Genomic DNA, 115343 nt, shown 5'->3' with positions numbered 1-115343 from the left:
TATCAAAAAAAGAAGCTCTTGAAGAAATCAGAAAAAATGCGGGAATTCAATTTGATCCGAATTTAGTCAACGCTTTTGTTGAAACAATTGTTTTCATGGCAACTGCAAAATAAATTGTTAATAATCGCTATTCACCTGTTTAATCGATTTGTTTCAGGGTAAGTTATCAGAAACGCTTAAATGAAATGAGGTGAAAGAGATGCAGTTGTTTTCCATGTTCGTGATTATTCTGTTAATATTAATCGGCATTGTTCTTTTCTTATGGCTGATCGGATTGCGGATCGTTTCAAACAATAAAATTGCCGTCATCGAGAAATGGTGGTCACGGAAAGGTTCTCTTGATATGCAGATCATTGCTTTGAATGGCGAAGCGGGTTATCAGCCCCAGGTCATTCGAGGGGGAATTCATTTTTTGACACCGTTGATGTATAAGGTACATATTTCTCCCCTGGTTACCGTTCCCCAGGGACAGATTGCATATGTATTTGCCAGAGACGGGCAGCCGCTGGAGCCCATCCAGACATTGGCTAAAATCATTCCCGAATGCAACAATTTTCAGGATGCCCGAGGTTTTTTGCTTAACGGCGGACAAAGGGGTCCCCAGCGAGGAATCATCAGAGAAGGAACTTATGCCTTTAATCTGGCCCAGTTTATTATCATCACCGAGGATAAGATCTATTATCAGTCCATGGGTACAAAGGCTGAAGAAGCGACCATTATGAATATGGCAGCTTTGTTAAAAGACCGAAATGGTTTTACTCCCATTGTCATAAAAGGCACAGATGACAAGGTGGGGATTGTGACGATCCATGATGGCCTTTCTTTAACAATGGATGACATTATCGCTCCGGCGGTTGGCAACGATCCTGCCCATCCGGAAATATATCATAACAATTTTCAGGATCCGGAAAAATTCCTTAAAGCTGGAGGCTTTAGAGGACGGCAGTATCAGGTTCTGGTGGAAGGCACCTACTTTATCAATCGATTTTTTGCAACCGTAGAATTAATCGATAAAACGATTATCGATGTTGGTTATGTCGGAGTGGTCGTATCCTATATTGGCCCAAAAGGTGTGGACTCAACCGGCGAAGACTATAAACATGGCGAGTTGGTTGAAAAAGGGTTCAGAGGTGTTTGGAGAGAACCGTTGATGCCTGGTAAATATGCGTTCAATACCTATGCTGGAAAAATCAAGTGGATTCCCACAACGAATATTATTCTGAAATGGATCAGCAACCAGACCGGCTTTCATAAATTTGATGAAAATTTGAAAGAAGTCAGTCTGATTACCAAGGATGCTTTTGAACCGTCTTTACCTTTATCTGTGGTCATGCACATTGATTATCGGAAAGCACCGCTTGTGATTCAGCGCTTTGGTGATGTAAAAATGCTGGTGGATCAGACATTGGATCCGATGGTATCCGCTTATTTCAAAAATATCGGTCAGACTAAAACCTTAATTCAGCTGATTCAGGATAGAAATGAAATTCAGCGAATTTCATCCAGTGAGATGAAGGCAAAATTTGAACATTATAATCTGGAACTAGAGGAGGTTCTCATTGGGACGCCAGCGGCATCTGCCACTGACGATAAGATCGAGATCATTTTAACGCAACTCCGGTCAAGACAGATTGCCATCGAAGAAATTGAGACCTATACCCAGCAGGAAAAAGCTGCCGGCAAAGAAAAGGAATTAAGAGAAGCTGAATCCAAGGCCATGCAGCAGAAACTGCTCACCGAGTCGGATATCAACATTCAGATTCAGAGCAATGTGGGTAAAGCGGATTATCAGCGTTCGCTCCAGGAAGCGGCTAAAATAAAAGCCCTGGCTGAGGCGGAAGCCGAGAAAGAAGCGAGGGTTGGAATTGGTAAGGCCATTGCTATTGAAGAACAGGTTAAAGCTTACGGCGGCCCGGAATATCAGGTTGTTCAGGATGTAATGACCAAGTTCACATCAGCAATCGAAAAGGCGAAAATCGACATTGTTCCCAAAACCGTTATGAGTATGGGCGGGAAAGAAGGCCAGAACAGCTCATTCAACGCTTTTGAAATGCTGATTGATCTTCTGATCAGTGAAAAGCTGGGTGTTAAACTCAATCCGGAAGGTAAAGTGGATGACCCCCGGGCTAAAAAGATAAAAGAATCGATCATAAGGGGAATGGAACAGGAACTGGAAAAAGAACCGGTTGTTCCGATGGCAAGTACTGAACCGCCAAAAGAGGTTTCATAATTAGAAATGAAATAAACAGCTGTTGTGATGTTAAACTACAACAGCTGTTTTTTATGCAGATTAATGATGCTAAAATTTAAAATTCCCATTGGAACAGAGCCTAGTACAGGTATCGACAACAACTTTGTCATAATAGTTGCCGCTATTTTTATTTATCTCAGCTAAGGCACAGTTTAAGCCGAGTGCAGGTCGATAGGGCCGATATGAAACCATTGCTTCCACGACATCGGCTACTGAAAGAATTCTTGTATCGATTGATATGGCATCACCTTTTAATCCATTTGGATACCCACTGCCATCCAGTCTTTCATGGTGTCCCAGAACGATATCGGCAATAGGTCGATTAAATTCAATTTCCTTTAACACTTCGTAACTTACTTTTGGATGAATTTTAATCAAACGAAACTCATCTTCACTGAGCTGTCCGGGTTTACATAAAATTTCTATTGGTATTGCAATCTTCCCAATATCATGCAATAAGCCTGCTATTCGAATTCCTTCCACAAATGAGGTATCATATCCTATTTCCACTGCAATTGCACAGGCGAGTTTACTCACCCTTTCCTGATGACCGGCCGTATAAGGATCTCTTTTTTCAACAATTAATGCGATTGTATTAATTACCGCTTCAGTTAATTGTTGAAAACTTGCCAAACTATTTTTAAGATAGACATTGGTCTCAAGTAATTCCATTGCCATTTTTTCATTCTGCTCATTTTCTTTTGATTCTTTTAAAGCTCTTTCGATCGAATGCACCAATCGACCCAGTTTATCTTTCGAAACATAATCTGTGGCGCCTTGCTTCAGAAGTTCTACCGCGGTTTCCTCACCAATAAATCCGGAGACGCAAATAAATGGTATATTCGGGCATATTCTTTTCACATGGGTTAATGCTGCAAACCCATTAAAATCAGGCAACATAAAGTCAGCTAAAATCACATCATATTTTCTTGAAGATAGTGCTGAAACAAAATCTCTTTCTTTCGCAACAACATCCATTTTAATTTCTGCTTCATAGTTTTCATTTAAACACTCAACGATCAGTTCAGCATCCATTGGTGAATCTTCTAATGCAAGTATTTTCAAATAACATTTCTTATTCATACTATCACCTTATTCCGACGGCAATTCGTTAATAATTGCCCAAAATATTCCAATCTGTTTTACGACCTCAATTAATGCCAGAAAATCAAGTGGCTTTACAACATAGGCATTTACGCCGAGATTATACCCTTTGATTAAATCACTTTCCTCTCGAGAGGAGGTAAGTAGAATAACAGGTATGCGTTTATAATTTTCAGCCTTTTTAACAATAGCCAAAAATTCAAGGCCATCCATTCTTGGCATTTTCAAATCAAGCAAAACCATACATGGATTTCCGGGCTTTCGTTTCGCATAGATCCCCTCTGACTTTAAATACGCTAATGCTTCTAATCCATCATTAGCCACAATTATCGGATTTAAAATTTGATTTTCTTTTATCGCTTCCAGAGTTAGTTCGATATCTAACGGGTTGTCGTCAACATAAAGAATTGTTTTCATTTCCATGTCTTTTCATTTCCCTTTCTATTAATCAGTGAGAAATAAAAGCTTGCACCTTCTCCAACTTTACTTTCAGCCCATATTTTTCCACCATGTCTTGTGATAACTCTTTTAACAGTTGCTAATCCTATTCCGGTACCTTCATAGTCCTTACGTAAATGCAAGCGTTGAAAAACAGTAAATAATTTTGATGAGTAGTTCATGTCAAAACCAACTCCGTTGTCTTTAATATAGTAAATATTTTCATCCTTTTCTTCATTTGCCCCAATAACTATTTTTGTAAAATCTTCTTTTCTAGTAAATTTGACGGCATTTTCGATAAGATTAGCCCACACAGACTTCATCATTTCAAGATCTCCAAAAGCTAAAGGCATCGGTTCAATATTAAATTCTATTTTGCGTTCAATTTCCTGCTCTTTGATAGGCTGAATCAAAGTGTTCACTATTTCATTCATGTTTAGAATCTTTTTATTCATATCGATTCTGCCACTTCTTGAAAAATGGAGTAGTCCTTCAATTAATTCATTCATATTTTCGACAGAAAAAGAAATCATATCCAGATAATGTTCGCCTTCTTTAGGAAATAAGCTGCCATATTTCTTGATCAAAAGTGAAATATATCCAGCTATATGCCTTAAAGGTGCCTTTAAGTCATGAGACATGGAATATGAAAAGGCTTCTAATTCTTTATTCAGAGATTCAAGTTCTGCCGTTCTTTCTATTACCCGACATTCTAATTGATTATTAAATTTTTCTATTTTTTCTTTTTGACAGGCAAGCTTTTCATTAGCATGTACTAATTCGGCGGCTCTTTTATCTTTTTCTTCATTTTGAAAGGCAAGCTCTTTATTGGCAATGATTAACTCGGCGGCCCGGTCGGCTTTCTCTTCACTTTGAAAGGCAAGCTCCTTATTGGCAATGATTAACTCAGATGCTCTTTTATCTTTTTCTTCATTTTGAAAGGCAAGCTCTTTATTAGCAATGATTAACTCAGCAGCCCGGTCGGCTTTCTCTTCACTTTGAAAGGCGAGCTCTTTATCAGCAATAATTAACTCGGCGGCCCGGTCGGCTTTCTCTTCGGTTTGAAAGGCAAGCTCTTTATTGGCAATGATCAACTCAGCGGCTCGGTCGGCTTTCTCTTCACTTTGAAAGGCGAGTTCTTTATCAGCAATAACTAATTCAGCGGCCCGGTCCGCCTTTTCTTCACTTTGAAAGGCAAGCTCCTTATCAGCAATAATCAACTCAGCAGCCCGGTCCGCTTTTTCTTCATTTTGAAAGGTGAGTTCTTTATTGGCAATAATCAACTCAGCAGCTCGTTTCTTTTTCTCTTCATTTTGAAAAGCAAGCTCTTTATTGACAAGGATTAGCTCTTCCGCCCGTTGTTTGACTAATTGGGTAAGATTATTCTTTAGGTGGGTTAGATCATCTTCAGCTTTCCGGGTAGCGGTAATATTTCTTCCAGCAGCAAACACGCCGACTATTTTTCCGTCACTATCTTTGTATGAGGATGCATTAAATAAAAAGGGAGTAGTGGCTCCATTAACATGTTTGAGATTAAGCTCATGATCAACGATTACACCTTCTCGTATTATTTGTTGATGTCCAGCTTGCACTTTATGAGAATCGGTAACATACGTTGAAATTTCTTTCCCAATCAGCTTTTCTCTCGGTATCCCCACGGCATTTTCAGCAGCCATATTAACATCTGTGATCATGCCATCCGGGCCTACTGTTAAAAAAATATCCAGGCTGATTTTGAAAAAATTACGGTAGTGCTCTAATTCTTTAATCATGACGACATTTTTCGCTTCTGCTTGTTCTTTAGCAATGATTAACGCTGTTATCGATGTTTCTTTCTCTTCAAATTCATTTATTTTTGTACCCAGAGGCATTTTCGTTATTTCATCATTTGTTGGATTGCAGATTTTGTTAGTCATAGGATATCTCCTCGTCTAATCGTTTTAGTTAGTTGAAAATTCGTTTGCTTTTACTTATGATTCAGATAAATCCTGGAATTTTTTTTTAAAATACAGAATTTGTGATTTTCTCGTTTTTAGAATTGAATTGTTTATTACACGATGTTGTTGGACAGAAAATGATGATTATTAAAATAAAAAAGAGCGCCATCTTTTATAAAATGGTAAGTCATAACTCAACAAAAACAAAAGATAAACGCTTTCTATATAGTTTAATTGATCTGGATGAAATATACAATAGTAAGTTAAATAAAAATCACAAAAATAGAACTCAATAACATTTTTCATTGGCATTAAGATTATTTGTAATGTGGATGCTTGTCTCGATACAAAATCAGAATTTTTAAAACAAACTTAACCTAATTAAACATAGTTAGATATAACCAATTGCAATCAATCATAGTGAAACGCAGTTAAAAGATATTAAAATGATCAAAATGAAACAATCATTGAAAATAAAAAATACGGATAATCTGAATGGTTATTGAATTTTAAACAATAGAAGAAATTCAATAAATAGCTTTAAAAAGCCATTTGCTTGAGAACAAAGATAGATATTAAAAGAAAAAAGAAGAAAAAATTAAGGAATTATTAAGTTTAATATGTTTCAATATAAATAACAAAAGATAATCTGAATGATTGTCTTATTAAATTTAAATCAGGAGGCTATTATGAAACTAAGTGCAAGAAATCAACTAAAAGGCAAAGTTGTCAGTATTGAAGAAGGCGCTGTGAACGGTATTGTAAAAATTGATATTGGAAATGGAAATATTGTTTCATCTACTATTTCATTGGCATCAATTAAAGAATTAGGTCTAACCGTCGGTTCTGATGCAACAGCAGTAATCAAAGCAACCTCTGTAATGTTGATGGTTGATTAATTTTAAAATTTAGGATTTTTGAAAAGAAAAAAGGGATAAAATAACCAGATAAAAAAGCGCACCCCAAATGTTAGATGAAAACCGGACGTTTGAAGGTGCACTTTTTTTATGTGAAAAAACTTGTTGAAATTAAAACTCTGATAATAAAATACAATCGGAGGTATTTTCCAATAATTATTTATGTATTTATGTGGCTTGTAATTATGAGAACTGTGAACAAAAAAAATAAATGGATTAGCTCGGAGATTTTCATTCAATACATATACAAATCGCAAAGATATGTATCGAATGCATGATTGATCTTGAACTAATCCCGTTAACTGGAGGTATTTTATAATAATAAATATTATAAGCATAATTAGTTTTCTATATATTAAACTTTAGAGACTTGGACCTTTAGGCAACGACCGGATTCACCGCTATTATATTTTAAACCTAAAAGAGGAAGCTCCTTTTCAAACCATTTTGGAATATGTGCGCAAACAATCTCAAGTTGAGTGAATGCTTTTTCTTTAAAAAATGGCAGTAATATTTGTTTGGAATTATACGATGTCTTTCCAGACATGACGTCTTGTAAATCAATGTAAAAATAACCAGGATGTTGTTCGAAAATAGCAATTGCTTCTAAAGGAACTTTTTCCTCAGTGCGCTGGTGTTTCTCACAATCCTGGATATATTCTAAAAACTCTTCAGGATAGCCTTCGATTTCTAACATTGATATTTGGAAATGTTCAAGAGCCAGATAATGAATGCCGCGGATTCGTTTAACAACGAGAACCTTGCAACTATTCAACCAGAGACCAATTTCATTCATATAATCTCTTAAACCATTTCCGTTTTCTAAGTGGTCGATGGAGTAGACTTTTTCTCTAGTCAAATTCCAGCCTTGCGTATTTTTTGAATAAACTTTAATGATACCATTTTCATTGAATACAGATGATTTTCCCGAAGCATTAACAAGAACTGCTATATCCATAACATCCTCCCTAACATCCGATACACTCTGAACAGTCATTTGGACTGCAGGCGTTATCTTCGAATTTCCCATCATATAAGATTAAGAACTCACATTCGCTGATTTTATAAGAAGTCGTATTTTCGTTAGTATCAAAAACAACGGTATCTTTTTCAAATTGGATCACGGTAGGGACTTTTAGAAAGTTGTCACTGAGCATATCTAAACGCAAATATTGAAAAATATTTTCGCGTTTGTTGGTGTTTAAATTTTTTATTGCGAAATCGCTATTAGTAAAAACACCGGATAAATTACCTTTTTCATCAAAATGGATTGAATTGAAATCGGCATCCATACCCAAAGCGGTGTAGTCAAAGGCGGTCACATTTCCAATGGGGGTATTGACTATGATTGGATGGGCGGGTTCAACTGATTCTAACAAGCCATTTTCATAGAGCTTAAATCCGATTCGAATGGGAATTATTCCGATTGGCGTCGCAATTTCAACTATTTCTCCCGGCCATAGGATTAGGCTGCTTAACTGTCCGCTTTCATAAAAACGAACAGCTATAATTCTTGCGGAAAATTCTCCGAAAGGAAATTGAAAATCATATTTTTCGGTGAGTTTAGTTTCGTCTTCCATAGACCAGCCAAAACCAATTTGACCATTAGATGGAAAAAGGCTGTCAATAGAGCCGTTTTCATGAAAGGTGATCAACTCAGCTTTTATGGCCCCGATTGGTGTTTCCACCTTTTTTCGTTCTTCCAATGCAATGCTTTTTATATTTCCGTTTTCATAGAAGGACAATGCTTTAGTATCCTTCTTTCGTTCGTCGGGATGTGAAAAGCGAGGTGTAAAATCACCGTAGTTTGTATGGAGAACATTCGGTTTATTTACTCTGCAATCCTTGATATTACCATTCTCATAGGTTATGGAACTTGTTATACCTTGAATTTCATATTTTATTTGGTTAAACATGATATCACCCTTTCATGAATTCAGTGATTTTTTAAATAGAGACAATAACAGTGTTGATACTACCAGACATTTAATATTGTTTCCCGGTTTTTCTTATATTCCATATCTACAAACCAGGTATTAGCAATTGTTTCGGCGAGCCACATGGCACCGGCATAGCCAACAACAGGATATCGGTACATGCCAGCACGGTCATAAACAGGGAAGCCGACACGAACCATTGGAATATTATTGTCCATGGCAGTAAATCGCCCTTTCGAATGGCCAAGAATCAGATCGACTTCCAAACCATCGTTTTTAATCCGGTTTTCCAATTCCCATAAATCTGCATTTGTGATTATTTCCATTTTGTAATCAAGATTTTTTTCAAATTCCTGAATTCGTGGATCATCTTTATAATTGGGGTTATCATCGCCCAGTAAAAGAAGCACGGGTTTCATTTCCATATCCAAACAGAATTGCGCAAGTCCAATGACTAAATCTGGATTTCCATAGATGGCTACTTTTTTATCAGCCAAAAACATATGGGTCACATCCGTGATGGCGTCAAGAGCAATGCCTCTTTCCCGAACCAATGATTCTGGTATCGGCTTGCCGGTCATCTCGCTGAGATTTTTCAAAAAAGTATCCGTATTTCTTATTCCAATGGGGGTTGGTCCGATGATCATGGGAATGTCAAATTCCTTTTGAAGATATTCGGCTGTTTTACCGCCTTCATAGCGATTCAGAGCGATTGTCCCGATGGCATTAGCGGTATCTATTAAATCTTCTACGGTCGTATCACCATGCGAAACGTGGTTGCCGCTTGGCATAAGGGGAGAATCAAAAGCTTCAATTTCAAAGAGTACATTTGCATCAACATCCATTTCAGAGAGTAAATGTTTTAAAGCTGTTACATCTCCGGGATTAACCCAACCGGTGATTAAATTAATTTTGTTGTTTGATTCGCCTTTTTTAGCGAAATAGCTGACAAAATCTTTTACGGCCAAATCGTAACCACTGACCATACTTCCGACAAAACTGGGGGTATGGATGGGGATCAGATGGACTTCCCGGCCAGGATATTTTTCAGGCAGGAGTGTTTCATTCAACTTGATGACTACGCCGTCAATATCATCGCCAATTACTTCGGTTGAACAAGTTGAAATTATGGGAATGACTTTAACGTTTGGATATCGCATTAAAAGAACGTCTACTGCTTGTTCAACACGGTCTAAAGCACCAAATATCGCGCCATCTTCGTGAACCGATGAAGAGGCAATTTCGAAGCTTTCCTTAAAATGTTGGGAAAACAACAAACGGACAAACATAACGCAGCCCTGACCCCCATGAACAATCCCGATGCATTCCTTGATGCCAATGCTGGCATACTGTGCCCCGCAGGGCTGACAGGTGAAAATCGGATTGATTACACCTGTTCGTTCTTTCTCGTTAACTTCACAATACATCATATCACTCCTTTTCTAATAAAGTGGATCATTTAATTCTTCATTAAGTGATCCGGTAATTGTCAGATAATCCAAACGGTTTTTTACTTCTTGCATGATCAGCTTAATTTCGGATTTCTCTATTCCTAACAACCAGGTAAATTTTTTTTTGTAATCATCTGCCAGACAAACGGCATCTACCCAATAACATTTATCTTCAAGCGTTTTAGCATCGAACGCTTCATCGCACAGAATTTGGGTTGTCATTCTGAGAATATTTTCATTTTGTCTTTCTCGATCCCAGGTTCGGGAATGAAACTGCCATAAACACTTTTTCATAATACAATCAATTAATTGTTCGACGCGGTCTTTTGTCAAATCATCCATTATCATTCCCTCCATCAGACTGCTTCAGAAACTTTTTTTGTCAAGTATTCTGGATATATTTTATCTCTCAGACCTTTTATGCAATCATATTCACCGGTATACTCTCTCAGTATTGTGGAATTTTTCACTTCATCGCTTAGATTGACATCAGAAAGCATCCGTTGGGTTTCAAAACCAACATCGGTTGGAATTTCATCCTTACTGATATCCAAGAGAGATAATTTGTGAATTGGTGAATAGATACCGTTGTAAATATCCCGGGCAAATCGTACCCAACCTTCATAGCCTTTCCAGGGCCCATTATGATAGGCGTGGGCATTGAGGTAGGGGACGCGAACTTTTTTGGCAACTTCACCAGGCCGCTTTCCGGTTAAAATGATATCCGGTTCAAGGGTTTCCATGGCTTCCATATTTTCAAGTTCATTTGGATCATCAATGGCAAGTGCGCCTTCTTCACATCGGGAGATTCCTTTTTCCATATCTTGTTGGTGACCAAATTTGGTATAGACGGATACGATATCAATGCCCATTTCTTCATGAAGAACATTTGCCCAATGCCAAAGTTTTGATCCGCCCGGCCATAGACATACTTTTTTGTGAGTCAGTCTTGCTTTGTACCAATCCAGTTCGGGCTTCCATCTTGCTGTTTCTTCAGTAATAATGGCTTCGGCTCTGTCTTCGATTCCGAAAAACATGGCGACTTTTCTAAGCGATGATGACAGTGGTTCAAATCCGAATCCATCAATGTCAAGACGCGGAATGCCATATCTTACCCTTAACTCGTTACAGATATATTCAGCAGATCGGGCACATTCCAAAACATTGAGTTGCGCTCGGTGCATCCCTCGTAAATCATCATAGGAACCATTTCCGGTAAAGGTTGAAAGAATTTGGATTCCCATCCGTTTGAAGAAATCCTGCATGACTTCCTGATCACCCTGGATATTGTATTCACCCACATAGTTGATGACATAATCACTGGTGATTTCTGGTTCAACGGTACCGACTTTCTGGTTCATCCAGGCGATATTTATTTTATGATGACCTCCTGATTGACTGGGTCCCCCAAATCCGGGGGAATTACAGACGAAAATATCTACATCCGGCATTTCTTCCATTATTTCATCAGCAATCGCACCGATATCATCTCCGATTAGTGCGGAAGCACAGGTTTGGTAAATAGTCATTCTTTTCATTGTCGGAAAAGCTTTAAAAGCTTCCAGAATATTTTTTTTCAACATCTTCTCGGCGCCAAATACGATGTTTTGTTCTTTCATATCGGTGGCGAAGGTGTATTTTAATTGAAAGTTATCATTATCACTGATATAGCGTTTTGTCTGCCAGGTATCATAAGTACAGCCGATTGGGCCATGACTCATATGGATGACATCTTTCATTGGGGTGCCTATTACATGCTTTGCACCGCAGTAGGCACAGCCTCGCTCAGAAAGTGATCCGGGAATTGTATTGAGATAGCCAAGGGGAAGAGCTGAAGTAATGTCTTCCCCGGGTCCTTTTATAACAGAATGTTTTTCACGTTCAGGTATAGATTCACTGCATTTAAATAAATGATAAGGCATGGTTTAATTCCTCCTTAATAATGGATTAGTTTTTAATTGATGGCGGCTTCGCCTTCTTCATCCGTTCGGACTCGGACAATATTATCAACGGGACAAACGAAAATTTTACCGTCTCCAAATTGTGACGTTTGATTAATGTCTATAATGGCCGATAGTACTTGATCGACATCGGCGTCATTGATTATAATTGAAAACTGACGTTTGGGGATGTATTTCATGACTCGGGGTTGTTCCAGTATACCTGGTCTTATTTCAATATTGATTTCCCCAATGAGTCCCCGTTGCTTGCCCCGGCCGAGAACGGGGATGGCGGTCATCGCCGGGTATCCTAATTTGTCAAGGGCATTCTTTGTGGCGCCTACTTTTTTAGGGCGGATGATTGCAATTATTTCCTTCATCATATCACCTAAAGCTCGGTATCGCCGGTACGAACCGCGACGACTCTTTCAACGGGGGTGATAAAGATCTTTCCATCACCAAAGTTGCCGGTGTAAGCCTTGCATTTAATCAGTTTTATGACCTCATCTACATTTTCATCTTCAACAACAAGCATGATTGATGTTTTTGGCAATTCGTCATAGTGGGTGGTTCCCACGGTTATGCCTTTTTGCTTACCGCGACCAAAAACGCTGCTTTTGGTCAATGAAATAAAACCTGCTGCTGCAAGACCATCCGCGATTGTATCAGCGACCTCCGGTCGGATAATTGCTCGTATCATTTTCATTTTTTAACACCTTTTTCCTTTCGAATTAATCGCCGATTCCATATTTAACAACCATTGCTTCCAGTTCGTCCATGGTTAAAGGTTTTGGAATAACAAAGTTTTTATTATCAATTATTTTTTTGGCAAGGATGCCGTATTCTTTTGCCTGGTTTTCGGTTGCGTCATATTCGACGACCGTCTTTTTATTAAATTCTGCTTTTTGAACAATATTGTCTCGGGGTACAAAATGGATCATTTGTGTTCCAATGGCAGCGGTGAATTCTTCCAGAAATTCTCGTTCGCGATCAACTTTACGACTGTTGCAGATAATCCCGCCAAGTCGGACGCCGCTTTGTTTTGCATATTTGACAAGACCTTTGCAGATGTTGTTGGCTGCATAGATGGCCATCATTTCGCCGGAAGCTACAATATAAACTTCTTCTGCTTTTCCATCTCGAATTGGCATTGCAAAACCGCCGCAAACGACATCTCCAAGTACATCAAAGAAAACGAAATCCAAATCTTCGGTGTAGGCTCCATTAGCTTCCATTAAGTCAATGGCTGTAATGACACCGCGGCCGGCACAACCGACACCTGGTTCTGGTCCTCCGGATTCTACACAGCGGATTCCCAAATATCCTTCACTAATGACTTTGTCGTTAGTGACCTTTTGAGCACCATGTTCTCTTAGTACATCCATTAAGGTTTCCTGGTGTTGGCCACCTAGAATGAGTCGTGTTGAATCTGCTTTTGGATCACATCCATGAATAAACACTTTTTTGTCATAGTAATGGGCCATGGCTGCTGCGGTATTTTGTTGGGTTGTGGATTTACCAATGCCGCCTTTTCCATAAATTGCAATTTTTCTCATTTTCTTGTACCTTCATTAGTCTTTCTTTTTAAATTATAAAAAAGAGGCTGCTTGAATTCAGCTATGAACTGAAATCAAATAACCTCTTTGTTATTTATAAATTTGGATGGTTCATTACCATCATATTTGATTTGAACAAAATTTTCAGGTTCGTCATTTATGTTATGTTTGTCACATTTGATAAATGATAACTCAGCCTAACGATGTAAAAACGGGATATGGATAATTTCACAAATATATTATTCGCTTTTATTACGTTTGATTATGTTTCGTTTTGTTTTGCTCTTGTTTATGTATTCTAATACGATCAAAATGAATTGTCAATACGTTTTGATTAAATATTTTTGTTACACGTTTTCAGCTTTTTAATTCGCTATTTTAACGTTTGTCACATTTATCACATGGTAAAAAAGTATTCATTAACTGATTAGTTGTTTTTAGACGATTCATCCTTAATTAGTAGGATCGAGTATATTTCTTTTTAGAAATTCATTTGTCCAGCCATTGTAAAGAAAATGAGGATGTGATAAAATTCAAAAAAGATTATTTTGAATGTAGTTTGCTGACAAATAATTTATTTCAAATATTTTGGGGGCATAAGAAGTGGAAAAAGATTTGCTAAGCGCACAGGAAGTTGCCGACATATTAAAAATTGCCAGAAATACTGTATACGCGCTTATAAAACGGGGAGAATTGTCTTCATCAAAGGTAGGTAAACAAGTTAGAATTTCGAGAGATGAGGTTGAATCCTATTTAAAAAGAACGATGAATATTGATACAAATCGGGAAAAAGCTTCGAAAAAAAGTAATATTCCGGTGGAGGAAAGCAATAATCGAACATTAAATCAAAACATGAATGAGACGATTCGAGGTAATAATGGATTCATCATTTGTGGACAGGATATTTCGCTGGATGTATTAATCAATCACTTGAACAATAGAAACGATTCACTTCAAATTTATCGTTCTTATTTAAGCAGTTATAACGGCATTTATGCTCTTTATCAAGGGAAAGTGAATCTAGTAACCGCTCATATGTGGGATGGTGAGGTTAATGATTATAATATTTCATATATAAAAAAAATGATGCCAGGTATACCAGCTTTAATCATGAGAATAGGAAAGCGACAACAAGGGCTTTATGTGCAAAGAAATAACCCTAAAAACATTAATAATTGGAAGGACTTAAAGCGTTCGGATCTTACAATTGTAAATAGAGAGAAGGGTAGCGGAACTCGAATTTTATTGGATGAAAAACTTCGGCTTGAGGGTATCGATGGCGAAAAAATTGAGGGGTACTTTCGTGAATGCAAGTCGCATCTTGCAGTAGCAAATATTGTGTCTCGTGGCGGAGCTGATGTGGGGATTGGCAGTGAAACAGGCTGCATGAATATTCAAGGGGTTGAATTCATTCCTCTGCAAACAGAATGTTATGATCTTGTAATAAGATTGTCTGATGCTGATAAGCAGCCGTACAAAACGGTTATTGAAATAGTAACTTCAGAATCATTTAAAATGGACCTTCAAAATATCCTTAATTACGACACATCGGAAACGGGAAGGATTGTCGAGTGAGGCGTGGCTTGTAAAATCAAGGTTAATTGATATTGAAGTGGTAGCCATCTTGAAGATGACTTTCTCTATTACCAGGATTATGAATCAAATATGAGGTAAGAGCGACCTGCTATGAGAGTGGCGGGTTCTTTTGATTTTACAATAAAATTTACTGATGAGGTTAACGAATAGATGATTACAAAAGAAGAAATTGAAAAGAAAATTACGGAATATCCGATAGTTGAGTATGCATTTTTTGATCCCGCTGAACTCAATTTTCATCAGGCGGTGAGAACTATCTGTAAAAATGAATGTCCGCAATATGGCAAATCGTGGTCCTGCCCTCCGGCGGTTGGAACCCTGGATGAATGTAAAGGCCGGTGTACAAGTTACGATCACGCCTTTATTTTCAGCACCATATCTGAAGTCAGTGACATTCTCAATATGGATGAAATGCTTTCAACCAGAGGAGAACATATTCAGATTGTAAACCAAATAAAGAAAAATGTTTTTAGTGAAAATGACGATATCCTTATTCTTACGGCAGAATCGTGTGCTCTATGTGAAAAATGTGCATACCCGGATCAAGCCTGTCGGCATTTAGATAAAATGTATCCCTGTATTGAAAGCCAGACAATCAGTGTGACAGACATATGTGAAAAGCATAACCTGTCATTTTTCAATGGTTATAACGTCGTTACCTGGTTTGGCATGATCCTTTTTTAGGCTATTAAATAGTGTGGCATTAGATTTCTATTATACAGGAGGATGCTCATACTTGTTTGTCAACAGTAAAATAGATCATTGAGATATGTTTTATCGTAAGGTATAATTTAAGCATAAAATACAATTAAGAGGTGACCTGTAGTGGCGGGAAATGTTGTAGAACTGGCAGACAATCTGATGCGGATTTTGGCAATCATTACTTTTCTTGGTATTGTTTTAACGCAAGTGAGCAAGCGGATACACATACCAGATGTCGTGCTGTACATTGCGGCGGGTATCATTGTAGGACCAACGGTTTTGAACATCATTGATTTTAGTGAATATGCGGTAATCAATCAGCTGATTTTATCGTTTGGTGCGGCTTACATACTGTTTGACGGCGGCAGAGAAATTGAGCTCAAGGTATTAAATGAAGTAAAGGTAACCATCGGGTTATTGGCGACTGTCGGCGTGCTTATTTCTGCGGTTGTTACCGGCTTCTTTGCCTGGAAGATACTCAACATCGATTTTATCTATGCCTTGCTGCTGGGTGCGGTCATTGCGTCAACAGATCCTTCCGTGCTGGTGCCTTTGTTTAAAAACATGAACATCAGCCCTAAATTGAAGCAGACCATTATCTCGGAATCGGCATTCAATGATGCCGCGGGAGCCATCATTACCTTTGCGATTGTTGGAATAGCGGCCGGAGGCGGTTTTTCAATTGGAGGCAGTCTTCTGGATCTGCTGAAGACGGCCGGCGGAGGAGTCCTGGTTGGGGCAATCATCGGTTATGTTGGAAACCTGCTTGTCTGCGAAGGCAAATTCGGACGGTTTCGGGGATTTACGGCTGAGATGGCGATAGCTGCTGTTTTGGCGGCTTATGTCCTGTCAGAGTCGATTGGAGTCAGCGGCTTTATGGCAGCATTCACCGTTGGTATGATCTGCGGAAACAAACGCATGTTCAACCTAAAGGTGCATGAAGAAGGTCATGAGAAGCATGAAAAATTCAAGGATGTGACGATATCCTTAATCAGGATGCTGATCTTCATGCTGCTGGGAATTCAAATGAATTTCGTGATCATTTCGCAGTACTGGGTACAGGCACTGCTGGTGATTCTGGCTTTTGTCTTTCTGGCACGACCGATCTCGGTTCTGCTCACGGTACCTCTGGACCGAAAAGCAAAGTGGAATATCAGGGAAATCGCTTATTTATGCTGGACAAGAGAAACGGGCGTGATTCCCGCCGCATTGGCAGGCATGCTGATCACGATGAATATTCCAAATGCCCAGCTGATATCCGCAGTCACTTCAATTGCGATTATTATCACGCTAACATTTCAGGCGAGCACGGCAAAATACTTTGCCAGAGTGCTGAAGCTTGAGGTCGAACCGAAAAAATAAAGTTATATTATCAATATCAGTTCATCATAAGCAATCAATAGCCAAAACTGCGGTAGGTAAAAAGCGCAGTTTTGGCTATCTTTTTTTTGTTAAGATAGGCATGAAAAGTTAACAAATAAACGATAGACAAAGTGAACAAAATAGAATAAAATGAAAAAAATATTAAAATGAAAATTTAAAAAAATTATATCGATATAGGGAGTACTGAAAACAAAAAATACAATTGGGAGGCAAATATTGAAAACGATTAATCTGAAGCTGATGCTTATTCATAGAGGAACGCGAACCCATTCAATCACTCAAATTGAGCCCATTGGCCATATGTCATTAGCTGAAATGATGGCCAGCAAAGGTATTGAAGTTGCCGTATTTTCTGGAGAACTGTTAAAAGGCCTGGAATTTCTCAAAACTGATGGTTGTGATGTAAATACAGTAGTGGCTTTGTATTGCGATTATGAGAATCAGTCGGCAATTGAAAGCTTTTCACAGGAGATTAAAAAGCGATATGGCGCCTATGTTTTTATCGGCGGCCCCCAGACAGTTGGCTTAGGTGAAGGCTTTTTAAGAACCAGTCGGGCAGACGGCATTGCCAGAGGAGAAGGGGAGTATTCTCTCTACGAGATCATCAGAAACATTGAAAACGAAGATGAAGAAAATTGGGAAAAGATTCCAGGAATGTGTTCATTCAGAAAAGACGGAACCTATTATGACAATGGTATTTATCCGGCTATCGAGAATTTAGACGAACTACCGATTATTACCGGTAAAATTAAATCCTCCCAGCATCAGGGAATTAATCATATGGCAGTCATGTCAGGACGAGGGTGTCCTTTCCACTGCTCTTTTTGTTATGAGGGTGCGAACAGTAAAAATGTCAGGCGCCGCAGTGTGGAAAATGTGATGAAAGAAATCCGCTGTCGTTTGGCCCAGAATCCCAATGTGAAATACATCTTTTTCGGAGATGATACCTTCACCCTGGATAAGGAACGGGTCAAAGATTTTTGTGAACAACTCAAAGAGCTGCGAAAAGAACACGATTTTGTCTGGTTTGCCGATGCCCATGTGAATATTGTTATTAAATATCCGGAAATTGTGAAAATGATGGTCGAGGCCGGCCTGGTCCGGATGCAAATCGGTATTGAAAGCTGCAATCAGCATATCATCGATATTTACAACAAAAAGATCAAACGGGAAGGTCTTTTCGAAGTCGTTGAGATCTGTAAGAAAGCGGGGCTGCCCCAGCTGGTTGGTAATATCATCATCGGAGGAGCTCTGGAGACCCGGGAAACCCTGGATTATACATTCAACACAGTCAATGAAATGATCAGAGCCGGTCGGGGGATGGTGGAGGTGGTCAGCACCTTTTATATGCCTTTCCCGGAAACCGCCATGTCTAAAAATCCTGAGGCTTTTGGGATTTTTGTGAAAGATGAGGCGGCGCTGACATCAGTGGGTGATTTCCCGGTGATTGAAACCGAAACCCTGAGTATCGAGGAAATCTGTGCCGCCAGAAATGAGTTTTTTGAAGAGAATATTAAGCTCATGCAAAAAATGCTCAGGGATGGTGAGATTCCGGATGAGGTGATTCTGGAGAGCTATGCACTCAGTGAAAAATACAGCCTCAGTGGGATGTGGCAGGGACTGGTTTATTCCCGATATCCCTATTTCGATGCCCAGTATAAGGCCCGGATTCGGGGCGATAAGCTCATTAAAGACTATGACACGGAAACAGTTTTTGAGACCCATCCCCAGCGGATCGCGCTGCTTTCCCTGACACCAGAGCTGGCGGAAGAAATTCCGATTTTAAACGGATTTGTCTATTCGCCGTTTGAATTTGAGGTGCTAACCTATACCTCAGGCAAGCTAACCATTAATGAAATGGCAGAACTACTCTTTAAAAAACATGAACAGAATTTTGGAGACCTTCATGAATTTAAATGCTATCTCCTGGAGACCATCAAAAAACTGGAATCCGTGGGCATGTGTGTGTTATCAGGATCTCTAAAAGCCAAAGACGAAGATAAAGAATGGGTGAAACAGGAGAAAACAGTGGAAAGTAAAGTGAAAAACAAGGTCATCCTTTTTAAATTATCAACCATCGGGATGGAAATTGCCGGCTTCAGCAGAAATGGAGCTTTCCTGGGGATCTATGGATTGGCAAGCTATCTTGATTCAAAAGGGTATGATGCCACGGTATGCGAATGCCGGCCGGATCAGACCATCGATTTTCTGAAAAAATTTAATCGGGAGGAAGTCTGTGGGATTGGTTTTTCGGTTGATTTTGAAAACAAACATGTGGCTAAAAAGGTAAGTGCGACCATTACCGAAACCTTTAACATTCCCGTGCTTGTCGGCGGCCCTGAAGCTATTTCTCTGAATGAAGATTATCTCAGACAGTCAAAGGCATGCGCCATCGTTCGGGGCGAGGGGGAACTGGCGATGGTCCGGGTTCTGGATGCCTTGAAAGAAAACAAAAACCTGGATGACATTCCTGGAATTTTCTATATCAATGAGAAAAACGAATGCATCGACCGGGGGGAAGGCCCGGTTATTGAGAACCTCGATGATCTGCCATTTCCGGCCTATGATAAAAGCATGACTCCCATCGATTACTCCAGTCTTTATCTGATGAGCAGCCGGGGATGCCCGTACCACTGCGTTTTCTGCCATGAAGGAGCCTTGAAACGGCCCATGCGTCAGCGGAGCGTGGCAAACGTCATTGCCGAAATGCGTCATTTTCTGCTTAAATACCCGGAACTCAATTATTTTAACTTTTGTGATGACACGCTGGTCACCAATCCCAAATGGCTGGATGATTTCTGCCGGGAGGCAAAGGCCCTTCAAGCGATTAAACCCTTTCAGTTCTATTGTGAAGCCGATGTAGTATCTTTAAGCAGACGGCCGGAAGTGTTAGAAGTCATGGTCGATGCTGGTCTCAACCGTCTTCAAATCGGCATTGAGTCAGTGGATAAGGACATGCTGAAGATATACCGAAAAAATATATCTCCAGAAATGGTCGAAACGGTTGTTAAAGCAGCCTATGATGCCGGGGTTCAACAGGTTTTTGGAGCCCTGCTGGTTGGCGGCCCTTTTGAAAACCGTGAACACATTGAGAAAAATAAGGCTTTTGGTGCCAAGCTGCTGCGGCTGGGCCCGGGGATGATGGAAATTGCCCCCAGTATTGTGATGCCCTATCCCATGACCGATATTGGTCTGCATCCTGAAAAATATGGGTTAACCATCTATGATGAACAGGGTTTAGGCAGTATTTCTGATTATCCGATTATGGACAGTGAAACGATGGATCGCCGGGAAATTATGGGAGCGTATCAGGAATATCTGCAAAGTTTTGTGGATGAAGTAAAAGTCATGCTTAACGACGGGGACTTAAAGCATGAGGATATTTTAAGATGCTATAAAAAAGCCATGGGAGCCAGAGGCCCCAAATACTGGATTAATATCATTTCGCATCATAAGCCAACCCTGACGGCCTACTATACCATGTTAGCCAGAGAATCCGCCAGTCGGATTGTCGATGTGAACCCGGTGGAATTGCCCAATTGGCGGCCGCAACGGATGATTGAAATGTGGCGGGATGTTGATTTTTCCGAGGGCTACCCGGTTTTGTGGGGAGAAGCACTCTCTCCGTTTGAATATGAAGTGATGAAATACTGTACCGGCAAAAGTACCATTAAAACCGTTGCTGAAATATTCTATGACCGATTTGGAAAACCATTTGGAGAAAATTTTGATGAATTTATGGAACGACTAATTGAAACGTTGAAAGTTTTTGATAAAAAATATTGGCTTCTTGTTGTTCCGTTTTAGAAAATGGGTAAGAAAATGAAGATACTCCTTTGTAATGTATCAAAAAAATACGAAACAAACGCTCATGATTATGTTGGGTTGTTTTATTTGGCCGGGGTTCTGGAAAGAGAAGGATTTGAACCACTGGTTTTTCATGGTGACCCTGAAAAACTAATGGATGAGATGGAAAAAAACGAGCCAGATACAGTGGGCTTTTCCTGTGACTTTGACAATGTTCAATTGATTGCCGAACTGGCAAAAAAGATAAAAGATAAGTGGAACATTCCCATCATTGTTGGAGGTCCCCAAAGTATTGGGCTAAAAAAAGATTTTTTGGAAAAAAGTAACGTGGACTATATTTTAAGAGGTGAAGTTGAAGTATCGTTGCCTAAACTTTTAGATGCTATTTTAAAGCTCCAGGGTGATTTAAGCAGTATCAAAGGATTGGCCACGATCAAAGATGACATTTTTGTTGAAACAGAGCCGCCTGAAATCATTGAAGATCTGGATAGTCTGCCGTTACCGGCCTATCATTGTTCCCTCCATAAAAATCATGCCTACGGCAAGTTGATTTTTACCGGCCGAGGCTGTCCCTATCAATGCGCCTACTGTGCTCCCAGTCCCGGAAAACAGAAAGTTCGGCTCAGAAGCATGCCGTTGGTGCTGGAAGAAATCCGACTTAATTTAAAAAACAATCCCGATTTAAACTATATTATTATCATGGATGATACCTTTACCATTAACCGACAGCGAATTGAAGAATTCTGCGAAGGCATGAAGGAAATCAGAAAAAAACGTGATGTTGTCTGGTATTGTGAATGCCATGTGGGTCGAATAAAAGATTGGATGGATATCCTCCCAACCATGATCGAGGCTGGACTCATCCGTCTTCAAATTGGGATTGAGTCCGGGGATCAGAGGGTCATTGATCAATATAATAAGCATGTAAAGGTTTCGGACATCATTGAATTTGTTACTTATGCTGCAGATACTGGTCTCACCCAGATTGCCACCAACTTTATTGTGGGAGGACCTGAAGAGAAAGTCGGATCCACTGCAAAACTTATCGAAACGCTGACGAATCAGGCCCCGGGTGTGATTGACATCATCACCGGATTTTTAAGAGCCTATCCGGGAACACAGATACTTGAAAATCCTGAAAAATTCAATTTACAGCTACATGATGAAGAGGGCTGCCTTTGCGGTGATGACTACCCTTTTGTGACCCAGAGAGAGCGAAGTCAGGACCAGGTGATGAAAGACCGACAGGAATTAAATAAGGTCATCAGACAAAGTATGCAAAAAAAAATAAAAAACCATGAGCTAGAAGAAGCAGTAGTGATGAAACAGTTTAAAGCCGCGCTGACCTATGGAATCAGAAGCCGATGGTTTGAGGAAATTTACGCCAATCCAAGAACCTATGAATACTACTATGTGCTTTATTTAAATGAAGGACAAGCTTTTGAAGAATCACTGGATTTCTTCAGAGATTATCCCCAAAGAACTTTTGAATTATGGCGCACGATGACATTCACCCAGGGGTTTCCCATATTAGATGGCATGGCTCTTTCGCCTTTGGAGTATGAGCTGATTTTACGCTGTGCCGGAAAAAGAAGCCTGGGAGACATTAAAACCGAACTTTATTCAAAGTTTGGAACCGCCTATAAAAATGAGATGGAATTTCATGGAAAATTTGTTGATATTTTATATCAATTTAATTTTAAATATTGGCTGACTCATTTTACGATTTAGCCAAAATACTTTGGAAAGGAGGAATAATATGAGTATTGATGGTGCAAGAGCATTAGCCGCAAAAGTATTAACAGATGAGGCCTTGGCAAAACAAATTAATGATGCTAAAACAGAAGCAGAATTTGATGCGATTGTTGCAAAATTGGGTTACACCGTAAAAGCAGACGAATTTAAGGCTGCTTTTAAAGAAGCAAAAGAAAAACAACCAATTAGTGATGATCAATTGGATCAGGCTGCCGGCGGTTTAAGTATTGTAGGTGTAGATTACGCATTTACAGCAACCCAAACAACAAGAATGTCATAAAAAAGAAGGGGATTTTCCCCTTCGAAGTACTGACTGAGAAAGTTGCAGTCGGCAGTTCAAGGGGGATAGGTGGAAGATGGAACTATTATTGATCAAATCACATCGCTATGTCAGCGGTTATATTCCCGGGAGCAACCTGGGAATGAATATATTGACCCAATTATTAACGAATAAAGGCTATGAGGTCCAGATGTTTCAGGGCTATGCCAAAGAAGCCATGAATTACGTCAAAGAATTGATGGAAAAAGAAGACAAACCCAAAATCATTGGCTTTTACTGCGACTTCAACAACATTCACTGGGTGACAATTTTTGCTAAAGAAGTGAAGAAGCTTTTTCCAGAAGTTTCTTTATTGGCGGGAGGGCCTCAGACGGCGGGGATGGATGCCGGATTTTTAAAAGAAGCATCCATCGAAGCCGCTTGTATTGGCGAGGGTGAAGAAACCATTCTGGAATTAATGGATTTTTTTATCGCGCAAAAAGGAGCGCTGAAAGACATCCGGGGGATTATTTTTCGGGATGAAGAAGGAAAATTGGTGGAAACCGAGCCTAGAAAGCCGCCAGAAGACCTGGACGATATTCCCTGGCCGGATATCACCCTGACCAACGACTATAAATATTACGGACTGCTGCCCATCTTAACCGGACGGGGCTGTCCCTTTGGGTGTACCTTCTGTTATGAAGGGGCCAATGCCAAGCGGGTGCGTCGTCACTCGGTTCCTTCATTGATGAAGGAAATTCGGGGGAATTTTGAGCGTAATCCGGCTATTAACTACATTAATTTTCTGGATGATACCTTTACCTTAGATAATAAACGGGTGAATCAGATTTGCGATGAAATAAAAAAAATCAGAGCAGACTATGACTTTGTGTGGTTTGCCAGCGCTCATATTTCAACCATCGACAAGCATCGCGATATGGCGAAGAATCTGGCGGATGCCGGTCTAAAGAAGATCTTTTTTGGTCTGGAATCCGGAAGTGATCAGGTCTTAAAAAGTTACAACAAAAAAATCACCCGAAAAATGGCAGTGAATGTGATTAATCATTGCGTTGAATCGGGTATTCATGGCATTTCCGGTAATATTATTATCGGCGGTCCCCATGAAACCCGGGAAACCATTCAAGAATCTGAAGACTTGATTATGGAACTTCTCTACGATGCCCCGGGGCAATTCGAAACCGCTTATTTTTCATTTCTACCCTATCCCAAAACGCCGATTACCCTTAACCCGGAGAAATTTGGCATGGAAATTTATGAAGATCTGATTGATTGCTGCAACGAAGATATTCCGCTTTCCAGAACAGCAGAGCTGGATTTTACTGATCTGACAAATATTCGGTTGCAGGCTAATAAGCGCCTCCAGAATGAAATGCGCAAAATTTATTTTGACGGAAAAATTCCGGAAGCAGTGATTCTGGATTCCTACCGATTGGGTCGGGAATACGGGGTTTTTACCCGCTGGAATGATTATGTCTATAAAAATATTCCCATTGATGATGCCTACTGGAAAATGCGCGCTTCGGATGAGTATGTTTTAAATGATCAATTGGGAAAAGCTGAACAAGAGGCGATTATTCATCGAACTTTTGAATTATGGCTGTACACGGATGTCAGCGGAGAAAAACCAAAAATTTTTGACAAGACTTTGGATGAAACAGACTATACGCTCTTGAAGCTGTGCAACGGAAAGCTTTCAAAAAAAGAAGTGCTTCAGCAGGGCAGAAAGAATCTCGATCCTCAGGAGCAGAATCTTAATTTCTATGCGGAAGCAGAGCGATCCCTAAATAAAATGGAGGGAAATAAGTGGATTTTATATCGGCAACCATAAAAGAAAAACCCAAAGTTTTGCTCATCTATACCCAGCGAATGGTCAGAGGTCGGACCTTTGAAATGATTGAAAATCTGGGGATTTTAACCCTGGCGGCCCAACTGAATGCCCATGGTTTTGATGCGAACGCCTATACCGGGATTACCACCGACACGGTGAAAACCATTGAAAAAATGAAAGATAATCTCTTTGCAGTCTGTTTTTACTGTGATTTTGACAATCAATCGGCGGTGGCGTCGATGATTAAATACCTGAAGAGCCGCTATGACTTTTATGTTGTTCTGGGAGGCCCTCATACCCGCCATATGACAGCAACAGATTTGGATGTTTACCAGGCGGATGCCATCATAAAAGGAGAAGGCGAAGAAACCCTGATCGAGTGGCTAACCGGAAAAATCACAGGTAGCGAAACGGCGGTTCCGGGAGAAATAAGAACGGGTGAAAATGCCGATTATGTTCAGATAAATGATTTTTCAACGTACCAATTGCCTTGTCATGAGGATGTCTTGGATTATCGGGAAAGGCCGCTGCTATCGGTGATTACAGCCAGAGGCTGTCCCTACCGCTGCGCTTTCTGTTTTGAAGGGGGCAATTCAAAAAAATTGAGAATGCGTCCCGTCGAGGATGTGTTAGAAGAAATCGAACAACGCTTGTCAAACAGTCACAGGCCACGGTATCTGTTTTTTACTGATGATACTCTGACGACAGATCCGGATAGGTTGAAGTTACTCCTGGCTGGATTAAGAGAGCTTCGAAAAAAACATGATTTTGTATGGTTTTGCGAAGGGCATCCCGGATTTCTGGTGAAGCATCCGGGACTGATCCGGGAGATGATCGACTCAGGCATGGTTCGCATGCAGATCGGCATGGAATCGGGAGTGGAAGAAGTGCTGAAGGCCTATGGCAAACAAGCAAAACCGGAGGATATCAAAAAAGTGGTGGAAATCTGTTATGAAGAAGGACTGCCCCAGTTAACCGGAAATTATATCATTGGCGGAGCTTTGGAGACAGAAGAAACCCTTAGAGAGACAACAAAAGCAGTTTTGAAACTTTTGAGTTTGGCACCGGGACTCCTGGATTTATCCACCACCTTTATCATGCCGCTGCCGGGAACCAAAATTTATAATCATCCCGAAGATTTTCAGATTGTGCTGGAAGACCGTGACTATATCACATCCTTTGAGGATTTTCCGGTAAATCATACATGGGGACTTTCGTTGCCAGAAGTCTGCATGGGTCGTTCCCGTTTTATTACAAAAATTTCCCAAAGAATGAAGGAACAGTTTGAAAAAGGGCTTATTCCAAAAGAACGAATCAAGCAGGACTTTCAACTGGCTCTGAAATATGGCATTGCAGGAGGATACTTTAAATATATCTATGCTAAAAATATAGTGATGTTTCGTTACTATTCAAAACTCATTGAATATGATGGCCTTTTAAAAGAATGGTATGAATTAAGTAAAGCAGAAAAAGACAACTGGATCATTCAAAAAATCCCCGCTTTTTCAATGCTGGATATAAAGGCTATGAATCAGATCGAGCTAGACATGCTAAAGTATGCGGGAAGACTTTCAGTAAAAGAGCTGTCAGACAAACTGAAGCTGTCTTCCGAGAACATGAATAAGTTGTTGACGAAAATGAGTGACCATTATCTGATTCTATTTTCTGAGTTTATTTAGGAGAGCGTTATGAAAAAATATCTAATGATACTATCAGCTATGCTAATATGTGGGATGATCTGCTGCGGCTGTACCGGTAAAACGTCGGACACCGGGACCCTGTCAGTGGATGCCATTTATCCATTTTCTGAAGATTACGGGGCGACATTTGCCAACGGCCTGAAGCTGGCAGCCATTGAAATCAATGAACAGGGAGGTATCCTGAATAGAAATATTGAAGTAAATTATGTTAATGACGGAGATAACACTAATACGGCTGTTGAAGTGGCCACAATGGTGGCGGGAAATGATGACTTTCCCATTGTGATCGGTCATCGAAGCACTGATGATGTGCTGAAAGTGGCCAGTATTTATCAGCGGAATAATAAGATCCTTTTTTCACCCATAATCGCCACTTCGAAAATAAATCTTTCGGGAAATGAGGGGGCCTATCTTTGTGCTCCTTCAGAAAATTCCATGGCCAACGAGATGGTTCAGAGTTTGGTGGTCCAGGGGATCAGCAAGGTAGTGTTTGTTCATAGTCCCGGCAATACCTATGGAAAAGATTATATGCAGAGTTTCGAAGAATATGCCACGGCGGCAGGAATTGAAATTGTGGATGCCGTTTCCTATCTGCCAAATCTTGATTATTTCAGATATTATGTAAAAAAATGGGATAGCCTCGGGGCACAGGCCATTGTGTCTGCCTGTGTTGGGGATGACATTACAACCCTTTTTGATGATTTGGATAAAACCGGAAATACCCGACCGATTTATCTCAGTTATGATATTGAAATTCAACCCGTTACGATTCCCCAAAACATGAAAAAACTGATTCAGGTGACCAGTTATTTCGACAATAACGCTCAAGCAGGTCCTCAGGCTGATTTCATAAAGGCTTACAAAAGTGCTTTTGGGACAGACCCTGATTTACCGGCAGCCCAGGCCTATTTTGCTTTGCATCTAGCGGCAGATGTCGCCAATAAGGCCCAAAGTCTTGATGTGGAAGAGATAAAAAAAGTTTTGGCAGATAACAGTTTTGATACTCTTTATGGTACCGTAAGCTTCGATAAACGGCTTGTCAGTAGTATTCCGGTATTCCAAAAGACCTATGTCGGAAATCAATTGGTGAAAAACAACAAGCCGACTGTGGGAGGACAAAGCAGTGAGTAAATCCATCTTTCAAAAAAAAGAAGATAAAAGCACAAAGAAAAATGAGCAGGCGGCATTAATGACGGTTATCGGTCCTAAAAATTTGCTCATTTTATTGGGAATTCTGATTTTTTTAATCGGCGTGGTTATTTTTTCAGTCACCGTACCCATAAAAATCACAACAACCATGGCTGCAACAATAGCCTATGGAGAAGGTGCGGTTGAAGTAGTGGGTCAAAATGAAGGCGTTTTGACAGAAATTACTGTTTCCGAAGGCGATTATGTCAATAAAGGGGATTTGCTGGGTGTGGTTACAATGGAGAGTCTGGGATCTGAATTTTCCACAGGGATTGGGTTGACGGACGAAGAAAAAAGCAAAGTCAAACGTCAAACCATGATTTATGCAACGGAAAGTGGCGTTGTTGAAGAACTTAACTATCAGGAAGGCGAAACGCTGCAAAAAAACGCGGCTTTCTGCCAGATTGAAAAAACAGAAGGTGAAAACACCCCATCGGTCATTATTGCCTATTCCACTTATGAAGCGGCTCAGACCATTCAGTCGGGAGATGCGGTTTATATCGCACTTGAAACAGCGCCTACTGCCGAATATGGATATTTAAAAGGGGTTGTTCGAAATGTTCAAATTAACAAGGTGACTGAAGATGTTCAGAATCCTCTTCAAATGAAAATTATTATCGATCCGAAGGTTGATGATAAAGGAACTTATATATGGACAAAAGACAACAATGGTTTTAATGGACAAATAAAAATAGGAACATCCTGTCAAACCACCATTTTCACAGATAAATATTATCTGATTAATTTGATTATCTCCTAGAAAGGCGGAAAGGACTCATGACGAATCAAGAACACAAGAAAAGTCGGGATGAGAAACAAAAACTGCCTAAAGTAGCGAAAGTGCCGGTAGTACTGCAAATGGAGGCTGTCGAATGCGGGGTGGCATCTCTTTCCATGATTTTAGCCTATTATGGTAGATATGAAACGTTGGAAACGCTGCGTATTGATTGTGGTGTTTCCAGAGACGGTGTAAAAGCCGGAAACATTGCCAGAACGGCCCGGCTTTATGGCTTAGAGGCCCAGGGATTTGTATGTACGGTGGATAAATTAAAGGATATGGAAATGCCATTGATTATTCACTGGGACTACAGCCACTTTGTTGTTTTGGAAGGATTTAAAAACGATAAGGTCTATTTATGCGACCCGGCCTCAGGAAAGCGGGTGGTTTCCCAGGAAGAACTGGAAAAAATGTTTACGGGGGTGGTCATCGAATCACGTCCGGGCGAAGAATTCACTAAGGCTGGAGAAAAACCGGTTGTATCGAAAGCACTGTTTAAAAGGCTTTCGCAAAGCGGTGTTTCGCCATTGATCTATGTTTTAATTATTGGGGTTTTATTGGTTATTCCGGGGTTGGTGATTGCAAATTATGCGAAAATATTTGTGGACTATTATTTAAGCAACTCGGAGCAGTTTGATATTTCGATTTTTCTTGGTATTTTATTGTATACGGTGATCCTCCAGGCGATTCTCAACTGGTTAAAAGAAAATGCTTTGGCGCGAATGGAAAACTATATCGCCATCAACAGTGCCGGAGACTATCTGCGTCATGTGCTGAGACTTCCGGTGGAGTTTTTTAACCAGCGGCAATCCGGTGATATCAACAGCCGAATGCAGAGCATCAATACGATTGCAACAGCTTTATCCAGCAATTTAGCACGGATACTGGTTAATCTAGTCACCGCGGGGCTATATTTAATCCTTTTATTTCAATATAATGTTCCGTTAACTTTAATCGGTATCATCATTACTGCCGTTAATATCGTGCTGCTCCAGTATACGGCTAAAAAAAATGCGGACAACAACCGGGTACTGCTCCAGTATCAGGGAAAATCCATTGGCTGGATCATGGTGAATCTGAAATCAATTGAAACGATTAAATCGATTGGCGAGGAAGACAATTTCTTCACGCGGATTGCCGGACTCAGCGCCGAAACCCTGGCGGTGGAACAGCGCATGGGGGGGATGGAAGCCATTATCTCGGTACTGCCAACCCTGCTGACAAGCATCCTGACAGCTTTGATATTTATGTTTGGGGGTGAATTTGTTTTAATGGGAACCATGACCATCGGTACATTTGTCGCATTTAACACCCTGATGGCAGGATTTACTCAGCCGATGAGTGAACTGGTCAGCACCAGCGCCGCGTTACAGGGGATGATCGCTGACATTCAACGGCTAGATGATGTTGAAAAATATCCGGAAGATATTGCGCTGGAAACGGAAAAGATTTCTCTGGACGGCTTTGACTGCGATCAGCTGGATGGGGAGATTGAGCTAATAAATATGACTTTTGGTTATAACCGTTTATCAAAACCCATCATCAAAGACCTAAATTTAAAACTAAAAGCAGGGGGCTCTATTGCTTTAGTGGGGTCATCCGGCAGCGGAAAATCAACGATTGCAAAAACCATTACTACTCTCTATCAACCGTGGAGCGGGGAAATACTCATTGATGGCATTAACATAAAAGATATTCCCGCAGAGCTGAGATATAACACCATGAGTTCCGTAGATCAGGAAATCGTGATGTATTCGGCGACGGTTTTGGATAATATCACCATGTGGGATGAAACCATTCCAGTAGCGGATGTGATACAGGCCACAAAAGATGCCTGTATTTATGAAGATATTCTGGCACTGCCCAATGCCTTTGAATATGTTTTAAGCGAAGGGGGGAAAAACTTGAGCGGCGGGCAGCGGCAGCGGCTTGAGATTGCCCGGGCATTGTGCAAAAATCCGCGGATATTGATTATGGATGAAGCCACCAGCGCCCTGGATACAGCAACGGAAGCCCAGGTTAGTGAGAATATTAATAAAAGAGGAATCAGCACCATTCTGGTGGCACATCGATTGTCAACGATTCGCGATTGTGATGAAATCATTGTTTTAAGCGGCGGAGAAGTGGCGGAAAGAGGAACCCATGACGAACTGCTGACACTGGGCGGTGAGTATGCAAATCTCATTAGAACCGAGGGATAGACCATGGCAAAGAAATTAGAAGAAATGAGACAGTTAAAGGAAAAATACGAAAAAAGTGCCAAAAAAGCATTTGACAAAGTATTATCCCCGAAAAAAACGCCATCTGTCACACTGGAAGACAATCCCCTGATTTCCGCTGTTGTTAAAGTTGCTGAAGCCATGGGAATCGCGGTGAAGATTCCGCCGCTCAGAAAGCTGTACAGCGGTGAGAACCAGTTCAAATTGATTGCCGAAGAATCTGGTTTTCGCTATCGGCTAGTGGAACTGAAAGATGACTGGTACAAAAAGGACAACGGACCCATTTTGGCATTCACCAAAGAAGGAGTGGCAGTAGCGCTGATACCGTCCTCGCCAACCCGTTATAAATGCAAGACTTACGAGGGTGAGGCGAAAGAGGTTGATGGAAGTTTGGAGCTTTCAGATGCTTATGTTTTTTATCCGCCGCTGCCTAAAGAACCCGTATCCTTTAGGGAAATGGTGAAATTGGGAGCGAAGCTGATTCAAAGAAGAGATTTTATCGGGATGATTGTTTTAGCGGTGGCGGCTGCGCTTTTATCTCTGCTGCCTTCAATCGCCATGCAACAGGCCTTTAACGTCTGGATTCCCCAAAATCAGTCCATTACCATTTTGGTCGTGGGTTTTATACTGGTCGCTGTTGCAGTCAGTCGGGGCTTGTTTACAATGGTTCAAAGTTTGTGTATTCTGAGAATTCAGGGTAAGCTGTCAATTCTGCAGAATTCTCTGCTTGATAAACTGCTGTCCCTGCCGGCTTCTTTTTTCAAGCAGTATTCATCAGGAGCTCTGGCACTTCGGGCAACCGGATTTGCAACCATTCAAAAGATACTATCGGTCAATGTGATCACGATGATCATTACAACGGGATTTTCGATTGTTAATGGATTTTATATTTTTTCGATTAATGCGACGATTGGATTTATCGCAATGGGTTTAACTGCTCTCAGCGTTTTCCTCACGTTGATTATTGGAAAAATGCAGATGAAATGTCAGCGAAAGTCGATTAAAATGACTAACGATATTTCAGGAATGGTTTTGGAATTGATTACCTCAGTTTCCCGACTGCGGGTGGCCGGTGCCGAAAGTCGGGCCTATTTAAAATGGGTCAATGACTATGCGGCGCAGCGGGAAGTTGAGTATAAAAGAGGAAAACTTACGGCACTGCTGCGTTTGTCAACCATTGCGCTACCGACCTTGTGCATGTGTGTCATCTATTATTATGTGAGTATTAACAGCATTTCACCTGGGGATTTTGTCGCCATCAATTCGGCATTTGTTGTTTTTATTTCATCTCTATTAGGCCTTGTTCAGGCCCTGATTGCCGTAAACAGTGTGATTCCGCAATATGAGAATACAAAGCCCATTATCGATGGTGTCCCGGAAGTGGATTCGTTTAAAACCACCCCGGGAAAAATCTTGGGAGATATCGAAATCACGCACTTGCGATTTTGCTATTATGAAGGCGGACCGACCATACTGGACAATGTTTCCATTACGGTCCGGCATGGTGAATATGTAGCCGTTATAGGGGCGTCGGGGAGTGGTAAATCAACACTTTTACGGCTGCTTCTCGGTTTTGAAAAACCAACAAACGGCAATATTTACTGTGGGGGTTACGATTTGGAAAGTGTGGATATCCGGGAAATCAGAAAACAGATGGGGGTCGTGCTACAGGACAGCCAGCTGATTCCAGGGGATATTCTGTCCAACATTGCTGGTTCAAAGAAGGAATTAACTGAAGACGATGTCTGGGAATTGCTTAAAAAGGTGGGGATGGATGAGGAAATCAGGGAAATGCCCATGGGTCTTAAAACCATGGTGGCCGAAGGCGCAGGTACCCTGTCAGGGGGGCAGCGGCAAAAACTTTTAATTGCCAGAGCTATTGCGGCCACTCCAGCCATCATCTTTTTTGATGAAGCTACCAGCGCTCTGGATAACCGATCCCAGAAGATTGTTTCGGAAAGTATGAAAAATCTGGATGCGACCCGCCTTGTCATTGCTCACCGCCTCAGCACGATTCTGGATTGTGACCGGATTTTGGTTCTTGAAAAAGGAAATATTGTTGAAGAAGGCTCCTACGAGGAACTGATGAAAAACAAGTCCTATTTTTATAAATACGCAAAACGGCAATTGCTTTGATAAAAGAAGCTGCTGCAATTTTTTAATTGCAACAGCTTCTTTATTTTTCAGTGCTGTATGTGATAAAATTGATGTCCATTGGGATCGCCGCTATGTTTTTTAGGATTGGCTTATGACACCAAAATTATCTTATCATCGAAGGCTCTTTTACAACATAAGCCACACGATCCACGATCCTATTCTTATTTAAGTGTTTTAGCGTAGATGCCAATTTTTTTATCCATATTTGAAATATGTTTGGTCAGCCAGTCAATAATCATTTGGTTGGCGTTAATAATCAAGGTAATATTACCCCCAGAGGTCTGATACTCCTTCTTCAGTTTGGCAAGATCCGCAATGAATTTCTTGTGAGCCGTTTTTTGCGACTCGATCTCCGGATAGCGAATACTTTGCATATACATTTCTTCATCATGAAAATGCTGCTTGGTATAATCATCAAGAAAATCAAACATTTGAACCACAACTTCACTTGATTTCCCTTTTTTACCAGCTTGAAACAGCTGATCAGCTTTTTCAAACCATACTTTATGCTGAGAATCAATATTTTCCACGCCCACGGACAGGTTAGGAGTCCATACAATAGCCATTTTAAAATCCTCCTAGTGATTGAAATTAATATATTAAGTATACTATGAATAAAAAATAAATCAAGAGTGATTCTAATATAAAATTCATTTTAATATAAAAATACATGATGAAACAGTATACCTGTTTCATCATGTATTTCAAGAAATGAAAACCAGACGATGTATAGACGGTGGTGAATTTCGCGAAGGGGAGCGATGCGGCTGTTTGTTCAGTAGCTATTAAACTGCCAACACCATTTTGACAAAGAGGCGAAGTTCAGATAAAATAATGATTGTTCGATAGCTGAAAATTTTAATTTGGACTTTACTAGGTCGGTAAATTGTGATATTATGTTTTCACATAAAAAAATAAACTTTTGATTGAAAATAGTAGCTGTTTGAAAGATGCTTCAGTGAGTTGCAGAGAGTGTGAATGCAACAGTAATCGCAATAGTGAATGGATTCATGAGGGTGAAAAGAAAAGCTGCAGCAGCTGAGTAATATTCAACGGGATTTCCGTCCGTTATCATAGGAAAGCGTATGATAGTGCGTTCAAAGTGGATGGATACCAACTTTTATAAGCTGGTTTTTTACATCAATTTAGGTGGTACCGCAGGAATTTTAACTCCTGTCCTTTTTAGGACAGGAGTTTTTTTTGATTTGATTGAATAAATGTTGAATAAAGTTAGAAAGGTAAAAAAGAATGATAACCAGTGTGTATTTATCAAGTTATACCATCGGAGAATCAAGCTATGATGAAATTGCTCATAGCTGTTCACCCTATGGCAAGAAGGTTGTATTGATTGTTGGGGATCATGGTTATGGAAAGGCGAAACCATATTTGGATGAAGCTCTGAAGAAAAGCAGTCTTTCGGCTGAAAAACCAGTATATTTTGGAGGTGAGTGCACCTTTGAAAATGTCGAAAAGCTCAAAAAAGAACCGGCCGTAATGAATGCGGATATGATTTTCGCAATTGGCGGAGGCCGGGTCTTGGATACGGGAAAATGTCTTGGTGAACAGATCCAGAAACCGGTTTTTGCCTTTCCTACGATTGCCTCCAACTGTGCCGCCTGCACCAGTGTTTCGATTATGTATCAGCCGGACGGCAGCTTTTTAAAACCGGAATTTTTAAAGGAACCCCCGAAACATGCATTTATCAATACTAAAATTCTGGTGGAGGCGCCGGTCAAATATCTTTGGGCCGGTCTGGGAGACACCTATGCGAAGTATTATGAAGCATCCATTTCCGCCAGAGGAGAAGCGCTTAACCAATCCCTGACTTTGGGGGTTCATATCAGCCGCCAATGTGCTGATGGCATCATCAAGCATGGTTTGGGTGCACTGGCAGCGAATGAAGCAAAGAGCGCAAATGAAGATTTTGAACAGACGATTCTGACAATTATTGTGACCACCGCATTGGTATCGATTCTGGTCACCCTGGATCATTCCCCTGATTATAACAGCGGTCTGGCGCATGCAATCTATTATACCCTGACATCCATGCCGGCCTTCGATGATGAAAAACATCTTCATGGTGAAATTGTTGCCTTCGGCGTGCTGATTCTGCTGCTGGTGGATCAGCAAAAAGAGGAATTTGATCGCGTCTATCAATTTAATTGTGCGTCGAAACTGCCCCATTCATTGGCGGATTTGGATTTGAATGCGGCCATCATGGAACTCTATTTGGAAACAATCACTGAAATGGCGGATATTCGCCACAATCCCTATGTCATTACGCAGGATATGCTAAAGGCAGCATTTCAGGAGCTGGAAACAATCAATAAAACAAAAAGGAAAGAGGAAAGAAAGAAATGAAAAAGAGTTTATTAAAGAAAATTACAGCGGTCATTCTGACAGTATTTATGGTAACTTCATTAGCAGCCTGCAGTGCGTCGACAACTAATAAGGGAACAACTGGAAAAAAACTAAAAGTGGGCATCATCCAGATGATTGAAAATGGTGCTTTCGACGATATGAGAGATGGCTTTATTCAGGAACTTCGGGATAAGGGCTATTCAGAAGATCAGTTGGAAATTGTGGTTAAAAATGCCCAGGGCGATACATCCAATTTGAATACCATTGCTCAGGAAATGTCGGATGGAAGCTATGATTTAGTGGCAACCATTGCGACACCGGCATCCCAGACATTTGTGAATATGAAGTCTCAAACACCCCAAGTATTCATCGCCGTATCGGATCCAGTCAAAGCCGGAATTGTATCAACAATGGAAAAACCAGACCATAATGCAACCGGTACATCCAATCCAATTCCGGTCCAGAAGATCATCGATCTTTCCAAAACGCTGACACCTGGTATTAAAACTTTCGGCATTATTTACAACACCAGTGAAGTCAATTCGGTCAGCACCGTCAATAAGGCCAAAGAATATATGGCCGCCCAGGGATATGCCGTTGCCGAAGCGGTCGTCACCAATTCTTCCGAAGTGCAGCAGGCCATTGAGGGCTTGTTAAGTGGTGTTGATGCGATCTTTATACCAAATGATAGTGTCATTCAGAATGCCATGCCAACCGTGGCCGAAGCAGCTAAAACAGCGAAAAAACCGGTATACGGAAGTTCAGCGGTTATGGTTAACAGCGGGGCATTGGCAACCGTTGCAATTGGAGATAAAGCGATCGGTGCTGCGACCGCAGATATGGCCATTGAAATCCTTAAGGGAAAATCACCGGCTGATATTCCGGCCGTCAATGTCGAAGCAACCAATACAGTTATCAATCAGACAACCGCAGATGCCATCGGCGTGACGATCCCGGCCGACAGCAGTCAATCAACAACCATCGTAAAATAAGAAAAGAGTCAGGGGCGGCAGACGTTCAAAGGAGAAAGAAATTATGTCATTAGTTATCGGTTCCCTTCAATTGGGATTGATTTACAGTCTCATTGCGATGGGCATCTATATCAGTTTTAAAGTACTGAATATTCCTGATTTAACAGCTGAGGGAAGTTTCACATTTGGCATGGCTGTGATGGCAGTATGTGTAACCGGAGGACATCCGCTTGTCGGAATTTTCCTCTCGTTACTGGCAGGGGCGGCGGCCGGTCTGGTGACTGCGCTACTTCATACGAAGCTGCGGATTCCAGCGATTTTATCCGGTATTCTGACGATGACGGGGTTGTATACCATCAACCTGATGGTGATGGGTGGTTCATCCAACCTGACCCTGTTGGGCGTAACCACAATCTATGATATGGTTGGCGGCGGACTGCCACTGAGTTTCACAATTGCCAAAATTCTGATATCGCTGATAGTTGCCGTCGCGATGATCGCGATTCTGGTGGCTTTTTTCAAAACGAACTGCGGGCTCTGCATTCGTGCCATCGGAGACAATGAAGAGATGGCCCGGTCGTCATCCATGAGTGTTGATTTATATAAAACCCTGGGATTGATGGTGAGCAACGCACTGATTGGATTATGCGGCGGTCTGATTGCCTGCGACCAGGGATATGCGGACATGACTTCCGGAGCGGGTATGCTGGTTATCGGTTTGGCGGCGGTTATTATTGGTGAGGCGTTTATCCGCAGGCGAACCATCTTTGCCGGCCTGATGAGCTGCGTACTGGGGTCGATCATCTACCGACTGATTCTGGCAGTGGCCGTCAGTACCAGAATCTTCCCTGCTTATGCGATGAAACTTCTTTCAGCGATTATCGTTGCCATTGCTTTGGCTATTCCAGCCTACAAATACTACAAGGAAAACTACCAGTTGAAGAAGAGGAACAAACATGCTTAAAATCAAAGATTTACATAAAAATTTCAAAATCGACAATGGCGCCGATAATCACATTTTAAATGGGTTGAATTTAACCATCGAAAACGGAGAATTTGTTACGGTTTTAGGGAACAATGGCGCCGGAAAATCCACCCTCTTCAATTTGATTAGCGGAACGATACTGCCGAATGAAGGCTACATCTATCTTGATGAAGAAGACATTACCTTTATGCCGGAACATAAGCGGTCTAAATTTATTGGGAGAGTGTTCCAAAGTCCGATGAAGGGAACCGCTCCGCATTTAACCGTCGCGGAAAATTTAGCGCTGGCCTACGGTCGGCAAAACCGAAAGAATTTCAACTGGGCGCTGACTCGACAGCTCAAAGATGTTTTTCGCGAGAAATTATCCGAAGCGGGAATGGGGCTTGAAGATAAATTAGACAGCAAGATCATGGATTTATCGGGGGGGCAGTGTCAGGTGGTGGCCTTGATTATGTGCACCATCAAACCGCCGGAATTAATCCTTTTGGATGAGCATACAGCCGCCCTGGATCCAAAGACAGCTGAAGACGTCATGGCGTTTACCGAGCGGATTATCGAAAAGGACCAGCTGACCGCTTTGATGATTACCCATCATCTGGAAGATGCGATTCGTTATGGAAATCGACTCATTATGATGGATCGCGGCGTGGTCGCTCATGATTTTATCGGCGCGGCGAAGAATGATCTGACGCCGGAAAAACTGCGAACCTTATATCATTTAAAAGAAAGCTAGGGAAGGCCGTTATGAAAGAGCCATTTATTAAACTGCCGCCAACTGTGAAAAGGGAAGTGCTGGTGGCTGAAAAAGCATGTACCCTGGTTAAAATGTTTGTTAAAGCGGGAACGAATCCGCCCTTGCATACACACCCCCATGAGCAGATCGATTATATGATTAGCGGTGCTGCGGATGTCAGTATAGAGGGGGTCGTCACCCATGTGAAACAGGGCGCATCAATTCATATTCCCGGAGGCGCCGAACACGGTTTTTTGCCGAGTGCAGAAGATCAGGAATTCCTGGAGTTTTTTACCCCGGGCAGAGAAGATATTTAATATAGAAGGTGCAAAAATGATGCATCAAGATGGCAGGACAAAACGCATTAGACGAAGCTGATGCGTTTTTTTTGCGTTCATTAAAGTTAGCTTAAGTGATTGATGGCGAAAACGAATGAAATTGTTTACAGTTAAGGATTCATCGTTTTGTTGATGTTGAGTTGATGTTTGTCAATTATAATTTATCCAAATCCAAATATAAGAGTAAGAAAAATATAAAAGGTTGGTGCAAAAATGTCAAAATTAATTGGTATCGATTTAGGAACAACAAATTCCTGTGTTGCCGTCATGGAGGGCAGTTCGCCGGTTATCATTCCTAATGAAAACGGAGGAAGAACAACGCCGTCAATTGTCGCATTTACAAAACAGGGGGAACGATTGGTGGGGGAACCGGCCAAAAGACAGATGGCTATTAATCCGGAAAGAACAATCAGTTCAATTAAGCGTGAAATGGGAAGTGACTATCACATTAAAATTGACGGAAAACAATATAAACCACAGGAAATTTCTGCAATGATTCTGCAAAAATTAAAAATGGACGCAGAAATATTTTTGGGAGAACCCGTCACCGATGCCGTCATTACGGTGCCGGCATATTTTACCGATTCACAGCGCCAGGCAACCAAGGATGCGGGAAAAATTGCCGGATTGAATGTTCAAAGAATCATTAATGAGCCAACCGCAGCCGCTCTAGCCTATGGCGTCAATAAGGAAAACGCGCAGAAAATCATGGTTTACGATCTGGGCGGGGGAACTTTTGATGTCTCGATCCTGGAGATTAATGACGGCGTCATCGAGGTGCTGGCAACATCGGGAAATAATCGCCTTGGGGGTGATGATTTTGATGCCGTGCTGACTGATTATATCCTGAAAGAATTAAAACAGGAGACGGCCTGCAGCATTAGTCATGATGCCAGTGCTCTGGCCCGGGTAAGAGAAGCCGGAGAACAGGCTAAAATGGAGTTGAGCGGGATCGCCGAAACCCGTATCAGTTTACCATTTATAAGCCAGAACAAATCCGGCCCGGTGAACTTTGAAATGAAGATCAGCCGCAGTAAATTTAATGAATTAACCGCTCATCTTGTCAAGCAGACAATGGAACCGGTACGTCAGGCCATGAGTGATGCCGGCTTGGCTATAGCAGATATCAATCATGTTATTTTAGTTGGGGGTTCAACGCGAATCCTAGCGGTTCAGGAGGCCGTCAGGCAATATACCAAAAAAGAACCGCTGCGGGGAATTAATCCGGATGAGGGGGTGGCAATCGGGGCGTCCTTACAGGCGGGAGTACTGACCGGTGCGGTCAATGGACTGCTGCTTTTGGATATCACCCCGTTGTCACTGGGGATTGAAACAGTGGGTGGTGTCTATTCGAAAATTATCAATCGCAATACCACCCTGCCGATTAGAAAAAGCGAAGTTTATTCCACGGCAAGAAACTTTCAGACCTCGGTTGAGATCCATGTTCTTCAGGGTGAGCGGGAGCGGGCGAAATTCAATAAAACCCTTGGAAAGTTTAAGCTCAGTGGGATCCGCCGGGCGGCGAGAGGGGTTCCTCAAATAGAAGTGACCTTTGAGCTTGATGCAAATGGAATCGTGAATGTTTCAGCAAAAGATTTGGGCACCGGGAAGATGCAGCAGATAACGATTACCGCCTCATCCAATTTGAGTCAGTCGGAAATTGATCAGGCGATTCGTGATGCCAAACAATATGAAGCGGAAGATCGACAGCATAAAGAAGAGGAAAATGCTAAAAACGAAGTGGAAAGCTTAATCTATCAGGCAGCGGAACTCAGTAAGAAACTCAATAAAGAAGATCGCAGGATATTGAAAGAAGAAGTCAAAAAAGCTAAAAAAACATTGAGATCCAAGGACAAAGCAGAAACTAGTGAGGCCGGGCATCAACTTTCGGATTTAATGGAATCGCTCAAAAAAAATGTTGTGGATAATGGGGCTAACTCGGATGATCTGGACGATGATGACGACGATACCTTTAATACTGATTTTAAAGATAAATAAATTGCAGTTATCATGGTTGTTTAAACAAAATATAATATTAAACAGGTATACTTGATACTATAATAATTTAGAAGAGGTAGAATCGTAATGAATTTGGACCCATATAATGTATTAGGCGTTGCTCATGATGCCAGTGATGAGGACGTTACAAAAGCTTATAAAAAACTGGCAAAAAAATATCACCCGGATTTGAATCCCGGCAATCAAGAAGCGGCAAAGAAAATGAGTGAGGTCAATGCTGCCTATGATGATATAAAAAGTGGCAAGGCAAACGGATATGGCAATGTTTATGGGATGAACGGAAATCAGGGCGGAACAACCAGTCAGGGCAGGACAACTTACGATCCCTTTGGCGGTTTTGGCGGAAATCAAAATACCGGCAGACAAGCGGATCCTTTTGAAGGATTCGACCCTTTTGAATGGATTTTCGGTTCTTATTCCGATCAGAATCAGAACAGCAGAAGCAGCGGTTTTGATCAGGCCAGAAACTATATCAATATGGGATATTATCAAGACGCATTAAATGTGCTGAATAATATTTCGGAAAGAAACGCAAAGTGGTATTATTATAGTGCGGTTGCAACTAACGAAATAGGTGATCAGGTCACTGCCCTCAATTACGCCAGAACGGCGGTTCAAATGGAACCGGGTAATACGGAATATCAAAGTGTCATGAATAAAATTGAAAAGGGCGGCCATTTCTATGAACGCCAAAAATCAACTTTTTCGCCACTTGGCACGATTATAAAAGTTTTTGTTGGATTTTATGTGATTCAGTTTTTGTTTTCGTTTTTGCATTTGATGTTTTAGTGCAAAGTGTTTTAATAGATTAGGAGATTATAAGTGAATCGTTTAAAAGAGAAATTAGTAAAATTCATGTCTGGCCGCTATGGCGTCGATCAGCTTTATTATGTCATGTTAGTATTATGGGCGGTGTTAATGGTTGTCAACATAAAAGTTGATTCACTGATTCTGGTGGCGATATCAGACGTGTTTCTGGTTCTGGCCATTTTCAGAAGCTTTTCCAAAAATATCAGCAGGCGTTCCGGAGAAAACCAGAAATTGTTGAAAGTCTGGAATCTGGTAAGAAGAAAAGTGAAGTTGTTTTTTCGGCGATTCAAAGAAATTAGAGTCCATCGTTTTCGCACCTGTCCTCATTGTAAAAAGACCCTTCAGCTGCCGATTAAACGGGGAAAAAATACGGTAAAATGTCCCCGGTGTCAGGAAAAATTTGAGGTTCATATTTTCCTGTAAACCGGGATTGAAATAGAAATTCACGATAGGCACTCAATTCCAGCGCTGGGGGTTGGGTGCCTATTGGGTTATCGGGGTGAAATTTTGATTAAGCTATTAGTGGTTGAAGATGATATAAATACCAGGAAATTGATGAAGGTTGTACTCAGCAGCGATGGATATGAACCGATATTGGCGAATAATGCCGAGGAAGCACTGGAAAAATTGGCGAGTTTTAAAATTGATCTCATTGTGATGGACATTATGATGCCGGGAATGGATGGCTTTGAGCTGACCGAAAAATTACGTTTGGATGGTTGTATGATACCTATTTTGATGGTGACGGCAAAAGAGACCCCGATGGACGTAAAACATGGCTTTATAACGGGAACTGATGATTATATGGTTAAGCCGGTGGATGAAGATGAAATGCTGCTTCGGATTGCCGCTCTGCTCAGACGGTCCCAAATAAAAAATGAAAGAAAAATCGAAATTAAATCCGTTGTTCTCGATTACGATACCCTGTCAGTGACCCGGGGAGAAGAAGTGGTGACACTGCCACAAAAAGAATTCCAAATTCTATTTAAACTGCTGTCTTATCCAAACCAGATATTTACCAGGGTTCAGATTATGGATGATTTTTGGGGATTAGAGAGCGAATCCGATCCGCACACCGTGGATGTTCATATCAACCGGATCCGAAATCGCTTCCATAAATATCCTGAGTTTGAAATTGTGACAATTCGGGGATTGGGCTATAAGGCGGTGAGAAAAGTTTGAAACCATTTTATAAATTTAACGTTATTCTGACGGTGTTTGCCTTTATCGTCCTGACTTTATCCGGGTTTTTATCAGCATCTTTCCTGTTTCTTTTATTAACCTTTTTAGGAAGAATGGATTCTGGATTTTTGCTGGTCATTTTTCCGATGACCAGTGTTTTTATTGGCATGTTTTTATCAACGGCGTTCAGCAGACGGATCGTAAAACCCATAAACGATTTAATCTCAGCGACAAATGAAGTAACCAAAGGTAATTTCGATGTTCGGGTTGAAAGCACCGATAAATCCAATGAGCTGAATGATTTGATCCACAGTTTTAACAACATGGCAAAAGAGCTTGAAAGCATCGAAATATTCCGCAATGATTTTATCAACAATTTTTCCCATGAGTTTAAAACGCCCATTGTTTCCATTAAGGGCTTTGCAAAGCAATTGCAAAAGGATGATCTGTCCAAAGAGGACCGAAAAGAATTTACCGACATCATCATTTCCGAATCCGATCGATTAACTCATATGGCAACCAATATTCTGCTTTTAAATAAGTATGAAAATCAGGAAATTCTGTCCAGTCAGACAAGCTTTTTATTGGATGAGGAAATTCGAAAGGTCTTGGTGATTTTGGAAAAGGAGTGGAGCCAGAAAGAACTGACACTGGATTTGCTCATGGATGAAGTCGATTATACCGGGAATGAAGAAATGCTTTCCCAGGTATGGATGAATCTGATCAGCAATGCTGTTAAATTCAGTGACGATTATGAGATACTCACCGTTCGCTGTTTTGAGGAAGAAAAATCCGTCATCGTTCAGATTACTGATTATGGGATCGGCATGTCGGAAGAGACTGTTGCCCATATTTTTGAAAAATTCTATCAGGGGGATCTGGGGCATAAAGCGCAGGGAAATGGTTTGGGACTGCCCATTGTCAAACGTATTTTGAATATTTGCGGAGGCGATATTGAGGTACAGAGTGCAATCGGAAAGGGGTCCACATTTACCGTTCGACTACCTAAAAAGGCTGCGGAAAAATAAAGTTAAAAGCTGATTATTTATCGTCGATCCAATATAAATAATCAGCTTTGAAAATTTTATTATTTGATTGGTTGCGAAATTATTTAAAACTGAAAGTGATATCTTTGATCACTTCGCCTGCCAGGATGAAACCAGCGACGGCAGGGACAAAGGAAACACTTCCGGGAATCGTCCGTCGGTCTGAGCATTTTCTTTGTGTTCCCGGTGGACAGACACAGTTTGTTCGGCAATTGTTGGTTTGATTTTCAATTTGTTTTCGGGGCTCCTCAGTCGAATAGACGACCTTCAAATGGTTGACGCTTCTTTTTTTTAGCTCTTTGCGCATAATTTTTGCCAGGGGACACATGGATGTTTCATAGATATCTGCAACTTTAAACTGTGTGGGATCCAATTTATTACCGGCGCCCATGCAGCTGATGATTGGCGTTCCTGCTTTTTGGGCCTGAAGAACCAGTTCGATTTTAGCGGTTAGCGTATCAAGTGAATCGACAACGTAAGAGTATGCCGAAAAGTCAAACTCATGAGCATTTTCCGGGAGGAAGAAACATTTATAGACGTTAACTTCAGCATTTGGATTGATTTCCAGAATGCGTTTTTTCATGACATCGACTTTATATTGGCCAATGGTTTTTCTGGTGGCGATCAGCTGGCGGTTTAAATTCGTCAGACAGACCTTATCATCGTCGATTAAGTCAAAGATGCCGATGCCGCTTCGAACAAGGGCTTCGACGGTATAACTGCCCACGCCGCCGATACCAAATACGGCCACTCTTGATTTCCCCAGTTTTTCGGTGGCTTCACAGCCTAATAATAATTCGGTTCTTGAAAATTGATTTAACATTAAATTTCTCCGTTATTGTATTCATCCAGAAAATGATGCTTGATGCCATCTTTTTTATAGGCAATGATGGTATTGAGATTGACATTTTCCACACTTTTAAAAATATTGCTTTCGATGTAGGGGCTGGTCTTTTTAAATTGTTTGATCAGATTTTTCATTTCCAGACGTTTTGAATTGCCGCCCTGATTGTCGCTCAGCATACAATTTTCGGTAAACCGGCAGGCACATTGGAGGAACTGAAGGTCGTTGTGAAGTTTCCAATTGATGATCGCTTCTTCCCGAATCAGATACATGGGTCGAATCAATTCCATCGTTTCGAAATTAGTGCTTTTTAGTTTTGGCATCATTGTTTGAATCTGCCCGCCATAAAGCATGCCCATCAAAATCGTTTCGATGACATCATCGTAGTGATGACCCAGAGCGATTTTATTGCAGCCCAGATCCTGTGCCTTGTGATATAAATGTCCCCGTCGCATTCGGGCACAAAGGTAACAGGGGGATTTGTCGACATCGGCTACGGAATCAAAAATTTGAGTCTCAAAAATAGTGGCGTCAATATTTAAAATTTCCAGATTGTTTAAAATCATCTGTCGATTGATATCGTTATAACCGGGGTCCATGATCAGAAAAACTAATTCAAATTCAAATTTGTTGTGTCGCTTGAGCTCCTGAAAAAGCTTAGCCATCAACATGGAATCTTTTCCGCCGGAGATACAGACAGCGATTTTATCGCCTTCGGATACGAGTTGATATTTATTAATTCCTTCGGTAAAACGACACCAAATACTGCCGCGAAATTTCTTTTTTATGCTTTGTTCGATTGCTTGGTATTTTTCCATTGACTGCTCCTATTTTTGAGTGAGATTATTGTAACAGGTATTGAATATTTTCAAAAAATCTTGAATTCCCGTTTCTGTTGTTAAATGGCAGATACCCAGTTCACTGTCCATTCAATTGAAAGATGTGTTTAATAACCAGCCTTTGCGAAGACAATAATAACTTATGCAAAGACCAATTTGATAATTATACTATAGAAATAGTGGGAATTACAATTAAAGCCTTAGTATTTTTTAAGAAATTGGAAAGTCAATCACCGGTTAAATTGGATGAAATAATTTCAAAAATTTCATATTGAGGAGTGAATTCTGATAAGTGTTATTATGGTTGCCAAGGTGGCAGGGCTGGTGAAAAATCGATCCCGGCTTTTACTGCCTGTGAATGTTGCAGTTTTCTGTCGATGCGGTATAAACGTCCGTCTTTGACAAACTTTGCTCCGGTCTGTTTGAAATGAAAGGGAATATTTTTTTCAATGCACTGGGCCCGGATGTCGAGAATCCAATCATAATTACAGCTGCGCGCATTGCTCCCGGATTCGCCGCCCACAATCACTTCCTCAATTGAAGCAGTCAGCCAGGGAGTAAGATCAATTTTTTCCAATAATGGCTCGCAGGTAATGCCCTTGTGTTTGATCGGCAGACTTAACAGGATTGGCAGCCGGTAATTGGCGCGATCCTGATTTTCACAGGTTGAGTAGATGGTCACATTGTCATAACCGTCGCACCAGTCGAAAGGGAGACTTACTTCAAATCGGTCAATGCGCTTGGTAATAATGAAAAAATGCAGATCTCTTCTCAGGCGAATCATCTTCCATGCGTCAATGCGCCAAGCATCCGCTTTATCAAGAAAAAAATCGGAGCTGAAACAGGTGTATACAGTCTCGCCGGGCTTCAGTTTATAGTCGCCGCTGCGTGTTTTCTTCAATGGCAAATTGAAATTGCCAGTTTTGGTTACAACCGATGCATCTCGATCGAACATTGCATCCATCCGGTAGACATAACAATTTTGACAGCCGGGGCTTATTTTATGACAGCCGTGCCATGGGTTCCATTGGGCCATAATTTCAGTCCTTTCGTAATTAGTTTCGGTATTTGTGAAATCGAGCGCAAAGCTCATGTTATGTTTGCAACTCGCCATTATTATTTGCCGAGGAGAATGGAATGGATCTCAACGCCGTAACGCCGGACCATATCCTGCTTTGCCTGATGGTAGGCCGTTTCCTGCCCTTTTTGGGAGGTCCGGTCGATATAGCGGTGCGCCATTTCAGCAGCGATGACATCCAGCAGTAGTTCAGCGAGGAGGAGGCGGGCGCCATCGGTGAATCGACCGCGTCCATCCACATAGAGGCGGACCGTGGGGGCTTCGATATTGATTAGAATAAGACGTTCTTCAGAACTGTAAATAGCACGTTCAGTGTCATTGCCGAGATTCCGGAGTTCATATCCTCGAAAAAGGCTTCTGGAATCATCCCGGTCCAAGCTTGCCGGCGGTTTTTTCGGCAGGTATTCTTGATCGGTTCCAGAAGCACTATCGGAGATGACCACCTCGCAGAAGGCCTCATAGTTGTATGAAGTAACTCCGAAAGTTCCCCTTGCTCCGATCTCATTCCCGATAATGGTAAAGACAAGCTTGCCATTATCGGGAATCGCTGCTACCGGCATCGCCACCGGGGAGGGGTTAATGGTGAAGGCCGCCGGCAGTTCGTTTATAAAAGAAAGAAGTTCCTGTTCTGCCAGTTGATTACGATCAATAGTCAGCGTGATGTGAAAGGGATGCTTCACTTTGCGGTAGTAAAAGGCAGTGCTGAACCTCAGGGCTTCAGGATTTTTTGAACGAACGATATTCATTCCCGGATTTCGGGGCAGGCGGATGCCCAGTTCTTCCACGGCAATTCGGTTCATTTTTTCCAGGACGGTATCAATCAGCAGATTGGTACGCTGTGACGTTCGGGCGCGGTCGACATGACTTAAGCGCAGCTGCTCGCTTTTTACGATATTGATGATCATCTTGCTGACCGCATCCGAAAAAGCAGCGACAAAAGGTTCTTTTCGATTCAGTCCGTCTCGTTCATCACTGATGATGGGATGCCCCTGTCCAAGCATTTTGGTTAGATCGTCACAAATGACACTGCCAAAAAGAAATTCCGTTCCCAACTGGTTTTCAAAGTTGAAAAACTGGCAGTCGAATACCGCGGTACCAGATATCACCAGCAGTCCATTTGTGCGCTGATCGCCTTTGAGAATCAGTTCGGCATCCTTTGCCTTCTTTAATGTCAGACTGAAAGTATAATTCTGATCCTGATAACTGAAACTGCCCAGTTCACCCGGTCCAATCAGCACCTCGGATTTCGGTTCCTGATAGTTTAGGGTTGCCATGATTCTTGACTTTGGAGGCTTGTTAAGATCTACCATCCCGACATGTCTGCGGGACAAGATATCCCTAAGATAGATGTTGTTGGTTATAGATGACACCAGCGATTGAAAATGGGGGATATTCACTTGCTGGTTTTCGATGACGATGCTGACTCGGGTGCCGCTGCCATTTAGGGGGACATCGAGCCGGACATAATCCCTGTCCGTCAAAGTTTTGGCCCCTTCGCCGTCGTCAAAAAGATACTCGCCTGTAGCCGCGCGGTAAAGATCGATCCGGCTTTCACGGCTTTCTTTGATTGTTTCAATCCATCCATGCCCCAGCCCATAGATGGCCTGTTTCATGCCCCGGCCAAAATATCCCCGCCCGCTGGCCTCTCCCTGAGCAAGATTGCTGTAAGCACCGCCATAGGCAAGAACCGAATGAAGCCGATCGGAGGTCATTCCTTCAGCCTGATCGGAAACACTGATGAAAGCTCCGTTCTGATGTCGTTCATAAGCGATGGTAATTTTACCAGTCACCATGATTCCACGACTTTCCAATCGTGCATAACTGTCATCACAGTTTGTAATGAGCTCAACCAATGCCTTTTCAATCGAAGCAAAACGTCTGGAATCAATGTCTATGACTCGCTGGTCTACCGGCAGTACTGATATCGTCATGAGATCACCCCTTTTAAAGATAAATATTTAGGTTGTCGTCCGTCCCTAAAGACAATCATAAATCGTTGTCTGCTGCATGATCGAACAGGCTGTTGCCGGTTCGCCATGATGCCGACAACTGATGTTACGATTGTCTTTAGGACTATCTGACTAATTCGTGTTCTTCGTCTGCAGTCTTGTATAATTCCATTATAGCATGAACTTTTAACATTTGAAATTTCTGATGCAATTGATTTTATCGATATTGGAGTAAAAGATCAAAGTAAGTTTTTTAAATTACTGCTTTACAAATGATAAATTTAAATGTAAAATATAACAGTTAGATGACCCATTGGTCAAGTGGTCAAGACACCACCCTCTCACGGTGGAATCAGGGGTTCGAGTCCCCTATGGGTCACCATTGGATATTACAGACGATTTCAGAGACAAACTGGAGATCGTCTTTTTTTTCGCAAAGACATACTTTTGGGTCTTTGCCAGAAACGAAAGAGAGACCCGCAAAGCGCGTTTCAAATGATGATAAGGAGATTAATATGGATTACAATAAATTGGCGAATTTGCTTTTCCCGGACATAACAAAATCTGTGGCGGATTACGAGGAGCATTATCCAAAACGAAAGCTGCCGCCTGAGGCAAAGGTGACACGTCTCGGCCCGAGTCCCACCGGTTTTATTCATTTAGGGAATCTGTATGGTGCATTTGCCGATGAACGGTTGGCCCATCAATCGGGTGGTGTATTTATCCTGCGGATCGAGGATACCGATCAAAAAAGAAAAGTTGAAGGTTCAGAAGAGGTTGTCATCAAAGCGCTTGATTATTTCGGTATTCATTTTGATGAAGGGGCGACTTTAGATGGCGAAAAGGGTGAATATGGTCCCTACTATCAGAGTAACCGGGTGGCGATCTATCAGACGGTGGCAAAACATCTTGTTGAAATAGGCTGTGCCTATCCGTCTTTTGCTACAGCAGAAGAGTTGGATGAAATCCGACAGAAGCAGGAAGTCCAGAAATTGGTGCCAGGTTATTATGGGGAATGGGCATTGGATCGCAACCTTAACTATGAAGATATTGAAACTAAAATAAAAGCTGGAGAGCCATGGGTATTGCGGCTCTTGTCAACGGGCGATCCGTCAGAGACAATGCAAGTCGAGGATGCCATCAGAAAGAGTGTTCAGGTGCATCCAAACAATATGGATGCAGTGCTGCTGAAAACAAATGGTGTGCCGACCTATCATTTTGCCCATGTAGTGGATGATCATTTTATGCGCATCACCCATGTCGTTCGGGGAGAAGAATGGCTGTCTACGCTGCCGATTCATCTGGAACTGTTTGAAATACTGGGATGGGATCATCCGGTGTATTGTCATACTGCTCATCTGATGAAAATGGATGGCGACACAAAACGTAAGCTGTCTAAACGCAAGGATCCGGAAATGTCTCTTTCCTATTATGCCGAGGTGGGCCATTTCCCGGCGGCGGTTCGGGAGTATATTATCACATTGGCCAATTCCAATTATGAGGAATGGCACCAGGCGAATCAGGAACAGCCATTGGAAGAATTCCAGTTTTCACTGGAGCATATGTCCACCTCCGGGGCATTGTTTGATATGAACAAGCTCAATGATGTTGCCAAAGACGTCTTGCTAAAAACGAGTGAAGAAGACATTGCGGATTTCCTCATTAACTGGGCGACACGTTATAAAGAGGAAGCGGCTCCGATCTTCACCCGTGATCGGGATAAGCTCATCAAAATTCTGGCGATTGGCCGCGATGAGAAGAAACCGCGAAAAGATTTGGAATACTGCCTGCAGATTTTTGATTTTATCAGCTATTTTTTTGATGAGTGGTTCACCATCGTCGATGAACTGCCTGAAAATGTCAATGCTCAGGCAGCCCGGGCGATCCTGACGGATTATCTGGCGACTTATGACCAGAATGATGACAATGGAAACTGGTTCAACAAGATTCGCGATATCACGGAAAAACTCGGCTATGCCGTCAAGATGAAGGATTACAAAAAACATCCCGAAGACTATAATGGTCACGTTGGGGATGTCAGCACAGTGGTGCGGCTGGCGGTTACCGGGCGTCGGAATTCGCCGGATATCTGGACCATTCAGCAGATTCTGGGTGAAAAATCGGTTCGTTCGCGTCTGCAGACCTATATGGGAAGTCTTAGTTAATCTGGTTGTAGAAGCAGAGAATCGAAAAATATTTAAATGCATGTAATAAAGACACTGCTATTTCGAAATAACAGTGTCTTTATTGGGGTAATTATGCTAAAATAGCTTATAATTTAGTGGGAAGAAATGAATCTGAAAAGGGTTAAAATTTCCACAGTAAGGTAGGAAAAATAGGATGGCTGAAATACGGGATATCTTGGATTTGGCAAACGAAAATGGGTTTACAAAAGCGATTGAGATGGAGGTCTCATCAGTTTTATTAAATCCGGAAGTACGTAAAATGTGTGCGACTAACAAATGTCAGATGTACGACACTAACTGGGCATGTCCTCCTGGCTGCGGAACGTTGGAAGAATGTGAAGCAAAAGTAGCGAAATATAAACATGGTGTGCTTGTTCAAACAACTGGGGAACTAGAGGACAGCTTTGATTTTGAAGGGATGGAAGAGCTAAAACAAAAACATGATGAAAGCTTTTCAAATTTCGTCGATCAGTTATACAATCTCAAGGTAAAAATGCTGCCGCTTGGGGATGGATGTTGCCAAATATGTAAAAAATGCACCTATCCAGATGAAAAATGCCGATTTCCAGAGAAAGCATTTTCTTCCATGGAAGCCTTTGGTATTTTAGTAAGCGATTTGTGTAAACTAAATAATGTCGATTACTATTATGGCAAAAATACGCTGACTTATGTCGGCTGTGTGTTATTTGATTAATTTGTTTTAATTGGCATCGTCAGATAAAATTGGATCATCAGAAAAACCACCGGATGAACGGTGGTTTTTCTTTCGGGGTTTAAAAGTCCAGCCCGTTCGATATTAAACCTCTAATTGGCGAGGATAAGTAAAATCATTTTCCATGGCCAGAAAAGTATATCCTTCAGCCTTGAGGGTTTCAATCACCGTTGACAGCGCCGCCCGGGTATCGGGTTTGCTTTCAGCATGGCACAACACAACGGAAACATCATGCTCGTGACAGCCGCAAATAACGGTCTGTGCGACGACGTCAGAGGCAGGTGGATCAGAGCCGCCATCACCAGAGGACACATTCCAGTCGGCGTAATTCCAGCCGCGTTTAACCATACCCAGGACACAAGTTTCATTGGCATTAATTGACCCGCCGGGGAACCGGAAAATATGACTGGTTTCAGTTAATCCGGTTATTTGCCGCTGGTATTGATCCAGAGCGTTAACGTCAGCATAAAAGGCTTCAGGATTGCTGTAAAGATCATAGTTGTGGCTGCTGGTGTGATTGGCCAACGTATGACCTTCACTGACAATGCGACGATAGGAAGCTTCAGCTTCAGCACCTTCATGTCGAATGGTAAAGAAGGTGGCTTTCACATTGTAAGTGTTAAGAATATCCAGCACTTCCCCGGTATGATCACTGGGGCCGTCGTCAAAGGTGAGAAAGACTACTTTTAGCCCCTCGGTGTCATTATTTCTCAGGCGGATCTTGATACTTTCCAAGGGATCATCAGTTCCCGTTTGTTTTGCTTCATCTGTATTTGCATCAGATGTTACTTCAGCATCTGCTTTCGTTTGGATATCCTGAACGCTGGTGGTTTCATCTGGTGATGTATCAACAAGGAGGGCAGACGCCTGGGCTTTTTCTTTTTGGTTATTGATTGCCGAGGCAACATTGGTTACCAATGTGACTGATGCCATTCCAATTATAAAAAGAACTACCAGGCTTATGAGGCTGAAAGTTATAAATCGGGGCATCGATTTTATTCTTAACTTAGATTTTTTTTTCATTTGCTCCTCAGCTTCCTTATTTTATTCAGTAACCTTTGACGCATATAAATGCCGTTGATCTACTTAGATTAACTATAGCAGAAAATGAATAAAAAGTGTAGAATGTTTTATAATTTTAATTGTACATTACCTGATGATTTTAATACATACCTGCTTTCCAGAAGTTTTGCTTTAACATGATCACTTTCAGTCAGCTTAGTAAAAAGGAGAAATAAACATTGGATATCACTGTTGTTATTAGTCAAATGATTCAGCTTTTCTTGATCCTCACTCTGGGCTACATTTCTGCAAAAACGAAGGTCACCAATCAGAAATTCGGCATCCAGCTTTCTAATTTTATTTTGAGCATTACGATACCCTGTATGATGATTGCTTCGGTGGCCACCATGCCCAGCAATTCAGATAAAAATGATATCGTGTTGATGTTTATCATCTCAGTTCTTTTTTATATTATCATGCCCTTTGTGGCCTATTTGATCATTCGTATATTGGGGGTAAAAAAAGAAGAACGCAACCTGTATATGTACATGACTATCTGGTCCAATGTTGGTTTTATGGGATTTCCTGTTATTGCATCTATCTTTGGAGAAGGCGCCATCTTTTACGCAACGATCTTTAATCTTATCTTTAACGTCAGCAACTTTACCCTGGGGATTATGCTGATGTCAAAAGAAGGCAAAAATGCACTCAATCTAAAAAACTTTTTAACCCCGGGAATGGTCGCTTCATTAATCGCCGTCGCGATGGTTGTCGCAAATATTCACCTGCCGGACATTTTGAATAATACGGTAAAAACCGTCGGTGACACCACCACGCCTTTGGCGATGATCGTCATTGGTATTTCACTCGCGGGTATTTCGATAAAAAGCGTATTTACGGAGCTTCGGCTTTATCCTTATGTGATTATCAAACAGATCCTGCTGCCTGGGGCAGCATGGCTGATCCTAAAAAATTTCATTGCAAGTCCTTACATACTGGGGATCGTTATTATCATCATCGCCATGCCGGTCGCCACATCCGCGGTACTGTTTGCCAATAAATACGATAATAATGTCGCACTTGCCACTAAAGGCGTTTTCATTACGACTCTGGCATCCATTGTGACGATCCCAATTATCAGTTATCTGTTATTTTAAGTAACCGTTTCTGATTGTCTTCAGGACGTGGTTATCAATAAACTCAAACTGTTGCAAGAAAGCAGCAGTTTTTTTTATTTTTTGCTTGTATGTGACGTAACGTCATGAAGTATACTATGATTGTGGAGGACGAAAATGAAAAAAGATAAATTATTTACGGTTGGCGAAATAGCAAAACAGATGGGTGTGACAGTACGGACATTGCAGTATTATGATAAAATAAACCTTTTAAAACCGAATGAAACGAGCGCAGGCGGGCGCAGATTATATTCCCAGAAGGATATGGTTGAACTGCACCAGATACTGTCTTTGAAATATCTGGGATTCTCTTTGGATGAAATAAAAAACAAACTGTTTTCCCTGGATACTCCTCAGGAAGTATGTTCGGTGTTGGAACAGCAAAAAGAAATCATCAAGGAAGAAATCATTAATCTGCAGACATCTCTGGATGCAATTAATGCATTGCATGATGAAGTCATTGCGATTGATTCAGTTGACTTTGGAAAATATGCAGACATTATTGCAATGTTAAGGAATGAGAATAAGAATTACTGGGTAATAAAGAATTTTAGTCCTCGGCTTGAGGATCATGTGCGAGAAAAATACATGGATATGCCTGATGATGGAAAAGAATTGTATGAGCGGTATCTTAGAATTCTCGATGAAGCCGTCATTTTGTCTCAGACGGGGGAACCTATTGATTCAGAAAAAAGCATCAGTCTTGCCAAAAGATGGTGGGATATGGTGATGGATTTTACCGGAGGAGATATGTCCTTATTGCCGGAACTGCAAAAATTTAATTTAAATTCAAAAGAAGGCTGGAATGCAGAGATTGCCAAAAAGCAGGAGTGGATTGATGATTTTCTGGGAGCGATTCTTGCCGCTTATTTTAATCAGTTGGGATATGAATTCCCAGCAATTGAGGAGGAACAGAAATGAAAGAAGTGATTCAAGTATCGTCGCTGATGAAGAGCTATGCAAATAAAAAAATACTGGATGAGATCTCGTTTTCGGCTTATCAGGGAGAAATTCTGGCATTGCTGGGAACGAATGGAGCTGGAAAAACAACAACGTTGGAATGTATTGAAGGACTCCGAAAATATGAAAATGGTGAAATAAAATTAAGCGGACAATTAGGGGTGCAACTGCAATCATCATCACTTCCGGATGAAATACATGCCAAAGAAGCACTTTCGCTTTTTTCAAAATGGAATCATACAAAGTTTGATAAGTCTGTTTTTGATGCGCTGGGAATCTCCGAATTTGGCAATAAACAATACAAACAGCTGTCGACTGGACAAAAGCGAAGACTGCATCTGGCCATTGCTTTGATTGGAGATCCCGATATCGTTATTTTAGACGAGCCAACCGCCGGACTCGATGTTGAAGGGCGTGTTGCACTGCATCGGTTAATAAAAAAACTGCGTTATGACGGAAAAACATTCTTGATTGCCAGTCATGACATGGCTGAAGTTGAGGAATTATGTGATCGAGTGGTGATTCTAAAAGACGGCAAAATAGAATATCAGGGAACCGTGGATGAATTGACTCAAAATACCCAGGAAAGCTATCATATCGAGTTGAAGACGAATAATAAAATGACTTTTGCGAGTTTGAAATTCAGCACATGGATCGGCGAATCAAAAGGTTATCAAAGTTATGATATCGCTGATTTAAATCAAGGTTTGGCCGAATTGATTAATATCCATAATGCAAATAATGTAGAAATTATTGATTTGAACGTCGAAAAGGTTTCGCTTGAAAACCGCTTTATGGAAATAGCGAAGGAGGGGATCGCATGAACGCATTTATTTATCAACTGGGTTTACAGTGGCGCTGGGATATTCGGAATCGGGGGATTCTGTTAACCTACTATTTAATACCGTTGGGATTCTTTCTGTTTATGGGGGGAATCTTTACATCCATTAATCCAGAAGCCTATCAGACAATTATTCCCTCGATGACGGTGTTTGGGGTAACCATGGGAGCTGTTCTGGGAATGCCGACCCAGCTGGTTACGGTATTCGGGACGGACATAAAAAAATCATATCTCGTTGGGAAAATACCTTTGTGGACGGCCGTGGCAGTTAATATTTTATCCTGCTTTTTTCATCTGATGATCATGAGTTTGATTATACTGCTAATTGCCCCGATTTTATTTGATGCTGCTATTCCGGCACAAATCGGAGTTTATCTGCTAAACACAGCTATTTTTATTATAGCTACTTTATCGATTGGCTCAATTTTAGGCGTTTTTGTAAAAAACAGCTCGAAATTAAGCATTGTCGCACAAGTGATTTTTTTACCTTCGGTTATGTTATCAGGAATGATGTTTTCCACCGATTTGCTGCCTGAATTCCTCGAAAAAGCCGGCCTTGTGTTGCCGGCAACCTGGGGATTTAAGAATCTTTGCGCTAATGGAATAAATCTTGATAACACTTTTCCATTGCTTTTGATGATTGCTATTTCATTCATAATTGTCGCTTTAAAATTGCAGCGGACTAAAACAGACTAAGAGTAGAATTGAGACGATGGAATAATTATTGAGTAGCAAGTTGTTGAATTAAATTAGTTAGGTGCTGAAGGTCTGGCTTCGATAGTTTATCGAGTCAGGCCTCTTATATTCGGCATACCACAATTTGTATATTTATCCCATAACAGGTTTAAAAATGGGCGCTTTGGGAATGAATTAAGCAGAATGGTGTAACTGGAAAATCATTAAATCAGGGAGGAAACAGAAATGAGGCATCCTTTTTATGGACCCAATAGTCAATTTTTAGGGCAGGAAAATTCACGGAGGATCGGACTGGCTTCCATGCTGCTTTACCTTTTTTTCTGGGCTGTTGTTATGATCTATGCGTTTAGGCTGGTGAAAAAATATTTTTTAAAGGAAGATGGATTGAGTTTCAAAGAAGATAAAGCTCTGGAAATTCTTCGCGAACGCTATGTTAACGGGGAAATAGATTATGAAGAGTTCAGACAAAAAAAGGCCGCTCTATAACAGCGTTACAAGCAGGATTAATATAGAGGGTGAGACGGCACATCCTTGAGTATTGGATCGGCATTGCAATTCAAGGCGAATTTAATATTTTCGAAGATGGATTTAAAGTACGGTTGGGAGGGTTTGGTTATGTTTCTTACCTCATCATTGAGGGTGTTTCTCACCCGGTCTTTCAGGCCCTTCATTTTTGATGGGGTTTATCAGAATCGATTGGATTTTGAAACGCTGGATAATCTGGGATTGTATGTGCACATTCCATTCTGTAGATCATTGTGCAGTTTTTGTCCATACTGCAAAGAAAGGTATGCGAAAAAAAGGGCAGATTCTTATAAAATCGCTTTGTTAAAGGAGATCGATTTGGTATGTGGGCATATGACCGACAGAAAACAGGCAACCAGTCTCTATTTTGGGGGGGGAACACCCGCACTGATGATCGATGATCTGGAAGAGATCATTGATCGGCTGAAAAATTATTTTGTAATAACAGCTGGTATCGGGGTGGAACTTCATCCGGATGATATAACACAAGAAAATTTGGATAAGCTGAAAACAGCCGGGGTAACGATGGTAAGCATCGGAATCCAATCTTTTGACGAGAATTGTCTTCAGAAATTAGGCAGAAGCAGCTCATCGTTTATTGAAAAGCTGGATACCGTCAAAAAAAACAGCTTCGATGTCGTGGATGTTGATTTGATTTTTGCTATCCCAGGACAAACGGATGAAATTCTGGCAAAGGATATCCGAACAGCCTTTGATCATGGCGCAACCCAAGTGTCCACCTATCCTTTTATTGATTTTACCTTTGCCGACAACCAATACAAGCCGATGCCTGAAAAAGTGAAGAAAAAAATGCTGAAAGCCCTTGAGGAATACGGATCCAGGATTAATTTAGAAAGGACTTCGGTGTGGACTTTTGCCAAACCCTGCACAGAGAAGTATTCATCAGTCACACGGGATGCTTTTTTAGGCTTTGGCGTATCAGCGACAACACTGCTGAAAGACAGTTTTAAAATCAATACTTTTTCAATCGATGACTATCGTAAAAGAGTCGAAGCAGAGTCACTGCCGACCTCGTTAACGATTAAGTTTACGAAAAGACAAAGAGCCGTTTATTATCTGTTCTGGGGTTCGTATTCGATGAAAATCAACACAGATCAATTTGAAAAAATAGCGGATGTATCATTGAACAAAATGTTCGGTTGGGAATTGTTCATTGCAGAAAAATTAGGATTCATCAGAAAAAACGCTAAAAATTACGAACTAACCGATAAGGCAGCAACCATTTATCACGGCATAGAACAGGTTTATACCACAGCCTATATTGATAAGATGTGGAATGTATCGAGAAAACAGGCATTTCCTGACAAAATTATTTTAAGATAGCGGGATAGCGCTTAATAATATATTCCCATTGTTTTTGATGATTGCTATTTCATTTTTTATTGTTGCTTTAAAATTGCAGAGACTAAAACAGGGTAAAAGAAATTAATTGGCAATAGCTTTTCTGTTTATTTTCAATTGTGATACAATATAAATCAGTTGTTATGAAATTAGCAAAATCAAAAATGACATTTTCTGAAGGAGTCTTATGATCAAAAAAATAGTCGAACAACCGGAGATTTATAGTGTGTATATTCCTTTGCCCAATAATCCATTGAAAAATTTAAACTGTTATGTGATGAAGACCGATGCCGGAAATTTAGTAGTGGACACTGGTTTTAATCAGCCAGAATGCTTTGAGGCGTTAACAGAGGGGCTGCGGGAACTCAATGTTGATATGAACAACACCACACTCTTTTTAACCCATATCCATTCGGATCATACCGGTCTGATTGAACGAATTCGAACGGAGAAGACACGTGTTATTATGGGGGCAAAAGACTATAATTACTTTAGCCGAAGTTTAAGTGGGAATGTTTGGAAATTATTTAATCAACGTTTCATTGAGGAGGGGTTTCCAGAAAGCGATGTTTATGCCCAGGAAAAAGTAAACCCGGCGGTTGTCTATGCCTTGAAAAATTTATTTAAGGCAATTCCGATTAATGATGGTGAAAGCTTTTTTATCGGAAAATACGAATTTGAATGTGTGCTGACACCAGGACATACACCAGGACATACCTGTTTATATTTAAAAAACGAAAAAATTATGTTCTTGGGAGATCATGTTCTATTTGATATCAGTCCCAATATTACCTGCTGGCCTTATGTTAAAGATTCGCTAAATGATTATTTGACAAGTTTGGATAAAATAGCAACTTATGATATCCGAGTGGCGTTACCGGGGCATCGAAAAAATGAAATGGATGTCTATGAACGAATTGCTCAATTGAAAAAACACCATGCGGAACGAATCGAAAGTACTTTGGATATTGTAAAAAAGAAAGAGTATCAAAATGCCTATGAAATAGCAGGACAGCTCAAATGGTCACTGCGAGGAAAAACTTGGGCGGAATGTCCGATTCAGCAAAAATGGTTCGCTGTCGGTGAAACGATGTCACATCTAGATTATCTGGTTGAGCGAAATCGGATTGTAAGAATAAAAGATCAAAATATATTCGTTTATCGGGCGAAGTAAATATTGAGATAGAAAATCGGTCCTGGTATTAATAGTAAATGGTTTTTTCAGAACCGGCTACAATACGTAGTCTATCGTTTGAAAATTGCATGAAAAAATAGCGAGTCTTTTTGATCGGGTAAATAAACGGCATTAATATTTAAAATCAATGGATCATAGGTAAAGTGGGTAATAATATTAAAAATCATATCGAAAAGAGGCCAAAAGCCATTAAAAAAAAATTCCTGGTCGGGAGTTTGATTATTTCTATAATTGCTTTCATGTTCGCTTTTCTATTGTTTTCAGCTAGTGCTGCCGGGTTAAGAAGTGATTTGGCGCTTCAAGTTCAGGGACAAAGTTTTAGGAAAGAAAGTGTTTTCAATCAAGTTGGGTTAGAATTGGATGTTCCCTCAGGCCGGGATTACAGCGGGAGCGGATGGTGCAAAAACATGAAGCTCTATCATCCCGGTGAAGTCTTTCCCCATGATGGGGTCAATGGAGAGATGAGTATTCTCTATAATTTTGGCCGTTTCGAACATGGCCGTTCCACTTTTTACGATCCCGAATCGGATTATTTCAATGCCCATTACGGGGTTTATGCAATTAAATTGGGACAAGGCGCTTTTGGGTGGGAAAACGGAGAATTGGATGTGGATGCAATTGTTAAGGTTGTTTCCTTCGATCAGCTGGATCTGGTGATGGAATCATTAGGCTGTCCGATTTCACAGCGGCATTTTGACTATCAGATAACTGAGATAAAAGAAGGACCTGAAATGGCCGGATTTTCTGACTGGATTCAAATCGATGCGATGATTGAAACGAATGCACCGCTGCATCATCAGACTGAGAATCTCATTGGTTATCTCCAGTATGGGACCCCTCCCAAAGATTATAACGGTGAGAATTTTCCGGTGGTATCCACGATGGGCAGGCTATATCTGCGTTATGATGAAACACGCAATGTAACAGTAATATACTTTGTTATTGAAAAGACACAAGCATTAATCGATCAAACGAGTAAAGATTATTTGATGCCAATTCAGTGGAATTAAGAAACAAGAAAGTGGGTAAAATGAATGAACTTATTACTTGTAAGACATGGAAAAGCGCAGAAAAGAGGAAGTGTTATACTTGATTATGATCGGAAGCTTCTGCCGAAGGGAATAAAAAGATTAAAGAAAGATATGCCTTATCTTTCCGAATATCTTAAAGGAAGAGCAAATGTGGTCATGTGGTCCAGCGGTGTCGTGCGGGCCATGGAAACTGCGGAGATGATTAAACAGTTTTGCAAAATCGACAGAATAGAGGGCTATGATTTTATCGAAAATGGTGATTTTGATGAGCTGGCGTATAGCCTAAAACAAATGGATGAAAACAGCACCATCATAATCGTGGGGCATGAACCTTATCTGTCACGATGGTGCAATAAAATTTGCAAGGAAGACGTGCGTTTTAAAAAAGGCACCGCAGTTTTAATAAAAATTCTCTCAAAAAAGAAAACAACCGGCAAATTACTATGGGTTGCTGAGCCGGGAGGATATAAAAAAATTTGCAAGCATATTTAAAGAGGGGCATCTGAGTGATGTTGAAATTTTCGGCCAATTATTTAACTGTTTTTGGTGGGTAGCGTTAAATAATTGGCCATAACCTATAATCAATAATCCACTGGCTCTTCAACACAGTCAATAATGGCGCTTTTAAAAGCTTCACAGGCCGTTTTACAATTGGCCTGAGTACCGGTTAAAATAACACCGCTCAGGTTCGAGTTCGTCGGCGGTCCGAAAAATTTGACGACTTCAACATCGGCAACTGTTAGAGCTTCATCGATTCCGACGATCCCTTCAAGAGCCGGCGCAAATAAAAAGGCGATGGAGGAGCCGATTGGCAGATCGTAGGTTTTAGAAAAATATCTTCCAATTTTAGGAACCAGCTGAGCATAAATGAGATTACTGTCGTCCTCATTAACGCTATAGATACTGGCTTTATTTTTGGCAAAGTCATGGATGTATCGCAATCCGCTTTCTACATCAGAAATAGTCGGTCCGGTAATGACGCCAAAAACCTGGCCATCATTAAGCCCGGCTCCGGCGCCATAAAGGGTTTTGATATAAACAACATCAACATTGGCAGATTTAGTGGCTTCATCGGCAGCGCAATAGCCAACGCCATCATATTGGGTGGTAAAGATGCCGATATCGATACATCCTTCGGGTAATTCAAATTCCTCCAACATGATATCTTCAACATCGGTTAACAGTTTGCTATAGACAATATTACATTCTACGCGATCTCCAGTCATGGCAAGCATCTCCTTTTCTGAATTTTTTAGAAATTAGATTCATTCTTGGGCTAATGATAGCATCTTATTGAGCTTTCGTAAATAAAAAAGAACCATCATAAGGGGTAATTATTCTGGGTCACAATGAGGTGCTGATATTAATGTCCTGTCAAACAACTCTTTCATAATTTTTCTGTTTTTCGCTCATGTTCTGTGTTTATATACTAGCACGATAAACGTTATAATTACCTTTAAATTTTAGCCGACTATTAATTAAATGATAAAAATCTAAGATTTTGTTGAGTTGCAATGAAGTATGAACAGCAAACCTTGAGTGGAAAAAAAGTAAAACGTTTTCATCTGTATTCAAAGAAATTTCACACTGGAAAAGCACAATCAGAATCGGTAAGGTACGTAATTTTATGCAATTCGGAGGCATGAAAATTAGTTTTTTTCGGTTATTCTATTGACATATCTTGGTGGTAATTATAGAATTAAAGGCGCGAGTCTAATAAACTAAGAAGGAGAAAAAAAATGACAATTTTCATTGTAACAGTGGCAATAATCGCTTTATTATTTGCACTGTATCTTTCAACATCAGTTCTCAAAGAGAGTATGGGAAATGACAAAATGAAAGAAATATCCGTAGCTATTCAAGAAGGGGCCATGGCATTTTTAAATCGTGAGTATAAGACGATGTTGCCAATAGCAATTGTAATTATTGTACTTCTTATACTATTTACTGAGTTTGGAATTGCTTCAGCAATCGCATTTGCGATCGGGGCAGTATTCTCAGCTCTAGCAGGTTATATGGGCATGTATATTGCTACAAGAGCAAATGCCAGAACCACGAATGCTGCACAATCAAGCCTAAAAAAAGCATTAGTAATCGCTTTTAAAGGTGGTTCAGTAATGGGAATGGGCGTTGTAGGCCTTGGATTACTGGGTGTTTCCTTATTGTATATCTTCGTTGCAAAGGGAAATCCGGATATGATACCAGCAATTGACAGTTTTGCATTTGGGGCTTCATTGATTGCTCTTTTTGCCCGTATTGGCGGCGGAATTTTCACCAAGGCAGCTGATGTTGGAGCTGATTTAGTTGGTAAAGTTGAAGCCGGAATTCCAGAAGACGATCCGAGAAATCCAGCCGTTATTGCAGATAATGTTGGCGATAATGTTGGGGATGTAGCCGGAATGGGCGCCGATTTATTTGAATCTTTTGCGGCAACATCAATCGCTGCAATGCTATTAGGTTCAACATTATTAGGTTCAACTGGTGTCATGCTTCCCATGATGTTAGGTGCTTGCGGTATCGTTGCTTCGATTATCGGAACCCTTTTTATTTATACAGGTAATGAAAGCAATCCCCAAGCCTGTCTGAACAGAAGTCTGTATTCATCATTTTTATTATCATCGATTGCAGCATTTTTATTAACGAAATACATGTTACCGGATCATAACCTTGCTTTCTATATTGCTATTCAGGTAGGTTTGATTGCCAATATTGTAATTGGAAAAATAACCGAGTATTTCACATCATCAGACTTTAGTCCAGTTAAAAAAATTGCCGAGTCTTCAAATACTGGTGCCGCCACTAATGTAATTTATGGTTTCTCAGTAGGGCTTGAAAGTACAGGCATGCCGATCCTTGTCATTATAGCAGTTGTAGCAGTTGCTTATTTTGTACCAGGTGGCGGAGAGTATGGGTTCTATGGCATCGCATTAGCCGCCATGGGTATGTTATCGATGGCAGGAACCATTGTTGCTATTGATGCTTACGGTCCAATTGCTGACAATGCCGGCGGGATTGCTGAAATGGCAGGTCTCGATCCTAAAGTTCGTAAAGTTACCGATCAACTTGATTCTGTTGGAAACACAACCGCAGCGATTGCAAAAGGATTCGCGATCGGGTCTGCTGCAATTACAGCGATTGCTCTTTTTTCTGCATTTGCACAAAGAGCAGAACTCAAAACGCTGGATGTACTCAATCCAGTCGTCATGGTCGGACTTTTGTTTGGCGCAATGATTCCATTCCTTTTCTGTGCATATTCAATGAGAGCTGTCAGTACCGCCGCATTTGACATGATCAAAGAAGTAAGAAGACAATTCCGTGAAATACCGGGACTTCTTGAAGGCAAAGCAAAGGCTGATTCAAAGAAATGTATCGATATTTCGACAAAAGCAGCGATTCGACAAATGATTTTACCGGGTTTACTTGCTCCAGTGAGTATCTTTGTTGTTGGTTTTGGAATAGCGATTTTCAGTCCTGAAAATGCCCTTCTCGCTATTGGCGGAATGCTTGTCGGCGGAACTGCAAGTGGTGTCCTGCTTGCCTTGACAATGGCTAATGCCGGCGGAGCCTGGGATAATGCCAAGAAATATATTGAAGGTGGCGCACAAGGCGGGAAAGGCTCAGAAGCTCATGTAGCAGCCGTTGTTGGGGATACAATCGGAGATCCTTTCAAAGATACATCCGGTCCTTCACTAAATGCAGTAATTAAAGTTATGGGAACCTTATCACTAATCATTGCTCCTATTATTGCAGGTATGATCCACTAAATTTCCACGTACTCACGCAAAAAAAACGAAAGAATGAAATAATATAAAAAAAGTTAAGTATCGACTTGTAAAAAATTTTTAAAGCCGACACATCGAGTGGAATTTTCAACACTTGATGTGCCGGTTTTATTTTTTGAGTAATATAAAATATTTAAAAGTAAATTCCCCCAAATAGGGTATATAAATAAAAATAGCAAGATTGGTTATGGTATTATTGTTGGTTGGAAATTTGCAATTATTTAGTTCGAAAATTTTTAGGAGGGATTATTATGGCGGAAATACATGTGGACGTGAGAGGCGAAACCTGTCCGGTTCCATTGGTCGAAATGAGAAAAGCGGTCAAAAAAGCTCAACCTGGTGATGTCATTGAGATTATTGGAAATAATGCTGCATCGAAAAAAGAGATTCCGATGGCAGCTGATGCGCTGACTTTGAAAGTGGAGAGCATTGATGAAACGGATGGGATCTGGAAAATAAGGATTCTAAAATAAAAAGGAGGGGTTATCCTGTGGCAGAAAAAACGACCATTATTGTTCAGAGCGGAGATATGGACAAACTCTACAGCGCACTCATTGTGTCCAATGGATCGTTGGCGATGGGCATGGAAGTGTCGTTATATTTCACTTTCTGGGGGCTTTTGCGTCTGCAAAAAGGCGGATTGAATAAAGGGCCGTTATCCAAAATGAACTTTGGGGGATTGGGAAAAAAGATGATGTTGGGACGCATGAAAAAAAACAATGTTGCTTCGTTGGAAAGACTCATGTCTGACTTCAAAGAATTAGGCGGAAAAGTGATTGCATGTGAAATGACTATGGATATTATGGGGCTTACGAGAGCGGATCTTCAGGAAGAATATATCGATGAGTACGGCGCGGTTGGAACCTATGTACAAGAGGCCAGGAATTCAGCAATCACATTGTTCATATAAAGGAGAAGAAAAATGGAAAAAGTATATTATATGGATAATGCTGCGGCAACAAGGCTTGATGAAGCAGTTCTGGAAGCAATGAGACCATTCTTTTTTGAAACCTATTCGGTGGCCACTTCAGAATTTGGATATTCGCTTGGAATTGAAGCCCGAGATGCCATGGAGGATGCGCGAGGAAGGCTGGCTACCTGTCTGGGGGCAGATCATGATGAATTCATCTTTACTTCAGGAAGTGCCGAATCCAGCAATTTAGCCATTAAAGGGGTTGCAAAGGCTTTGGGCGAAAAAAAAGGAAAACACATTATCGTTTCGAAGATTGAAGATTTTCCCGTTTTATACAGTGCCAGAACACTGGAAAAACAGGGCTTCAAGGTGGATTATCTCAATGTCGACGAATTCGGCTTTGTCGATATGGAAGCCCTTGAAAAACTGATGACAGAAGAAACCATTCTTGTTTCCATCCAGCATGGAAATCAGGAAATAGGGACTGTCCAGGATCTTGAAAAAATAGGGGCATTGTGCCGGGGAAAGGGCGTTCTTTTCCACACCGATGCCACCCATTCCTTTACTAGGATGCCTTTGGATGTAAGAAAAGTTCCGGTGGATCTGGTTACGGTGTCGGCACATACGATTCACGGTCCGAAAGGAATCGGAGGGCTTTATATTCGAAAGGGAACAGCCATTTCAAAAATAATGGATGGCGGGTTTCAGGAATTCGATTTGCGGGGCGGTATGGACAATATTCCCGGGGCAGTGGGATTTGCCAAAGCCGCGGAGCTGGTGACGGTCGAAGAAAACCGGCGTCTTCGGGAAATGAGAGATAAGATCATTCAATTGGTTTTCGACCAAATACCGGATGTGATATTAAATGGGCATCCCAGCCAACGGACTCCACAAAATGCTAATATCACCTTTCACTACGTGGAGGGGGAATCCATTACCCTGCACCTTGACATGCATGGAATTGCAGTGAGTACCGGTTCAGCTTGCTTTAGCCGATCACTTGAGGCCAGCCATGTGATTGCCGGAATCGGAGGCGATCATGAAAGAGCTCATGGCTCCATCAGACTGACGTTAGGGCGGTTCAATACAATGGATGAGGCAGTCTTTGTGGTGGAGACACTAAATAAAGTTGTGGAAAATTTGCGGAAAATCAGCCCTTTGGGTAAAGAAAAAGAATAGGAGGAATAAAAAATGCCTAGTCCTTACAATGATATTGTTCTGGAACATTTTAAAAATCCAAGAAATACCGGAAGCATAGAAAATCCTGATGGCAAAGCCACGGAAGGAAGCCCTGCCTGCGGAGATATGGTTTCCTTGTACCTCAATGTAGACCCTGAGACAAAAATCATTACGGATATCAAATTTGAATCCTATGGATGCGCTTCAAATATCGCAACTGGTTCAATTATCACGGAGCTTGCCAAGGGAAAAACAATTGATGAAGCGAAGAAAATCACATGGAAGGAAGCCTCGGAAGCTTTAGGCGGTCTTCCTAAAATCAAGGCCCACTGTTCGGTTCTGGCGGTGGAAGTTCTCCGGTCAGCAATTCTTAATTATGAAGAAAAACATGGACTGATCACCAGCAAGGAACCCACCACGGAGGAAATTGTCCGAAAACGCCTTAAGAAGGTCATGAATCCCATTAAAGGTCTGGATATGGTGGCGACGCATCTGGTTAAGGAAATTGAAATAAAGGACGGGGTCGTCCGGATCCTTATTGATTTGCCGGAAAATCATCAGTTTGCCAATTCCATCAAGGAAGATGCGATTGAAAAAATTGAATCCCTTTGGGACGTTGACAAAGCGATCGTTGAGTTTACTGATTGATAAAAAATCGGATAAATAAAGAGAATGAAATCTATCGAAGGGATCATTTGCAGCTGTCATTACGCTAAAGTGAGGAAGAAGTATATAAATCATTAAAAATGGCTGCTTAAAGCTGATTTAAGAAGAATAAAAAAATATACAAACGTTTTCAAAAAAACTGTTTACTTTTTGGAAAAAGGTGCTATAATTGGAATCAATCAAAAGATCAACTCAATCCTTTTCTAATTGAATGATCTCGATCATTGAAAAGTAAACAAGACTTAGCGAAGGATAAAATTTTATAGTGGCTGATGGTCAGGAATAAGAAAGCTGATCATTACCTGAAAAAATCGGGGAGCCAATTAAATTTTATTAATCATTTACTCTTTATATGTTGCATACTGGCAAAAGTATAGTATGACGAATAGCATATTAAGTACTGGAAGAAAATTTAAGATCGGTATTAGTAGTATGGAAATTAGCCATCTCAGTTTTATCAAAGGAGATGCCCATAATGAAAAATAATGGATCAAGGATGAATAATCTCCAGGAAAGAGAGATCATCAACAAAAGGAGGGAAAGATGATTTAAATAAATGAATCCATCTGAAATTGAAAAGCTAGAAGAAGTCCAATGGTTTGATAAAAGAGATTAATTTGAAGAATGAAGAATATGATCAAAAGAACTTAATTTTCAGTTAGAAAAAAGCTGGAAAAACCCATATCAAGATGATAAGTTCTAAGATTAAAAAAAGTTCTATCAAATGATTTCAGAATAAATTCTGAAGGGGTAGGAAAAAATTCTAATTTTGAAGAGTAGGGTAATCTCCAGAAGTTAAGTGAAAAGTTTACATTAGAAAAGTGAAAAAGAAGATATTTGATAAAAACGAAAGGGGTGAGTCCAAAAGGATGACAATCGAGTTTTTGAGCTGAAGCCGGTTCTGCAGATGAAAATGTGGAATCGGCTTTAGCATTTTTTGCGTTGGTCAAATCAGAAAGTTAAGATATTTATAAAGGTAGAAACATAAGATAGAAAATCCGAAACGGTGGGGGTTTCCTATTTTTTTTTTGTTTAGAATCAATGGTTTTAACGTGTGAATGAACACCATATGGAATTCGTAAAATTTGTTTAGTATAGGGTGATTTCAGCAATGAAAATCAATTAGAAAACCAGAAGTTTGAAATTTGTTATATAGGGTAATAAAAAATATAAATAAAGGAAAAACTTCATTATTTAAGATCATAAAGCAAATAGAGCAAGACTTGGTTATTTGTTTAAATATTCTATATAAAATGCAATAATCCAGTAAACTGAAAGGTGATGATACCCATGAATAAACTTAATTTCTGCCCGAAATGCGGAACAAAATTGGATCCTTCAGAACGATTTTGTGGGGAATGCGGTTATGATGTAGAAAAGCATGATCATTCTGATTATACGAACCAGGAGCAGTTTAATCCGGCAGAATCATCAGGTAATCCTGATGCTACTCAAAATGCCAAAACGGAATTTAAACAAGCTTCTCAAACACAAAATAAAACACCAGGAAAATCCCAGAAGACGATGATTATTATTTTGTCAGTTGTTTTGGGAGTGTTTATTTTAATTGGAGGATTTTCATTTTGGTGGTTTAGTCAAGGCAATGCGTTGTTTAATAGAATAATTTCATCTGGCATGATTGGTACTTCAGAGAATAGAGAAAGTCTGGTAACGCTGAATTTACCATCCTATTCATTAAATGAAGGAAGCTATTCATCAGAACAAAAAGTAACCATAAACAAACCGGACGGAGAAGAGATTCAGGTTTATTTTACCATCGATGGTTCTGATCCTTCTGAAAAATCCAGCAAGTATGAAAATCCCGTTACTTTACAAAGCAATACCACATTAAAAAGTATTGCTATTGATAAGAATGGAAATAAAAGCGGAATAAAAACAGCCACTTATAATATAACTATTCAGGGACCGGCAACAAGTGAAAAAAAATTGGAGTCAACTACTAATACAGCGGCATCTCAAGCGAGTGAATGGGATAAGTTTGGAGAATATATCACGGGGACATGGAAGGTGACAACGGGAGGAAGGGATTATTATTTTCAATTTAAAAATGGAATAATGAAATTGGCTGATGCACCAGAAGGTACTACAGCTGCCGGTGAATATAACCAGTATTACTACACCTATGATATTATACCAGGAAATGGAGGAACAGTCGGCACGATATATGCAGAGAGCATAACGTTGGCAATTGACTGCAATCCTTTAGGAGATAATGCTATCTATATCGATGGCTATTTTGCCACTTATTCAACAAGCTCATTTCCGTATAATGACTAATAGAAAATCGCACGAATAAAAGATGCAAAGAGCCTTTGTAAGATTGATAAGGGGGAATATTTTACCCGCGAAAGGCTCTTTTGTTTTGCTGCTAGGTATTGACGCAACAGAGTGTACAGGGCACTTGTAAACTTTGGTTAACCTTCAATGTCAACGTTATTTTTATCCTCGACAATGGTATTAAGTGAGTAATGATAAGGCACGAGGATTGTTGTCACATTTTTGAAATGGCTGAGGTTCTGTTCCAGGAAGGCCGTTGTCTGATTGTGTAAAACGGCATCGTACCAGTGGTTGGCGACATATTTAATCATAATAACCGTCAGATTCTCACCATGACCAAGATCCTTAGCTTTTTTATAAACATAGGATTTAAGCGTATGGGTGATATCGCGGTATGGATTTTCAATTATTTCGAGTTTCAGTGGGATCTGCAGTTCCGTCCATTGTGCACGTAATTGTTTAGCATGTTCTGGGTAGCGGCAGATATGGAGCACCGTAATGTCGTCAGAAATAGTGTTGGCATAATTGAGGGCTTTTAAAGTTGCTTTATTGATGGACTGCAGCAATACAATACAGGGTGTTCCCTTCCCCCCGGATGGTCGCGGGTAATAGGGTGCAAATTCTTTTAGTTCCACCTGCTTTTGGACTTCGGCATAGTGATTCCGGATATAAATCATGACCAGGATAATAATCGGCATGGCAATGGCCAACATCCAGGCACCTTCGAGAAATTTCGAATAAAAGATGACAATCGATCCAACCCCGGTTACAATTGCTCCAAATATGTTGATGAGGGATTTGTATTTCCACCCTTTATCTTTTTCACGAAGCCATTTTCGAAACATACCGTATTGCGACAATGTGAATGAAATAAAAACACCGACAGAATAGAGCGGGATTAAGTTGTGTGGATTGCTATCAAAGACGATAACCAGGAAAATGGCAATGATCATAATAAATACAATCCCATTGGAAAAGCTCAGTTTAGCGCCGCGTTGGGAGAACTGCTTTGGTACATAGCGATCATGTGCCAATAGATAAAGTAAAAGAGGCAGGCCATTGTAGGCAGTATTGGCGGCCAGAAGCAGGATTAATGATGTTGTTATTTGGATTAGATAGTAAAAAAAGTTTCGCCCGAAAATCGCCTGGGCTATCTGGGCAACCACGGTTGTTCCGGATATGTGAACAACTTGCAGGCTCACGGCAAGAACGGTGGTGCCGCCGAAGATCAACACGATAATACCGGCCAGCAGATACAGGACATGGCGGGCATTATACTGTGATGGATCTCGGAAGGATGGTACCGCATTGCTGACCGCCTCGACACCGGTTAATGCCGAGCACCCGGATGAAAATGCCCGCAAAACGACGACAACCAGAAGGCCCTGGAATGCTTCAGTTGGTAAAACACTGGCCAACTGGTCGGCTGAGTAGGTGATCGGTGCAAGCGTTCCGGAAAACAAACGGAAAAGACCGATGGCAATCATAATGCCCATCGAGAAAATAAAAGCATAGGTTGGAATACCGAAGATTTTGGATGATTCCCGTATCCCTCTGAGATTGACAATTGTGACCAGAACAATACAGGCGACTGAAATGAGGACCGCGTAACGAGCGAGACTTGGTATTGCAGCCACAATCGCCATGGTTGATGCTGAAATACTGACAGCAACCGTTAGAATGTAGTCCACAATTAAGGCCGCCGCCGAAATCAAAGCCGGCATCTCCCCGAGATTTTCCTTTGAAACAATATAGGCGCCACCGCCACTGGGGTAATGGGCAATAATTTGCGAATAAGAAAAACACAGAATCAGCAGTAAAAGAATGATGGCGGCAACAACCCCGGGAACATAGCCAAAAGCGGCAAAACCAAGTAATGGAACCAGAACGAGTAATATTTCTTCAACGGCATAGGCGACGGATGAAACAGCATCGCTGGCCAGAATTGGCAAACCCCAGAGTTGAGACAATCGTTCATGTTTGATTTCATCTGTGCGTAATGATTTCCCGAGTAAAACATTTTTGACTTTAGACAAAACAAATCACCTGATTTCCATAAAATTTTGAGAAGTGAATAACAAGCGTTATAATAGATTTTATTGTTTGATCGTTTTTTTAAATATACCCAAATAATCACTGCAGTATCGATGCTTTTCAAAAAATAATAACAGAAACTAAAAGAAGATCTCGTTATTGTTTGCAAACAATAACGAGATCCTCTTTTAGTTTCTGAAGTATAAATAATTTCTTGCTTCTTTTATGGGGGATATTCATCGAGTAATCAACTGACTAAACCCAGATTAACGTCAGCTTCTTTCGCGATGAGTGTATTTGGCGTATTTTCAAAGCCATTTTCTAAATAGAGCCTTTTAGCGGTATTAAAATTCTATCTTTTGTTTTTATAGTAAGATTATCTTAATTAACAATATACCATAAAAATCTAAAAAGAGTTTATGCTAAAAATCTAAATTGGAAGACTTAAAACCATCCGTTGTCCTATTTTTTTTAGATGAAAGCATTAAGATGTGGCTGAGTTTTACTTAATGTCTTCTTTTGTTTCCTCGTTGACAGTTATGCTTTCTTCAGCAGTAGTATCTGAAACAATCGCTTCTTCTACTTCTTCTATTTCGGTAACATTTAATTCAGGAACAATGATATTGAGTTCATCATTTGTGCTCTGCAATTTGCAACTTGCTAATTTTTGGTTGATTAAACCCATACAGAATAAAATCATTGCAACTCCGCCGTAAAGTGCAATTGCTTCAAATACAGCAGGTAGTAATTGTGAAGGCATTAATGAAGCCGTAACCGTGCTTGCATCATAACCCTGAGCGACATACTGACTAACAGTATCGTTATAAAGCTTAACATTGTTGATTAACAATGCAATACCCAATAGGGCGACAATTGCACCACCAATAAAAAGGACAATTGATAAAGTGGATTTTTTGTTTTTGATAAGAGCTGTTTTTTCCTCGGTTTTCATGATAGATATTCTCCATTCCTGCCTCTTGGGCAAATGATTGATAAAAATTGATTAGGAATAAACGTTGGCGCCGTCAACTTCTATAGTTTAGCATTTTAAACCTGAAAATCACCTTAACATTAAGGCTTTTTAAGAAATTTTGACGGATAAAGGTTTTATTTAGTCTCAAAGTGCTTAAAAAATGAATGCTTTTTGCTTCTGCGAGGACAGAAGTGTTATAAATGATTTGAAGATTAATGGATAGAGCGGGTCAACTTGTTTGATTTGTGTTAAAATGGGTAATTAACAACAGATTAATTGAATATAAAAAATGGGAGGATTAGTTTATGAAAAATTTCAAGTTGCTTTCATTGTTATCGGTTATTCTATTGTTTGGTGTGGTCTTATTAGGGTGCAGCAGTGTTAGTAGTTTGAGTAAACAGGGAACTATTTCAAAAGAAACTGTTTTTGATTTTTATAATAAAGTACAACTTGATCAGACAAAAGACCAAGTGGATATTGAATTAGGAATTGTACCGACAGAAAGCACACAATTAAAAAATGTATTCAATTATAGTAATGAAGATACCGGTTATGGTGTGAGTATTTTATTAAATGAAAGTGGATTGGTAATAAGTAAAACATTAATTTATCCAACCAGTAAAGATATTGCATTTTTAACCGCTAAGGCCGTTACTCAGGAACAGGCAGATAAAATAACGGATGGTATGAGTTATAATGAAGTGAAAAGTTTACTGGGATCAGAAGGAACAGAAATTAATGGAACGCAGATTCCTTTTGAAGATAACAAAGTTAGCTATATCCGGGTGTGGGTTAATGATGATGAATCGATGATTCAGGTTGTTTTTGGTACTGAAGGAACAGTCAATAATGTTATGTTTTATGAGTAGCAATTTTAGGTTTGCAAAGTGTTCGGGCTTACAGTAGTCACTCTTGAGCTCGGACGCTTTTATTTTTGAGGAGTTGGAAAATGGTAGCTGTCAGTGCAACAATTATTTTAATTTTAGTCATTTTAGTAGGTCTTGTTTTTGCCTTAACCAATGGACTGCATGATGCCAGCTCAGTGGTGGCAACTTTTATTAATTGCAGCGCAGCGAGTCCAAAACAAGCAGTTGCAGTGGCATCTTCTTTTGGCTTACTTGGTGCGATCCTTGGGGGAAATCTGGTTGCCGATACCATTTCTGAATTGACGGATTTACCAACAGATACATCATTATTAACGATATTATTCGCAGCTGTTTTGGGAGCAACTTTATGGAATTTAATTACATGGAGATTGGGCTTGCCTTCAAGTTCTACGCATGCTTTAATTGGTGGAATTATAGGCGCGGTTGTTGTTTCTTCGGGGTATCAGCATATAGCCTGGGGCTGGACAGAATTAATTGGCAGTGATCATCAAATTACGGGAATCGTTAAAATAGTGATCGCTTTGTTTTTATCGCCTTTTATCGGATTTGCCATTGCCTTTTGCCTTGAAAAGATTGCGAGATTACTCTTAAGAAACTCTAAATTTCATATCAACGAGGGTATTAATCGTCTGCAATGGGTGATCGTGGCAGGACTTTCGTTTAGCCATGGTTCAAATGATACCCAAAAGATAATGGGAATATTAACTTTGGCCTTGGCCGCATGGGGAGGCACCGCAATACAAGCAGCGCCGTTATGGGTACGGGTATGTGGTGGAATCGTTATGTTTATGGGTACAATGTTGGGTGGCTGGAGCATTATGAGAACCTTAGGCAGAGGAATATTTGATATTAAACCCATCCATAGTCTTAATTCACAGTTAGCTTCATTAGGCTCTATTTTTGGTGCAAGTTTAATAGGGGCTCCGGTTTCAACAACACATGTTGTGGTCGGGAGCATTATGGGAGTGGGTGCTGCGGATGAATACAGAATGGTTCATTGGGAGATTGTAAAAGAGATTGGTATTGCCTGGTGTATTACAATTCCATTATCGGCGTTAGTTTCCGGCTTGATTTACACAATTACAACAAGTATAGTTACAGTAATTTAGGAAAGAAGAGAAATGAAAAAATCATGAATAAAAATAATATTGTTGATCGGATATTTCCAGTTAAGTATAAATTTTATGAAATGCTGTATAAGCAAGCCAATACCAACGGACTAGGTGTGAATGCTCTTTATAATTGGGTGAAAAGTGGAGCAGTTGCTGATAGTGAAGCGTTAATCCATTGCGTGAAAGAAGCAGATGAAGTTAGAATGAACATGGAGAAGGACTTGATTGAAGCGTTTTCTACACCTTTTGATCGGGGCGATATCTATTCAATATCGGTAGGAATGAATGAGGTTTTAAAATATGCCCAGTCAAGTTTGCTGTCTATGGAGGCTTTTGAGGTTAAACCAGATTTCATTATCATTGGTATGGTGGAACAACTGAAAATTGGGGTGGATGTCTTTTCGCAAGCTGTCAAAGATTTAGAAAAAGGTCCTGATAGATCAGCACAAGCAGTTGTAAAGATGAGAGTAACACATATAGAGATCGAAAGGCTTTATCGAGATGGGATGATTTCAGTTTTTGCCAGCGGCGATCCAATGTTTGCTTTGAAGCAGCGGGAAGTTTATCACCATATTAAAGATGCTTCAACAAATTTGGATGAAACAGTGGATGTGCTTCATAGAATTATCGTGCGATTGATTTAGAATCGTGGGAGGGCTGATTTTACTGAAATAGAAAAAACACGAACGGCCAGCATTATCGGGTTGTAAGCATTATTTCGGACCGGGGTAACCGGGCCGAAATTGCAGACGGAAGATAATGCTGGCCTTTAACTCAGTCGGTATCTTTAAGCAAGAGCGGCAATGATTTTGACGCTTTTTTTGTCTTTAAAACATAGGTAAGACACGTTAAGGCGATACAGACAATCATGATGCCAAGTAATACAATTGTGTATTCACCAATGCCGGTGCCTTGTGTCCCAATAGAAAGAGTTTGTTTGAATGCCTCGATCGAGTAAGTCATGGGCAGGTATGGATGAATCGCCTGGAAAAAGCTGGTTGTCAGTTCAACTGGATAAACACCACTGGAACCGCTTAATTGCAGGATAAGAACGAGCAATGCGATGAAGCTGCCGCCTTCATCCAGGACAACTCTCAACAAACTGGTGAAAGACATAAAGCACAGGGAAGTGATCCAGGCAATCAAGAAGGTGGCGACCACATTGACGGGAGATAAATGATTAAGCAGCATCAATGCGGTGATGGCTAATATGGCTTGCATCGTACTCACGCTAAGCAGGATAAATGATTTGCTGAGCCAATACGCGACGCCGTTTTTAGGTTTGTCGTTTTTATCGTACAATGGATAAAAAAGGCAGAAAGCCATCGCCCCCAGATAAAGTGCCAATGAGATGATATAAGGCGCCATACTGGTGCCGTTGTTATCAACAGTGGAAAAACTTTCTTCATCGGATATTGTGGGAGACACAAACATTTCGATGTTCTTGTCATTGGTATTAACGGCTGCAAGGGCTAGCGCACCATCGGACATTTTTCCGGCGAGCAACTGACTGCCGTCTTTGAGGGAAACAATTCCGTTGCCCAGTGTTTGTGATCCGGCCGCCAGCTGTGACGAACCGCTGCTGATTTGGCCGGCACCATTTGCCAGCTGGCTGGCTCCGGAGATTAACTGACTGGAATTTGCACTTAGTAACGAAGAACCATCCGCAAGTTGCACAACACCGCTGGTCAAAAGCGGCGTCTGATTATTGAGCTCAGTCATGGCCAAGGCCAATCCGTTTGAACCGGTCGCCAAGGTTTCGGACTGATTATTCAACGCTTGTAAACCAGCGGTAACACTGTTTACTCCGGCGGTATATTGTGCGACACCGGAAATCAGGCCGGCATTTTCATCATTCATTCCCTGCTGAAGCTGTTCCAACCCTTGATCCATCCCGCTCAAAGCCTGAATCAGCTGTTCCGTGTTTCCGGTAGAAGCTGTTTCAGGGGTTGAATTGCCAGGATTCTGAATCCTGCTCGCCGAATCACCGATGATATCACTGTTGACAGCGAGACTGCTGTGAAGACTTTCTAAAGCATCGGCCTGGGCTTGGACTTGAGGATCCGCAGAAGTTTTCAGGCTTTCGATGACTGCATCCAATGAACCCAGATCGTTTTGAATACTCTTTGTGTTTGTCAGAATATCAGTAGTACTGTCGCTGAGACCGGAAAGATCCGTTGCTGTTGCCTGCGGTTGATTCTGGATGAGTGATGCAAGAATTTGACCATTGACTGCTTTAACCTGATTGATGCCATCAGCTACCGAGGAAACACCGGCGTTAAGACTGTCACTGGAAGAGGATAGCTTCTGACTGCCGTCAGCGAGCTGGCCAACCCCAGTCGTATATTGGTCAATGCCTGTATTCAAGTGGTTTGTACCGGACTGAATCTGGCTGATCCCGCTAGTCAGGGTTGGAAGCTGTCCATTAAGCTGCTGCAGTCCCTGGCTGAGTTCTCCGACACCATCGGTATACTGAGTAAGACCAACCGAAAGCGTTTTGGCACCATCGCTGAAAGTCAGGCAGCTGTCCGCTAATTTTGAAAGATTGGCCGTGATCTGCTGATTGCCATTTTCCAGCTGTTCTGATCCGTCATTGATAGCCGTTGCCCCGTCAGCTGCCTGGTTCATTCCGGTTTTCAAAGTCGAAATTTGTTTAAACATGACTTCTGTATAGGTTTGAGTCACCTTGTCAGAAACACTGTTTTTAATCGAAGTTGCCGCTGTGCTTGCTATTTTGGAAGCAAATAAATTCTCGCCAGGATTGATTTCATAGGAAAGCACCATGGGTTGAGGATCGGAATTCATCAGGGTTGCGGCATTTTTCGAAAAATCTTCAGGGATCGTGATGACCATATAATAGTCGCCATTTTTTAAACCAGCCTGTGCTGTTTGCGAATCAACAGACTCAAAGGCAAGCGGCTTTTCATCTGCGAGGGTCCTGGTCAATTCTGCCCCGATATTAAGGGTGTTGCCATTATCATCGCAGGCTTTGTCTTCATTGACAAGAGCAACCGGTAACTGGCTGATTTTTGAATAGGGATCCCAAATTGAGGATAAAAAAATCGTGGTATACAAGGTTGGAACGAGTGATAGGACGATGATCAGCACAATTAGAAATTTGTTGTTTCTGAGATTCTGAAATTCACTTTTTAACATGATTGTTCCTCCTTCAAAGTAGACCTTTTTCGACAATTACGTTCCAGTCAACCGTTCCCGGAGTATTATTGTTAACAAAATATCTTAGTTGTCTGAGCGTACATTGCTTCAACCGATTTTTATAGAGCGTTTCGGCTTCGGAAATAATCGTGATGACGGTGTTTTTGTTTTTTTCAATGGTTTCTGGCATCAGAAAAACTTTCTCCACCAAATTAGAGGGGACAAAAAAGGGATCGGAACCTTCGATCGCTTCGAAAACCTCTAATAAAGTAATCGACTCATCGGATTTTGCAAGGCTGAAACCGCCGGTTTTCGATGCACTGGAATTAATTAGCCCACCGACCACCAGCTTTCGCAGAACTTTTTTGAGATAAGACTCCGACACCTGAAGCCGGGTGCTCAGGGTAACGCTTTTCAAGGGCAATCCGTCATGCTGTGAAGCCAGCATCAATAAAATACAGATTGCCTGTTCTACACCACTAGTTATTTTCATTTTTTCACATCCTTCGCTTGAAATCTATCGATATTATACATCTATGGATAAAATGTGTCAACAGATAATTTAGAAAAATATTTTTGTATGAAGAGGCAACAAAACGGGAAGCTTCTTCGTTAAATAAGTAGAGCGCGCGTTTGGGTTGAATAATTATTATCTTATAGACTTAATTAAGCTAAATCGTTATAATTAGAATATGCAATTTTGATAATGCCATAATGAAAAAGCAATTAAATGCAAGATCTTTCTTTGGCAATAACGGCTATAATAAGTTGAAAAATAAAAATCGGAGAAAATATTGTAATGAAAAGAAAATTGAAAAACTGGATAAAACTAATAATAATGATTGCCGCTTTTTCATTGGTCCTGCCAGCTGGAATTATGGCTGAAGAGCCTGCAAATAGTGATGAGCAGTCAGTTAATATAGAAAGTCAGAACAGTTACAATCAAGAAGAGAGTGCGGCTGTTTCTGATAATAAGGCAAGTACACCAGTTATAGAAACGATGGAGCAAGTGCCGAATCTTGACGAAAATAATAATCTGGATCAACAGGTTGTTGTTATTTATGCACAGAATAGTGATACAAATATTAAAGACCTTTCCCTGACGACAAGTGAGATTGTATCGGGTGAACATTTGTCCAATCGGGTTGATGTTATTGAAGTAAGTGAGGGTACTAATGTTGATGAATTGATGACCGCATTAAAAGACAATCCGAATGTCCTCGCCGTTGGTAAAAATGGCAAAATTCAGACGTCATCACTTCCAAATGATCCCTATATTACGAATGGATCGGCATGGCAATTTGAGAAAATTGGAGCAGACAAAACTTGGAATCAGGTATCAAATACTAAACCAGTTGTAGTTGCTGTTATTGATACCGGATTAAATATGAGTCACCCGGATATTGCGGGCAACACAGTCAGTGGATATGATTATGTTGCAAATAGCACTGAGGTTGTAGATCTTGCCGGTCATGGAACTGAAGTGTGTGGCTGCATCGCAGCAATTGCAAATAATGGTATTGGCACCGCTGGGGTTGCAGGAGCTTCAAATATAAAAATTGCCTCTTATCGAACCGGTGGCCAGTATGATGGCGATACGTCACTGGATGTTGGCTATATCTGTGCCGCCATAATGGATGCCGCGGATCGACCAGAAGTTAGAGTCATCAATATGAGTTTTGGTGGGTATGATCAATATACGGGTCTTCAGTCCGCAATACAATATGCTGTCAAAGCAGGCAAAATACTTGTTGCAGCGGCAGGAAATGAAGGGAATTTGTCCGCTTATGCCGGAAAATACGCTTATCCGGCATCATATAATGGCGTTATTTCAGTTGCAGCAACTACATCTGGAGATGGACATGCTTATTTTTCTCAATATAATGATAAAGTTGATTTATGTGCACCCGGGCAATCCATTTTAACAACAACGCACGACGGTTCTTATGGGTCAGTGAGTGGAACGTCTTTTTCAAGCCCAATTGCTGCCGGTTCCTGTGCGGTGTTATTGGCAAAAAATCCAAGTTTAACAGCAGCGCAGGTTGAAACGACTTTGGAAGATACCGCTGTGGATTTAGGAACGGCAGGAAAAGATAACTATTATGGAAGCGGAAGGATTCAGCTAGATGCTGCGGTTGAATCAATTGTTGCAAGTACGCCTTTAACAATAGACAGTTTTGTGACAGACAAATTGTCAGGTCAGGCAGTTAATTCAAGTGTTCAATTAAGTGCTGAGGCAAGTGGCGGAGTAAGTCCGTATCAGTATAAATTCTATTATCAATTGGACAGTTCGACTTTTGTGATCAATGATTTTTCAACAAAGAGTTCAGCTATATTTACGCCGTCAGCGGCTGGAACTTATTCATTGTTGGTTGATGTTAAAGATGCAAATGGTGCTATAGTGACTCAAATAATCAGTGATTATGTCATTAAGACTTCCTCAATTGAAGGAATATCCAGTACTTATCAAACGCATATCCAAAATGTCGGCTGGCAAGGCTGGAAAAGTGATGGACAATTAAGTGGGACGACGGGACAATCCCTTCGTTTAGAAGGAATTGAAATTAAAATTGATAATCTTGGTTATGCTGTCGATGTTACATATCAAACACATGTCCAAAATATTGGCTGGCAAGGTTGGAAAAGTGATGGGGAATTGAGTGGAACCACGGGACAATCCCTTCGTTTGGAAGGGATTCGAATTCGCCTGACGGGAACCGATGCGGATAAGTGTGATATTTATTATCAAGTCCATGCACAAAATTATGGCTGGCTGGATTGGGCGAAAAATGGAGAAAGTGCCGGGTCAGAAGGTTTATGCCTGAGACTGGAAGCCATAAGAATTGAAGTCGTGCCAAAAGGATCAGCCGCACCGGGGACAACGGATCAACCATTTATATCATGATTGATATAATAACGAATTTAAAGAAAAGCGAAAAATTATGGTGAATGCCATGATTTTTCGCTTTTTTGGCGAAAATAAAATGAATAAACCTATCCTTACTGGACCGAACTGGATGACCTTACAAAATTGAAAGTTCAAACCATCAACTTTGTAAGGTTGATCGATGGCAGACCAAAAAAAATAATGATAGACTTAGTTTAAAGTAAATGATTGGAGGCATATTTATGTCAGTATTAAAAGTCAGCGATGTAAAAAAAGTATATGGTTCAAAACAGGGTGGCAGTGTATCCACCGCACTTAATGGGGTGAGTTTTGAAATTGAACAGGGCGAGTTCGTTGGGATTATGGGTCCGTCAGGAGCCGGGAAATCAACGCTGCTTAATGTCATTGCGACAATCGATACGGTAACGGCGGGAGAAATTTCGATTGGGGGACAGGATATTTGCCGGATTAAAGAACCGGAGCTTTCCGATTTCCGTAGAAGTAAGCTTGGTTTCATTTTTCAGGACTACAATCTGCTGGATACCTTGACACTAAAGGAGAATATCGCCCTTCCGCTGATTTTATCAAAAAAAAGTCTGAAAGAAATTGAGGCGGCGGTTAAGAAAATGTCAACTGAACTGGGAATAGAAGATATTTTGGGAAAATACCCTTACGAGGTTTCAGGCGGCCAGCGTCAGCGAGCGTCTGCGGCCAGAGCGATTGTCAACTCCCCCGAGTTGATTCTTGCCGATGAACCAACGGGTGCCCTTGATTCTAAATCATCGAAGGATTTGCTGCAATGCATGCAGAGGCTCAACGAAAAAAATCAGGCAACAATTATGCTTGTAACCCATGACGCCTTTGCGGCAAGCTTTTGCAAACGGATTATTTTTATTAAGGATGGAGTTTTGTTTATGGAAATATTCAATACCGGAACCAGAAAGGAATTTTTTGACAAGATCCTAAAAGTCCTGTCTTCGTTAGGAGGGGATAACAGTGAACTTTTTTAGTCTTGCATTGAATAATATCAAAAAGAAATTTGGAACGTATTTGATCTATCTGATCAGCACCACATTTGCGGTAACCATCTTCAGCATTTTCTGTTCGATCTATTTTAATCCGCAATTTTCAAGTTACCGATTTGGAGCCGGTAAGATAACGGTTTTATTCAAAGCTGCAGCTATCGCAATTGTGCTATTCTCTTCGGTTTTTGTACTGTATTCCAATAAGTTTTTTGTCAAAACAAGAAAAAAGGAAATTGCGATTTATTCGCTGGTGGGCATGAAAAAAAGTCAGATTGGTCGGATGCTGTTTTATGAAAATATCATCATGGGACTGATCGCAACCGCTTGCGGGACTGTTTTGGGAGTTGCTTTTTCACGCTTTTTTTCGATGATCTTATTGAAGCTCATGGCCGATGGAACAGCGGTGACCTTTTCAGTTCAATGGCAGGCAGTGATCACAACGGTGATGGCTTTTCTGATTTTGTTTATGATCAGTTCGCTTAACGCCTATGGGATAATTTACCGCTATAAACTCATTGAGTTGTTATCGGCAAATAAAGAAAGTGAAAAACTACCCAAATATTCGGTAATGGGTGGAATACTATCGATCGTCCTGATTATTCTTGGCTACACAATTGCCATGGTCATGAATGTCAATGAAGGGGGATTTCACCTGATGATCCCGGCACTGGTTGTGTTAGTTTGTATCGTCATCGGAACGCTGATGCTTTTTAAAAATTTTATTCCGATGGCCATGTTGGCGCTGAAAAAAAACAAAGCCTTCTATTACAAAGCGGAAAATATTATCAGCATTTCTCAGATTGTCTATCGGATTAAAGCCAATTCTAAAATGCTGAGCATTATTGCCATTGCCTGTGCCATTACCATCACGATGATGAGCGCGACCTTCTCCATGTACCGGGCCTTAGGTGATCTGGTGCCTTATTACTCGCCATTTTCATATATGAGTAAAAATATTGATGATCAGCAGTTTAATGAGATGCTTGAAGTGATAAAACAGACCGGAGAAGTTAAGGTGACAGCCACCGATCAGTTTGAAATCATAAAAACCCAGCTTCAGAATGATGATTATTCAATTGAAACAGAGAACAACCCGGGAATGACGGTTGATGGGTTTATTATGTCTCAAAGTACCTATCGTTCAATCATTAAGGATACAGAAGTTGAAACCGGTGCTTTTCAGAATATAAAAACAGATTTCAATATGGATTTAAAAGATGGTGAAGGTTATTTTATTGATGGCAATACAAAAAAAGATTACTGTGAAAATTTAACGGGAAGTCCAATGAATCTGGAATTTTCAAATGTGACAGACACTTACTCGATAGTCGGGGTATCGTTGCATAAATACATTGGCATTTTGGATTTGTATTTAAAACCAACGCTGGTATTAAGTGATGCGACCTATAATAACTATCGGGAGCAGGCCGGAGCAGACGATGTGGTGAAATTTACCGGGATTATGTTTGATAATCCGGCGGGATCGGAAAATACGGTGGTGGCATTAAATAAAATTGTTCCGGAGAATACCAGGACCAGCAGTACCTTTGGCATCGCCAATCTGAGTTATATTGGGGTCTATAAATCAATCTTTTCATTGTATGGAGCCTATGTATTTATCGGATTGTTTATCGGCATCTTGTTCTTGCTTGCTTCCGGCAGCATTATGTATTATAAACAAATTATTGAGGCTCAGGAGGAAGTGAACCGATATGATATACTCAAAAAAATCGGGATGAGCAGAGCTGAGATAAAAAAATCCATTGTCAAACAATTAGCCATCGTGTTTGGATTGTCGTTAACCGTTGGGCTGTTGCATTCTACCTTTGCTTTATTGACCTATAACCGAACGATGGATCTGGCGGGAAAAGAGATGCCGACTATGATCAACGCCGGCATTATTGTGGGGATCTACATTATCATCTACTGCTTTTTTTATCTTTTGTCGGTCAATAGCTACATGCGCATTGCCTGGGGCCGGGAAAAATAATTTTTAAATATGGCCCGGGATAAAGTATAATGTAACGAGAAAAAGGACGATTTTACCGTCAACCTTTAGAGGGAAGGGTGATTTTTATTGTTTAAACTATTGGTGATTGAGGATGAGGCGAAAATCGCCGGCATTATGGTGGAAAACCTGTCGAAAGCCGGATATGATGCCGCAGCAGTGACGGAGTTCTCCGATATATTGCCTGAATTTATCGCGTTCAAGCCGGATCTGGTGTTGCTGGATATCATTCTGCCCTTTTATGACGGGTATGACTGGTGTGGTAAAATCAGGCTATTTTCAAAGGTGCCGATTATTTTTGTTTCATCTAAAAGCACAGATATGGATATCATCATTGCAACCAATATGGGCGGTGACGATTTTATTGTTAAGCCGTTTTCAATTGATATTCTGCTGGCCAAGGTCGCCGGGCTTTTGAGACGAACCTATTCCTATGATAATACCGAAATGGATATTATTGCTCATGAAGGATTGATTTTTAACAGGAGCAGCGGGGTGGTGTCCGTTAATGAAAACAGCATGAAACTCACAAAAAATGAAGCCCAGATACTGGCTCTGTTGCTCAAAAATCGGGGGAAACCAGTCAGTCGGGAAAGAATTATGCGCAGTCTTTGGAAAGATGCCAGTTTTATTGATGACAATACCCTAACCGTGAATATCACGCGTTTAAGAAAAAAGCTCAGGGATCTTGGCCTTGAAAACGTCATCGAAACAAAAAAGAATCTGGGTTATATGATATGACGCTCAAAGATTATTTATTGGATAAAAAGTTTCTGATCATGCTATACATGACGATGTTTGTTTTCGCCGGGGTTGTGATATCCCTTGGTGAAGCGGTTTCGTTTAGCCGGTCCAACGGGTTGTATGTAATTGAAGTATCTTTTTTTCTGTTTCTCATCTATCTGATCATCGGCTTTCTGTACCAGAAGAGCTATTATGAAAAACTCAAAAGAATATCGGAGACCGAGGGCCTCGACTGGGTGAATTCGCTTCCAGCACCGGCAAGTTCGGAACAACGGATCTACCATGAACTCCTGCAGAAACAATATCGGGGGATCAATAGAAAGCTAAGTGAACACCAGTCAAAAAGCATCGAAAATACGGAGTTTATTACCATGTGGGTACATGAAATAAAAACGCCGATTGCAGCGTCCAAGCTAATCATCGAAAACAGTTTAAATGATCCATCAGAGGAAGTTCTGTATAGTATTGAGGATGAGATCGATAAAATTGAAGACTTTGTACAGATGACATTGTTTTATTCCAGAGCGGATGATTTTGCGAAAGATTATCTGATCAACAGCATCAGTCTGGATAAAGTTGTCAAGGAATGCATCAAACGGGAATATGCGAGCATTACGAATAAAAATCTGAATTTGCAGTTGGATAACCTTGATTTTCAAATTGACACCGATGAAAAATGGCTGGGCTTTATCGTCAAGCAAATCGTCGACAATGCCGTTAAATATTCAAACCCAAATGGAAAAATCAGTATTTATGCAGAACAACATAATGCTGAAACGGTTCTGATCATTGCGGATCAGGGGCCCGGTATCAAAGCAGAGGATATCCGGCGTGTTTTTGATAAAAATTTCACTGGCAACAATGGCCGAAAATTTGAGACTGCCACGGGTTTTGGACTTTACCTGAGCCAGAAGATTGCCCGCAAGCTGGGTCATCACATTGCCATTTCTTCTGATTATGAAAAGGGAACAAGGGTATCCATCCATTTCCCTGTCTGGAACGATTATTATGATGTTTGACGTTGACAAAACGCTTGTGAGCTTCGCTGCCGGTTTGCGCGAACCAATTGTTACACTGTACGGCGGACAGTCTATCGACTGTTCGCCTACACGTTACACAACTGGTTGCGGAAACCGACAGCAAAGCAAATTTTGTTTGCGTTTTATGAGTTACGCAAGGATCTATGAATAACGGTGAGGAGAGAAATATATGAAACCTATTGTTGCGATACCCATGGGGGATGCCGCCGGAGTTGGCCCGGAAATTGTCGTCAAGGCGTTAGCCGAGCCACTGGTTCAGGAAAAAGCCAGATGCATCATTGTCGGCGATAAGAATGTATTGCAGCAGGCACTTGATTTTTGCAATCTTAAGTTGAGTATCAATGTTGTAAAGGATCCTGTTGACGGAAAATACGAACCGGGGATTCTGAATCTGATTGATCTTGAGAATATTTCAATGGATCAGTTAAAAATCGGTGAAGTGCAGGGGATGACCGGTCAGGCGGCCTATGCATATATCGTAAAGGCAACTCAGTTATGCCTGGAAAAAAAGGCGGATGTACTGGCGACCACACCGATTAACAAGGAATCATTGAAAGCCGCAAAAGTGCCTTATATCGGGCATACTGAAATAATTGGCGCATTGACAAAAACCGAGAATCCGTTAACCATGTTTCAGGTGCTTAATCTGAGAGTCTTCTTTTTTAGTCGGCATGTGTCATTAAAAGATGCCTGTGATCTGGTAACACAAGATAATTTGGCGGTTTTTATTGATCAGTGCGTTGATGCACTGAAAATCTTAGGCATCAAAAATCCCCATATTGCAATAGCCGGGCTTAATCCCCACAGCGGAGAGCATGGCTTGTTTGGACGGGAAGAAGTTGATGCGGTGATGCCGGCAGTTGAAGCTGCAAGAGCGAAGGGGATTGCTATCGACGGACCTATTGGTGCGGACAGCGTCTTTCATTTTGCGCTGAAGGGTGCTTACGATGCAGTGCTGTCTTTGTATCATGATCAGGGACATATTGCGACTAAAATGGTTGATTTTGAACGGACCATCTCACTCACCATCGGCATGCCGATATTACGGACATCGGTGGATCATGGAACAGCTCTGGATATCGCCGGAAAAGGCATTGCCAGTCCGGTGAGCATGATTGAAGCCATTCGTCTGGCGGTTGAGTACGCCCCGAATTTTAGACAGAAAAAATAGTGGATAATATGGATGGAAAGCATGGATCATATTCAAAATAACAGAAAAAGACAAACCACTTGATTCCAATGATTATCTGGTTATGCATATCAAGGCAACAGGGGGAGCCTGTTTTATCTTGAAACATCATCATTGGGTCAATCTTGGTTTGTCATTTTTCGCTTGCCATTTTGTCCAGTGTTCCGTAGCAATTTTTATCAATTGATTGAGTCTGAATGCGGTATCATCCATGAATACGCCTTTGGATTTTTAGAACTCAGACTCAGGAAGGTTAGCATCGGTTCAGGTGTTTCTCCCGCCGGTAATCATCAGCGAATCACCAGTGATAAAGCTTGAAAGGTCGGAAGCAAAAAACAGTGCAGCCGTGGCGACTTCATTCGGATCGCCCATTCTTCCCATGGGAATGGCCGACAGGCGCTTCTCCCGTGCTTCATCCGTGAGATTTTCAAAATTACGTTTGATCATGTCGGTATAGATGGTTCCGGGGGCAAGGGCATTGACCCGGATGCCGTAGGGTGCCAAAAATTTAGCAGCATATTTTGTCAGAGCGATGATCCCGGCTTTGGAAGCACCGTAATCTGGACTCGTATTTCCACCGGTTATGCCGGCAATTGACCCCATATTGACGATCGCACCGCCACCATGATCTTTCATATAGGCCGCCGCATATTTTGTTCCCAAAAATGCCGATCGCATATTGATATTGATAACGAGATTCCAGTCGCTTACAGATGTTCCGAACAGGTCGTTTGATTTGGATATGCCGGCGTTATTCACCATCACATCCAATCGTCCCCATTTATCCACAGCGGCATTGATCATTTTTTTGACATCTTCTTCATTGCTCATGTCTCCTGCAATTAAAAGGACTTCCGCGCCATAAGCTTCAGCTTCTTTTTTCAGTGACTTTGCATGGTCGTCAATTTTCAAGTCATTAACAACCAGTCCCTTACACTCTGCCTCAGCCATTTTTAAGGCAATAGCGCGTCCGATTCCTCTGGCAGCGCCAGTGACAATGACAACTTTATCTTTTAGACTTATATTAATCATTATAACAGCCTTCCTTCTTGATATTTCATTTAAGATGTTGGATTTAGCCCCAGTATTTCGTTGATACAGCTGCCAATTTATTGTAAATGTCGGCATCTTTCAAGGCCAGGAAGGTATCTTTGAAAATATTGTACATATCCGTGTATATTTTATGATTTTCCATATTTGGTTCAATAATACCAAAAGTGTGAACCATTTTATCTACCGCTTCTTCAATGTTGTCAAACACGCCAGCTCCTGCAGCTCCCAATATGGCAGCGCCTAATGTTGTACAATCAGACACGTTAAGCTTTTCAACAGGACGTCCATAAACATCTGCCTGCATTTGGCACCACAGTTTTGATTTTGCGCCACCTCCTGACAATCGAATGGCTTCAAAAGGTCGACCTAAGACATTTTCCATCGCTTCCACGCTCATTCGTAGTTCGTAAATAACACCTTCCATAACACCGCGAGCCATCGTTCCACGGTCATGGGCAAGAGTCAATCCCAACGAACCGCCGGTGGCATTATCATGATAGTAGGGTGAAACCTGACTGTTGAAAAAGGGCATGAACAGATATCCTTTACACCCGACCGGTGCGTTTTCTGCTTCAAGTGTAATGAGATCATAGGGATCCAGTCCCAAAGCTTTTGCAGCTTCTTTTTCGGGTTGACCATAGGTATCACGCCACCAACGTAAAGTAACACCGGCAGCAAAGGTCAATGCCTCCATATCCCATTTGTTGGGCATCGCATGACCTCCAAACAAAACGGTGTGATTGACATCCGGTTTGGGGCTGTCTACATGAGCGACCATAACAGCGGCTGTCCCGATTGTGATTTCCGCTAAACCTTCTCGAATAACTCCAGAGCCAATTGCTGCGCACTGTTGGTCGCCACCGCCACAGCAGATGGGCATGCCTTCAGCAAATCCGGTTAATTCGGAAGCTTTCTTGGAAATAACGCCAACCTGTGTCATCGATGTTTTTACCGGAGGAAGTTTATCTTTATCAATTCCGATCGCGTTTAATAATTCGTCTGACCAATCCAGGGTTTTCACGTCCAGCATGCCGTTTAGCGCCAGTGACGACGGATCCGTAAACAATTCCTCTGAACCCAAATTGTGCAGCAGCCATTCCTGACCGTTCACAAATTTCCATGCTTTTTTATAAAGATCAGGCCGTTTGTCTTTAACCCATTTATATTTAGCATAAGCCCACATACCTGAAAGCGGATCGCCGCTCACTTCATGATAATGATCACGTCCAACATGTTCTTCAATCCATTTAACTTCTTCATTGGCACGTCCGTCTGACCAAACAATTGAATCACACAAGGGGACCCAGTCTTTGTCAATAGGTACAAAAGTTCCACGCTGGCTGGATATTCCTAAAGAACCGATTTCTTTAGGATCTACTTCTGTTTTAATTAATACTTCCTTAGCAGCTTCGCAAATACCGGCCCACAGATCATTAATATCTTGTTCAACCCAACCAGGATGAGGATATTTACATGAATATTCTCTGTAACCAGTGCCGATAAGATTACCTTCAAGGTCAAAAATCATTACGGTAGAACCGGTCGTTCCGGCATCAATACCTACAACATACTTTACCATCTTTATTCCTCCTAATAATTTAATTAATCTAAAGAGAATACCTGTTATTTGGCAGCTGGTTGAAATAATTCAATATTGTAATGATCAGGATCAAGTAAATAGAAAGCATAAGCGCCGGTGCTTGGTCCATTATCAATATAGGTAGGTTCATTTCTGGTGGGAATATTATTATCTTTACATCGTTGATAAGCTTTAACAATGTCTGTTGTAGCAAAGCAAATATGACTGCTGCAGATATTATGCGGACTGACATCCAGCACGACACCCTTCGGTTCAACATACTGGATGAGCTCCAGTCGTAAACCGGGACAGGATACAAAAGCCACATTAAGAATACCGTCAGGATAACCGGTAACTTTTCTAATGTAGGCCAAGTCGACATTATAACGAATGTTTTCAAAAGTCATTTCCAAGACTTCGGTGTAGAATTTAACCGAACGGTCAATATCTCCAACCGTAATGCTGAAGTGGTTGCAGCCACTAATAATTTTATCACGCATAGATTAGTCCTCCTGTTAATAGGCAAATAAAACCGTTTACATTCTAATTTTATGCTTGATTCTAATAAATTCAATATAGAAAATATTTTCAGTAGCTGGCAATTGCTGATTTCCATGGAATAATTTTTTAAAAATCGGGAATGGTTATTACTATCGAAAAATTTCGAGATGATTTGACATCTTTAGAGAATTAACATAGTATTGTAACTAACAAATCATTTAAGAAAGAAGGGTTTGAAAATGGTTATTACATGGAATGAGATCATTGAATTAAACAAAAGGGTTAAAGAAAATAAACTTGATTATAAAGTTCATTTAAGCGATGCCTGCGGTGGGCAAAGTATGTGGATTGAATCACTGAAACCGGATAACAGCTTTGCAGATCTGGATGACTTGAACAAACTGATTGAAGGCTATTTTACTAAGATCAAAGCTGAAATTGTCTATAGCTGGGATAAAAAATCATTCTGGATGAAAGACCGTTCGTTTTGACTTTGGAAGATATCGACAGCATATCATTATAAGGTGGACAATATCTTAAATTTAATAAAGACAAATCTGTTAAGGAGCGCTTGCTTTCCTAACCGATTTGTCTTTTTTTACTATTTTTTAATGTACTTATTTACGAGGCGATAGGACGTTGTTTGACTTAATCCAAGGGCATCAGCCATCTCGTTGATATTGCCGTCATAAATTTCATAATAATCCTCGATAACATTTCGTTTGAAATTTTCAACAAGATCATCAAAAATTAATTTTCGCTTTTGGTGATCTTTGTTATCGAAAAATGCTGCCAGCTGTTCAGGCAACTTATCCATTCCAATAACACTTCCCAGACTCATAACAGCCATTTGTTCCACGGCATTTTTAAGTTGTCTTACATTTCCAGGCCAGTTAAATTGAATCAGGGATTCAATAACCTGATTCGAAAATACTTTATTTTGATTGTATTTTTTATTATATTCCTTCAGATAATATTGAGCAATAGGGAAAATATCATCCCTGCGTTCTCGGAGAGAGGGAATGGTTTGAGTGATGCCGTTAATTCGCCAGTATAAATCTTCCCGAAACTTTTCTTTTTCTACCAACTCAGCCAAATTTTTATTAGTAGCGGTGATAATTCGTGTGTTGACGGTTTTTGATTCCAATCCTCCGACGGAAGTAAAGCGTTGATTTTCCAAAAAATCCAAAAGCTTAACTTGTATGTTCGGTAATAATTCGCCGATTTCATCTAAAAACAAGGTGCCATTGTTTGCCATTTCTACCAAACCCTTTTTGCCTTTGGGACTGGCTCCGGTAAAAGCATAGGGGACATAACCGAAAAGTTCGCTTTCAATGAGATTATCGGGAATGGAAGCGCAGTTAATTGATATAAAAGGGCTTCCTTTTCGAGGACTGCAATCATGAATGAACTTGGCAATCAGACTTTTCCCAACTCCGCTTTCTCCCAAAAGAAGGATCGGAATATCAGATTTTGATGCTTTTTTTAATTTGTGAAGCGTTTGGTAAAGAATATAGCTACGACCGACGATATTATTGCTGGCTTTGTTTTTTTCGCCTTTATCTCTTCTTTTTTCTTTTGCTTCTGTTTCTACAATACTTTCTTTTTCAGGGTTTAGATAATCCAAATCAAATTCCACAAAAGATTCTCGTTTAAGCGTGTTATAGACAAGCATAATCAATTCATTTTCATTATTATATAAAGGGGTGGTAATGGTAATGTGTTCTTCATCAGGTAACAGTGAACGCTGTCTTGAAATAATTGTTCGTTTCTTTTCGATGGCGGCAGCTGTTGAAGGAGGCGTCCACAGACCCTGAAAAGATGTTAAAAAATTAAGCTTCCACATCTTTTCAGGGGAAATACCATGATACTGAAGGCACGCAGGATTGGCGTATAATACATTTCCATTTTTATCGGTAACGGTTATTTCAAAAAAACAATTTTCTAATATTTCTAGAAAAAATTCGTTTGGAAGCGTTTGCAAATAATCCAGATATTCCTGACTGTGTTCAAAGTAATTTCGCATTGTCTTTTCCTTTTCCTACAATTAATTGTAAGCACTTTCGCATTTAAGCTTCAATATTTTACATTTTTTATGATTCAACTAATTTAATTATAATCTATATTCTGGAATAAATCAAAAAACTTTGCCGCGAAAGGCCACAAAACATAATGGATTGTTAAAAATGGTAAATTACGAGGCTGTTTTTCATAATTGGTAAATATGTATGGTTAGGAAGCTTTGAAATTGGCGGTAAAACCAGTAATGAAGAATGAAGTTGGTTGGCACGGTTTTTGCGATACATAACATCAATAACTGACAGAAGATCCATATAAGAAAAAATGAAAGGAGTAAACAAAGAAAGATTGTAATCATTTTGCTGTTTGTTGGAAAATAAAAAGTACGCAATTATATTAATTAATGAAGGAGCGAAAAAATGTTTAGATTTACTGCAGATCAATTTGTTTATGACATCAATGGAACAAAAATAGGGGGACAGCCCGGAGAATATCCGACGGTATTAATTGGCAGCATATTTTATCGGGGCCATAAAATTTCCAAAGATTCTGAAAAAGGAATCTTCGATGAAGTGGCGGCTAAGGAATTATTAGACAGAGAAGCGGAATTATCGGAAGAAACTGGCAATCCAAGAATTGTCGATGTACTTGGAGACACGGAAATTGCATTAACCAAACATGTGGAATTTGTGCTAAAGAATACCTCAACACCAATACTGCTTGACAGTCCAAGTCCAGAGGTAAGAATCGAAACACTGAAACATTTTGCCAATGATTCGGAAGCAATGAGTCGGATTATCTATAATTCATTGGAAGAAAGCTGTTCAGATCATGAACTGGAAGTGATGAAAGAGTGCGGAGTTAAAACCGCAATTGTGCTGGCATTCAGTAAAAAACATTTGCAACCGGCCAAACGCGTTAAACTTTTAATAGGGGATGAAAAAAATGAAGGTTTATTGACCAAAGCAAAAAGAGCCGGAGTTGAACAATTTCTTATCGATCCGGGTGTTCTGGATGTAGCCAGCAGTAGCTGGACAGCAATGGCGATTCGGGATATTAAAGAACAATATGGCTATCCTGGTGGATGCGCATCATCGAATGCATTGTATTTGTGGAAAAAAATGAGAGCCAAAGGAAGCCCATACTTTGAAGCAGCTGGCGCATCAGTATTTACTTTTCCACTTACCCACGGGGCGGACTTTATATTATATGGGCCAATGGCTAATGCCGCATGGGTATATCAGGCAGTTGCGACAACAGATGCCATGATGGCTTATTGTAATAAAATAACCGGCACAAAACTAGGAACCTTAAACACCCCACTTATGAAAATATTCTAAAAAAATTCGAACCAATTCTAAAACAGAAGGAGGATTAACTAAAATGCAAGAAAAACAAGCAAAGAATCGAACCGTTTTGTACGTTTCAGCTGGAATAGCGATAGTTTTTGTATTGGCTAGTATGCTTTTTACTGAAGGTACAACAACGGTATTTAATCTGTTGAATTCATTGATTACAACAACTTTTGGCTGGTTATATTTGTTGGCAGTTGGTTTGTTTATTGTATTTGCTATAGGAGTCGCCATCAGTCCCTTTGGAAAAATTATCTTAGGCAAGGATGATGACAAACCTGAATTTACTAATTTCCAGTGGTTTTCAATGCTATTTGGCGGAGGAATGGGGATTGGATTAGTATTCTGGTCGGTATCCGAACCCATCATGCATTATCTCACTCCACAAATAGGAGAAGGGGGAACACAGGCAGCAATGGAATTGGCCATGCGGACTACCTTTTTTCATTGGGGGCTTCATCCATGGGTGATCTTTGCCATTGGCGGTTTAGGACTTGCCTATTTTCAATTTAGAAAAGATTTGCCATTCCTAATCAGTTCTGCATTTTATCCATTAATTGGTGAAAAAATACATGGCCCAATTGGGAAAACAATCGATATACTGGCTGTTTTTGCTACGATTTTCGGTGTTGCCACAAGTCTGGGTCTGGGATCAACTCAAATTGCTACTGGCCTGGAATATATTTGGGGAATAAAATCAACACCTATGACAGTCTCGATCATTATTGCAGTGATCACTGTTATTTTCACTCTGGCAACTGTTTCTGGACTGCATAAAGCCATGCAGGCAGCAGCGAATTTAAAAATTTGGCTGTCGGTCGCATTTATGGTATTCATTTTTGTTTTCGGCGGTAGTGTATTTATCTTAAATAACTTTACCAATACATTAGGTTCGTATCTCCAAAATCTTGTCGGGCAAACCTTCTGGATGGGAAATGTCGAATGGTTAAATGGCTGGACCATCTTTTACTGGGCCTGGTGGATTGCCTGGGCTCCATTTGTTGGGCAGTTTGTCGCACGGGTCTCAAAAGGCCGAACAATCAGAGAGTTTATTTTGGCAGTATCGTTATTACCCTCGGGATTTTCACTCATATGGATTGCCATTTATGGCGGGGCGGCATTTAATTTAAACGCAATCTCCGGTGGAGCGATTGAAGCAGCAGTTGGAGCAGATTATACCACAGCCCTTTATGCACTTTTACAACAGCTTCCTTTATATGGAATTACATCCATATTAGCGATCCTGCTAATCGTTGTTTGTTTTGTTGGGGCTGCGAATTCTGCGACCTATGTCTTAGCCATGCTGACTTCGGGTGGAGACATGGATCCAGACAAGAAATTAAGAGCCGGCTGGGGTATTGCCCAGGGTTTAATTACCATTATGTTAATCCTTGTCGGTGGAACCTCTGCTTTAAAGGCTTTGCAGACAGCTTCGATTGTAGCGGCATTTCCGTATATGTTAATTATGATAGTTATGTGTTTTAGCATTTATAAAGCGCTGAAAGCGGATTATACGGAAAGTCAATTATTACTAAAGAATAATGAACTAAAAGATGTTGGCAGCAGCCAGACGGCTGTAGACATAAAAGAATAAAATTTTAAGAAGAAGAGGTATTTTATCATGTTACCAAAATTTGATATTTTGACGGATGAACAACTTAACAAGATTCATGAAAACAGTATGAGAATTCTCAAGGAAATTGGTGTTGAATTTTCCTATGATCCAGCTATTGAAGTTTTAAAAAAACAGGGGCAACGAGTCGAAGGACATCGTGTCTATTTTGATCCTGATTTTGTAAAAGAGATGGTGGCAAAAGCGCCCGCGCAATTTACATTGCATGCGCGTAATCCTGAACATAATTTGGTCTGTGGTGGTGAAAATATTATCTATATGCCAGGTTATGGGGCCCCATTTATTTATGAGGCAGATGGCGTAAAAAGAGATGCAACCATGGAAGACTATGACAATTTTGTCAAATTGGCTGGCGCCAGCAAATATATGCATATGACTGGTGGAACCGTGGTAGAACCAACAGACGTCCGCGATGAGATTCGTCATTTGGAGATGGCTTACAGTCATATTGTCAACTCGGACAAATGCTTTATGGGAAGCTCTTCAGGATATGAATATGCAAAAGATTCTATTGAAATGGCAGCGTTGCTTCATGGTGGAATGGATGTAATCAAAGAAAAACCAGCTTTAATCTGTTTAATTAATTCGGTTACACCACTTAAATATGATGATCGTATGCTCGGCGGATTAATGGCTTATGCTGAAACTGGCCAGGCAATGGTCATTGCCTCATTGGTAATGTCGGGTTCAACCGGTCCGGCAACCATGGCAGGAGCATTATCATTACAGAATGCTGAAGTATTGGCAGGCATTACACTTGCTCAGTGTATTAACCCAGGGACACCGGTTGTTTATGGATCAACATCGGCAGTTACGGATATGTCAACCGGTTCATTGTCAATCGGAAATCCTGAAAATGCTTTATTTACATCAGCAAGTGCTCAATTCGCACGGTTCTATGGTGTCCCATGCCGAGGCGGCGGGGGCTTAACCGATTCCAAAACAGTTGATGCGCAGGCTGGTTATGAGTCCATGATGGTGCTCTTTGCGACCAGCACCACTGGTGTTCATTTCGTTATGCATACAGCTGGAATTCTTCAGTACTACATGGCCATGTCATATGAAAAATTTATGGTTGACGACGAAATTTCAGGAATGATTTTGAGATACCTCAAAGGTTTTGATTGTGAAAGTGATGAAAAAATGGCGTTTGACGTAATTGAAAAAGTTGGACCAGGCGGACATTTTTTAACTCAAAAACACACCCGAAAAAACTTTAAACTGGAATTCTACAGACCAGAATTAAGTGATCGACAATCTTTCGACGGATGGTCAAAAGAGAGCCTGGATACAAACCAACGGGCAAAAATAAAATGGCAGGAAGTGCTTGCCAGCTATGTGCCACCAGCATTAGATCCGGTTGTTAAAGAAAAAATCGAATCATTCATTGAAAAGCGAGCAAAAGAATTACTAAACAAATAATAAAAATAATATAATAGAAGGAGAATAAAATGAACACAATTTTTGAAGAAATTAAAGATGCAATCGTTGATGGAGATGAGGATTTAGCAGTTGAGTTGGCAGAAAAGGTAATAGCTGAGAAAATCGATCCGGTTCAAGCGGTTCAACTTGGGTTTATCAAGGGAATTGAAGAAGTCGGAGCAAGCTGGACCAGTGGTGAGGCCTTCTTACCAGATGTTATGATGGCAGCCGATGCTATGAAAGCTGGAATGGATGTACTTGAAGAAGTATTAGCGGCAGGCGAAGGTGAAGGATCTTATGAAGATAAGGGGAAAATTGTTCTTGGCACCGTGGCCGGTGACATTCATGATATTGGAAAAAATATTGTCGGTGCTCTTTTAACTTCAGCTGGTTTTAAAGTTTATGATATTGGTATCGATCAAAAACCAGAAGATTTTGTAAAAAAGGCCGATGAAGTTGGTGCTAAAATATTAGCAGCGAGTTCACTGCTAACAACAACTATGAAATCTCAAAAAGTACTGATTGAATATCTGGTTGAACAAAATATCAGAGATCAATACAAAGTAATCATTGGCGGAGGTCCTACAAGTGCTAAATGGGGAGCAGAGATTGGAGCAGATGGCTGGGCAGAAACAGCAGATGAAGCGGTACTATTATGTAAAAAGTTGTTAGGCTAATCAGTGTCTTCCAATCCGGTATGATATAATAAAAAAATAATCAAGAGATTAGCGCCAAAAGTTCACAAAGCATATTTTGGCGCTAACTCATTAAAAAATTGAAAACGAAATGGTGATAGACAAGCCTAAAAAACTAAATATATAATAAATACTGATCATTAACAACAGTAAAGAAGGTGAAGATATGATTCTTCATGTTTGTGCAAACGTTTTAATTGGGCATGATGGAAAAGGAAAATTGATCCTGGGAGGAGAATTATTATGAAAAGCAGAAATAATAAAACAGGCGATTTTATCCCCAGAGACAGAGCTGCGGTTACTAACAATTGGGGGATTTTTGGTCATTTAGATTCAGTCGTATTCATTATTTCTGCAATAATCTGTTTTGGATTTATTCTTTGGGGAGCATTGGATAATAATTCGTTATCGGTAGTGCTGGGGCAGGTTCTTTCAGCAACAGTTTCGAACTGGGGTTGGATGTATGAAGCAGGGGTGCTCTTTTTTGTTATTTTTTGTTTTGTCCTGGCCTTGAGTAAATACGGTAAAATTAAATTTGGTAAAGATGATGATAAGCCAGAATTTTCAAATTTTTCATGGTTTTCCATGTTGTTTGGAGCTGGTATGGGGGTCGGACTCATTTACTGGTCTGTGGCTGAAACGGTCTCTCATTTTCTGAGTGGTCCGGCATATGCAGGTGCTTCTGGAAGTACCCAGGCAGCCGAATGGTCGATGGCAATTTCATTTCTGCATTGGGGAATAAGTCCTTGGGCAATCTATGTTGTTGTGGGAATTCCTATGGGTCTTGTGATTTTCAGAAAAGGATTGCCAGCTCTTGTCAGTTCGTGTTTTTATCCAATTTTAGGTGATCAAATTTATGGCCCAATCGGTAAATTTATTGATATTGTAGCCTTATGTATCACTTTTTTTGGGGTGTCAACAACAGTTGGATTAGGGACAATGGAGTTGGGTGCGGGACTCTCATTTAATTATGGAATTACAATGAATAATGAAGCCTATATTATCATTCTCATTATAGTAGCGGCAGCCTATCTGGCATCGGCATGCTTACCGATTGACAAAGGAATAAAAATCGGTTCGGACATCAGTATGATTGCCTGTTTGGGATTATTATTGTTTTTATTTTCAATTGGACCTACAAAATACATTTTAGATAACTTTGTCAACGCATCAGGATTGTATGTACAGAATTTTATCAGGATGAGCACATGGACTGATCCGGTAGAGCAGGGAGGTTGGTTAAACAGCTGGACCATCTTTTATTGGGCATGGTGGATTTCATGGGCACCTTTTGTGGGAATGTTCATTGCAAAAATTTCCAAAGGCAGAACGATTAAGGAATTCGTTTTTGCAGGCATCGTTGTACCGGCTATATTTGATATGGTATTTTTTGATGTGTTTGGTTCGACAGCACTGCATTTTGAACTTGGCACTGAGACAAAGGGACTGATTGAAACAGCCATTACATCTGATGTTGCCAGTGGTATATTTGTGCTTTTCCATCAATTTCCTTTAAGTCAAGTCACAACACTAATTATTCTTTTTGTCGTGTTTACATTTTTTGTTGTTTCCACCGATTCTGCTACTATTGTCTTGGGAATGCTCTCCAGCGGAGGAAATGATTCACCTAGAACCAGTCTAAAGCTTTTATGGGGTGTAGCGTTGGCGTTTTCCGCAGGGATCCTCATTATTATGGGGGGACTGCATGCGGTACAAACCGTCGCTATTGTTGCCGTGTTCCCATTTATTTTTATTATGTTTGTCATGTGTTATTCGACCATTAAAATGGTTCGCCAGGATCCACTGATGCAAGCGGAAGAAGCTTTTAAAAAAGAAACAATAATAGCGATAAATAATAAAAAAAACTCAGTTCCTGAAAATAGTATAGAAGACATTGAAAAATAAAATTAGATAACAAAAAACAAATAACCGCGGTTTCATGACCTCGGTTATTTGTTTTTGAGAGTAAAATTAATGATTGTTTATAATTTTTCGAGCAAGTCTTTCTTTTTCTGATTAAATTCTTCTTCAGTAATCATTCCCTTTTCTTTTAAAACTGCCAATTTTTCGATCATTGCGATGGGATCTTTTAGAGGGATGCTCGGTTGCTGATCGTCGGCAGTCTCCGGCTGAACATCGGAATTAGCTTGCGTTGTTCTTGGGGAAGCCTCGCTTTTGTAATGATTGTATACCTGAATAAGGCGCTCAGCTTCCCGAGAGTAGAGAATATGAATGGTTTCAACGCCGTCGGCGGTATGGATTTCGGTATCGTTCGGGTTCATGCCCAGCGTGAGTGATAAGTCTAAAAAAGATACGGTGTTTTTCTGAGTTGAAATCGAAGTGATTTCATCATAGTTAAAGCATTTGTCGGTATTCAATTCCCGATCATACAAAATAATTTTATGATCTGTACAGATTATAAATTTCTTCGAGCTGAGGCTGTCCAACCCCCAGGCAAAATAGACCAGTTTTTCATTGTTGTCGATGAATTTGTTTGTGATTTCCAGTGTAGTTGGGTCAAGCTTTAATGAGATAAAAGCACTGATCTGATCTTCATCAATGGCGAAATCCTTTGCCTTAATGCGTCGGAGGTATTCTGACAAGGTAACATAATCAAAGTTTTGGATTTCTGCAGCAGGCGTGCTAATCAGCGGTACATTGTTGACAAGGAGCTGAAATTGCTGATCATCTCGGCTGATGCCGATGTCGATTAGTTTTTCTTTTGGGATTGAGCCGATGCTGTAAAATGAAGCGTTTTCAGGGAAAACGATTTTAAAATAAAGATTAGCTGTCGTAACAAGAATAATCTGTCCTTGTGAATCTTTGAACTGAAACAGGAATTTCTCCTGAGGATGGTAGCTGGTGAATGTTTTCAGAACGTTTTTCAGGATATTTTCCTCGTATGGGTGCATATCAATTTTAGTTGCCGATGAGCCGTTTGCCGGCAACAAGAGTTTTAAGGAAAAATCTTCGGTAAAAGCAACAAGCGCAGCATCACCGGTATCAATGAAAGGACGAGCCAGAGGGTCGATATTATTCATAAGCTGACCAAGTAGGGTATCGGTAAAAATTTTAATCCGGAGTTCCATAGCTGCTCTTAAACGTTCCTGTTCTTCTTTTTTTAGTGCTAAATCTGCCTGTATTGAATCAATACTATCTTTTGCCAGATCGGTAACGTCTTTAAATAGATCTTTTAATCCCATCTTTATATTCTCCTTTTTCGTTGAATAATATAGTTCCATTTTACATAAGGAAGACAAAAATAGCAACCACAAGAAATGTTCAGCATACAAATAAAACAGCCTTACGGATTAATCCGTAAGGCTGTTAAAAGAGGTGCTATCTAAAATAAAAGATAAGATATATAGTAATTTTTAACAGATGTTATTAAATGTAGAATAAAATATCTTCGTAATTTGGGTATGGCCAGTATTTCTTGCCAACAAGGCTTTCCAGTTCATCCGCAAATTTGCGAAGTTCTTCCATTGCGGGGATGACCTGATCACAGTAATAGGTGGCTTCAGCCTGAGCTGATGGGGTGTCCTGAGCACCGGCCAGGATTTTTTCGAGGTCGTCAATGGAACGGATGAATTTTCCGGACAGTTGGGAGAGTCGTTCGGCCAGGGTTGATTCAGCTGAGACATCAATGAAATCACCACAGGATTTTTTCGCCAGCAGGGTGTCGCAAACCTCTTTGGTGTAAGTGACGACAGCCGGTGAAATTTCACGTTTGGCGATGTTGAGCATGGTCAGGGCTTCAATGTTGATGGTTTTGCTGTATTCGTCTAGATGAATCTCATAACGGGACTGTACTTCCGTTGGAGTGTAAATATTGTGTCGGGCAAACAGTTTGACATTTTTTTCGGAAGCATATTCAGCTAAAGCTTCCGGTGTTGTTTTCAGGTTGGGAAGGCCGCGGCGGGCGGCTTCTTCAACCCATTCTTCAGAATAGTTGTTGCCGTTGAAGACAATCCGTTTGTTTTCCGTGATGGATTTTTGCAGCAGGGCATCCAGGGCGGTATCAAAATCATCGGCTTTTTCCAGAACATCGGCATAGTCGCAGAGAACGTCAGCGACTATGGTGTTAAGGGTAATGTTCGGCCCGGCGATGGACTGGTTGGAACCCAGCATCCGGAATTCAAATTTGTTGCCGGTGAAGGCAAATGGTGAGGTTCGGTTACGGTCCGTCGCATCCATGATCAGTTTGGGCAGGGTGCTGACACCCATTTCCAGCACGAGGTCTTTCGCTTCGGTAACCGGTTTGCCGGTTTCGATGGACTTCAGGGCGGCGGTCAGCTGTTCGCCGAGGAAAATGGAAACAATCGCCGGAGGGGCTTCATTTGCGCCCAAACGGTGATCATTGCCGGCGCTGGCAACGGTAATCCGAAGCATTTCACTGTATTTGTTCACGGCTTCAACACAGGCACAGAGGAAAAGCAGGAATTGTTTGTTGTTGACCGGATCATCTCCGGGAGTCAGCAGGTTTTCGCCGGTGTCGGTGGACATCGAAAAGTTGTTGTGTTTTCCGGAACCGTTGACAAAATCAAAGGGTTTTTCATGAAGCAGACAGGCCAGATCATGACGATAGGCTACCCGCTGCATGAATTCCATAACCAGCTGGTTATTATCCGTAGCAACGTTTGTATTGGTGAAAATAGGCGCCATTTCATGCTGGGAAGGAGCAACTTCGTTGTGACGGGTTTTGGAAGCAATGCCCAGTCGCCATAATTCCTTGTCGAGATCGGCCATGTAAGCGGCTACGCGGCCACGAATACGACCGAAGTAATGGGTTTCCATTTCCTGGCCTTTGGGCGGTTTTGCGCCAAACAGAGTCCGACCGGTGAGAATCAGGTCCTTACGTTCTTTAAACATGTCGCGTTCGATGAGAAAGTATTCCTGTTCAGCACCGATGGTGGTGGTTACTTTTTTCACATCGTCTTTGCCAAAAAGTTTAAGAATCCGAACAGCGTGGGTATCCAGGACTTCCATGGAACGCAGCAGCGGCGTTTTCTTATCCAGAATTTCACCGGAATAAGAACAGAAGACGGTTGGAATACAAAGGGTAGAACCTTTAATGAAGGCGTAGGAGGTGGGGTCCCAGGCGGTGTAACCCCGAGCTTCAAAAGTTGCCCGCAAGCCTCCGGAAGGAAATGATGAAGCATCCGGTTCGCCCTTTACCAGCTCTTTTCCCGAAAATTCCATAATCACCTTGCCATCTTCGGTGGGATTGATAAAGGCATCATGTTTTTCAGCCGTGACACCGGTCATTGGCTGGAACCAATGGGTAAAATGGGTGGCACCCAATTCCAGCGCCCAATCTTTCATGGCGTTGGCCACAACTTCAGCCACATTTTCTTCCAGCGGTAGATCCTCTTTCATTGTTTTAAGAAGAGAAGCGTAAATGTGCTTTGGCAGGCGCTTTCGCATGACACCTGAATTAAAAACTTTAGATCCAAAAATATCGGCTATATTTTCATGTGTAACATCTGGCACGTGAGTGTCCTCCTAAATTTGTATTTTGAATTATAAATCCCATGTATCATAATAGACAAACAGGGTATAAAAACCGGTGTGAAGTAAAAAAGGTGCCCTCAGAAGCGTATACGAACACTCCAAAAGCACCATTGCTATTTTATTTGTGTGGCAGTCACCACTTTTTAAATTGTGTTTATTATAGATCATGAAAAATATTTTGTAAAGAGAAATTTTTAAGAATTCAAATGTAAAGGTTATCAAGATACGGAAAAATTAAGGTTAATATAGCGTTTCTGATTCCTCAATTATCCCAATTATATAGTGTAGATAAGTTTAAAAGATGAAATCCTTATCATGCAGAATCATAAAAATAAAAATTGAATATCAAGTAGAAATGTGTTTTAATATAGAAAAAGTATAATGTATACAAAAAATTAAATAAGAACATTTATAAAGAACAATGGCGTTTGGTTCTCCTGAAAAATTTTAATTTCAGAGGGATTGATTTAGTATGTTCTTTTTTATTTTTCTTTATAAAGCTTATGTTATAATTGGAAAATATATAAGAGCTGGAATCGTTACTGATCCCATCGGAATAAGAATAATTAGGTACATAATTTAAAAAATGGAGGTATGAAATGAGCTTAGCGAAAAGAACCATTGATGCGATGGAATTTATTGAGGATAATGATGTCAAATTTATCAGACTTCAATTTTGCGATCTTTTTGGTCAGAATCGAAATATTGCAATTACACCGATGCAAATTGAACGTGCATTGAGCAGTGGAATTCCCTTTGATGCATCATTGGTAGTAGGATTTTCCGAATCCAATTATTCGGATTTGCTATTATGTCCAGATATCAGTACGATTCAAATTTTGCCCTGGAGGCCACAACAGGGCAAGGTTGCACGAATTATTTGTGATATCCGATATCCTAATGGAGATATTTTTGAATCGGATAGTCGTCGGATATTAAAAGAAACACTGGAACGTGCAGCTGCAAAGGGTTTTCAGTTTAATACCAGTGCTGAATGCGAATTTTATCTTTTTAAACAGGATGAAAATGGAGATCCCACAACCATACCAACCGATAAAGCTGGGTATTTTGATTTGGCACCCTATGATCGTGGCGAAAATACCCGAAGAGAGATTTGTCTGACCTTGGAAGATATGGGCTTTGAAATCGAAAGTTCACGGCATGAAGCAGGGCGGGGTCAGCATGAAATAGATTTTAAATATGATGATGCGCTTTCTTCTGCGGATAATATTATGACATTCAAAACGGTGGTAAAAACTGTTGCGCAACGAAATGGGATTCATGCGTCATTCTTGCCTAAACCACTTGTGGATGAACCCGGAAGTGGGATGCATATCCATATTTCATTGGAAAAAGACGGAATGAGTGTTTTTGAAAACAAAAACAATGTCCTTTCCGCGGAAGCCAAATATTTTATTGCTGGTGTTTTAGCTCATATTAAGGGGATAACTGCAGTAGCAAATCCACTGGTCAACAGTTATAAACGTCTGACGGGAGGTCAGGAAGCACCCCAACTTATTAGCTGGGGTGTTGGAAATCGCTCATCGCTCATTCGAATACCGACCTTGGCAGATAATTATTTTAGGTTTGAACTTAGAAGCCCTGATCCCACGTGTAATCCCTATCTAACCTTTGCCCTGATTTTAGAAGCAGGTCTTGAAGGCATTGAAAAAAAATTGCCGCTTATGGATGAGTTGGCAATGGGCGAGAACGAAATCATAAAAGACGTCAAAATAAATGAGAGTATTGAAGAACTTCCAATTACTTTAATAGAAGCCATTGCCGATATGAAAGCAGATCCCTTAATTAAAACAATTTTAGGTGAGAATTTGGCAAAGAATTACATTGAGCTTAAAACTCTTGAATGGATGGATTATATAAAAACCGTTCATCCCTGGGAAATTGATCGCTACCTGTCGACTTATTAAATCAACGAATTAAACTAAAAGGGCAGGAGGTAAGAAGGTTTGAGCAGTGTATTGTTAGTATGTAAACAAGATGACGTAATCCGAGTACTTGCCGATGTTTTACGCCCAATGAATTTTCAATTAATTGATTCAGCAACATCTGCTGGAGAGGGGCGTCGTCGGCTTCAGGAAATAGAGTATGATCTAGTGATTGTGAACACCCCTTTAGGTGATGAATTTGGCACTGATTTTGCTATCGATATTTCAGAAAAATTCATGGTTGGGGTTATACTCATTGTGAAAAGTGATTTAGTAGATAGTATCGAAGAAAAACTCGTTGATACCACGGCTTTTGTTATACCGAAGCCATTTAATCGTCAATTGCTTGTTCAAAATGTACGCTTTGTCTGTCAGTCGCGGGAAAAGTTCCAACGGTTGCAGAATCAGAATAGAGAGCTAAAAGCAAAATTAGATGATCTTAGTATTGTTTTTCGGGGGAAGTTATTTCTGATGGAATATCTGAATTTGACAGAGGATGAAGCCCATCGTTATATTCAAAAAAAGGCAATGGATATGAGAATATCTCCGAGAAAAGTTGCTGAACAGATTATTAAAACCTATGGTAAAAAAGCATAAATGATGTTCCAATAAAAGAATGTCCGAATTGATTTTTTTATGTCAGTTTGAATTTTGTTAATAAAATAGAAAAACAGCACCCTCTATGAAATTGAATGTAGCCATAGGGGGTGCTGTTTATTCAGTGATGATGTCGGTTGGGATGGTAGTGTACCATATTATACATACTGATAAAATACCAACAATAATTTTTATCCAAAAACTGAATTTTTAAATGTAAATCTTTTCGTTAATGATTTCAGTGTTTAATACAATACTTAAATTTCCGTTCCGGCATCGTAATTTATCAATGAATTCTTTTTGATTAATATCTTCCTTTAAACACAAAGTATAAACAATTTCAAATAGCGCACCGAAATCACAAGTTTTTACCCGTTGAACTTTGTAGCTCTGGGTATATTGCAGCAAGATATCATCAAAGCAATCCTGATAGTCCAGATCTTCCGGTATGGTAATTTTAAGCTGCATGTTGCGAGTTTTAGGTTTAGCATATTTTGTTGTGCTGAGAATGACCATGAGAGTACAAAGTATGATGGCAAAGATTATGCCATAAGCGATGTAACCCATGCCGCAGGCGAGCCCAACAGCCAGGGTAAAAAAGACATAGGAAATATCGATGGGATCGCCGGGTGCGCTTCGAAAACGAATCAGACTGAATGCTCCGGCTAAACTAAAAGCGCGGGCAATGTTATTACCAACTAATAGGATAATAATGGCAATGATAGCCGGGAGCATAATCAGTGTTATGGTGAAGCCGGGTGAATAACCGTCTTTCCCCTGGGTTTTAATGTAAACGATACTGATAAATAAACCCATGATTAAGGAAGCAAAGATGACATTCAAAGTTGTGCTTAAAGTTAGGGTATCGGTAAGCGTTGATGCAAAAAGCGTTTCTAACATTATATTCTCCTTTAGTTGCCGATGCAGTATTTTAATTCGGTATTGTCGGAAATGGGCATGTTGATGATTTTGGCCAGGCTTTGTCTGCGGTATTCTGTATACGCGTTGCCGTATTTTGAAAAGCTGGAGCTGTAAATTTTTAAGCTTGACAGCACATGGGTGAGCCATACGGGAATCGCACCCAAAATCTTTATTTCCATAATATAACCGTCTTTAGGCAAAAGTTGATTTCCAAAGTCTCCCTTTTCTAAAGAAAGATTGTTTTGCCGGCTTTTTATATTATAATCAAAAGTTACCCGGAATTCCGGATCGTTTTTCCCCAAATAGGCGCTGCGTTCATAACTGATATAGGCTTTGGGTTCAATGATGTGATGGTCTAAAAAATTATCAATTTCTTCAAGAACCAGGCGATTAATAGCGTTGGTTTCCAATGGGTATTCTCTTTTTGAGATGAAACGGTTGGCTTCATTCAGGGTCATGGTGGCCCGACGTTTGCTGACAATTCCGCCTATTTTCTTTTTTAATTCCAGAAAGACCTTGTCATCAGATGAAATTGGAATGGCATAGCTGCGGAGACGAAGTTTTTCTTTATAGTAGGGCTTCGAAAGGGAATGCCGTATAATATCGTAATTTTCAGTGTCAAAATAGATATTATAGATCGAATAGCTGTCATTTTTTGATGTATAACTATCCGGTACCATTTCTGTTAAAAGAATGGGCAGTAGTTGTTCAAACTGAGATTCATTTAATTGAAATTTGTTTTCATAGCGTTTAAATGTTTTTGTAATCATCATGAGCCTCCAAATATTTTATTTTTACAAAGGCAAAAATCCAAACGAGCACTTGCACTAACTTGGTAACTACCTGTGAAGTACAGAAAAAATCGGGTTATGAGTTTTTCTGTGGCTGTCTTAGGTATTAGTATACAAGAGCAATTTGTTAAGTGTTTGTTAAATTTGTGTTTTTTTTGTGAATATTGTATAATAAATGCACGAATAAGTTTACATCACAGATTTTAGACAAATTCACAGAGTTAAATCAAAATCAGTGGAGTCAGGGAAAATCAAGACTGATCAGAAGAATACAACGGTCACTATCAGAGGAAAAGGAAAAAAACACGAATCTATTTCTTATGACAAAAAGATGATGCTTTTATTCTCGTTTGGCTGGGCTAACGTAAGAATATAGCTGATCGCTGCGTTAAAAAATGATGAAATAAAGTTTAAGGTGTTATCTGAAAATAGTGAAGTAATAAATTGATCATATTTATTGAAGTTATCTGGATTTTGAATAAGTGAAGTATTTCAAGCGGTTTCGCTTTTTATTGTAGAATGTAAAATTTATTATTTACTTAAAAGACTTAAATATTTGGAGGATCATAATGATCACAACAACATTTAAACGCTATGAAAAAAAATATCAGATACATGAATTTCAACTTAAACAATTGATGCCCATACTTTTAGCGGAAATGATGCCAGATGATTTCACATTAAAGAATAATGGCTACTCGATTTATAATATCTATTTTGACACTGAAAATTACGATATTATACGGCATTCCCTTTCGAAGCCCTACTATAAAGAAAAACTTCGTCTTCGCAGTTACGCCATTCCATCTTCTCCCGATGACAAGGTCTTTCTGGAATTAAAAAAGAAAATAGGCGGAATTGTCAGCAAACGCCGGGCCACCATGACCCTGAATGAAGCCAACCGTTTCATCTCAAAAAGAGAATACCCATTGGAAACCAACGCTATTAATCGCCTGGTTCTTGAAGAAATTGATAATTTTTTAGACCATCACGTCATTGAGCCCAAAGCCTATATCAGCTATGATCGCATTGCTTTTGTTGGGAAAAACGATCCGGAATTCCGGGTAACTTTCGATTGCAACATCAAAAACCGTCAAAATAATCTTTCTTTAGAAGAGGGAGACTTTGGAAATCAACTTTTGCCTAAAGACGGTTATATTATGGAAATAAAGATTTTGGGTGCGATTCCCGTATGGCTCACCCATGCGCTGTCAAGCTTAAAAATTTACAGCTCCAGCTTTTCAAAATATGGCAACACGTATAAAGAATACCGCAGACAAAGCCTGGCCAAAATCATCAACATGCCCATTTCCGACAATACCGAATTAAAATACTGCATCAGCAACTAAAGGAGAATATTTATGTCAAAAATACTTTTTGCATCAGCGCTTACCGATACTCTGAGCGTAGGATCAACTTTGAAAATTATCTTTACGTCCTTAATTATGGGTTTGTTTATCAGTGTGGTTTATATTAAAACCCAGGGGAAAGACGGTTATTCACCCGGCTTCACCATAACACTTATCATGCTCCCGGCGATCATTGCCATCATTATCTTGCTCGTCGGCAACAATATTGCCCGCGCTTTTAGTTTAGCCGGAGCATTCAGTCTGATTCGTTTTCGAAGCGCCCCCGGCGATCCCATCGATATTTCCTATGTCTTTTTCACCCTGGCTGTTGGGCTCGCCTGTGGCATGGGTTACATCGCTTATGGTGTACTATTTGCCATTATACTTTGTATCGTCATGGTTATTCTCAGCACAACAAAATATGCTAAACCTAAAACTCGCAACATGCAGCTTAAAATTACCATACCGGAAGATCTGGACTATCAGGATTGCTTTGATGATATCTTGCTGCAATATACCCAGAGCTACAAAGTTCAACGGGTAAAAACTTGTGATTTCGGTGCGCTATTTGAAATTGTTTATACTTTGTGTTTAAAGGAAGATATTAATCAAAAAGAATTCATTGATAAATTACGATGCCGGAACGGAAATTTAAGTATTGTATTAAACACTGAAATTAATAACGAAAAAGTATATATTTAGAGCTGCTAAAATTTATCTTATGACGCACGTTGAGGCGGATACCCAAATTGGGTGTCCGCCTCAACGCATAATAAGGATATTGGCAAGTCATAAAAAGAAGGTTTTAAATTCTAAAGGAAAACCAAAAAACTGAGCCTTCATTTATTTTTGAGGTAGCACCATAATCGCCGCCATGCATGTCGATGATAGATTTTACAATGGACAAGCCCAGACCGGTTCCTGTGACCGCCCGTTTATGGGTTTTATCTACCTTATAATAACGTTCCCAAATGTAGGGCAGATCTTCAGCGCTAATCCCTTCTCCGGTATCGGCAACTTCTATTTTAACCCACTCATTTAAAGCATCTTCAGGATTCTTATAAGTACTTTGGGTGACAATAACTTTTTTATTGGATCCGGTATAGTTAATGGCATTTATCAATAGATTATAAAACACCTGGGAAATCCGTGTTTCATCAGCATTAACAGTTAATTCATGATCTGGTTCAAAGCTAATGTTGTAACCGTCCTTTTCCATCAACTTATTCATGCGGTTGACGGTTTCCTGGATGCTGGAGGTAAAATTGTAACGCTGCGGACAAATCGTATTATTGCCAGATTGAAGCTTCGAAATATCCATGACATCATTAACAAGGGTCGTGAGTCGTTGTGTTTCATCCACGATGATTTGAGCATTCTCTGAATTGTTTTCATCTGGCAAATCCCGCATGGCTTCTGCATAACCACTAATTAGGGTTAAAGGTGTTCGGAGATCATGTGAGATGTTTGCAATCAATTCCTGACGCAAATTTTCGACCTTGGAGAGCTCTTTGGCAGTATAATTAAGTGTGGTTGAGAGCTCAGTAATTTCTTTGTAGCCTCCTCCTTCAAAACGGGTGCTGTAGTCTCCGGTTGCCAGCATTTTTGCACTATTATTAATCGCTTCAATGGGTTTTGATATCCATTTTGCAATAATAAGTGCCAAAATAACCGAAAATAGAATCATAACAGCGGTGATGTAATACAGCTGTACGCGAAGGGTATTAACCGTAGCATTAACGGGAGAAATAAGCGAAGTAAGAACAAGGGTTAAATCATTATTGTTTCCATCTTTAATGATTTTAGAATAAACAATGGTTTCTTGATCACCATGAGATTTATTTGGAACCGGTGTTAACTCATCAAGTTCTGGAGTGGAATCAATCGTATTAGGAACATTATCTGCAGTGCTGGTAGTATCATCTGTAGTCACATTGTGTTTATAATACTGAAAAAGTTCACCACTATTATTATCGACTTCTGAAGAAACTGAATTTTCAGCAAAAGTTGAAGAATTATCATGCAGAACGTGGGATGAATAAAGAATCGCTCCGGTGCTCGACAAAACTTCAATATTGATATCATTGCTGAGGGTAATATTGGAGATAATGGTTTCAATATTGTCGTTATTAATGTTTTTTTCAATGGTTTTTGCTGAAGTCTTTATTTCATTAACTTTAATGTTCTTATAAAAACTATCTAAGAAAACAACCTGAAAAAGCCAAAGCAAAATTAGCAGAACGCCGCAGAAACCCAACAGGAAAAGAAAAATTTTCCATTTTATGCTGATATGATTCAGTTTATTTTTTGCTTTATTGTATGTAGATTTATTGTTCTTTTTCAATGGATTCAACCTTCAAATCGATAGCCAACCCCGCGAAGAGTTGTAATCAGCCCAGCATATTCGCCCAGACTTTTTCGCAGCAGTTTAATATGGGTATCGAGAGTGCGATCATCGCCATAAAAATCATAGCCCCAAACTTCAGTAATCAGTTTTTCTCGCGTAAGGGCAATATTTTTATTTTGGATAAAATAAAAGATCAGATCGAATTCTTTAGGTGACATATCGATGTTTTCATTATTAATAATGATTCGTCTTGCAGTAAAATCAGCTAAAAAACCGTCTTTTTGAAAGAGCTCATGTTCAAGGGACTTTTTCTTAGTCGTTCTTTTCATGATGGCATCAATACGCATCATCAATTCTTTTGGTGAAAAAGGCTTAACAACATAATCATCAATGCCTAATTCAAACCCATGGATTTTATCATATTCTTCACCTCGGGCTGAAAGCATTAATACTGGAGTATCCTGGCTTTTCCGAATTTCCCTGACGGCGGAAAAACCGTCTAACTCAGGCATCATAACATCCATTATAATAATATCGAAATTCTCTTTGCGACATAATTCAACAGCTTCCATACCAGTTGAGGCCTCCACTGCTTGATGACCCTCAAAAATCACATATTTCTTTATTAAAGTTCTAATTTTATCTTCATCATCGGTAATTAAAATTTTATACATTCATTTCACCTCTTTGTACTATTATAATATAAATAGAGTAATATTACTAAGTGTTTATTAAGTGAACAGGTTATGATTAATGGCTGAAAAATTATTATTTTAATGAAGACAACAGGAAAAATGAATGGTTGAGGTTGCCTGATGATTTTCTGGAAACCACGAGAAGTTCGGATCAAATACTTCTTATAGTTGATATTAATTCAAAAATAATTCATATAAGTACAGAATAATATATACAAGTAATGTTTTATTATGTTAAACTTACTATCATGAAATTTTTAATTAAGAATAATTCTTCAAGAGGTAAAAATAATTGTATTCAGATAAATCGTTGAACGGCTGGATACACGATAAGAAATAAAATTATACAGATGAGGTATTTATGGAAAAATTCAGAGAAAAAGCACTAACCAGAAAGATTTTTCTAAAACTTTCGCCGCCAGGTGATGGAGATATTATTGGAGATAAAGAGCGAATTATTAAAGCTTTGAGCCAGGAATTTGGAAAAGTCAAATTCTCCTATCAGATGTTAAGAACGATCTATCCTTTTTGTCGAGAAGCAAATTGGGAAATGACACTAACCCTTATAGAAAACGAGAAAGTTTGGGAGATCATCAGACTGGAAGCAGGTGATCGTACCGATTATCATTATGGTATCGCTGTAGACTTGGGGAGCACAACGGTTGCGATGGAAATAGTTGATCTGAATACCGGAGCTGTTCTTGGCCAAATGAGTGTTTTTAATCATCAAATTAAGTTTGGTGATGATATTTTAAGTCGTATTTTTTATACTAAAGGAAAATGTAGCCATTTAAAGGAAATTCAGAAAAGCACCATTGAAACGTTCAGTGAATTATTGAATAGTTTAAAAGAAAAAACGGGTATTGATCCTAAAGAATCTTATATTATGGTTGTTTCGGGAAATACAACAATGATTCACTTTTTATTGGGGATTGATCCATGGCCTATTTTTCAGTATCCTTTCGCACCAGTTTTTAATCATACTGGTTTCATGAATGCCAGGGATTTGGGGTTACCCGTAGAAGGCGTCGTTTTTTGCATGCCATCAGTCGCCAACTATTTAGGTGGCGATACCGTGAGTGGGTTATTGGTTGCAGGGCTTCATGAAAAGGAAGAGTTGGGTTTGTTTATAGACATTGGCACCAATGGCGAAATGGTGTTAGGAAATAAAAGCTTCCTTTTGGCAGGCGCCGGTGCAGCTGGACCGGCCCTGGAAGGCGCGATCAGTAAAAATGGGATGAAAGCGAGTAGCGGTGCTGTTGACAGCGTTATAATAGAAGAGAACCAGTTAAAACTGACAACGATAGCCGGCAGTAAACCCCGGGGTATTTGCGGATCGGGGATTGTGGATCTTTTAGCCCAGATGCTGTTAAATGGATGGATTGATTTTTCAGGGCGGTTTAACCCCGAGATATCAAAGCGAATTATCAAAATAGATGGAGAATACGGGGTTGTATATGCGTGGCAGGAAGAATCTGAAAGTAAAGAGGAACTGGTCTTTACGCAAACAGATATCGGCCAGTTCATTGATGCCAAAGCGGCTGCAAATACCATGGTTGCTTATCTCCTGGAACGATTGGGAGTGGAAGCATCTGAGGTTCAACGCGTGTATGTCTCCGGCGCATTTGGCACGTACCTCAATTTGGAATCAGCGATCACCATTGGACTTTATCCTGACTTGCCAAGGGATAGATTTGTTTCATTGGGTAACAGCTCGCTAAACGGTGCATATGCACTTTTGATAAGTGCTGAAAAAATGGATAAGGTTCAAATGCTTCAGGAAAAGATAGAATATTTAGAGTTTGGGGCAGCTTCAGATTTTTTAACACGAATGTTTGCCGCTCGGTTTCTGCCGCATACGGATTTTGATTCCTATCCTACAGTTAAAGCGGAACTAATAAAACGGGGGAGATTGCGTGACATAAAAAGAGACAGTAAATAAAACTGTCCTGGAGACAATTGATGTTACTCGTGTCTCCAGGACTTACTTTTTGTACTTTCGCAATAGTCAAAATATTTCAATTAATATGGGTGAGGTTAATATGAGCGTCTTTATTTTTTCTGTTCGATTTTCGGAAGGCTGTCAAATCCCTTTTGCAAATCTTTATCCGTCGGAATATAGTCAGTCATGGTTCCGGCATTGTAGCTGGCATATGCAGTCATGTCAAAATAACCGGTTCCGGTCAATCCGAAAATGATGGTTTTTTTCTCGCCGGATTCTTTGCAGGCTAAAGCTTCATCGATGGCGGCCTTAATGGCGTGGGAAGATTCAGGGGCTGGTAGGATGCCTTCAATGCGGGCAAATTTAACGGCAGCTTCAAAAACGTCATTTTGCACATATGATTTTGCGCGAATGTATCCTTCATGATAAAGCTGAGAAATAATGGGGTTCATCCCGTGGTAGCGCAATCCCCCGGCATGGTTGGGAGAAGGCATAAATCCGCTGCCCAGGGTATACATTTTAATCAGAGGAGTTGTTTTTCCGGTATCACCAAAATCCAATGCATATTTTCCACGAGTAAGGGAAGGGCAGGAAGCCGGTTCGACGGCAACAAAGTCGATGTCATTTTTCCCTTGAATTCTATCTGCCATAAACGGTGCGATGAGACCCAATAAATTGGAACCGCCACCGGCGCAGCCAATGATGATGTCAGGTTTAATGCCATATTTGTCACAGGCGATTTTTGTTTCCATACCGATGATGGACTGGTGAAGTCCGACATGGTTCAATACACTTCCTAAAACATATTTGCAGTTATCGGTTGTCACGGCAACCTCAATGGCTTCGCTGATGGCACAACCCAGGGAACCATTGGTATCAGGGGTTTCTGCAAGAATTTTTCTTCCAGCCGCGGTGGTATTGGATGGTGAAGCAATAACTTTAGCGCCATAAGTTTCCATGACTGCTCGACGATGAGGTTTTTGTTCAGCCGATACTTTAACCATATAAACAGTTAAATCCAGATTATAGTAAGCACAAGCCATGGATAGAGCCGTTCCCCACTGTCCGGCACCGGTTTCGGTAGTTAAACAAGTTAAACCCTGTTTTTTTGCATAATAAGCTTGAGCGGCAGCAGAATTTAGCTTATGTGAACCAGATGTGTTTGTCCCTTCATATTTATAATATATTTCCGCAGGTGTAGCTAATGCTTTTTCTAAACAATAGGCTCGAACAAGAGGCGAGGGACGGTACATTTTATAGAAATCACGAATTTCTTCCGGTATTTCAATATATTCATCGGTTACATTGAGTTCCTGATCCACAAGCTCCTCGCAAAACACCGGGAGAAGATCTTCTTTGGTGCAATATTCGCCGGTTGCCGGATTAACAAAAGGTTCAGGCAGTGTTTTCATTTTTGAACGGAGATTGAACCAGTATCTGGGCATCTCATCTTCACTTAAATAAATCTTGTAGGGTATCGTTGCCATAATAATACTTCCTTTCTATTTCCTTATTATATTTAAACAGAAACCTGTTTATGGGAAAACAAAAAACTCATCCTCAACAAAAATGTAAAGGACGAGTTTGATTACTCGTGGTGCCACCTTTTTTTACAGGAATAAAACCTGTCTCTGCAGAATACGACTATATTCCTCAACACTTACGTAGTTGTCACGTCATGAAATACTCAGTTAACACCTTTGATCATGCCCTCAGCGGTCCATTTGATGAATTGCGTACTGTGAGGTTCTCACCAATCCTCATTCTCTGGAAGTGCATTTTTCACCGTTATCTCCGCATCAACGGTTTGAAACTATTTATAATGAATTTCAGTTTAAAGTAAAATTCAAGAAATGTCAATCAAAAAAATCTAATCTTGACAAATATTTAGAAATGAAGTACAATTATTTTGTAAATAAATTGTAACAAAAACGAACTTTAATGCAATCATAAAAATGGAAACGGAGGTTTTATGGAAGAGAAACATACAAAAGGCCTTACAAAAGGGAAAAAATCAGTTCTTAAACTAGGAATGACCGGTATTATCGTAACATGCATAATTGGAACAACCTGTTCTTTTGCTTTTGCTAAAGAAGTGACCGTGAAGATTGGTGATACTGAAAAAGTAATGAGTGGCAGAATTTATGAAAATGTGGGGGATGTTCTTAAAGATAACGGAATTGAACTCGGAGATGATTATTCAGTTAGTGTCGATACCAATACCGCATTGTATGCAGTTGATAACATTGAAATAAAAGCCAAAGTCAGTGGAAATCTTTTAGTTGATGGAGAAACGATTGCTTATCAGACGGATGCAGAAACCGTGGGAGACTTACTGGAAGAGAATAATATTGAACTGGGAGATCTTGATCGCGTTGAGCCATCAAAGTCAACAGCATTGAAAGATGTGAGTCAGGTTAAGGTGGTTCGTGTTAAAGTATCAGAATTGCCAAGTTTGCAGACAGTTGCTTATACAACTGAGAAAAAAGATAATCCTGATTTAGAAGTTGGAAAAACAAAAGTTGTTCAGGTAGGCGTTAATGGAACAACCAGTCAGGTTGAACGAGTTCTTTATGAAGATAGCATTGAAAAAAAGCGGGAAGTTGTTTCTCAAGCAATTGTAACAGAACCAATTAAGGAAATAATCGAAGTTGGTACAAAAGCGACCGCTGTTGATGCCACACCGGCAGTAGCGCCAACACCGGCAGTAGCGACAACACCGGCAGCAACGACAACACCAGCAGCAGCGACAACACCAGCAGTTGAAACTCCTGCAGTCGTTGAAACACCAGCAGTAGAAACGCCAGTAGCAGAAACACCGTCAGTAGATACAACGACAACCATTCCTGCAGGCGCAGTTCAGACAGTCTTAAATTGCACAGCTTATACTGCAACAGGAAATGCAACCGCATCAGGTGTGATGCCAACAGCAAATCATACAGTAGCGGCATGGAGCGGATTACCACTTGGTACTAAGATCTATATTCCATCAACGGGGATAACATATACAGTTGAAGATCGTGGTGGTGCTGTTACCGAGGGGATTGTTGATATTTACATGAATACCTATAATGAATGTATTCAGTTTGGCCGCCAGAATCTGGAAGCTTATATTATTTATCAATAAGTAAATTAAAAAAGAAGATACTTTCGTATCTTCTCAGACTGAAGACAAAGGTCAGGGAAACCTGGCCTTTTTTAGTTTATTAGACTTTAGTCTGTTTCATTCGCATAGCGAATGAAACAATAAACCACCTGCTATGCGGGTGGTGGGTAAAAGGTTATACCCAAAAATCACCTTTCCAGATAAGATAGAGATGTTCAGGCTCT

The 115343-nt window shown here is 40.4% G+C and carries 96 protein-coding genes, 1 tRNA gene and 1 other annotated feature (1 of these 98 running past the window's edge); of the genes, 64 read left to right on the top strand and 33 right to left on the bottom strand.

Going from position 1 to position 115343, the window contains the following annotated elements; translation table 11 throughout:
• On the top strand, positions 1 to 113 hold the end of the coding sequence (locus FZC41_RS04125; RefSeq protein ID WP_148566130.1) for a sensor domain-containing diguanylate cyclase/phosphohydrolase. 1750 nt of this gene lie to the left of the window's left edge; the window shows 113 of its 1863 coding nt (coding positions 1751-1863); its start codon lies beyond the left edge, outside the window; its stop codon occupies positions 111 to 113.
• Between the two features lie 86 nt (positions 114 to 199).
• Complete coding sequence (locus FZC41_RS04120) at positions 200 to 2230, top strand: SPFH domain-containing protein (RefSeq protein ID WP_205737056.1); 2031 nt, start codon at positions 200 to 202, stop codon at positions 2228 to 2230.
• 69 nt (positions 2231 to 2299) lie between these two features.
• Here the strand turns inward: FZC41_RS04120 and FZC41_RS04115 are convergent, their stop codons facing one another.
• Genes FZC41_RS04115 through FZC41_RS04105 form a run of 3 tightly spaced genes read right to left on the bottom strand, consistent with a single transcriptional unit; the run spans position 2300 to position 5709 of the window.
• Positions 2300 to 3334 (bottom strand): HD-GYP domain-containing protein, encoded by a 1035-nt coding sequence (locus FZC41_RS04115; RefSeq protein ID WP_148566129.1) that lies wholly within the window; start codon positions 3332 to 3334, stop codon positions 2300 to 2302.
• A gap of 9 nt (positions 3335 to 3343) precedes the next feature.
• The gene (locus tag FZC41_RS04110; protein WP_148566128.1) at positions 3344 to 3772 is read right to left on the bottom strand and encodes a response regulator; all 429 of its coding nucleotides are present in this window, start codon (positions 3770 to 3772) and stop codon (positions 3344 to 3346) included.
• The gene (locus FZC41_RS04105; RefSeq protein WP_148566127.1) at positions 3769 to 5709 is read right to left on the bottom strand and encodes a PAS domain-containing sensor histidine kinase; all 1941 of its coding nucleotides are present in this window, start codon (positions 5707 to 5709) and stop codon (positions 3769 to 3771) included. Before FZC41_RS04105 ends, FZC41_RS04110 begins: the two co-directional genes overlap by 4 nt.
• A 710-nt stretch (positions 5710 to 6419) precedes the next feature.
• Here FZC41_RS04105 and FZC41_RS04100 point away from each other — a divergent pair.
• Positions 6420 to 6629 carry a TOBE domain-containing protein gene (locus tag FZC41_RS04100; RefSeq protein WP_148566126.1) on the top strand — a complete coding sequence of 70 codons (210 nt, stop codon included), beginning with the start codon at positions 6420 to 6422 and terminating at the stop codon, positions 6627 to 6629.
• 373 nt (positions 6630 to 7002) lie between these two features.
• Here FZC41_RS04100 and FZC41_RS04095 read toward each other — a convergent pair whose 3' ends face one another.
• The 8 genes from FZC41_RS04095 to nifH are packed head-to-tail and all read right to left on the bottom strand — an operon-like array spanning position 7003 to position 13531.
• A complete protein-coding gene (locus FZC41_RS04095) occupies positions 7003 to 7605 on the bottom strand; it encodes a Fe-only nitrogenase accessory AnfO family protein (RefSeq protein WP_170253837.1) in 603 nt (200 codons plus the stop codon).
• A gap of 10 nt (positions 7606 to 7615) precedes the next feature.
• Positions 7616 to 8563 carry a membrane-binding protein gene (locus FZC41_RS04090; RefSeq protein WP_148566124.1) on the bottom strand — a complete coding sequence of 316 codons (948 nt, stop codon included), beginning with the start codon at positions 8561 to 8563 and terminating at the stop codon, positions 7616 to 7618.
• 59 nt (positions 8564 to 8622) lie between these two features.
• Positions 8623 to 10011 carry a Fe-only nitrogenase subunit beta gene (gene anfK / locus FZC41_RS04085; RefSeq protein WP_148566304.1) on the bottom strand — a complete coding sequence of 463 codons (1389 nt, stop codon included), beginning with the start codon at positions 10009 to 10011 and terminating at the stop codon, positions 8623 to 8625.
• A gap of 15 nt (positions 10012 to 10026) precedes the next feature.
• The gene (gene anfG, locus FZC41_RS04080; RefSeq protein ID WP_148566123.1) at positions 10027 to 10377 is read right to left on the bottom strand and encodes a Fe-only nitrogenase subunit delta; all 351 of its coding nucleotides are present in this window, start codon (positions 10375 to 10377) and stop codon (positions 10027 to 10029) included.
• 14 nt (positions 10378 to 10391) lie between these two features.
• Positions 10392 to 11957: a nitrogenase iron-iron protein, alpha chain gene (anfD, locus tag FZC41_RS04075; protein WP_148566122.1), complete on the bottom strand. Its 1566-nt coding sequence runs from the start codon at positions 11955 to 11957 to the stop codon at positions 10392 to 10394.
• Positions 11958 to 11989: 32 nt separating this feature from the next.
• Positions 11990 to 12358 carry a P-II family nitrogen regulator gene (locus FZC41_RS04070; protein WP_311135827.1) on the bottom strand — a complete coding sequence of 123 codons (369 nt, stop codon included), beginning with the start codon at positions 12356 to 12358 and terminating at the stop codon, positions 11990 to 11992.
• Between the two features lie 5 nt (positions 12359 to 12363).
• Positions 12364 to 12681 (bottom strand): P-II family nitrogen regulator, encoded by a 318-nt coding sequence (locus FZC41_RS04065; RefSeq protein ID WP_148566120.1) that lies wholly within the window; start codon positions 12679 to 12681, stop codon positions 12364 to 12366.
• Positions 12682 to 12706: 25 nt separating this feature from the next.
• Positions 12707 to 13531: a nitrogenase iron protein gene (gene nifH, locus FZC41_RS04060; RefSeq protein ID WP_148566119.1), complete on the bottom strand. Its 825-nt coding sequence runs from the start codon at positions 13529 to 13531 to the stop codon at positions 12707 to 12709.
• A 603-nt stretch (positions 13532 to 14134) separates the two neighbouring features.
• Here nifH and FZC41_RS04055 point away from each other — a divergent pair.
• From FZC41_RS04055 to FZC41_RS04000, 12 genes are all read left to right on the top strand, one after another.
• The gene (locus FZC41_RS04055; RefSeq protein ID WP_148566118.1) at positions 14135 to 15106 is read left to right on the top strand and encodes a helix-turn-helix transcriptional regulator; all 972 of its coding nucleotides are present in this window, start codon (positions 14135 to 14137) and stop codon (positions 15104 to 15106) included.
• A gap of 171 nt (positions 15107 to 15277) precedes the next feature.
• The gene (locus FZC41_RS04050) at positions 15278 to 15811 is read left to right on the top strand and encodes a DUF2284 domain-containing protein (protein WP_207725052.1); all 534 of its coding nucleotides are present in this window, start codon (positions 15278 to 15280) and stop codon (positions 15809 to 15811) included.
• A 141-nt stretch (positions 15812 to 15952) separates the two neighbouring features.
• On the top strand, positions 15953 to 17191 hold the full coding sequence (locus tag FZC41_RS04045; protein ID WP_186855159.1) for a cation:proton antiporter: 1239 nt from the start codon (positions 15953 to 15955) through the stop codon (positions 17189 to 17191).
• Positions 17192 to 17428: 237 nt separating this feature from the next.
• Complete coding sequence (locus tag FZC41_RS04040; RefSeq protein WP_148566117.1) at positions 17429 to 21019, top strand: B12-binding domain-containing radical SAM protein; 3591 nt, start codon at positions 17429 to 17431, stop codon at positions 21017 to 21019.
• A gap of 15 nt (positions 21020 to 21034) precedes the next feature.
• Positions 21035 to 22750 (top strand): B12-binding domain-containing radical SAM protein, encoded by a 1716-nt coding sequence (locus FZC41_RS04035; RefSeq protein WP_186855158.1) that lies wholly within the window; start codon positions 21035 to 21037, stop codon positions 22748 to 22750.
• Positions 22751 to 22778: 28 nt separating this feature from the next.
• The gene (locus FZC41_RS04030) at positions 22779 to 23054 is read left to right on the top strand and encodes a Nif11-like leader peptide family natural product precursor (RefSeq protein ID WP_148566115.1); all 276 of its coding nucleotides are present in this window, start codon (positions 22779 to 22781) and stop codon (positions 23052 to 23054) included.
• A 76-nt stretch (positions 23055 to 23130) separates the two neighbouring features.
• Complete coding sequence (locus tag FZC41_RS04025; protein ID WP_148566114.1) at positions 23131 to 24882, top strand: B12-binding domain-containing radical SAM protein; 1752 nt, start codon at positions 23131 to 23133, stop codon at positions 24880 to 24882.
• Positions 24858 to 26561 (top strand): B12-binding domain-containing radical SAM protein, encoded by a 1704-nt coding sequence (locus FZC41_RS04020; RefSeq protein ID WP_148566113.1) that lies wholly within the window; start codon positions 24858 to 24860, stop codon positions 26559 to 26561. Before FZC41_RS04025 ends, FZC41_RS04020 begins: the two co-directional genes overlap by 25 nt.
• 9 nt (positions 26562 to 26570) lie before the next feature.
• On the top strand, positions 26571 to 27713 hold the full coding sequence (locus FZC41_RS04015) for an ABC transporter substrate-binding protein (RefSeq protein ID WP_148566112.1): 1143 nt from the start codon (positions 26571 to 26573) through the stop codon (positions 27711 to 27713).
• A complete protein-coding gene (locus tag FZC41_RS04010) occupies positions 27706 to 28530 on the top strand; it encodes an HlyD family efflux transporter periplasmic adaptor subunit (RefSeq protein WP_148566111.1) in 825 nt (274 codons plus the stop codon). The genes FZC41_RS04015 and FZC41_RS04010 overlap by 8 nt, the downstream gene beginning before the upstream one ends.
• Before the next feature lie 17 nt (positions 28531 to 28547).
• The gene (locus FZC41_RS04005) at positions 28548 to 30749 is read left to right on the top strand and encodes an NHLP family bacteriocin export ABC transporter peptidase/permease/ATPase subunit (RefSeq protein ID WP_148566110.1); all 2202 of its coding nucleotides are present in this window, start codon (positions 28548 to 28550) and stop codon (positions 30747 to 30749) included.
• 3 nt (positions 30750 to 30752) lie between these two features.
• Positions 30753 to 32903: an NHLP bacteriocin export ABC transporter permease/ATPase subunit gene (locus FZC41_RS04000; protein ID WP_148566109.1), complete on the top strand. Its 2151-nt coding sequence runs from the start codon at positions 30753 to 30755 to the stop codon at positions 32901 to 32903.
• Between the two features lie 182 nt (positions 32904 to 33085).
• Here FZC41_RS04000 and FZC41_RS03995 read toward each other — a convergent pair whose 3' ends face one another.
• Entirely contained in the window at positions 33086 to 33490 is a 405-nt protein-coding gene (locus FZC41_RS03995; RefSeq protein ID WP_148566108.1) for a bacteriohemerythrin, read from the bottom strand.
• A 347-nt stretch (positions 33491 to 33837) separates the two neighbouring features.
• Positions 33838 to 34108, top strand: a binding site (T-box leader).
• Between the two features lie 64 nt (positions 34109 to 34172).
• On the opposite strand from FZC41_RS03995, the gene FZC41_RS03990 reads away from it, so the two are divergent.
• The 10 genes from FZC41_RS03990 (at position 34173) to FZC41_RS03945 (ending at position 43351) form a co-directional block, all read left to right on the top strand.
• Entirely contained in the window at positions 34173 to 35285 is a 1113-nt protein-coding gene (locus FZC41_RS03990) for an iron-containing alcohol dehydrogenase family protein (protein WP_148566107.1), read from the top strand.
• A complete protein-coding gene (locus tag FZC41_RS03985; RefSeq protein WP_148566106.1) occupies positions 35282 to 36277 on the top strand; it encodes an ABC transporter substrate-binding protein in 996 nt (331 codons plus the stop codon). The genes FZC41_RS03990 and FZC41_RS03985 overlap by 4 nt, the downstream gene beginning before the upstream one ends.
• 43 nt (positions 36278 to 36320) lie before the next feature.
• The gene (locus tag FZC41_RS03980; RefSeq protein WP_148566105.1) at positions 36321 to 37220 is read left to right on the top strand and encodes an ABC transporter permease; all 900 of its coding nucleotides are present in this window, start codon (positions 36321 to 36323) and stop codon (positions 37218 to 37220) included.
• On the top strand, positions 37213 to 37974 hold the full coding sequence (locus tag FZC41_RS03975; protein ID WP_148566104.1) for an ABC transporter ATP-binding protein: 762 nt from the start codon (positions 37213 to 37215) through the stop codon (positions 37972 to 37974). Before FZC41_RS03980 ends, FZC41_RS03975 begins: the two co-directional genes overlap by 8 nt.
• A gap of 11 nt (positions 37975 to 37985) precedes the next feature.
• Positions 37986 to 38291: a cupin domain-containing protein gene (locus FZC41_RS03970; RefSeq protein WP_148566103.1), complete on the top strand. Its 306-nt coding sequence runs from the start codon at positions 37986 to 37988 to the stop codon at positions 38289 to 38291.
• Between the two features lie 234 nt (positions 38292 to 38525).
• On the top strand, positions 38526 to 40310 hold the full coding sequence (gene dnaK / locus FZC41_RS03965; protein ID WP_148566102.1) for a molecular chaperone DnaK: 1785 nt from the start codon (positions 38526 to 38528) through the stop codon (positions 40308 to 40310).
• An 87-nt stretch (positions 40311 to 40397) separates the two neighbouring features.
• A complete protein-coding gene (locus FZC41_RS03960; RefSeq protein WP_148566101.1) occupies positions 40398 to 41120 on the top strand; it encodes a DnaJ domain-containing protein in 723 nt (240 codons plus the stop codon).
• A gap of 33 nt (positions 41121 to 41153) precedes the next feature.
• Positions 41154 to 41564, top strand: coding sequence for a zinc ribbon domain-containing protein (locus tag FZC41_RS03955; RefSeq protein ID WP_148566100.1), 411 nt, complete (start codon positions 41154 to 41156; stop codon positions 41562 to 41564).
• A gap of 84 nt (positions 41565 to 41648) precedes the next feature.
• On the top strand, positions 41649 to 42323 hold the full coding sequence (locus FZC41_RS03950) for a response regulator transcription factor (RefSeq protein WP_148566099.1): 675 nt from the start codon (positions 41649 to 41651) through the stop codon (positions 42321 to 42323).
• Entirely contained in the window at positions 42320 to 43351 is a 1032-nt protein-coding gene (locus FZC41_RS03945) for a HAMP domain-containing sensor histidine kinase (protein WP_148566098.1), read from the top strand. Before FZC41_RS03950 ends, FZC41_RS03945 begins: the two co-directional genes overlap by 4 nt.
• A gap of 79 nt (positions 43352 to 43430) precedes the next feature.
• Here the strand turns inward: FZC41_RS03945 and FZC41_RS03940 are convergent, their stop codons facing one another.
• From FZC41_RS03940 to FZC41_RS03925, 4 genes are all read right to left on the bottom strand, one after another.
• The gene (locus FZC41_RS03940) at positions 43431 to 44192 is read right to left on the bottom strand and encodes a tRNA threonylcarbamoyladenosine dehydratase (RefSeq protein ID WP_148566097.1); all 762 of its coding nucleotides are present in this window, start codon (positions 44190 to 44192) and stop codon (positions 43431 to 43433) included.
• Positions 44192 to 45031 carry a PP-loop family protein gene (locus FZC41_RS03935; protein ID WP_148566096.1) on the bottom strand — a complete coding sequence of 280 codons (840 nt, stop codon included), beginning with the start codon at positions 45029 to 45031 and terminating at the stop codon, positions 44192 to 44194. Before FZC41_RS03935 ends, FZC41_RS03940 begins: the two co-directional genes overlap by 1 nt.
• Before the next feature lie 319 nt (positions 45032 to 45350).
• Complete coding sequence (locus FZC41_RS03930; protein WP_148566301.1) at positions 45351 to 46088, bottom strand: DUF5131 family protein; 738 nt, start codon at positions 46086 to 46088, stop codon at positions 45351 to 45353.
• An 80-nt stretch (positions 46089 to 46168) separates the two neighbouring features.
• Entirely contained in the window at positions 46169 to 48061 is a 1893-nt protein-coding gene (locus tag FZC41_RS03925; protein WP_148566095.1) for an ATP-binding protein, read from the bottom strand.
• Between the two features lie 325 nt (positions 48062 to 48386).
• Here FZC41_RS03925 and FZC41_RS03920 point away from each other — a divergent pair.
• The 3 genes from FZC41_RS03920 to FZC41_RS03910 all read left to right on the top strand — a co-directional run bounded on the left by FZC41_RS03920 (position 48387) and on the right by FZC41_RS03910 (position 50959).
• Positions 48387 to 48461 (top strand) — tRNA-Glu (locus tag FZC41_RS03920).
• Positions 48462 to 48594: 133 nt separating this feature from the next.
• Entirely contained in the window at positions 48595 to 50244 is a 1650-nt protein-coding gene (gene gltX / locus FZC41_RS03915) for a glutamate--tRNA ligase (protein ID WP_148566094.1), read from the top strand.
• Positions 50245 to 50419: 175 nt separating this feature from the next.
• A complete protein-coding gene (locus FZC41_RS03910) occupies positions 50420 to 50959 on the top strand; it encodes a DUF2284 domain-containing protein (RefSeq protein ID WP_148566093.1) in 540 nt (179 codons plus the stop codon).
• A gap of 102 nt (positions 50960 to 51061) precedes the next feature.
• Here FZC41_RS03910 and FZC41_RS03905 read toward each other — a convergent pair whose 3' ends face one another.
• Positions 51062 to 52000, bottom strand: a complete 939-nt coding sequence (locus FZC41_RS03905; protein WP_148566092.1) for a polysaccharide deacetylase family protein — start codon at positions 51998 to 52000, stop codon at positions 51062 to 51064.
• 218 nt (positions 52001 to 52218) lie between these two features.
• Between FZC41_RS03905 and FZC41_RS03900 the strand changes: the two genes are divergently transcribed.
• The 9 genes from FZC41_RS03900 (at position 52219) to FZC41_RS03860 (ending at position 60256) form a co-directional block, all read left to right on the top strand.
• Positions 52219 to 53136, top strand: coding sequence for an AEC family transporter (locus FZC41_RS03900; RefSeq protein ID WP_148566091.1), 918 nt, complete (start codon positions 52219 to 52221; stop codon positions 53134 to 53136).
• A 135-nt stretch (positions 53137 to 53271) separates the two neighbouring features.
• Complete coding sequence (locus FZC41_RS03895; protein ID WP_148566090.1) at positions 53272 to 54075, top strand: MerR family transcriptional regulator; 804 nt, start codon at positions 53272 to 53274, stop codon at positions 54073 to 54075.
• A complete protein-coding gene (locus FZC41_RS03890; protein ID WP_148566089.1) occupies positions 54072 to 54938 on the top strand; it encodes an ABC transporter ATP-binding protein in 867 nt (288 codons plus the stop codon). The genes FZC41_RS03895 and FZC41_RS03890 overlap by 4 nt, the downstream gene beginning before the upstream one ends.
• The gene (locus FZC41_RS03885; RefSeq protein ID WP_148566088.1) at positions 54935 to 55651 is read left to right on the top strand and encodes an ABC transporter permease; all 717 of its coding nucleotides are present in this window, start codon (positions 54935 to 54937) and stop codon (positions 55649 to 55651) included. The genes FZC41_RS03890 and FZC41_RS03885 overlap by 4 nt, the downstream gene beginning before the upstream one ends.
• A gap of 225 nt (positions 55652 to 55876) precedes the next feature.
• Positions 55877 to 56137, top strand: coding sequence for an SHOCT domain-containing protein (locus FZC41_RS03880; protein WP_148566087.1), 261 nt, complete (start codon positions 55877 to 55879; stop codon positions 56135 to 56137).
• A 129-nt stretch (positions 56138 to 56266) separates the two neighbouring features.
• A complete protein-coding gene (locus FZC41_RS03875; RefSeq protein ID WP_148566086.1) occupies positions 56267 to 57520 on the top strand; it encodes a coproporphyrinogen-III oxidase family protein in 1254 nt (417 codons plus the stop codon).
• A gap of 205 nt (positions 57521 to 57725) precedes the next feature.
• The gene (locus FZC41_RS03870) at positions 57726 to 58712 is read left to right on the top strand and encodes an MBL fold metallo-hydrolase (RefSeq protein ID WP_148566085.1); all 987 of its coding nucleotides are present in this window, start codon (positions 57726 to 57728) and stop codon (positions 58710 to 58712) included.
• 164 nt (positions 58713 to 58876) lie between these two features.
• Complete coding sequence (locus FZC41_RS03865; RefSeq protein WP_148566084.1) at positions 58877 to 59743, top strand: hypothetical protein; 867 nt, start codon at positions 58877 to 58879, stop codon at positions 59741 to 59743.
• A gap of 24 nt (positions 59744 to 59767) precedes the next feature.
• Positions 59768 to 60256, top strand: a complete 489-nt coding sequence (locus FZC41_RS03860; protein WP_148566083.1) for a SixA phosphatase family protein — start codon at positions 59768 to 59770, stop codon at positions 60254 to 60256.
• A gap of 89 nt (positions 60257 to 60345) precedes the next feature.
• Here FZC41_RS03860 and eutL read toward each other — a convergent pair whose 3' ends face one another.
• A complete protein-coding gene (gene eutL, locus FZC41_RS03855) occupies positions 60346 to 60990 on the bottom strand; it encodes an ethanolamine utilization microcompartment protein EutL (protein ID WP_148566082.1) in 645 nt (214 codons plus the stop codon).
• Positions 60991 to 61503: 513 nt separating this feature from the next.
• Here eutL and FZC41_RS03850 point away from each other — a divergent pair.
• The 6 genes from FZC41_RS03850 to FZC41_RS03825 all read left to right on the top strand — a co-directional run bounded on the left by FZC41_RS03850 (position 61504) and on the right by FZC41_RS03825 (position 68602).
• Positions 61504 to 63528 carry a sodium-translocating pyrophosphatase gene (locus FZC41_RS03850; RefSeq protein WP_148566081.1) on the top strand — a complete coding sequence of 675 codons (2025 nt, stop codon included), beginning with the start codon at positions 61504 to 61506 and terminating at the stop codon, positions 63526 to 63528.
• Positions 63529 to 63797: 269 nt separating this feature from the next.
• Positions 63798 to 64019, top strand: coding sequence for a sulfurtransferase TusA family protein (locus tag FZC41_RS03845; protein ID WP_148566080.1), 222 nt, complete (start codon positions 63798 to 63800; stop codon positions 64017 to 64019).
• Between the two features lie 17 nt (positions 64020 to 64036).
• Positions 64037 to 64456, top strand: coding sequence for a DsrE/DsrF/DrsH-like family protein (locus FZC41_RS03840; protein WP_148566079.1), 420 nt, complete (start codon positions 64037 to 64039; stop codon positions 64454 to 64456).
• Between the two features lie 12 nt (positions 64457 to 64468).
• Positions 64469 to 65638 carry a cysteine desulfurase family protein gene (locus FZC41_RS03835; protein ID WP_148566078.1) on the top strand — a complete coding sequence of 390 codons (1170 nt, stop codon included), beginning with the start codon at positions 64469 to 64471 and terminating at the stop codon, positions 65636 to 65638.
• Between the two features lie 12 nt (positions 65639 to 65650).
• Complete coding sequence (locus FZC41_RS03830) at positions 65651 to 66286, top strand: iron-sulfur cluster assembly scaffold protein (protein WP_148566077.1); 636 nt, start codon at positions 65651 to 65653, stop codon at positions 66284 to 66286.
• A gap of 1308 nt (positions 66287 to 67594) precedes the next feature.
• Positions 67595 to 68602 carry a chitobiase/beta-hexosaminidase C-terminal domain-containing protein gene (locus tag FZC41_RS03825; RefSeq protein ID WP_170253836.1) on the top strand — a complete coding sequence of 336 codons (1008 nt, stop codon included), beginning with the start codon at positions 67595 to 67597 and terminating at the stop codon, positions 68600 to 68602.
• 137 nt (positions 68603 to 68739) lie between these two features.
• Here the strand turns inward: FZC41_RS03825 and FZC41_RS03820 are convergent, their stop codons facing one another.
• Both FZC41_RS03820 and FZC41_RS03815 read right to left on the bottom strand, forming a co-directional pair.
• Complete coding sequence (locus tag FZC41_RS03820) at positions 68740 to 70638, bottom strand: APC family permease (protein WP_148566075.1); 1899 nt, start codon at positions 70636 to 70638, stop codon at positions 68740 to 68742.
• A 500-nt stretch (positions 70639 to 71138) separates the two neighbouring features.
• On the bottom strand, positions 71139 to 71588 hold the full coding sequence (locus FZC41_RS03815; protein ID WP_148566074.1) for a hypothetical protein: 450 nt from the start codon (positions 71586 to 71588) through the stop codon (positions 71139 to 71141).
• Between the two features lie 326 nt (positions 71589 to 71914).
• Here FZC41_RS03815 and FZC41_RS03810 point away from each other — a divergent pair, with 326 nt between their 5' ends.
• The 3 genes from FZC41_RS03810 (at position 71915) to FZC41_RS03800 (ending at position 74252) form a co-directional block, all read left to right on the top strand.
• Positions 71915 to 72478 (top strand): hypothetical protein, encoded by a 564-nt coding sequence (locus tag FZC41_RS03810; protein WP_148566073.1) that lies wholly within the window; start codon positions 71915 to 71917, stop codon positions 72476 to 72478.
• A gap of 80 nt (positions 72479 to 72558) precedes the next feature.
• On the top strand, positions 72559 to 73605 hold the full coding sequence (locus tag FZC41_RS03805; RefSeq protein ID WP_148566072.1) for an inorganic phosphate transporter: 1047 nt from the start codon (positions 72559 to 72561) through the stop codon (positions 73603 to 73605).
• A gap of 23 nt (positions 73606 to 73628) precedes the next feature.
• On the top strand, positions 73629 to 74252 hold the full coding sequence (locus tag FZC41_RS03800; RefSeq protein WP_148566071.1) for a DUF47 domain-containing protein: 624 nt from the start codon (positions 73629 to 73631) through the stop codon (positions 74250 to 74252).
• A gap of 130 nt (positions 74253 to 74382) precedes the next feature.
• On the opposite strand, the gene FZC41_RS03795 is transcribed toward FZC41_RS03800, so the two are convergent.
• Complete coding sequence (locus tag FZC41_RS03795; protein WP_148566070.1) at positions 74383 to 76764, bottom strand: YhgE/Pip domain-containing protein; 2382 nt, start codon at positions 76762 to 76764, stop codon at positions 74383 to 74385.
• 13 nt (positions 76765 to 76777) lie between these two features.
• The gene (locus FZC41_RS03790; protein WP_148566069.1) at positions 76778 to 77257 is read right to left on the bottom strand and encodes an Rrf2 family transcriptional regulator; all 480 of its coding nucleotides are present in this window, start codon (positions 77255 to 77257) and stop codon (positions 76778 to 76780) included.
• 306 nt (positions 77258 to 77563) lie between these two features.
• Between FZC41_RS03790 and FZC41_RS03785 the strand changes: the two genes are divergently transcribed.
• The 6 genes from FZC41_RS03785 to pdxA all read left to right on the top strand — a co-directional run bounded on the left by FZC41_RS03785 (position 77564) and on the right by pdxA (position 85639).
• Positions 77564 to 79669 (top strand): S8 family serine peptidase, encoded by a 2106-nt coding sequence (locus tag FZC41_RS03785; protein ID WP_148566068.1) that lies wholly within the window; start codon positions 77564 to 77566, stop codon positions 79667 to 79669.
• Between the two features lie 224 nt (positions 79670 to 79893).
• A complete protein-coding gene (locus FZC41_RS03780) occupies positions 79894 to 80661 on the top strand; it encodes an ABC transporter ATP-binding protein (RefSeq protein ID WP_148566067.1) in 768 nt (255 codons plus the stop codon).
• Complete coding sequence (locus FZC41_RS03775) at positions 80648 to 82666, top strand: ABC transporter permease (protein ID WP_148566066.1); 2019 nt, start codon at positions 80648 to 80650, stop codon at positions 82664 to 82666. The genes FZC41_RS03780 and FZC41_RS03775 overlap by 14 nt, the downstream gene beginning before the upstream one ends.
• Positions 82667 to 82753: 87 nt before the next feature.
• Complete coding sequence (locus FZC41_RS03770) at positions 82754 to 83425, top strand: response regulator transcription factor (RefSeq protein ID WP_148566065.1); 672 nt, start codon at positions 82754 to 82756, stop codon at positions 83423 to 83425.
• On the top strand, positions 83422 to 84447 hold the full coding sequence (locus FZC41_RS03765) for a sensor histidine kinase (protein ID WP_148566064.1): 1026 nt from the start codon (positions 83422 to 83424) through the stop codon (positions 84445 to 84447). The genes FZC41_RS03770 and FZC41_RS03765 overlap by 4 nt, the downstream gene beginning before the upstream one ends.
• 190 nt (positions 84448 to 84637) lie before the next feature.
• Positions 84638 to 85639, top strand: a complete 1002-nt coding sequence (pdxA, locus tag FZC41_RS03760; protein ID WP_148566063.1) for a 4-hydroxythreonine-4-phosphate dehydrogenase PdxA — start codon at positions 84638 to 84640, stop codon at positions 85637 to 85639.
• A 282-nt stretch (positions 85640 to 85921) separates the two neighbouring features.
• On the opposite strand, the gene FZC41_RS03755 is transcribed toward pdxA, so the two are convergent.
• Genes FZC41_RS03755 through FZC41_RS03745 form a run of 3 tightly spaced genes read right to left on the bottom strand, consistent with a single transcriptional unit; the run spans position 85922 to position 88789 of the window.
• Positions 85922 to 86689, bottom strand: coding sequence for an SDR family NAD(P)-dependent oxidoreductase (locus FZC41_RS03755; RefSeq protein WP_170253835.1), 768 nt, complete (start codon positions 86687 to 86689; stop codon positions 85922 to 85924).
• Between the two features lie 43 nt (positions 86690 to 86732).
• Entirely contained in the window at positions 86733 to 88289 is a 1557-nt protein-coding gene (locus FZC41_RS03750) for an FGGY-family carbohydrate kinase (protein ID WP_148566061.1), read from the bottom strand.
• A gap of 44 nt (positions 88290 to 88333) precedes the next feature.
• Positions 88334 to 88789, bottom strand: a complete 456-nt coding sequence (locus FZC41_RS03745; RefSeq protein WP_148566060.1) for a VOC family protein — start codon at positions 88787 to 88789, stop codon at positions 88334 to 88336.
• Between the two features lie 240 nt (positions 88790 to 89029).
• Between FZC41_RS03745 and FZC41_RS03740 the strand changes: the two genes are divergently transcribed.
• Entirely contained in the window at positions 89030 to 89281 is a 252-nt protein-coding gene (locus FZC41_RS03740; RefSeq protein WP_148566059.1) for an RDAC family protein, read from the top strand.
• Positions 89282 to 89391: 110 nt separating this feature from the next.
• Here the strand turns inward: FZC41_RS03740 and FZC41_RS03735 are convergent, their stop codons facing one another.
• Positions 89392 to 90816, bottom strand: a complete 1425-nt coding sequence (locus FZC41_RS03735; RefSeq protein WP_148566058.1) for a sigma-54 interaction domain-containing protein — start codon at positions 90814 to 90816, stop codon at positions 89392 to 89394.
• Positions 90817 to 91228: 412 nt separating this feature from the next.
• Between FZC41_RS03735 and mtgA the strand changes: the two genes are divergently transcribed.
• The 5 genes from mtgA to FZC41_RS03710 all read left to right on the top strand — a co-directional run bounded on the left by mtgA (position 91229) and on the right by FZC41_RS03710 (position 97816).
• On the top strand, positions 91229 to 92149 hold the full coding sequence (gene mtgA / locus FZC41_RS03730) for a [methyl-Co(III) glycine betaine-specific corrinoid protein]--tetrahydrofolate methyltransferase MtgA (protein ID WP_148566057.1): 921 nt from the start codon (positions 91229 to 91231) through the stop codon (positions 92147 to 92149).
• Positions 92150 to 92192: 43 nt separating this feature from the next.
• Positions 92193 to 93755: a glycine betaine uptake BCCT transporter gene (locus FZC41_RS03725; RefSeq protein WP_148566056.1), complete on the top strand. Its 1563-nt coding sequence runs from the start codon at positions 92193 to 92195 to the stop codon at positions 93753 to 93755.
• A 27-nt stretch (positions 93756 to 93782) separates the two neighbouring features.
• A complete protein-coding gene (gene mtgB / locus FZC41_RS03720) occupies positions 93783 to 95216 on the top strand; it encodes a glycine betaine--corrinoid protein methyltransferase (RefSeq protein WP_148566055.1) in 1434 nt (477 codons plus the stop codon).
• 29 nt (positions 95217 to 95245) lie between these two features.
• Complete coding sequence (gene mtgC / locus FZC41_RS03715) at positions 95246 to 95893, top strand: glycine betaine-specific corrinoid protein MtgC (protein ID WP_148566054.1); 648 nt, start codon at positions 95246 to 95248, stop codon at positions 95891 to 95893.
• Between the two features lie 261 nt (positions 95894 to 96154).
• On the top strand, positions 96155 to 97816 hold the full coding sequence (locus FZC41_RS03710; RefSeq protein WP_148566053.1) for a glycine betaine uptake BCCT transporter: 1662 nt from the start codon (positions 96155 to 96157) through the stop codon (positions 97814 to 97816).
• Positions 97817 to 97893: 77 nt separating this feature from the next.
• Here FZC41_RS03710 and FZC41_RS03705 read toward each other — a convergent pair whose 3' ends face one another.
• Both FZC41_RS03705 and FZC41_RS03700 read right to left on the bottom strand, forming a co-directional pair.
• Entirely contained in the window at positions 97894 to 99114 is a 1221-nt protein-coding gene (locus tag FZC41_RS03705; protein WP_170253834.1) for an SHOCT domain-containing protein, read from the bottom strand.
• Positions 99115 to 99298: 184 nt separating this feature from the next.
• Positions 99299 to 101338 (bottom strand): glutamine synthetase III family protein, encoded by a 2040-nt coding sequence (locus FZC41_RS03700; protein WP_207725053.1) that lies wholly within the window; start codon positions 101336 to 101338, stop codon positions 99299 to 99301.
• A 686-nt stretch (positions 101339 to 102024) separates the two neighbouring features.
• Here FZC41_RS03700 and glnA point away from each other — a divergent pair.
• On the top strand, positions 102025 to 103353 hold the full coding sequence (gene glnA / locus FZC41_RS03695) for a type I glutamate--ammonia ligase (protein WP_148566050.1): 1329 nt from the start codon (positions 102025 to 102027) through the stop codon (positions 103351 to 103353).
• A gap of 39 nt (positions 103354 to 103392) precedes the next feature.
• On the top strand, positions 103393 to 103968 hold the full coding sequence (locus FZC41_RS03690; protein ID WP_148566049.1) for an ANTAR domain-containing response regulator: 576 nt from the start codon (positions 103393 to 103395) through the stop codon (positions 103966 to 103968).
• Between the two features lie 210 nt (positions 103969 to 104178).
• Here the strand turns inward: FZC41_RS03690 and FZC41_RS03685 are convergent, their stop codons facing one another.
• Together FZC41_RS03685 and FZC41_RS03680 are read right to left on the bottom strand one after the other, a co-directional pair.
• Entirely contained in the window at positions 104179 to 104868 is a 690-nt protein-coding gene (locus FZC41_RS03685) for a DUF4956 domain-containing protein (protein ID WP_148566048.1), read from the bottom strand.
• 11 nt (positions 104869 to 104879) lie between these two features.
• Positions 104880 to 105662: a polyphosphate polymerase domain-containing protein gene (locus tag FZC41_RS03680; RefSeq protein ID WP_311135833.1), complete on the bottom strand. Its 783-nt coding sequence runs from the start codon at positions 105660 to 105662 to the stop codon at positions 104880 to 104882.
• Positions 105663 to 106249: 587 nt separating this feature from the next.
• Between FZC41_RS03680 and FZC41_RS03675 the strand changes: the two genes are divergently transcribed.
• Together FZC41_RS03675 and FZC41_RS03670 are read left to right on the top strand one after the other, a co-directional pair.
• Complete coding sequence (locus tag FZC41_RS03675) at positions 106250 to 107029, top strand: polyphosphate polymerase domain-containing protein (protein ID WP_148566047.1); 780 nt, start codon at positions 106250 to 106252, stop codon at positions 107027 to 107029.
• A 12-nt stretch (positions 107030 to 107041) separates the two neighbouring features.
• A complete protein-coding gene (locus tag FZC41_RS03670) occupies positions 107042 to 107731 on the top strand; it encodes a DUF4956 domain-containing protein (RefSeq protein WP_148566046.1) in 690 nt (229 codons plus the stop codon).
• 103 nt (positions 107732 to 107834) lie between these two features.
• On the opposite strand, the gene FZC41_RS03665 is transcribed toward FZC41_RS03670, so the two are convergent.
• Together FZC41_RS03665 and FZC41_RS03660 are read right to left on the bottom strand one after the other, a co-directional pair.
• The gene (locus FZC41_RS03665) at positions 107835 to 109373 is read right to left on the bottom strand and encodes a sensor histidine kinase (protein WP_148566045.1); all 1539 of its coding nucleotides are present in this window, start codon (positions 109371 to 109373) and stop codon (positions 107835 to 107837) included.
• Between the two features lie 5 nt (positions 109374 to 109378).
• Positions 109379 to 110050 (bottom strand): response regulator transcription factor, encoded by a 672-nt coding sequence (locus FZC41_RS03660; protein WP_148566044.1) that lies wholly within the window; start codon positions 110048 to 110050, stop codon positions 109379 to 109381.
• 382 nt (positions 110051 to 110432) lie between these two features.
• Here FZC41_RS03660 and FZC41_RS03655 point away from each other — a divergent pair, with 382 nt between their 5' ends.
• Positions 110433 to 112013: an ASKHA domain-containing protein gene (locus FZC41_RS03655; RefSeq protein ID WP_148566043.1), complete on the top strand. Its 1581-nt coding sequence runs from the start codon at positions 110433 to 110435 to the stop codon at positions 112011 to 112013.
• A 110-nt stretch (positions 112014 to 112123) separates the two neighbouring features.
• On the opposite strand, the gene FZC41_RS03650 is transcribed toward FZC41_RS03655, so the two are convergent.
• Positions 112124 to 113500, bottom strand: a complete 1377-nt coding sequence (locus FZC41_RS03650; RefSeq protein ID WP_148566042.1) for a TrpB-like pyridoxal phosphate-dependent enzyme — start codon at positions 113498 to 113500, stop codon at positions 112124 to 112126.
• A 485-nt stretch (positions 113501 to 113985) separates the two neighbouring features.
• Here FZC41_RS03650 and FZC41_RS03645 point away from each other — a divergent pair, with 485 nt between their 5' ends.
• Entirely contained in the window at positions 113986 to 115140 is a 1155-nt protein-coding gene (locus FZC41_RS03645) for a 3D domain-containing protein (protein ID WP_148566041.1), read from the top strand.
• The last annotated feature ends 203 nt before the right edge of the window (positions 115141 to 115343 follow it).

It is taken from the genome of Acetobacterium paludosum (assembly GCF_008086595.1).
Classification (GTDB): domain Bacteria; phylum Bacillota; class Clostridia; order Eubacteriales; family Eubacteriaceae; genus Acetobacterium; species Acetobacterium paludosum.
Note: the sequence above shows the minus strand (reverse complement) of the source record. Positions and strands in the feature narration are given on the sequence as shown.

What these genes read in the sequence shown, in the direction of transcription:
- FZC41_RS04120 (WP_205737056.1), top strand. Translation starts at nt 200, where the DNA reads ATGCAGTTGTTTTCCATGTTCGTGATTATTCTGTTAATATTAATCGGC.
- FZC41_RS04115 (WP_148566129.1), bottom strand. Translation starts at nt 3,334, where the DNA reads ATGAATAAGAAATGTTATTTGAAAATACTTGCATTAGAAGATTCACCA.
- FZC41_RS04110 (WP_148566128.1), bottom strand. Translation starts at nt 3,772, where the DNA reads ATGAAAACAATTCTTTATGTTGACGACAACCCGTTAGATATCGAACTA.
- FZC41_RS04105 (WP_148566127.1), bottom strand. Translation starts at nt 5,709, where the DNA reads ATGACTAACAAAATCTGCAATCCAACAAATGATGAAATAACGAAAATG.
- FZC41_RS04100 (WP_148566126.1), top strand. Translation starts at nt 6,420, where the DNA reads ATGAAACTAAGTGCAAGAAATCAACTAAAAGGCAAAGTTGTCAGTATT.
- FZC41_RS04095 (WP_170253837.1), bottom strand. Translation starts at nt 7,605, where the DNA reads ATGGATATAGCAGTTCTTGTTAATGCTTCGGGAAAATCATCTGTATTC.
- FZC41_RS04090 (WP_148566124.1), bottom strand. Translation starts at nt 8,563, where the DNA reads ATGTTTAACCAAATAAAATATGAAATTCAAGGTATAACAAGTTCCATA.
- anfK (WP_148566304.1), bottom strand. Translation starts at nt 10,011, where the DNA reads ATGTATTGTGAAGTTAACGAGAAAGAACGAACAGGTGTAATCAATCCG.
- anfG (WP_148566123.1), bottom strand. Translation starts at nt 10,377, where the DNA reads ATGGATGATTTGACAAAAGACCGCGTCGAACAATTAATTGATTGTATT.
- anfD (WP_148566122.1), bottom strand. Translation starts at nt 11,957, where the DNA reads ATGCCTTATCATTTATTTAAATGCAGTGAATCTATACCTGAACGTGAA.
- FZC41_RS04070 (WP_311135827.1), bottom strand. Translation starts at nt 12,358, where the DNA reads ATGATGAAGGAAATAATTGCAATCATCCGCCCTAAAAAAGTAGGCGCC.
- FZC41_RS04065 (WP_148566120.1), bottom strand. Translation starts at nt 12,681, where the DNA reads ATGAAAATGATACGAGCAATTATCCGACCGGAGGTCGCTGATACAATC.
- nifH (WP_148566119.1), bottom strand. Translation starts at nt 13,531, where the DNA reads ATGAGAAAAATTGCAATTTATGGAAAAGGCGGCATTGGTAAATCCACA.
- FZC41_RS04050 (WP_207725052.1), top strand. Translation starts at nt 15,278, where the DNA reads ATGATTACAAAAGAAGAAATTGAAAAGAAAATTACGGAATATCCGATA.
- FZC41_RS04035 (WP_186855158.1), top strand. Translation starts at nt 21,035, where the DNA reads ATGAAGATACTCCTTTGTAATGTATCAAAAAAATACGAAACAAACGCT.
- FZC41_RS04030 (WP_148566115.1), top strand. Translation starts at nt 22,779, where the DNA reads ATGAGTATTGATGGTGCAAGAGCATTAGCCGCAAAAGTATTAACAGAT.
- FZC41_RS04025 (WP_148566114.1), top strand. Translation starts at nt 23,131, where the DNA reads ATGGAACTATTATTGATCAAATCACATCGCTATGTCAGCGGTTATATT.
- FZC41_RS04015 (WP_148566112.1), top strand. Translation starts at nt 26,571, where the DNA reads ATGAAAAAATATCTAATGATACTATCAGCTATGCTAATATGTGGGATG.
- FZC41_RS04005 (WP_148566110.1), top strand. Translation starts at nt 28,548, where the DNA reads ATGACGAATCAAGAACACAAGAAAAGTCGGGATGAGAAACAAAAACTG.
- FZC41_RS04000 (WP_148566109.1), top strand. Translation starts at nt 30,753, where the DNA reads ATGGCAAAGAAATTAGAAGAAATGAGACAGTTAAAGGAAAAATACGAA.
- FZC41_RS03995 (WP_148566108.1), bottom strand. Translation starts at nt 33,490, where the DNA reads ATGGCTATTGTATGGACTCCTAACCTGTCCGTGGGCGTGGAAAATATT.
- FZC41_RS03990 (WP_148566107.1), top strand. Translation starts at nt 34,173, where the DNA reads ATGATAACCAGTGTGTATTTATCAAGTTATACCATCGGAGAATCAAGC.
- FZC41_RS03985 (WP_148566106.1), top strand. Translation starts at nt 35,282, where the DNA reads ATGAAAAAGAGTTTATTAAAGAAAATTACAGCGGTCATTCTGACAGTA.
- FZC41_RS03980 (WP_148566105.1), top strand. Translation starts at nt 36,321, where the DNA reads ATGTCATTAGTTATCGGTTCCCTTCAATTGGGATTGATTTACAGTCTC.
- FZC41_RS03975 (WP_148566104.1), top strand. Translation starts at nt 37,213, where the DNA reads ATGCTTAAAATCAAAGATTTACATAAAAATTTCAAAATCGACAATGGC.
- FZC41_RS03970 (WP_148566103.1), top strand. Translation starts at nt 37,986, where the DNA reads ATGAAAGAGCCATTTATTAAACTGCCGCCAACTGTGAAAAGGGAAGTG.
- dnaK (WP_148566102.1), top strand. Translation starts at nt 38,526, where the DNA reads ATGTCAAAATTAATTGGTATCGATTTAGGAACAACAAATTCCTGTGTT.
- FZC41_RS03960 (WP_148566101.1), top strand. Translation starts at nt 40,398, where the DNA reads ATGAATTTGGACCCATATAATGTATTAGGCGTTGCTCATGATGCCAGT.
- FZC41_RS03940 (WP_148566097.1), bottom strand. Translation starts at nt 44,192, where the DNA reads ATGTTAAATCAATTTTCAAGAACCGAATTATTATTAGGCTGTGAAGCC.
- FZC41_RS03935 (WP_148566096.1), bottom strand. Translation starts at nt 45,031, where the DNA reads ATGGAAAAATACCAAGCAATCGAACAAAGCATAAAAAAGAAATTTCGC.
- FZC41_RS03930 (WP_148566301.1), bottom strand. Translation starts at nt 46,088, where the DNA reads ATGGCCCAATGGAACCCATGGCACGGCTGTCATAAAATAAGCCCCGGC.
- FZC41_RS03925 (WP_148566095.1), bottom strand. Translation starts at nt 48,061, where the DNA reads ATGACGATATCAGTACTGCCGGTAGACCAGCGAGTCATAGACATTGAT.
- gltX (WP_148566094.1), top strand. Translation starts at nt 48,595, where the DNA reads ATGGATTACAATAAATTGGCGAATTTGCTTTTCCCGGACATAACAAAA.
- FZC41_RS03910 (WP_148566093.1), top strand. Translation starts at nt 50,420, where the DNA reads ATGGCTGAAATACGGGATATCTTGGATTTGGCAAACGAAAATGGGTTT.
- FZC41_RS03905 (WP_148566092.1), bottom strand. Translation starts at nt 52,000, where the DNA reads ATGAAAAAAAAATCTAAGTTAAGAATAAAATCGATGCCCCGATTTATA.
- FZC41_RS03895 (WP_148566090.1), top strand. Translation starts at nt 53,272, where the DNA reads ATGAAAAAAGATAAATTATTTACGGTTGGCGAAATAGCAAAACAGATG.
- FZC41_RS03890 (WP_148566089.1), top strand. Translation starts at nt 54,072, where the DNA reads ATGAAAGAAGTGATTCAAGTATCGTCGCTGATGAAGAGCTATGCAAAT.
- FZC41_RS03885 (WP_148566088.1), top strand. Translation starts at nt 54,935, where the DNA reads ATGAACGCATTTATTTATCAACTGGGTTTACAGTGGCGCTGGGATATT.
- FZC41_RS03880 (WP_148566087.1), top strand. Translation starts at nt 55,877, where the DNA reads ATGAGGCATCCTTTTTATGGACCCAATAGTCAATTTTTAGGGCAGGAA.
- FZC41_RS03875 (WP_148566086.1), top strand. Translation starts at nt 56,267, where the DNA reads ATGTTTCTTACCTCATCATTGAGGGTGTTTCTCACCCGGTCTTTCAGG.
- FZC41_RS03870 (WP_148566085.1), top strand. Translation starts at nt 57,726, where the DNA reads ATGATCAAAAAAATAGTCGAACAACCGGAGATTTATAGTGTGTATATT.
- FZC41_RS03860 (WP_148566083.1), top strand. Translation starts at nt 59,768, where the DNA reads ATGAACTTATTACTTGTAAGACATGGAAAAGCGCAGAAAAGAGGAAGT.
- eutL (WP_148566082.1), bottom strand. Translation starts at nt 60,990, where the DNA reads ATGACTGGAGATCGCGTAGAATGTAATATTGTCTATAGCAAACTGTTA.
- FZC41_RS03850 (WP_148566081.1), top strand. Translation starts at nt 61,504, where the DNA reads ATGACAATTTTCATTGTAACAGTGGCAATAATCGCTTTATTATTTGCA.
- FZC41_RS03845 (WP_148566080.1), top strand. Translation starts at nt 63,798, where the DNA reads ATGGCGGAAATACATGTGGACGTGAGAGGCGAAACCTGTCCGGTTCCA.
- FZC41_RS03835 (WP_148566078.1), top strand. Translation starts at nt 64,469, where the DNA reads ATGGAAAAAGTATATTATATGGATAATGCTGCGGCAACAAGGCTTGAT.
- FZC41_RS03830 (WP_148566077.1), top strand. Translation starts at nt 65,651, where the DNA reads ATGCCTAGTCCTTACAATGATATTGTTCTGGAACATTTTAAAAATCCA.
- FZC41_RS03825 (WP_170253836.1), top strand. Translation starts at nt 67,595, where the DNA reads ATGAATAAACTTAATTTCTGCCCGAAATGCGGAACAAAATTGGATCCT.
- FZC41_RS03815 (WP_148566074.1), bottom strand. Translation starts at nt 71,588, where the DNA reads ATGAAAACCGAGGAAAAAACAGCTCTTATCAAAAACAAAAAATCCACT.
- FZC41_RS03810 (WP_148566073.1), top strand. Translation starts at nt 71,915, where the DNA reads ATGAAAAATTTCAAGTTGCTTTCATTGTTATCGGTTATTCTATTGTTT.
- FZC41_RS03805 (WP_148566072.1), top strand. Translation starts at nt 72,559, where the DNA reads ATGGTAGCTGTCAGTGCAACAATTATTTTAATTTTAGTCATTTTAGTA.
- FZC41_RS03800 (WP_148566071.1), top strand. Translation starts at nt 73,629, where the DNA reads ATGAATAAAAATAATATTGTTGATCGGATATTTCCAGTTAAGTATAAA.
- FZC41_RS03795 (WP_148566070.1), bottom strand. Translation starts at nt 76,764, where the DNA reads ATGTTAAAAAGTGAATTTCAGAATCTCAGAAACAACAAATTTCTAATT.
- FZC41_RS03790 (WP_148566069.1), bottom strand. Translation starts at nt 77,257, where the DNA reads ATGAAAATAACTAGTGGTGTAGAACAGGCAATCTGTATTTTATTGATG.
- FZC41_RS03785 (WP_148566068.1), top strand. Translation starts at nt 77,564, where the DNA reads ATGAAAAGAAAATTGAAAAACTGGATAAAACTAATAATAATGATTGCC.
- FZC41_RS03780 (WP_148566067.1), top strand. Translation starts at nt 79,894, where the DNA reads ATGTCAGTATTAAAAGTCAGCGATGTAAAAAAAGTATATGGTTCAAAA.
- FZC41_RS03765 (WP_148566064.1), top strand. Translation starts at nt 83,422, where the DNA reads ATGACGCTCAAAGATTATTTATTGGATAAAAAGTTTCTGATCATGCTA.
- pdxA (WP_148566063.1), top strand. Translation starts at nt 84,638, where the DNA reads ATGAAACCTATTGTTGCGATACCCATGGGGGATGCCGCCGGAGTTGGC.
- FZC41_RS03755 (WP_170253835.1), bottom strand. Translation starts at nt 86,689, where the DNA reads ATGATTAATATAAGTCTAAAAGATAAAGTTGTCATTGTCACTGGCGCT.
- FZC41_RS03750 (WP_148566061.1), bottom strand. Translation starts at nt 88,289, where the DNA reads ATGGTAAAGTATGTTGTAGGTATTGATGCCGGAACGACCGGTTCTACC.
- FZC41_RS03745 (WP_148566060.1), bottom strand. Translation starts at nt 88,789, where the DNA reads ATGCGTGATAAAATTATTAGTGGCTGCAACCACTTCAGCATTACGGTT.
- FZC41_RS03740 (WP_148566059.1), top strand. Translation starts at nt 89,030, where the DNA reads ATGGTTATTACATGGAATGAGATCATTGAATTAAACAAAAGGGTTAAA.
- FZC41_RS03735 (WP_148566058.1), bottom strand. Translation starts at nt 90,816, where the DNA reads ATGCGAAATTACTTTGAACACAGTCAGGAATATCTGGATTATTTGCAA.
- mtgA (WP_148566057.1), top strand. Translation starts at nt 91,229, where the DNA reads ATGTTTAGATTTACTGCAGATCAATTTGTTTATGACATCAATGGAACA.
- FZC41_RS03725 (WP_148566056.1), top strand. Translation starts at nt 92,193, where the DNA reads ATGCAAGAAAAACAAGCAAAGAATCGAACCGTTTTGTACGTTTCAGCT.
- mtgB (WP_148566055.1), top strand. Translation starts at nt 93,783, where the DNA reads ATGTTACCAAAATTTGATATTTTGACGGATGAACAACTTAACAAGATT.
- mtgC (WP_148566054.1), top strand. Translation starts at nt 95,246, where the DNA reads ATGAACACAATTTTTGAAGAAATTAAAGATGCAATCGTTGATGGAGAT.
- FZC41_RS03710 (WP_148566053.1), top strand. Translation starts at nt 96,155, where the DNA reads ATGAAAAGCAGAAATAATAAAACAGGCGATTTTATCCCCAGAGACAGA.
- FZC41_RS03705 (WP_170253834.1), bottom strand. Translation starts at nt 99,114, where the DNA reads ATGGGATTAAAAGATCTATTTAAAGACGTTACCGATCTGGCAAAAGAT.
- FZC41_RS03700 (WP_207725053.1), bottom strand. Translation starts at nt 101,338, where the DNA reads ATGCGAAAGCGCCTGCCAAAGCACATTTACGCTTCTCTTCTTAAAACA.
- glnA (WP_148566050.1), top strand. Translation starts at nt 102,025, where the DNA reads ATGAGCTTAGCGAAAAGAACCATTGATGCGATGGAATTTATTGAGGAT.
- FZC41_RS03685 (WP_148566048.1), bottom strand. Translation starts at nt 104,868, where the DNA reads ATGTTAGAAACGCTTTTTGCATCAACGCTTACCGATACCCTAACTTTA.
- FZC41_RS03680 (WP_311135833.1), bottom strand. Translation starts at nt 105,662, where the DNA reads ATGATGATTACAAAAACATTTAAACGCTATGAAAACAAATTTCAATTA.
- FZC41_RS03675 (WP_148566047.1), top strand. Translation starts at nt 106,250, where the DNA reads ATGATCACAACAACATTTAAACGCTATGAAAAAAAATATCAGATACAT.
- FZC41_RS03670 (WP_148566046.1), top strand. Translation starts at nt 107,042, where the DNA reads ATGTCAAAAATACTTTTTGCATCAGCGCTTACCGATACTCTGAGCGTA.
- FZC41_RS03660 (WP_148566044.1), bottom strand. Translation starts at nt 110,050, where the DNA reads ATGTATAAAATTTTAATTACCGATGATGAAGATAAAATTAGAACTTTA.
- FZC41_RS03655 (WP_148566043.1), top strand. Translation starts at nt 110,433, where the DNA reads ATGGAAAAATTCAGAGAAAAAGCACTAACCAGAAAGATTTTTCTAAAA.
- FZC41_RS03650 (WP_148566042.1), bottom strand. Translation starts at nt 113,500, where the DNA reads ATGGCAACGATACCCTACAAGATTTATTTAAGTGAAGATGAGATGCCC.
- FZC41_RS03645 (WP_148566041.1), top strand. Translation starts at nt 113,986, where the DNA reads ATGGAAGAGAAACATACAAAAGGCCTTACAAAAGGGAAAAAATCAGTT.